The sequence below is a fragment of the Streptomyces sp. NPDC046349 genome, assembly GCF_055587885.1.
On record NZ_JBVJFK010000015.1, the window covers coordinates 1 to 113006 of the forward strand.

Annotated in this window: 102 protein-coding genes and 6 pseudogenes (1 of these 108 running past the window's edge); 46 read left to right on the plus strand and 62 right to left on the minus strand. The window is 72.7% G+C overall.

Going from position 1 to position 113006, the window contains the following annotated elements; genetic code table 11:
• Window positions 1-193 precede the first annotated feature (193 nt).
• The 3 genes from ACZ6JS_RS30305 to ACZ6JS_RS30315 all read right to left on the minus strand — a co-directional run bounded on the left by ACZ6JS_RS30305 (window position 194) and on the right by ACZ6JS_RS30315 (window position 1973).
• Window positions 194-607, minus strand: a complete 414-nt coding sequence (locus tag ACZ6JS_RS30305) for a response regulator (RefSeq protein WP_469302668.1) — start codon at window positions 605-607, stop codon at window positions 194-196.
• Between the two features lie 62 nt (window positions 608-669).
• Complete coding sequence (locus ACZ6JS_RS30310; RefSeq protein WP_469302670.1) at window positions 670-1251, minus strand: DUF3291 domain-containing protein; 582 nt, start codon at window positions 1249-1251, stop codon at window positions 670-672.
• Between the two features lie 32 nt (window positions 1252-1283).
• On the minus strand, window positions 1284-1973 hold the full coding sequence (locus tag ACZ6JS_RS30315; protein ID WP_469302672.1) for a helix-turn-helix transcriptional regulator: 690 nt from the start codon (window positions 1971-1973) through the stop codon (window positions 1284-1286).
• A gap of 660 nt (window positions 1974-2633) precedes the next feature.
• Between ACZ6JS_RS30315 and ACZ6JS_RS30320 the strand changes: the two genes are divergently transcribed.
• The 3 genes from ACZ6JS_RS30320 to ACZ6JS_RS30330 all read left to right on the plus strand — a co-directional run bounded on the left by ACZ6JS_RS30320 (window position 2634) and on the right by ACZ6JS_RS30330 (window position 4491).
• Window positions 2634-3443, plus strand: coding sequence for a hypothetical protein (locus ACZ6JS_RS30320; protein ID WP_469302674.1), 810 nt, complete (start codon window positions 2634-2636; stop codon window positions 3441-3443).
• Window positions 3444-3585: 142 nt separating this feature from the next.
• Window positions 3586-3927 (plus strand): hypothetical protein, encoded by a 342-nt coding sequence (locus tag ACZ6JS_RS30325; RefSeq protein WP_469302676.1) that lies wholly within the window; start codon window positions 3586-3588, stop codon window positions 3925-3927.
• A gap of 111 nt (window positions 3928-4038) precedes the next feature.
• Window positions 4039-4491, plus strand: coding sequence for a hypothetical protein (locus ACZ6JS_RS30330; protein ID WP_469302678.1), 453 nt, complete (start codon window positions 4039-4041; stop codon window positions 4489-4491).
• Between the two features lie 30 nt (window positions 4492-4521).
• On the opposite strand, the gene ACZ6JS_RS30335 is transcribed toward ACZ6JS_RS30330, so the two are convergent.
• Entirely contained in the window at window positions 4522-5157 is a 636-nt protein-coding gene (locus ACZ6JS_RS30335) for a GNAT family N-acetyltransferase (RefSeq protein ID WP_469302680.1), read from the minus strand.
• A 113-nt stretch (window positions 5158-5270) separates the two neighbouring features.
• Window positions 5271-5942, minus strand: a complete 672-nt coding sequence (locus ACZ6JS_RS30340; protein WP_469302682.1) for a hypothetical protein — start codon at window positions 5940-5942, stop codon at window positions 5271-5273.
• A 213-nt stretch (window positions 5943-6155) separates the two neighbouring features.
• On the opposite strand from ACZ6JS_RS30340, the gene ACZ6JS_RS30345 reads away from it, so the two are divergent.
• Window positions 6156-6980 carry a peptidoglycan recognition protein family protein gene (locus ACZ6JS_RS30345; RefSeq protein WP_469302684.1) on the plus strand — a complete coding sequence of 275 codons (825 nt, stop codon included), beginning with the start codon at window positions 6156-6158 and terminating at the stop codon, window positions 6978-6980.
• A 349-nt stretch (window positions 6981-7329) separates the two neighbouring features.
• Here ACZ6JS_RS30345 and ACZ6JS_RS30350 read toward each other — a convergent pair whose 3' ends face one another.
• Together ACZ6JS_RS30350 and ACZ6JS_RS30355 are read right to left on the minus strand one after the other, a co-directional pair.
• The gene (locus ACZ6JS_RS30350) at window positions 7330-8283 is read right to left on the minus strand and encodes an AraC family transcriptional regulator (RefSeq protein WP_469302686.1); all 954 of its coding nucleotides are present in this window, start codon (window positions 8281-8283) and stop codon (window positions 7330-7332) included.
• Between the two features lie 81 nt (window positions 8284-8364).
• On the minus strand, window positions 8365-9585 hold the full coding sequence (locus ACZ6JS_RS30355) for a cytochrome P450 family protein (protein WP_469302687.1): 1221 nt from the start codon (window positions 9583-9585) through the stop codon (window positions 8365-8367).
• Between the two features lie 219 nt (window positions 9586-9804).
• On the opposite strand from ACZ6JS_RS30355, the gene ACZ6JS_RS30360 reads away from it, so the two are divergent.
• Complete coding sequence (locus ACZ6JS_RS30360; protein ID WP_469302689.1) at window positions 9805-10332, plus strand: NUDIX hydrolase family protein; 528 nt, start codon at window positions 9805-9807, stop codon at window positions 10330-10332.
• A gap of 55 nt (window positions 10333-10387) precedes the next feature.
• On the opposite strand, the gene ACZ6JS_RS30365 is transcribed toward ACZ6JS_RS30360, so the two are convergent.
• On the minus strand, window positions 10388-10960 hold the full coding sequence (locus ACZ6JS_RS30365; RefSeq protein ID WP_469302691.1) for a TetR/AcrR family transcriptional regulator: 573 nt from the start codon (window positions 10958-10960) through the stop codon (window positions 10388-10390).
• A 147-nt stretch (window positions 10961-11107) separates the two neighbouring features.
• Here ACZ6JS_RS30365 and ACZ6JS_RS30370 point away from each other — a divergent pair, with 147 nt between their 5' ends.
• Both ACZ6JS_RS30370 and ACZ6JS_RS30375 read left to right on the plus strand, forming a co-directional pair.
• The gene (locus tag ACZ6JS_RS30370; RefSeq protein ID WP_469302693.1) at window positions 11108-11899 is read left to right on the plus strand and encodes an SDR family NAD(P)-dependent oxidoreductase; all 792 of its coding nucleotides are present in this window, start codon (window positions 11108-11110) and stop codon (window positions 11897-11899) included.
• A gap of 245 nt (window positions 11900-12144) precedes the next feature.
• Window positions 12145-14514 carry a CehA/McbA family metallohydrolase gene (locus ACZ6JS_RS30375; protein ID WP_469302694.1) on the plus strand — a complete coding sequence of 790 codons (2370 nt, stop codon included), beginning with the start codon at window positions 12145-12147 and terminating at the stop codon, window positions 14512-14514.
• A 461-nt stretch (window positions 14515-14975) separates the two neighbouring features.
• On the opposite strand, the gene ACZ6JS_RS30380 is transcribed toward ACZ6JS_RS30375, so the two are convergent.
• From ACZ6JS_RS30380 to ACZ6JS_RS30390, 3 genes are all read right to left on the minus strand, one after another.
• On the minus strand, window positions 14976-15638 hold the full coding sequence (locus ACZ6JS_RS30380; RefSeq protein WP_469302696.1) for a class I SAM-dependent methyltransferase: 663 nt from the start codon (window positions 15636-15638) through the stop codon (window positions 14976-14978).
• A gap of 41 nt (window positions 15639-15679) precedes the next feature.
• Window positions 15680-16003, minus strand: a complete 324-nt coding sequence (cutA, locus tag ACZ6JS_RS30385) for a divalent cation tolerance protein CutA (RefSeq protein WP_469302698.1) — start codon at window positions 16001-16003, stop codon at window positions 15680-15682.
• 163 nt (window positions 16004-16166) lie between these two features.
• On the minus strand, window positions 16167-16568 hold the full coding sequence (locus ACZ6JS_RS30390) for a cofilin family protein (RefSeq protein WP_469302700.1): 402 nt from the start codon (window positions 16566-16568) through the stop codon (window positions 16167-16169).
• A 499-nt stretch (window positions 16569-17067) separates the two neighbouring features.
• Here ACZ6JS_RS30390 and ACZ6JS_RS30395 point away from each other — a divergent pair, with 499 nt between their 5' ends.
• Window positions 17068-18732 carry a serine/threonine protein kinase gene (locus ACZ6JS_RS30395; protein WP_469302702.1) on the plus strand — a complete coding sequence of 555 codons (1665 nt, stop codon included), beginning with the start codon at window positions 17068-17070 and terminating at the stop codon, window positions 18730-18732.
• A gap of 6 nt (window positions 18733-18738) precedes the next feature.
• Here ACZ6JS_RS30395 and ACZ6JS_RS30400 read toward each other — a convergent pair whose 3' ends face one another.
• From ACZ6JS_RS30400 to ACZ6JS_RS30410, 3 genes are all read right to left on the minus strand, one after another.
• Window positions 18739-19254, minus strand: coding sequence for an SRPBCC family protein (locus ACZ6JS_RS30400; RefSeq protein ID WP_469302703.1), 516 nt, complete (start codon window positions 19252-19254; stop codon window positions 18739-18741).
• Between the two features lie 84 nt (window positions 19255-19338).
• Window positions 19339-20622, minus strand: a complete 1284-nt coding sequence (locus ACZ6JS_RS30405) for a ClC family H(+)/Cl(-) exchange transporter (RefSeq protein WP_469302705.1) — start codon at window positions 20620-20622, stop codon at window positions 19339-19341.
• Between the two features lie 3 nt (window positions 20623-20625).
• Window positions 20626-21240, minus strand: coding sequence for a dihydrofolate reductase family protein (locus ACZ6JS_RS30410; protein ID WP_469302706.1), 615 nt, complete (start codon window positions 21238-21240; stop codon window positions 20626-20628).
• Window positions 21241-21536: 296 nt separating this feature from the next.
• Here ACZ6JS_RS30410 and ACZ6JS_RS30415 point away from each other — a divergent pair, with 296 nt between their 5' ends.
• Window positions 21537-23660 (plus strand): MMPL family transporter, encoded by a 2124-nt coding sequence (locus ACZ6JS_RS30415; protein ID WP_469302707.1) that lies wholly within the window; start codon window positions 21537-21539, stop codon window positions 23658-23660.
• Here the strand turns inward: ACZ6JS_RS30415 and ACZ6JS_RS30420 are convergent, their stop codons facing one another.
• The 11 genes and pseudogenes from ACZ6JS_RS30420 to ACZ6JS_RS30470 all read right to left on the minus strand — a co-directional run bounded on the left by ACZ6JS_RS30420 (window position 23661) and on the right by ACZ6JS_RS30470 (window position 35991).
• Window positions 23661-24362: an alpha/beta fold hydrolase gene (locus ACZ6JS_RS30420; RefSeq protein WP_469302932.1), complete on the minus strand. Its 702-nt coding sequence runs from the start codon at window positions 24360-24362 to the stop codon at window positions 23661-23663. It abuts the gene before it with no gap.
• A gap of 66 nt (window positions 24363-24428) precedes the next feature.
• The gene (locus tag ACZ6JS_RS30425; protein WP_469302709.1) at window positions 24429-25253 is read right to left on the minus strand and encodes a DUF1295 domain-containing protein; all 825 of its coding nucleotides are present in this window, start codon (window positions 25251-25253) and stop codon (window positions 24429-24431) included.
• Between the two features lie 43 nt (window positions 25254-25296).
• Entirely contained in the window at window positions 25297-26631 is a 1335-nt protein-coding gene (locus tag ACZ6JS_RS30430; protein WP_469302711.1) for a class I SAM-dependent methyltransferase, read from the minus strand.
• On the minus strand, window positions 26628-27377 hold the full coding sequence (locus ACZ6JS_RS30435; protein WP_469302934.1) for a DUF1365 domain-containing protein: 750 nt from the start codon (window positions 27375-27377) through the stop codon (window positions 26628-26630). The genes ACZ6JS_RS30430 and ACZ6JS_RS30435 overlap by 4 nt, the downstream gene beginning before the upstream one ends.
• Window positions 27371-28630: an NAD(P)/FAD-dependent oxidoreductase gene (locus ACZ6JS_RS30440; protein WP_469302712.1), complete on the minus strand. Its 1260-nt coding sequence runs from the start codon at window positions 28628-28630 to the stop codon at window positions 27371-27373. Before ACZ6JS_RS30440 ends, ACZ6JS_RS30435 begins: the two co-directional genes overlap by 7 nt.
• A gap of 123 nt (window positions 28631-28753) precedes the next feature.
• On the minus strand, window positions 28754-29506 hold the full coding sequence (locus tag ACZ6JS_RS30445) for an anti-sigma factor (protein ID WP_469302714.1): 753 nt from the start codon (window positions 29504-29506) through the stop codon (window positions 28754-28756).
• Complete coding sequence (sigK, locus tag ACZ6JS_RS30450) at window positions 29503-30105, minus strand: ECF RNA polymerase sigma factor SigK (RefSeq protein ID WP_469302935.1); 603 nt, start codon at window positions 30103-30105, stop codon at window positions 29503-29505. The genes ACZ6JS_RS30445 and sigK overlap by 4 nt, the downstream gene beginning before the upstream one ends.
• 354 nt (window positions 30106-30459) lie before the next feature.
• A pseudogene (locus tag ACZ6JS_RS30455) lies at window positions 30460-30801 on the minus strand (ATP-binding protein); the annotation flags it as partial.
• Between the two features lie 88 nt (window positions 30802-30889).
• Entirely contained in the window at window positions 30890-31351 is a 462-nt protein-coding gene (locus tag ACZ6JS_RS30460) for a hypothetical protein (protein ID WP_469302716.1), read from the minus strand.
• A gap of 308 nt (window positions 31352-31659) precedes the next feature.
• Window positions 31660-34002 (minus strand): DUF6777 domain-containing protein, encoded by a 2343-nt coding sequence (locus ACZ6JS_RS30465; protein ID WP_469302717.1) that lies wholly within the window; start codon window positions 34000-34002, stop codon window positions 31660-31662.
• Window positions 34003-35166: 1164 nt separating this feature from the next.
• Window positions 35167-35991, minus strand: a complete 825-nt coding sequence (locus ACZ6JS_RS30470) for an NAD(P)H-binding protein (RefSeq protein WP_469302719.1) — start codon at window positions 35989-35991, stop codon at window positions 35167-35169.
• A gap of 930 nt (window positions 35992-36921) precedes the next feature.
• Here ACZ6JS_RS30470 and ACZ6JS_RS30475 point away from each other — a divergent pair.
• Complete coding sequence (locus ACZ6JS_RS30475; protein WP_469302721.1) at window positions 36922-37299, plus strand: hypothetical protein; 378 nt, start codon at window positions 36922-36924, stop codon at window positions 37297-37299.
• A 223-nt stretch (window positions 37300-37522) separates the two neighbouring features.
• Here ACZ6JS_RS30475 and ACZ6JS_RS30480 read toward each other — a convergent pair whose 3' ends face one another.
• The 3 genes and pseudogenes from ACZ6JS_RS30480 to ACZ6JS_RS30490 all read right to left on the minus strand — a co-directional run bounded on the left by ACZ6JS_RS30480 (window position 37523) and on the right by ACZ6JS_RS30490 (window position 39696).
• Window positions 37523-38080, minus strand: a complete 558-nt coding sequence (locus ACZ6JS_RS30480) for an SMI1/KNR4 family protein (RefSeq protein ID WP_469302722.1) — start codon at window positions 38078-38080, stop codon at window positions 37523-37525.
• Between the two features lie 260 nt (window positions 38081-38340).
• Window positions 38341-38856, minus strand: coding sequence for an NUDIX hydrolase (locus ACZ6JS_RS30485; protein WP_469302724.1), 516 nt, complete (start codon window positions 38854-38856; stop codon window positions 38341-38343).
• Window positions 38853-39696, minus strand: a pseudogene (locus ACZ6JS_RS30490) (IS5 family transposase). The gene ACZ6JS_RS30485 and the pseudogene ACZ6JS_RS30490 overlap by 4 nt, the downstream one beginning before the upstream one ends.
• A 210-nt stretch (window positions 39697-39906) precedes the next feature.
• Between ACZ6JS_RS30490 and ACZ6JS_RS30495 the strand changes: the two are divergent.
• From ACZ6JS_RS30495 to ACZ6JS_RS30510, 4 genes and pseudogenes are all read left to right on the plus strand, one after another.
• Window positions 39907-40107: pseudogene (locus ACZ6JS_RS30495) on the plus strand (Mu transposase domain-containing protein); the annotation flags it as partial.
• A 67-nt stretch (window positions 40108-40174) separates the two neighbouring features.
• Window positions 40175-40606, plus strand: coding sequence for a hypothetical protein (locus ACZ6JS_RS30500; protein WP_469302946.1), 432 nt, complete (start codon window positions 40175-40177; stop codon window positions 40604-40606).
• Window positions 40603-41268 (plus strand): annotated as a pseudogene (locus ACZ6JS_RS30505) (ATP-binding protein); the annotation flags it as partial. The gene ACZ6JS_RS30500 and the pseudogene ACZ6JS_RS30505, both read left to right, overlap by 4 nt.
• A gap of 57 nt (window positions 41269-41325) precedes the next feature.
• Window positions 41326-41718 carry a hypothetical protein gene (locus ACZ6JS_RS30510; protein WP_469302948.1) on the plus strand — a complete coding sequence of 131 codons (393 nt, stop codon included), beginning with the start codon at window positions 41326-41328 and terminating at the stop codon, window positions 41716-41718.
• A gap of 365 nt (window positions 41719-42083) precedes the next feature.
• On the opposite strand, the gene ACZ6JS_RS30515 is transcribed toward ACZ6JS_RS30510, so the two are convergent.
• Window positions 42084-42554, minus strand: a complete 471-nt coding sequence (locus ACZ6JS_RS30515; RefSeq protein WP_469302726.1) for a hypothetical protein — start codon at window positions 42552-42554, stop codon at window positions 42084-42086.
• A gap of 183 nt (window positions 42555-42737) precedes the next feature.
• Between ACZ6JS_RS30515 and ACZ6JS_RS30520 the strand changes: the two genes are divergently transcribed.
• The 6 genes from ACZ6JS_RS30520 (at window position 42738) to ACZ6JS_RS30545 (ending at window position 49395) form a co-directional block, all read left to right on the plus strand.
• Window positions 42738-43304: a TetR/AcrR family transcriptional regulator gene (locus ACZ6JS_RS30520; RefSeq protein ID WP_469302728.1), complete on the plus strand. Its 567-nt coding sequence runs from the start codon at window positions 42738-42740 to the stop codon at window positions 43302-43304.
• An 83-nt stretch (window positions 43305-43387) separates the two neighbouring features.
• The gene (locus tag ACZ6JS_RS30525; RefSeq protein WP_469302730.1) at window positions 43388-44863 is read left to right on the plus strand and encodes an MFS transporter; all 1476 of its coding nucleotides are present in this window, start codon (window positions 43388-43390) and stop codon (window positions 44861-44863) included.
• 24 nt (window positions 44864-44887) lie between these two features.
• Entirely contained in the window at window positions 44888-45367 is a 480-nt protein-coding gene (locus ACZ6JS_RS30530) for an SRPBCC family protein (protein WP_469302731.1), read from the plus strand.
• 70 nt (window positions 45368-45437) lie between these two features.
• A complete protein-coding gene (locus tag ACZ6JS_RS30535; RefSeq protein WP_469302733.1) occupies window positions 45438-46811 on the plus strand; it encodes a carotenoid oxygenase family protein in 1374 nt (457 codons plus the stop codon).
• Window positions 46812-47005: 194 nt separating this feature from the next.
• Window positions 47006-47584, plus strand: a complete 579-nt coding sequence (locus ACZ6JS_RS30540; RefSeq protein ID WP_469302734.1) for a PadR family transcriptional regulator — start codon at window positions 47006-47008, stop codon at window positions 47582-47584.
• Window positions 47585-47670: 86 nt separating this feature from the next.
• Complete coding sequence (locus ACZ6JS_RS30545) at window positions 47671-49395, plus strand: acyl-CoA dehydrogenase family protein (protein ID WP_469302736.1); 1725 nt, start codon at window positions 47671-47673, stop codon at window positions 49393-49395.
• A 78-nt stretch (window positions 49396-49473) separates the two neighbouring features.
• Here ACZ6JS_RS30545 and ACZ6JS_RS30550 read toward each other — a convergent pair.
• Window positions 49474-50707 (minus strand): annotated as a pseudogene (locus ACZ6JS_RS30550) (FAD-dependent oxidoreductase).
• 106 nt (window positions 50708-50813) lie between these two features.
• On the opposite strand from ACZ6JS_RS30550, the gene ACZ6JS_RS30555 reads away from it, so the two are divergent.
• A complete protein-coding gene (locus ACZ6JS_RS30555) occupies window positions 50814-51770 on the plus strand; it encodes a GlxA family transcriptional regulator (RefSeq protein ID WP_469302738.1) in 957 nt (318 codons plus the stop codon).
• 127 nt (window positions 51771-51897) lie between these two features.
• Window positions 51898-52896, plus strand: a complete 999-nt coding sequence (gap, locus tag ACZ6JS_RS30560) for a type I glyceraldehyde-3-phosphate dehydrogenase (protein WP_469302740.1) — start codon at window positions 51898-51900, stop codon at window positions 52894-52896.
• An 84-nt stretch (window positions 52897-52980) separates the two neighbouring features.
• On the opposite strand, the gene ACZ6JS_RS30565 is transcribed toward gap, so the two are convergent.
• Window positions 52981-54540, minus strand: coding sequence for a glutamate synthase subunit beta (locus tag ACZ6JS_RS30565; RefSeq protein ID WP_469302742.1), 1560 nt, complete (start codon window positions 54538-54540; stop codon window positions 52981-52983).
• A 142-nt stretch (window positions 54541-54682) separates the two neighbouring features.
• Window positions 54683-55882, minus strand: a complete 1200-nt coding sequence (locus ACZ6JS_RS30570) for a serine hydrolase domain-containing protein (protein ID WP_469302744.1) — start codon at window positions 55880-55882, stop codon at window positions 54683-54685.
• A gap of 381 nt (window positions 55883-56263) precedes the next feature.
• Here ACZ6JS_RS30570 and ACZ6JS_RS30575 point away from each other — a divergent pair, with 381 nt between their 5' ends.
• Window positions 56264-56764, plus strand: a complete 501-nt coding sequence (locus ACZ6JS_RS30575; protein ID WP_469302746.1) for a hemerythrin domain-containing protein — start codon at window positions 56264-56266, stop codon at window positions 56762-56764.
• Window positions 56765-57251: 487 nt separating this feature from the next.
• On the opposite strand, the gene ACZ6JS_RS30580 is transcribed toward ACZ6JS_RS30575, so the two are convergent.
• A complete protein-coding gene (locus ACZ6JS_RS30580; protein ID WP_469302748.1) occupies window positions 57252-58463 on the minus strand; it encodes an anhydro-N-acetylmuramic acid kinase in 1212 nt (403 codons plus the stop codon).
• Window positions 58460-59797, minus strand: coding sequence for an MFS transporter (locus tag ACZ6JS_RS30585; RefSeq protein ID WP_469302749.1), 1338 nt, complete (start codon window positions 59795-59797; stop codon window positions 58460-58462). Before ACZ6JS_RS30585 ends, ACZ6JS_RS30580 begins: the two co-directional genes overlap by 4 nt.
• Here ACZ6JS_RS30585 and ACZ6JS_RS30590 point away from each other — a divergent pair.
• Both ACZ6JS_RS30590 and ACZ6JS_RS30595 read left to right on the plus strand, forming a co-directional pair.
• Window positions 59787-60044 (plus strand): hypothetical protein, encoded by a 258-nt coding sequence (locus tag ACZ6JS_RS30590; RefSeq protein ID WP_469302751.1) that lies wholly within the window; start codon window positions 59787-59789, stop codon window positions 60042-60044. The two genes, ACZ6JS_RS30585 and ACZ6JS_RS30590, sit on opposite strands and share 11 nt — an antisense overlap.
• An 86-nt stretch (window positions 60045-60130) precedes the next feature.
• Window positions 60131-60577 (plus strand): C40 family peptidase, encoded by a 447-nt coding sequence (locus ACZ6JS_RS30595; RefSeq protein ID WP_469302937.1) that lies wholly within the window; start codon window positions 60131-60133, stop codon window positions 60575-60577.
• 157 nt (window positions 60578-60734) lie between these two features.
• On the opposite strand, the gene ACZ6JS_RS30600 is transcribed toward ACZ6JS_RS30595, so the two are convergent.
• Window positions 60735-60971 (minus strand): hypothetical protein, encoded by a 237-nt coding sequence (locus ACZ6JS_RS30600; RefSeq protein WP_136228390.1) that lies wholly within the window; start codon window positions 60969-60971, stop codon window positions 60735-60737.
• Here ACZ6JS_RS30600 and ACZ6JS_RS30605 point away from each other — a divergent pair.
• From ACZ6JS_RS30605 to ACZ6JS_RS30615, 3 genes are all read left to right on the plus strand, one after another.
• Window positions 60970-61305, plus strand: a complete 336-nt coding sequence (locus tag ACZ6JS_RS30605; protein WP_469302752.1) for a hypothetical protein — start codon at window positions 60970-60972, stop codon at window positions 61303-61305. The genes ACZ6JS_RS30600 and ACZ6JS_RS30605 overlap by 2 nt on opposite strands.
• Window positions 61306-61419: 114 nt before the next feature.
• Window positions 61420-61737 carry an SCO4225 family membrane protein gene (locus ACZ6JS_RS30610; RefSeq protein ID WP_469302754.1) on the plus strand — a complete coding sequence of 106 codons (318 nt, stop codon included), beginning with the start codon at window positions 61420-61422 and terminating at the stop codon, window positions 61735-61737.
• Window positions 61738-61842: 105 nt separating this feature from the next.
• Entirely contained in the window at window positions 61843-62037 is a 195-nt protein-coding gene (locus ACZ6JS_RS30615; RefSeq protein ID WP_469302755.1) for an antitoxin, read from the plus strand.
• Window positions 62038-62242: 205 nt separating this feature from the next.
• Here the strand turns inward: ACZ6JS_RS30615 and ACZ6JS_RS30620 are convergent, their stop codons facing one another.
• Window positions 62243-62896 carry a maleylpyruvate isomerase family mycothiol-dependent enzyme gene (locus tag ACZ6JS_RS30620; RefSeq protein ID WP_469302757.1) on the minus strand — a complete coding sequence of 218 codons (654 nt, stop codon included), beginning with the start codon at window positions 62894-62896 and terminating at the stop codon, window positions 62243-62245.
• A gap of 71 nt (window positions 62897-62967) precedes the next feature.
• On the opposite strand from ACZ6JS_RS30620, the gene ACZ6JS_RS30625 reads away from it, so the two are divergent.
• Window positions 62968-63876: a LysR family transcriptional regulator gene (locus tag ACZ6JS_RS30625; protein WP_469302758.1), complete on the plus strand. Its 909-nt coding sequence runs from the start codon at window positions 62968-62970 to the stop codon at window positions 63874-63876.
• A 16-nt stretch (window positions 63877-63892) separates the two neighbouring features.
• Here ACZ6JS_RS30625 and ACZ6JS_RS30630 read toward each other — a convergent pair whose 3' ends face one another.
• Window positions 63893-64492 carry a 2'-5' RNA ligase family protein gene (locus ACZ6JS_RS30630; RefSeq protein WP_469302760.1) on the minus strand — a complete coding sequence of 200 codons (600 nt, stop codon included), beginning with the start codon at window positions 64490-64492 and terminating at the stop codon, window positions 63893-63895.
• Window positions 64493-64544: 52 nt separating this feature from the next.
• Window positions 64545-65300, minus strand: a complete 756-nt coding sequence (locus ACZ6JS_RS30635) for a crotonase/enoyl-CoA hydratase family protein (RefSeq protein ID WP_469302939.1) — start codon at window positions 65298-65300, stop codon at window positions 64545-64547.
• A gap of 271 nt (window positions 65301-65571) precedes the next feature.
• Between ACZ6JS_RS30635 and ACZ6JS_RS30640 the strand changes: the two genes are divergently transcribed.
• Window positions 65572-65793: a hypothetical protein gene (locus ACZ6JS_RS30640; protein WP_030842774.1), complete on the plus strand. Its 222-nt coding sequence runs from the start codon at window positions 65572-65574 to the stop codon at window positions 65791-65793.
• A 63-nt stretch (window positions 65794-65856) separates the two neighbouring features.
• Here the strand turns inward: ACZ6JS_RS30640 and ACZ6JS_RS30645 are convergent, their stop codons facing one another.
• Complete coding sequence (locus ACZ6JS_RS30645) at window positions 65857-66285, minus strand: Fur family transcriptional regulator (protein WP_469302940.1); 429 nt, start codon at window positions 66283-66285, stop codon at window positions 65857-65859.
• Between the two features lie 313 nt (window positions 66286-66598).
• Between ACZ6JS_RS30645 and katG the strand changes: the two genes are divergently transcribed.
• Window positions 66599-68788 (plus strand): catalase/peroxidase HPI, encoded by a 2190-nt coding sequence (gene katG / locus ACZ6JS_RS30650; protein WP_469302762.1) that lies wholly within the window; start codon window positions 66599-66601, stop codon window positions 68786-68788.
• Between the two features lie 67 nt (window positions 68789-68855).
• On the opposite strand, the gene ACZ6JS_RS30655 is transcribed toward katG, so the two are convergent.
• The 5 genes from ACZ6JS_RS30655 to ACZ6JS_RS30675 form a co-directional block, all read right to left on the minus strand.
• The gene (locus ACZ6JS_RS30655; RefSeq protein ID WP_469302763.1) at window positions 68856-69383 is read right to left on the minus strand and encodes a hypothetical protein; all 528 of its coding nucleotides are present in this window, start codon (window positions 69381-69383) and stop codon (window positions 68856-68858) included.
• Window positions 69384-69504: 121 nt separating this feature from the next.
• A complete protein-coding gene (locus ACZ6JS_RS30660) occupies window positions 69505-70131 on the minus strand; it encodes a nucleoside/nucleotide kinase family protein (RefSeq protein ID WP_469302764.1) in 627 nt (208 codons plus the stop codon).
• A 56-nt stretch (window positions 70132-70187) separates the two neighbouring features.
• Window positions 70188-70619: an Ig domain-containing protein gene (locus ACZ6JS_RS30665; protein ID WP_469302765.1), complete on the minus strand. Its 432-nt coding sequence runs from the start codon at window positions 70617-70619 to the stop codon at window positions 70188-70190.
• A gap of 155 nt (window positions 70620-70774) precedes the next feature.
• Complete coding sequence (locus ACZ6JS_RS30670) at window positions 70775-71614, minus strand: class I SAM-dependent methyltransferase (protein ID WP_469302767.1); 840 nt, start codon at window positions 71612-71614, stop codon at window positions 70775-70777.
• A gap of 55 nt (window positions 71615-71669) precedes the next feature.
• On the minus strand, window positions 71670-72971 hold the full coding sequence (locus ACZ6JS_RS30675) for an ROK family transcriptional regulator (RefSeq protein ID WP_469302768.1): 1302 nt from the start codon (window positions 72969-72971) through the stop codon (window positions 71670-71672).
• Between the two features lie 252 nt (window positions 72972-73223).
• On the opposite strand from ACZ6JS_RS30675, the gene ACZ6JS_RS30680 reads away from it, so the two are divergent.
• Genes ACZ6JS_RS30680 through ACZ6JS_RS30695 form a run of 4 tightly spaced genes read left to right on the plus strand, consistent with a single transcriptional unit; the run spans window position 73224 to window position 77889 of the window.
• The gene (locus tag ACZ6JS_RS30680) at window positions 73224-74552 is read left to right on the plus strand and encodes an ABC transporter substrate-binding protein (protein WP_469302770.1); all 1329 of its coding nucleotides are present in this window, start codon (window positions 73224-73226) and stop codon (window positions 74550-74552) included.
• Between the two features lie 10 nt (window positions 74553-74562).
• Window positions 74563-75630 carry a carbohydrate ABC transporter permease gene (locus ACZ6JS_RS30685; RefSeq protein ID WP_469302771.1) on the plus strand — a complete coding sequence of 356 codons (1068 nt, stop codon included), beginning with the start codon at window positions 74563-74565 and terminating at the stop codon, window positions 75628-75630.
• Window positions 75620-76513, plus strand: coding sequence for a carbohydrate ABC transporter permease (locus ACZ6JS_RS30690; protein ID WP_469302773.1), 894 nt, complete (start codon window positions 75620-75622; stop codon window positions 76511-76513). The genes ACZ6JS_RS30685 and ACZ6JS_RS30690 overlap by 11 nt, the downstream gene beginning before the upstream one ends.
• The gene (locus ACZ6JS_RS30695; protein WP_469302775.1) at window positions 76510-77889 is read left to right on the plus strand and encodes a GH1 family beta-glucosidase; all 1380 of its coding nucleotides are present in this window, start codon (window positions 76510-76512) and stop codon (window positions 77887-77889) included. Before ACZ6JS_RS30690 ends, ACZ6JS_RS30695 begins: the two co-directional genes overlap by 4 nt.
• A 75-nt stretch (window positions 77890-77964) precedes the next feature.
• Here ACZ6JS_RS30695 and ACZ6JS_RS30700 read toward each other — a convergent pair whose 3' ends face one another.
• Window positions 77965-80127, minus strand: a complete 2163-nt coding sequence (locus ACZ6JS_RS30700) for a discoidin domain-containing protein (RefSeq protein WP_469302777.1) — start codon at window positions 80125-80127, stop codon at window positions 77965-77967.
• Window positions 80128-80566: 439 nt separating this feature from the next.
• Here ACZ6JS_RS30700 and ACZ6JS_RS30705 point away from each other — a divergent pair, with 439 nt between their 5' ends.
• Window positions 80567-81460 carry an endonuclease/exonuclease/phosphatase family protein gene (locus tag ACZ6JS_RS30705; protein ID WP_469302778.1) on the plus strand — a complete coding sequence of 298 codons (894 nt, stop codon included), beginning with the start codon at window positions 80567-80569 and terminating at the stop codon, window positions 81458-81460.
• A gap of 27 nt (window positions 81461-81487) precedes the next feature.
• Here the strand turns inward: ACZ6JS_RS30705 and ACZ6JS_RS30710 are convergent, their stop codons facing one another.
• The 3 genes from ACZ6JS_RS30710 to ACZ6JS_RS30720 all read right to left on the minus strand — a co-directional run bounded on the left by ACZ6JS_RS30710 (window position 81488) and on the right by ACZ6JS_RS30720 (window position 83778).
• Complete coding sequence (locus ACZ6JS_RS30710) at window positions 81488-81868, minus strand: hypothetical protein (protein ID WP_469302779.1); 381 nt, start codon at window positions 81866-81868, stop codon at window positions 81488-81490.
• 32 nt (window positions 81869-81900) lie between these two features.
• Entirely contained in the window at window positions 81901-83052 is a 1152-nt protein-coding gene (locus ACZ6JS_RS30715; protein ID WP_469302781.1) for a hypothetical protein, read from the minus strand.
• A 174-nt stretch (window positions 83053-83226) separates the two neighbouring features.
• On the minus strand, window positions 83227-83778 hold the full coding sequence (locus ACZ6JS_RS30720; RefSeq protein ID WP_469302782.1) for a GNAT family N-acetyltransferase: 552 nt from the start codon (window positions 83776-83778) through the stop codon (window positions 83227-83229).
• 247 nt (window positions 83779-84025) lie between these two features.
• Here ACZ6JS_RS30720 and ACZ6JS_RS30725 point away from each other — a divergent pair, with 247 nt between their 5' ends.
• Window positions 84026-84376 (plus strand): hypothetical protein, encoded by a 351-nt coding sequence (locus tag ACZ6JS_RS30725; RefSeq protein ID WP_469302784.1) that lies wholly within the window; start codon window positions 84026-84028, stop codon window positions 84374-84376.
• Here ACZ6JS_RS30725 and ACZ6JS_RS30730 read toward each other — a convergent pair.
• The 5 genes from ACZ6JS_RS30730 to ACZ6JS_RS30750 form a co-directional block, all read right to left on the minus strand.
• Entirely contained in the window at window positions 84373-85056 is a 684-nt protein-coding gene (locus ACZ6JS_RS30730; RefSeq protein ID WP_469302786.1) for a DUF4360 domain-containing protein, read from the minus strand. The genes ACZ6JS_RS30725 and ACZ6JS_RS30730 overlap by 4 nt on opposite strands.
• Window positions 85057-85104: 48 nt before the next feature.
• Window positions 85105-85749 carry a DUF4360 domain-containing protein gene (locus ACZ6JS_RS30735; RefSeq protein WP_469302787.1) on the minus strand — a complete coding sequence of 215 codons (645 nt, stop codon included), beginning with the start codon at window positions 85747-85749 and terminating at the stop codon, window positions 85105-85107.
• A 557-nt stretch (window positions 85750-86306) separates the two neighbouring features.
• Window positions 86307-86999: a DUF6882 domain-containing protein gene (locus ACZ6JS_RS30740; protein ID WP_469302789.1), complete on the minus strand. Its 693-nt coding sequence runs from the start codon at window positions 86997-86999 to the stop codon at window positions 86307-86309.
• Window positions 87000-87138: 139 nt separating this feature from the next.
• On the minus strand, window positions 87139-87978 hold the full coding sequence (locus ACZ6JS_RS30745) for a hypothetical protein (RefSeq protein ID WP_469302790.1): 840 nt from the start codon (window positions 87976-87978) through the stop codon (window positions 87139-87141).
• Between the two features lie 68 nt (window positions 87979-88046).
• Entirely contained in the window at window positions 88047-88454 is a 408-nt protein-coding gene (locus ACZ6JS_RS30750; protein WP_469302792.1) for an SgcJ/EcaC family oxidoreductase, read from the minus strand.
• A gap of 59 nt (window positions 88455-88513) precedes the next feature.
• On the opposite strand from ACZ6JS_RS30750, the gene ACZ6JS_RS30755 reads away from it, so the two are divergent.
• Both ACZ6JS_RS30755 and ACZ6JS_RS30760 read left to right on the plus strand, forming a co-directional pair.
• Window positions 88514-89041 (plus strand): flavoprotein, encoded by a 528-nt coding sequence (locus ACZ6JS_RS30755; protein ID WP_469302793.1) that lies wholly within the window; start codon window positions 88514-88516, stop codon window positions 89039-89041.
• Between the two features lie 96 nt (window positions 89042-89137).
• Complete coding sequence (locus ACZ6JS_RS30760) at window positions 89138-90505, plus strand: pyridoxal phosphate-dependent decarboxylase family protein (RefSeq protein ID WP_469302795.1); 1368 nt, start codon at window positions 89138-89140, stop codon at window positions 90503-90505.
• A 393-nt stretch (window positions 90506-90898) separates the two neighbouring features.
• Here ACZ6JS_RS30760 and ACZ6JS_RS30765 read toward each other — a convergent pair whose 3' ends face one another.
• A complete protein-coding gene (locus ACZ6JS_RS30765) occupies window positions 90899-91252 on the minus strand; it encodes a hypothetical protein (RefSeq protein WP_350997461.1) in 354 nt (117 codons plus the stop codon).
• Window positions 91253-91587: 335 nt separating this feature from the next.
• Here ACZ6JS_RS30765 and ACZ6JS_RS30770 point away from each other — a divergent pair, with 335 nt between their 5' ends.
• Window positions 91588-93672, plus strand: a complete 2085-nt coding sequence (locus tag ACZ6JS_RS30770; protein ID WP_469302797.1) for a SpoIIE family protein phosphatase — start codon at window positions 91588-91590, stop codon at window positions 93670-93672.
• Between the two features lie 48 nt (window positions 93673-93720).
• Here the strand turns inward: ACZ6JS_RS30770 and ACZ6JS_RS30775 are convergent, their stop codons facing one another.
• From ACZ6JS_RS30775 to ACZ6JS_RS30785, 3 genes are all read right to left on the minus strand, one after another.
• The gene (locus tag ACZ6JS_RS30775) at window positions 93721-94770 is read right to left on the minus strand and encodes an RNA ligase family protein (protein WP_469302798.1); all 1050 of its coding nucleotides are present in this window, start codon (window positions 94768-94770) and stop codon (window positions 93721-93723) included.
• Between the two features lie 228 nt (window positions 94771-94998).
• On the minus strand, window positions 94999-97632 hold the full coding sequence (locus ACZ6JS_RS30780; protein WP_469302800.1) for a SpoIIE family protein phosphatase: 2634 nt from the start codon (window positions 97630-97632) through the stop codon (window positions 94999-95001).
• A gap of 186 nt (window positions 97633-97818) precedes the next feature.
• Window positions 97819-99687 (minus strand): VanW family protein, encoded by a 1869-nt coding sequence (locus tag ACZ6JS_RS30785; protein WP_469302802.1) that lies wholly within the window; start codon window positions 99685-99687, stop codon window positions 97819-97821.
• Window positions 99688-100090: 403 nt separating this feature from the next.
• Here ACZ6JS_RS30785 and ACZ6JS_RS30790 point away from each other — a divergent pair, with 403 nt between their 5' ends.
• Entirely contained in the window at window positions 100091-101983 is a 1893-nt protein-coding gene (locus ACZ6JS_RS30790; RefSeq protein ID WP_469302804.1) for a serine/threonine-protein kinase, read from the plus strand.
• A 96-nt stretch (window positions 101984-102079) separates the two neighbouring features.
• On the plus strand, window positions 102080-102634 hold the full coding sequence (locus ACZ6JS_RS30795) for a hypothetical protein (protein ID WP_469302806.1): 555 nt from the start codon (window positions 102080-102082) through the stop codon (window positions 102632-102634).
• 63 nt (window positions 102635-102697) lie between these two features.
• Here the strand turns inward: ACZ6JS_RS30795 and ACZ6JS_RS30800 are convergent, their stop codons facing one another.
• The 5 genes and pseudogenes from ACZ6JS_RS30800 to ACZ6JS_RS30820 all read right to left on the minus strand — a co-directional run.
• Complete coding sequence (locus ACZ6JS_RS30800; protein WP_469302808.1) at window positions 102698-103171, minus strand: hypothetical protein; 474 nt, start codon at window positions 103169-103171, stop codon at window positions 102698-102700.
• 234 nt (window positions 103172-103405) lie between these two features.
• Window positions 103406-104728, minus strand: a complete 1323-nt coding sequence (locus tag ACZ6JS_RS30805; RefSeq protein WP_469302810.1) for a M1 family metallopeptidase — start codon at window positions 104726-104728, stop codon at window positions 103406-103408.
• 94 nt (window positions 104729-104822) lie between these two features.
• A complete protein-coding gene (locus ACZ6JS_RS30810) occupies window positions 104823-108785 on the minus strand; it encodes a Pls/PosA family non-ribosomal peptide synthetase (RefSeq protein WP_469302811.1) in 3963 nt (1320 codons plus the stop codon).
• Between the two features lie 182 nt (window positions 108786-108967).
• Window positions 108968-109462 carry a DUF6328 family protein gene (locus tag ACZ6JS_RS30815; protein ID WP_469302812.1) on the minus strand — a complete coding sequence of 165 codons (495 nt, stop codon included), beginning with the start codon at window positions 109460-109462 and terminating at the stop codon, window positions 108968-108970.
• Between the two features lie 86 nt (window positions 109463-109548).
• Window positions 109549-110202, minus strand: a pseudogene (locus tag ACZ6JS_RS30820) (HAD family hydrolase); the annotation flags it as partial.
• Window positions 110203-110405: 203 nt separating this feature from the next.
• On the opposite strand from ACZ6JS_RS30820, the gene ACZ6JS_RS30825 reads away from it, so the two are divergent.
• The 4 genes from ACZ6JS_RS30825 to ACZ6JS_RS30840 form a co-directional block, all read left to right on the plus strand.
• Entirely contained in the window at window positions 110406-111059 is a 654-nt protein-coding gene (locus ACZ6JS_RS30825) for a nucleotidyltransferase family protein (RefSeq protein ID WP_469302814.1), read from the plus strand.
• Complete coding sequence (locus ACZ6JS_RS30830; protein WP_469302816.1) at window positions 111056-111310, plus strand: hypothetical protein; 255 nt, start codon at window positions 111056-111058, stop codon at window positions 111308-111310. Before ACZ6JS_RS30825 ends, ACZ6JS_RS30830 begins: the two co-directional genes overlap by 4 nt.
• On the plus strand, window positions 111307-112038 hold the full coding sequence (locus ACZ6JS_RS30835) for a metallophosphoesterase family protein (protein WP_469302817.1): 732 nt from the start codon (window positions 111307-111309) through the stop codon (window positions 112036-112038). The genes ACZ6JS_RS30830 and ACZ6JS_RS30835 overlap by 4 nt, the downstream gene beginning before the upstream one ends.
• 127 nt (window positions 112039-112165) lie before the next feature.
• Window positions 112166-113006 carry the 5' portion of a SigB/SigF/SigG family RNA polymerase sigma factor gene (locus ACZ6JS_RS30840; RefSeq protein ID WP_469302819.1) on the plus strand. The gene runs 59 nt beyond the window's last position, so the window shows 841 of its 900 coding nt (coding positions 1-841); it begins with the start codon at window positions 112166-112168; its stop codon lies beyond the right edge, outside the window.

Consider the following 113006-nt stretch of genomic DNA (forward strand, 5'->3'; position numbering starts at 1 on the left):
ACCCCCCAGGTCATCCGTTCGACAGAGGGGACACAGTCATACCGGGCCCGGAGGCCAGCGGTCCCATTGCAGGACCGCGAAAAACATAACGGGGGTCCCCGACCCGCGGACGGACGGCGGACGGCCCGCGGACGACCACGGGGCCGACGGCGGAGGGACAACGGACGGCCCCGGAGGACGGCGGCCGGCCCGGTCAGGGCATCTCGTCCGGGTCGCAGCTGGCCCGCCGCAGCCCGATCGTGCGCAGGGCCCGCATCAGGGCGTCGAAGTCCCCTTCACGCACGACGTGGACGGCACCCTCGACCGCGAGGCCGGACACGGCACGGGGGACCTGGCCGGCGGCTGTCCGCAGCACCACACCGCTCGGAGGGTCCAGGCCACGGACCCCGCGGAACACGCGGAGGACCGCCGGGTCCGAGTCGATGGTGTCGAGTCCGGCCGGGAGGGACATGACGGTGATGTCGGGCAGCAGGACGCGGGCGTGCGCGAGGGCGACGGCAGGGTCGTGGGCGTGCGAGACGACCTGGAAATGCGGGTTGCGCTGGATGCCCGAGCGCAGCAGTTCCAGTTGCTCGCCGTCGGGCACGCCGACCACCAGGACCGTCATCACCCTTCCCATCCTGCTTTCGGGCTCACTTCGGGGCGACCCGAGGGGCTGGCCGCACTCCGTCAGACCGGCGCAGGCTCGCCGAGGGGCCCCTCGTCAGCCGGCTCGCCAACCGGCTCCGCATTCAGGCTCCGCTCGCCGCACGCGGCCTGCGTCGCGGGTGCGGCCTGAAGGTGCTGGGCCGCCTCGGCGGCGGTGTACGAGGAGGCGAAGGTGAAGGCGCGCGGGGACGGGCCGTGCGCCCGCAGGTCGTTCAGCCGGTCCAGCGCCTCGCCCACGGTCGGCAGGTGACCGGCGGGGATCCACCAGAGCACCAGGTGCGCCTCGACGTGCCGCTCGAACCATTCGCGGCGCCGCCGCATCACCTCGAGGTGCCCACTGCGGTACGCGAAGTTCCAGAGGGCCTCCTGGGTCTCCCACACGGACAGGTTGACGATGACGTCCTCCCCCGCCGGGCGCAGGCCGGTGGCGTCGGCCGCACCCTCCTCGACAAGACGCCACACGAAGCCGGGCGCCCCGTCTGCGGCGGCGTTGACCGGATCCAGCATCTCGACGAACGGTGCGATGCGCGGGTCGTCGAAGGGGTGGAGGAGTGTGGCGACGTTGAGCTGGGCGAGATGGGGCGCGTGTGCGGATTCGGTCATGGCCTCATCCCAACACGGCCCCCTTTTCTATGTCAATGTTCATTGTCTTTAGAAGACTCGACCACCACACAGCACTCCCCCGGCCTGGCATCCATGCGGGCACGGACCGGGCCGCCCGTACCGAGCAGCCCCTCCAGCAGCGCGAGGTTCATGCCGCAGACGAGAGGGGGGAAGCGTTCGGCGACGGCATGGAACGGACAGTTGCGCATGCGGACGACGACCTCCCGGCCGGCCTCATCCCGCTCACTCCCCTCCCCCTCTTCCAGATGCGGTTCGTAGCCGCGGGAGGCCAGCAGCTCCACGGCCTCTCCGAGGCCGCTGCAGGGCGCCGCCGCGCCGCGCAGGGACTCGCCCCGACGGCGCGCCGCAGCGCAGAGCCCGGCATCAAGTCCGGCCTGCTCGGCAGCCTCGGCGAGCAGCTCGGCGGCGGTGCGGTAGTCGCGGGCGGGAAGCGAAACCGACCGCTCCACCCGCGCCCGCGTGTACACCTTGGCCGGCCGCCCCGCACCCGGCCCCGAGCGTCCCGTCAGCCGGCGGCTGCCGCTCTCCAGCAGGCCCGCCTCGGTGAGCCGGTCCAGGTGGTGCGCGGCGAGTGTACGCACCACGCCTGCCGCCTCGGCGGCCTCGTTACGGCCGACCTCGCGACCCTGGGCCGCCACGTACTCGTACAGCCGGCGGCGCACCGGATCCTGCAGCACCGCGATCACGTCGATGTCCTTCACCAGGCCATTCTAGAAACAACCCAGGTTGTAGATAGAAGGCGGGCGCGGCTGCCCTCCGGGAGGAGCTCCTGGCGATCCAACCGGCAACTGATCCGAGTTGCCACCTACCCCGGCCTGGTGCAGGCGGCCGAGCAGCGGAGCAGGCCGGTCGGACGGAGGAGCGGGTGGATGAACGCGAGTGGGGAGCGGGAGCCCTGGGAGATGCACGGCGGAGCCGGTGTGAGCCCGTTGCACTTCGGGATGTCCCCAGCGGCGGGGACAGCCGGCCCACGGATTCCGCACTCGGCTCGGCTTCATGCGCCGGAGGCGAACCTGGACTGCGACGGCCCCGGGCGCGACCGGGTGGCGTTCACCATCGAGCTGTCCATTTCATGAGCGCACCCATCGATGACACATCAGAGCCGGGCCCGTCGAGAAGTCGGCAACCGGTTTGCCGGCCTGGAGCCCGCCGACCCCGCAACCTCGGCCGGGCTCGAGCAACTGGCAGCAGACGCCGACCCGTACGTCCGTGACCAGGCAGCCGAGGCCCGCCGGCCCAAGCCCCTCCGCAGCTGACGATCACAGCGAGAACCACCGGCCACGGGCCCACAGCGAGCAGCTGGGGCTCGACGGGCGGACCCGGAAACGACTGCGGTCCGTCCACGCAATAGCCTCAGCCGAATGACCCGCAGCCGCAGCAGGACCGAGCAGCCTGTCCCCGCCGTGCCCCCTCCCTGTCGCACACTGCTGGACGACACCGACTGGGCGTCGCTCGCCACGGCCTGCGGGACAGGTGAGTCACTCCCGGCGGCACTGACGCTCCTGACCAGCTCGGATCCGGCCGTCAGGGAGTCGGCTCTCCGGGATGCCCTGGGACCCGTCACGCACCAGAACAGCATCTACGAGGCCACAGTGCCCGTGGCGCTCTTCGTGGCGGCGATACTCAACCATCCGGCCATCACTGCAGGTGACTACAGCCACGACGCCGCGACACCGCCCGTGCGCCCGACTCTCGTGCAGCTCCTCGACTGGCTCGGCGAAACCGCCCGCGACGCCGATGACGAATGCGTTGCCATCCAGGAGCGTCTCTACGGGGAGGGATGTCTCGATGACTTCCCGGAGATGAAGGCGTTCAGGGAGGCACGGCCGACGATCTTCTCCGCTGTTCGAGCCCTCCTGGGCCATGAGGACGCGGACGTGCGCCACGCCGCTCTGATCGCTGCCATCCCCCTCGTAGAACACCCCCTCCTCACGCCGCACCGCGCCGATCTGGCGGACCGAGCGCGACGTCTACTGGCCGCCGGCACCGACCGACGCCACCGCGACCGCGTCCTGGACGCGCTGAAGGCACGGGGTCACGACACCAGCGCACTGGAGAACGCGTCCGACGTCGCAGCCCGCGAGCACTATGCCCGCCTGGAAGCTGCACGCGCTTCTTGGGGCGGCGACTGGACTGGCGGGGGCTGCTGCAGCGAAGACCCGCCGTTCTGATGCAAGGTCCAAAAACCCTGTCATGGCCGTATGTGCGGGTCTTCGATGGGGCCCGCGCGGACGAGCGCGAGGTCGCGTTCGCGCCGGAAGCGGTGGAGAGCGTCGCCGTGGGCCGCGAGCGCCGCCACCGGCCCGGAGCCTGGTGATCACCGGGCCGGACAGCGCTCGGCCCGCCGTCAGCGGAGGGAGTGCGGGGCGGCTCGCGCAGAAAATCGAACATGTGTTGGAATGGGGAGGTGAGGTCTTTTTCCGGTTCCCCGATGATCTGGTCGCGCTCCAAGAGACGTGGCTTCGCACGTACGCCGAGCTCGCGCAGGTGCCCGCCGGGCGCGGGACCACCGTGCTGCGGCGCCGGCTGATCGCCCTGTCCGGCCGGTTGAACACCCATCCCCACTGGACCGCTCCCACGGGCTGGCGGGACGGCGGCGTCGAGCTGCGGCGCGCCGCCCGCAGCCGATCGCAGGCAGGGCGGGGGGCGGCCTGACGGCTTCTGCACCCGTTCGGGCGAAAGATCCGACGAGACCCTGCCGCCCACCCCACGAGACGCGCCATGGTCTGTTCGGAGACCGGTAGCTCGGACGAAGGGTGTGGAGCGTTGTACCTCAGGCGCATCGGAACGATCATGGCCGCAGCGGCGCTGACCCTACTGGCGGCCCCGGCCACCGCCGACGCCGCGGCGATCGCCTGCGGCGGCGGGACATCGACCGGCCGGGTGGCCGTCAACGGGTGCATCAGCGCCGAGCGGGGATCCGCCGGCCGGTTCCCCACGCGCGAGATCACCGCGTACCTCAAGGCCCGCAACACCGGGCCCAGGGGAATCGACGTCGCCTACGAGGCCTACTTCCGGGTCGTCGACGGCGGTCACTGGGAGAAGCTGGGCAGCGGACGCACCTACGTCCGCGCCGGCGAGTCGGTCGGCCCGCTCGAAGTGGGGAGCAGCACCCGGGTGTGCGGCCCTGTGAAGGTCGAGGTCCGCGTGCACGCGAAGGCCGGCGGTGCCGCGTGGAGCGGATGGTCTTCCGCAGCGACGAGGCAGTGCCAGACCTGAGTGCGGGCCCCTGCCCGAAGACGGTGCACGTCAGCCGCGCCACATGGGCCACAGGGTGGGCCCGCCACCGGGAAGGCGGATCTCATCGGTGACGCGGAAGCCCAGCCTTTCGTAGAAGGGAATGTTGGTGATGTTGCTGGACTCCAGGTAGACGGGTTGTCCGAGCCGGTCGCACTCGGCCAGCTGCTGGCGCAGGAGCGCCGAGCCGACCCCCGCCCCCTGGAGTCCCCGGTCCGTCCCCACCGTCGGCAGGTACCAGTGCGGCGTCTGCGGATGTGCCCTGTGAATGGCGTTCTGGACCTCCCCGGCCCGCGGCATCCCACGCAGGCCGAAGACGCGGGCGTACTCGGGCAGCGCCGCCAATTCCCGTACCGCGGAGGCCTTCCAGCGGCCGGGCCCCGACCACAGCGCCGCACCCAGCAGCCGCCCGTCGCCCGTCGCGGCGACCCGCACGCCGCCCGCGCGCGGCCTCAGTTGGCGCTGGGCCAGCCGGAAGTAGCGGGCGATCCTGCGTTCCCGGTCGGCGGCGGGGACCATCCACGCCATGACCGGGTCGCCGCTGAAGGCGCGTGCCAGGAGCGCGGCAACCGCTCCGGACTCGGTGGGCCGGGCCGGCCGGATGCCGTACCCGGCCAACGGATCTCCTGGGCATGGGCGTCTGCTCATGGGAACACGGTAGGCAGCCGGACCGGGCGCCCCGGCCGAACGGGGCGGACACGCCGTGCGAGCCACCCGCTCCGCGTGGAGGGAGCGGTTCGTGCGGATGCGGAATGCAGGCGTCAGAGGTGGTGGTCCGCCAGGTGGGCGAACGACACCCGGGCCAGAGCGGCCAGGGTCGCCGGGGTCGCCTCCGGCACGAGCGCGTGGAACGACCGGGCGAAAGCGTCGGACCGCGAGCTCAGCGCCCGCACCTCCATGGCCTGCGTCAGGCGGGGGATCACTTCGTGGTGGCACTCGGGGTGTTCGGCCTCGATGAAGGCCAGCAGGCTTTCCTCGTACGAGCCGTACTCACCGTCGTACGCCCAGGCGTCCAGCCCGAGCAGCAGGGGGAACCGGGCCCGTACCTCCCACGCCGCCAGCGGGACCTCCTCGTACCCGGCGAACCCCTGCCGGCCTGCCAGCCGCAGCAGCGCCGCAAGGCGGGTCATGAACTCGGGTACTGCCACGGGTACGTGCCCGGCCGCGGCCCCGGCGGCCGCGGTCCAAGCCCGGCGGGCGTCCTGCGGGCACCTCGCGAAGAACTCCTCGCTGAACGTCGTGGCCATGTGGTCCAGCCGGGAGGCGAGGGTCTGCAGGGTGTCCCGCCACGTGACGTCCCAGTAGTGGCCGGTCCGCGTGATCCGCGCCAGCCTCAGCACCTCCCATTCCAGCGCATCGGGTCCGTCCGCCACCAGCCCGACGAGGTGCGCGATCGGGCCACTGGTGTAGACGCCCTCAGGATGCAGTGCCACTGGTTCCCCCTTTCCTTCGTGATCCACGCCCCATCCAACACGCTCCGTCCAACCGTCCCCCCGTTGACCGCCGTTGCGGCAGGTGGGGCCGGTGAGACGGGCGGGACGGCGACGGCCGGTCGGGCAGAGTCCGGTGGCCGTCCGGTGTGTCTGCGCGGCGCGTGCGGCCGGGCTCCCTTGAATGGGCAGCCTCCTACGGAAACGGGCACCCGTATGACCCTCCCTGCACCGCACCAGGCTTCAGCACCCGCACCCGCACCCGCACCCGCACCGGCACGGGCACCGGCCCGGTACACCCGCCGGTCGCTCCTCGCGGGCACCTTCGCCCTGGCCACCGCCGCGGCGCTGCCCGTCGCGGCCGCCGGGCGCGCGTACTCGGCAGCCGGGCCGAACATCATCGGCTGCGCGACCTGGGGCGCGCGGGCCGCATCCGAGCCCGTGGTGGTCCTCGCCAACCGCCCCGAGCGGATCGTTGTCCACCACACGGCGACCGCGAACGTCACGGACTACTCCAAGCAGCGCGCATTCGCCCTGGCCAAGGCGATCCAGACCTACCACATGGACGCGCAGGGCTGGATCGACACGGGGCAGCACTTCACGATCAGCCGCGGCGCCTTCGTGATGGAGGGCCGCCACAACAGCCTCGCGGAGCTGAACACCGGCAGGCGCCAGGTGCGCGCGGCGCACTGTGTCGGGCAGAACACGGTGTCGATCGGCATCGAGAACGAGGGCACTTACACCTCGCAGGCCCCGCCGGCGGCGCAGTTCGCGGCGCTGGCCGACCTGTGCGCCCAGATCTGCAGCCAGTACGGCCTGCCCGCCTCCGAGATCTACGGCCACCGCGACTTCAACGCCACGTCCTGCCCGGGCGACCGCCTGTACGCCCTGCTGCCGACCCTCCGCCGGGAGGTCGCCACCCGCCTCGGCACGCCCCTGTCGGAGCCGGAGGAGGATCCGGTGTGGGACCTGGTCCGCCAGACCACCGGACGGCCGGCTGGCACGTTCGGCGAGTACCTGCCGGCTGGACTGCTGCCCTGACGGACGGTCTCGTACGAGTTCCGCGCCGCCCTGCTCTCGGCCCGGCCGGACGGAGCCAGCCCGGCCGCCTCCGTCCGGCCCCGTCCGGCCCCGTCCGGCTCCGCCCCGCCCCGCCGCGGCCGGTTTCGGGCCGTCAGATGTACCCCTAGCGGGGCGTAGGCCACGTTGTGGGTCCGTTTGCGCAGGTGCAGGCGGGTGCTGAGCCCGTGGGCGCGTTCTGCACGGTGCGCTCCGAGGAGGCCGGCTTCCCGCGGCGATTTCCTCGGTGCTCAGCCCGTCGGAGATGAGCCGCAGGACATCCGGCCGACCTTCCGGCACGGGGCCGTGTCGGGCTCGCGGCCCCGGTCCCTCAGTCGGATCTGAGGGTGACGGAGGGCGTCACTCCGTACGCCTGCCGGTAGGCGGCGGCGAAGCGGCCCTGGTGCGCGAAGCCCCAGCGTCCGGCGATGCCGGCGACGGTGGCGGCGCCCGACGGATCGGCGGACCGGAGTTCGGCGTGGGCACGGGCCAGCCGGACCCGGCGGAGGTGGCCGAGCGGCGTCGTGTCGGCGTGGCGGGTGAAGGCGTACTGCACCGCGCGCGGCGTGACCGGGATCGAGGCGGCGATGTCGGCGAGGGTGATGTCGCGGTGGGCGTTGGCCTCGATGTACGCGACGGCGCGGCGCAGGGTGTCGCTGTGTGCGTCCCGCGTGTCCCGGGGTGCGGGCGCGTCCTCCCGGGCGGTGTTCGGCAGCGTGCGCAGCACCGTGGCCGCCAGGTGCTGGGCGGCCGTCGAGACCAGCAGCCCGTCGGGGTCCGTGGATGCCGCGGCGTCGTCGAGGACGTGGTCGCGGAGGTAGGCGACGGCCGCGCCGAGCAGCCGGTTCTCGGCCGGGCCGACGGCCCGGGGGCCGGTGATCCGTACGCCCCCGCCGCCGGGGACGGAGGCGACCCGGTCGAGCAGGCGGGGGTCGAACATCGTGATCGTGTAACGGGCTTCGCGCACCTGCCCCGCGTACGGCCGGTCGGGCGGGGCGATGAGGAACGTCTCGCCGGGGCCGAAGACCTCCTCGCGGCCGCCGGTGGTGTCCACGATGGTTCCGCTGTGCATCGTCACCAGGCACACCTTGCCCAGGCACCCCGCGTCGTAGCCCATCGTGTAGCCGAACGACAGCCGGTCCACGCTCAGCCCGCCCACCGCGGTACGGGAGATCCGCGCCCGGGTGTCCGCGGGGCGCCCGCCGATCTGCATGGGGGTGTAGGCGGCGGACAGGAACGCCTCCGTGGCATCGAGGTTGCCGCTCTCGAAGAAGAGGTTCGTCATCGGGCCCTCCCTCGCCGGCACCGGGCACGGCCTGCCGTGGACAAGCCCCTCCAGTATGCCGTCGCCGGCCGACCGGACCGTCTAGGCACCGGAGCCGAAGGTGACGGGGAGGCTCAGGGGCCCGCGCAGCCCTCCCGGGCGCCAGCGGACCTCGTCCGGCTCCACGGCCAGGGCGAGTCCGGGCAGGCGGCGCAGCGCGGTGCCGATCGCGATCTGCCCCTCAAGGCGGGCCAGCGGCGCGCCCAGGCAGTAGTGGACACCGTGGCCGAACGCGAGGTGGGCGTTGTCCTGCCGGGTGATGTCGAGGCGGTCGGGGTCGGGGAACCGTGCCGGGTCGCGGTCGGCGATGGCCGACGCGATCAGGACGGTCGCGCCGCGCGGGATGGCCGTACCCGCGATCTCGATGTCCTCGCGGGCGAAGCGGGCGATGCCGGGGCTGACCGGGCCGTCGTAGCGGAGGAACTCCTCGATCGCGCTTCCCAGGAGCTCGGGTTCGGAACGCAGGAGGGCGAGCTGGCCGGGGTGGGCGAGGAGCATGGCGATGCCGCCGCTGATCAGGTTGACCGTGGTGATGTAGCCGGCGGCGAGCAGCAGGAAGACCATGGCGATGAGCTCGTCCTCGCTCAGTCGCCGTTCCTCGTCACGGGCGGCGATCAGTCCGCTGAGCAGGTCGTCCTCGGGGTGTGCCCGTTTGTCCCGGATGAGACCGGTCACGTAGGCGCGCATGTGCTGCCACGCTTCGTTCACCACTGCGGGGTCCGGCGGCTCCGCTCCACGCATGATCATGCGGTCGGTCCAGCGCTGGAAGTCGTGCCGGTCGTCCGGCGGTACGCCGAGGAGTTCGCCGATGACGGTGACGGGCAGCGGCAGCGCGAAGTCCGCGACGAGGTCGGCGCGGCCGGCCGGGGCGATCGCGTCGAGGAGGCGGTCGGTGACGGCCTGGATCCGGGGCCGCATCTCCGCGACCCGGCGGGCGGTGAACGCCTTGGAGACGAGGCGGCGCAGGCGGGTGTGGTCGGGCGGGTCGCTGCGCAGCATGTTGCTGAGCATCGACTCGCGCTCCGTCCCGGGCAGTTGGGCCAGGAGCCGGGGGTCGGAGGCGTCGCGTACGTCGCTGCTGAGCCGGGGGTCGGACAGGGCTGCGAGGCCGTCCTCGTAGCGGGTGACGAGCCAGGCGTCCAGGCCGCCCGCGGCGACGACGCGGCGTACGGGCCCCTCCTCGCGCAGTTCCCGGTAGAGCGGGAAGGGATCCGCGAGGAAAGCCGGGTCGGAATAGGGAAGAGGGACCGGCCGCTCACTCATCGTGCCTCCAGGTATACGACGCCCCTGCCATGGGAAGTGAGGATATGCGCCCGAGTCTCCATGAATGTTGCTTTTCGGTCATGGCGCAGGAGCCGCACGCCGTCCCGACGGCCCGTCAACTCTCGGCGCCGGTGACAACCTGATGGCCTGTCGATGATCGATGGACTGGTGATCTGGGCCAAGGCCCGCTCCGGAAAGTATGATCAAGAAATGGCTGACATGACCGAAACTACGCCAGGCTGGCTGACCAGTGACGAGCTGGACGCGGCCAGGGCCCAGATGCCGATCCTTTACGTCGAGGCCGTTCCCGTGCGCGTCGACGAGACCGGCGAAGTCACCAGCGTCGGGCTGCTCCTGAGGATCGGCGCGGACGGGACGATCAGCCGGACGTTGGTGTCCGGCCGTGTCATGCACCACGAGCGGATCCGTGACGCGCTGCTGCGCCACCTGGAGAAGGACCTGGGCCCGGTGGCCCTGCCCCTGGTGCCGGCCTCCCTGCAGCCCTTCACGGTGGCCGAGTACTTCCCCACGGCCGGGATCACCCCGTTCCACGACCCGCGCCAGCACGCGGTGTCCCTCGCCTATGTCGTACCGGTGACGGGTGACTGCCGTCCCCGGCAGGACGCCCTGGACCTGGTGTGGTTCAGCCCGCAGGAAGCGGCCTCGGCGGCCGTGCAGGGGGAGATGCCGGGCGGTCACGCGGTGCTGCTGAAGCAGGCCCTGGCGCACGTGGGACGCACGTACTGAGGCCGCCCCCGGACCCGCGCGCCGAAGCCGCCCCCGCGCGGTCGTCCGTCTTCGGCTACGGGGTCTGCGCCGGGGTGAACCTCGTGAGGATCAACAGGGTGTCGACGAGGTCCTCGGCGGGGGCGCCGGTGGCCAGGCGGCGCAGCTGCTGCCCGAAGACCAGGGCGACGGCCGCCCCGGCCAGGCGTTCGGGGTCGGGGACGCCCAGTTGGGTCAGGATCCGGGCGGCCAGCAGGTCGTAGGCGGCGAAGCAGTCGGCCGCTGCGGCCCGCAGCCTTTCGTCGCGGCCGGCCTGGACGTACAGCTCGAAGGGCGCTATGTGGCGGCTGTCGAAGGCGTTGCCGCCCGCGACCTGCGCCACCACCTCGGCGGCCTGGCCGATGTCGAAGTGCTCGTCGGAGCATTCGTCGGCCAGCGCCGTGAAGTGCCGGGTCTCCTCGGCCACGAAGTGCAGCAGGCTCTCGCGCAGCAGCTCGTGCTGGGTCGCGAAGTGGTAGGTGACGGAGCCGAGGGAGACCGCGGCCTCCTTGGCGATCCGCCGGTTGGTGACGGCCGCGATGCCGTCCTGCCCGATGATCCGCAGTACGGCGTCGATGATGCTCTGGCGGGTGGCGGAAGCGTGGGGCATGTCCGCATTCTGCCCCATCGCCGGGTGCCGCCGCCCATGCGGGGCGGGCGAGTTGGGTGCCCGGGGTGTGGACAAGCAGCGGTGCGATCCCTACTGTTCGTTCGAACGAACAACAGGGGAACGCCGCAACGCCGCACGGGAGTCGTCGTGGAGATGTCCGGATCGAACGTTCTGCTCACCGGGGCCACCGGAGGCATCGGCTCCGCCCTGGCCGCGCGCCTGACCGCGCAAGGGGCCCGCCTCACGGTGACGGGCCGGCAGGAGGCCGCCCTCAAGACCGCCGCGGACGCCTGCGGGGCCCGGGCCGTGATCGCCGATCTGGCCGTCCGGTCCGACGTGGTGCGCCTCGCCGAGACCTGCGCCGATGCGGACGTCCTCGTGGCGAACGCCGCACTGCCCGCCAGCGGCGACCTCCTGGACTACACGGAGGAGCAGTTGGACCGCGCCCTCGACGTCAACCTGCGGGCGCCCGTCCTGTTGTCCCGGCTGCTCGCGGAGCACATGGCGGCCCGCGGCCGCGGCCACATCGTGCTGGTCGGTTCCATCTCCGGCAAGGCGGCGACCAGATCGACCTCCCTGTACAACGCGACGAAGTTCGGGCTGCGCGGGTTCGCCCTCGCCCTGCGCCAGGAGCTCAGGGGCACGGGCGTGGGGGTGTCCCTGGTCCAGCCGGGCTTCGTCCGCGACGCCGGGATGTTCGCGGCCACCGGTGCCTCCACACCGAACGGCATCCGGACCGTCACGCCCGGGCAGGTCGCCGACGGCGTCGTGCGGGCCGTCCGCCGCGACCTGTGCGAGGTCAACGTCGCGCCGCTGGAGCTGCGGCTGCTCAGCGCCATCGCCGGGCAGTTCCCCGGCTTCGCCGAGCGGATCCAGGCCCGGACGGACGTCGACGGCTCCGTGCGGCAGATCGTCGAGGCCCAGCGCTCACGGCGTTAGCCCGTCTCCGGCGGCGGTCCCCCGCCGACGGGACCGCCGCCTCCCGCCCGTCCGCGCCGCTCCTCCCGGTGGTTCGCTCCTCTCAACGCTTCGTCCTGGCAGTGGTTCGTCCTCGCACCTGCACCCTTCCATGCCACCTCATGCGAACGGAGAGCACGGCTGTGCCGAGTGAACACCTTTCGAGCGGCGGGCCCGGGGCCCACCCCCGGGTCGAGCGCAGGTCCCTGCTCCGATTGGGGGCCCTGATGGCGGCGGGCGGGGCCGCCGCGCTGGTTCCCGCACCGGTCGCCCACGCCGCGACGCGCGGCGGTGGCACCGACACGGTGACCACCTACCAGGGCCGCTCCCCGTACGGCAACGACCAGTGGGCGTACGTCGCCTTCGACATCCCCGCCGGAGTGCAGCGGATCTCCGTCTCCGCCTCCCACGACGGCTCCGCCGGCATCCTGGACCTCGGGATCTTCGGTCCCACCGGCTTCCGCGGCTGGTCGGGCGGCGCACGGACCGGCTTCACCCTCGCCGCCTCCGACGCGACCCCCGGCTACGTGCCCGGTCCCGTCGAGCCCGGCCGCTGGTCGGTCATCCTGGGGCCCATGGTCAGCAGTCCCGGCGGCATGGCCTGGCAGGTCGACGTCACCCTCCATGAGGGAGCCCCGCTGCCCCGGGTGCCGTACGACATCCTGCCCACCGCGGTGGCGGGACGCGGCCCCGGCTGGTACCGGGGCGATCTGCACCTGCACAGCCTGCACTCCGACGGGCAGCGCACGGTGGACGAGATCGTCGCCGCCGCCCGCCAGGAGGGGCTGCACTTCATCGCCACCTCCGACCACAACACCAGCTCCACGGGCGTGACGTGGAACGGGAACGTCCCGACCGACCTGCTGGTGATCAACGCCGAGGAGGTCACCACCCGGCACGGCCACTGGCTGGCCGTCGGCCTGCCGCAGGGAGAATGGGTGGACTGGCGTTACGGACCCGCGAACCAGGGGGTGTTCGAAGGTCACGCCCGGCGCGTGCACAGCCTCGGCGGGCTGACGATCGCCGCCCATCCGCTCACCCCGGCGCCCGGATCCTTCTGGGAGTTCGGCCTCGACCGCGTGGACGCGCTCGAGGTGTGGAACGGCCCGTGGACCCTGGACGACGCCGCCAACATCGCCGCCTGGCACGTCATGCTCTGCCTCGGCAAACGGGTGGCCGCCGTCGGCAACAGCGACGCCCACAGCCCTGCGGACGCCGTCGGCAGGCCGCACAACGTGGTGCGCGCCACCGCTCTGTCGACCCCTGCCGTGCTGGACGCCCTGCGCCTGGGACGCTCGTACGCCGTCGAATCCGCGGCGGTGGCCCTGGACTTCACGGCCCGCGCCGGCGCGGCGGTCGCGGGCCCCGGCGAGGAACTGCCCCTGTCGCACTTCGACGCCGTCGACGTCACCCTGAACGTGACGGGAGCCCCGGACAGCATCGCCACCCTCCACACCGAGTGGGGCATCATGGCCGCCACCCGCATCGACGGCAGTGGCCGGGGGCAGCTGCGGTGGCGCGGCTGGGGAAAGGCGTCGATGTTCGCCCGGGCGGAGGTGCGCCGGCCCAAGCCCGCCTCCACCACGCTGGACCAACTGGTCGCCATCACCAACCCGGTGTGGTTCTACTCCGCCCGGCTGCCCCCGTACGACGTGGAACGGCGCGTGCTGTTCCACACCGAGCGCCGTCCCGACGGGGCGTGGAGCGGCATGCGTCCACTGCCGGGTGCCGTCGGCGCCCCCTCGTTCGCCGGGGTGCAGAGCGCCGTGGCGGGGATGGCGGACGGTTCGGTCGTGGTGCTGGGCATCGCGTCGGACAACGGCCTGTGGCTGACCACCGCACGGGGTGCGGTCACGCTCCAGCCCTGGCAGCGCGTCGCGGGGCCGGACGGCTCGGCGGAGTTCACCGTCCGGGAGGCGGACATCGCGGCCTTCCCCGACGGCACCTGCCAGATCGTGGCGACGGCCGTGGACGGCACCGCGTACCACCAGCTGCGGCGGGCCGACGGCGCACTGACCGGGTTCCGGGCTCTGCCGGGGTCCCCCGCGGCGAGCCGCTGGGGTGCGACGAAGGTGGCGATCACCGCCATGCCCGACGGGTCCGCCCAGTTGCTCGGTTACGGCACGGACGGCGCCATGTACCACTGCGTCCGCGGGCGTACGGGTACGTGGACGCCCTGGGGCCGGCCGGCCGGCCACGGCGGGGCCCCGACCTTCGCCGGCCCCGCCCTGGCAATCACCGGCATGCCCGACGGGTCCTCGCAGGTCCTGGCGATCGGCCTCGACGGGATCGTGTACCACCAACTGCGGCGGCCGGACGGCTCCTGGACCGGATTCCGGCCCCCGCTGGGCGTCACCACCCCCACCATGGGGGCCAGCGCCGTCGGCATCGCGGGAACGCCCGACGGATCGGCCCAGGTCGTGGCGGTCGGGCTCGACGGACGGATCTGGCACAACGTCAGGAGGCCGGACGGCTCATGGACCCCGTTCGGCCGGATACCGGGCCCGAACGGGAGGGACCCCTTCCCCGCGGGCCAGGTCCGTATCGCCGCCCTGCGCGACGGCACCGCGCACGTGACGGCCGTCAGCGCGGGCTAGGACCCCTCGGGTCTCCGAGTCGGGGCCGCAGGGGCCGACGGGGCCGTTGGGCCAGCAGGTGTCCCGGGCGGTGAGTTCGACGGGTAGCCCTGGTCCTGCCCCAGGCGGAGGAAGGCGGTGTCCGGTCCGGTCGTCGCCGCCGTGGACGGTGGCGTACAGCAGGGCGGGGTAGGTCCCCGGGCCCTCGCTGAGCAGCCTGTGTCCCCGGTCGAGGCTGAGCGGATCGTAAGGGTCTGCGGCCGGGGCGGGATGCCTCGGCAGGGCGACGGACCGTCGTCCGGTCGCCGGGGAGAGGGGAAGGTCAGGCGGCGGCAACCGGCGACCCGGTCGCTCGCGCGGTCGCGGTCGCGGTGGTGCCGGTGCCGGGGCCGCCGGCTTCATGGGGCAACGGTAAGGCGACCGTGTCTGCCGCGGGCGATTCGTTCTCGCCGGGCCGGGCCGCCCACCCGTCGCGGCGGGGCTCACGCCCGGATGCCCGCCCGGGGACCCTCCGCCCGCATCAGGAGGTGGCCCCGGCGGAAGCGCTCCTCCGCGCCGGGCTCCCGGAGCATCCGCCCGACCTCGACGAACCCGGCCTCGCGGGCCATGTCGGCGAGGTCGTCGATCGGCCATCGGTAGGCGGTCGTCACCTTGTGGTCGAACGGCGCCGGCGGACCGCCTTCGGCCTCGAAGAAGGCGAGCAGGAGGGTCCCGCCCGGAGCCAGCACGCGCCGGAACTCCGTCAGATAGGAGGGGAGTTCCGGCGGCGGGGTGTGGATCACCGAGTACCAGGACACGATGCCGCCCAGCGCGCCGTCGGCGAGGTCCAGGGCGTCCATCGAGCCGACTTCGAACCGCAGGTCCGGGTGGGCCTCGCGGGCGAAGTCGATCATGGCAGGCGAAAGGTCGACGCCGAAGACGTCCAGCCCCAGGTCGCGCAGATGCGCCGTCACGTAGCCCGGCCCGCATCCCAGCTCGGCCACGGGGCCGGCACCGGCGATCCGGGCGAGGTCGGCGAACGCGGCGAGTATCGAGCGGTCCAGCGGAACCCCGTCGAGCGAGTCGCGGGCGAGGTCCGCATAGAGGACGACGACGGCGTCGTAGGCGTCGGACGTCGCGCGGAGGTGGGCGGGCAGTCGGGTCATGGGGAACGACCTTGGAGGCTGCGTGGCCGGTCCGGTGCCGGTCAAGGCCCGGTGGTCCCCTCGACCGCCCAGGCCAGGTACCGCTCGGAGGTCGCGTCGGCATGCACCACGATCCACTGCGGCACGTCGTAGGGGTGGCGCTCGTGCACCCACGCCTCCAGGCGTCCGACGCCGTCCGTGGTCGTCGTGAAGGAGACGCGGTAGCCGCGTTCGTGCTGCAGGGCGCCCTTGTCCCAGTGGAAGAGGGTCATCCGGGCCTCGACGTCGGCGGCGGCGGCCAGCCTGGCCTCCACCGCGCCCTGCGCCATTTCGTAGGCCTTCGCCTCGTCGTTCACGGTCGTCTGCGCGATCACTATGTTCGCCACGCGTGTCTCCTCGATCGGGTTGCCCCCACCCTACGGCGGGAGTTCGCGTGCCGGGCCCGCCCGTCCGGCGGTCGGGCACGGTGGCCGCCGACACCGAGGGCGGCGTGCACTCGCGGCCCGGGCCGGGGCGGCGGTCGCCCGCCCCCGGTCGCCGGGGCGCGGTTCAGCCGGCCAGGGCGACGAGCCTGCGGTACGCCAGTTGGTCCGCGCGCCTGGCGGTGAGGTGGACTCGGACGTCGGCGAGGTACTCCTTCAGGGCGGCGTACCCGGCGGTGTAGGTCTCCTCCTGCGCTTCGGCCGCCGGCGGCATCCAGAGGATCAGCAGGAACTCGTTCCTCCGCGTGCCCTCCGGGCTGGCGAAGGAGAGCTCGTGGACCACCAGCCGGGGCTCGTCCGAGGGCAGGCCCTGGACCAGCTCTTCGTGGGTCAGGTTGCCCTCCAGCTCGGGGACCAGGACGTCCGGAGGGTCCGCGTGACGGAGGACCACGGTGTTGACCTCCCGCTGCTCCCTCAGGTGGTGGAGGGCGGCGAGGCAGCCTTCCGACAGCCCGATCGCGCTGCTCATGGGGCTCACCCCTCCGTGCTGGTCGGGTCCGGGCGCCGGCGACGTCCGCCGGTCGAAGTCCCCGACGCCACCCGACCGGCCCGTGCATCCTCACGCCGACCCGCGTGCGGTGCGGCGCACCCGGCCCGCGGTGCGGGCAGAAGTCACCCGGCCGGCCGCACGTGTGCCCTTCGGACGTGCGGCCGGTACGAGGGCGTGCGGTGGGACCGAACGGCTGTGCGGGGCCCGAAGGGCCCCCACCGCCGCGGGGACGGCGGGCGGAGCCGTCCGGGTGAGCGCGTTCCGGCCAGGCGGCACGGCGGTTCGCGCGGCGGGCCAACCCCCGCGTACCCGGACCGGCCGCCTCGCCCGCCTCCCCCGCATCCCCCGTTCTGCCCGCACCGAGCCGCGCCGGGCGAGATCGGCAAAAGGCTGCACGGCCGTGTTCGCGTCACTAGAATTCGGCCAGGCCGGGCGCTTGGCGGGGGGTCCAGTGGAAGCATTGGTTCCGGGTGATCCGGTGCGGGTCGGACCGTACCGCGTGGTCGCGCGGCTCGGCAGCGGGGGCATGGGGCGGGTCTATCTGGCCCGGACGCCGGGCGGGCGCAGCGTGGCCGTGAAAGTGGTGCATCCGGAGCTGGCACGGGATCCGGAGTTCAGACTGCGGTTCGCCCGCGAGGTCGCCGCCGCACGGGCGGTGGACGGGCGGTTCACCGCCCAGGTCCTCGACGCCGGTGTGGACGCCCCGACGCCGTGGCTGAGCACCGTGTTCGTCCCCGGGATGTCGCTCGCGGAGGCGGTGGCCGAACACGGCCCCTTCCCCGAGGAGTCGGGGCTCGCCCTGGCCCGCGGCCTGGCCGCGGCGCTCGCGGCGGTGCACGCGGCCGGGCTGGTGCACCGGGACCTGAAGCCGTCGAACGTCCTGCTCGGCCCCGACGGACCCAGGGTGATCGATTTCGGCATCTCGCGGGCCGCCGAGGCGAGCGCCCTGACCCGCACCGGTATGACCGTCGGCTCGCCGGGCTTCATGTCCCCGGAGCAGGCGGGCGGCGGCGCGGTCGGTGCGGCCTCCGACGTGTTCTCGTTCGGGACGGTGCTGGCCTTCACACTGACCGGCGAGAGCCCGTTCGGGACCGGCGCCACCCCGGCGCTGCTGTACCGGGTCGTTCATGCCGAGCCCCGGCTGGAGGGCCTCTCGGGGGTCGCGCTGGACCTCGTACGGCGTTGCCTGGCCAAGGATCCCGCGGCGAGGCCGACGCCGTCGGCGCTGTCGGCGGAGCTGTCCGCGGGGTCGGGCGGGGTGGACGGGGCGCGCCCGGACGGTTCGGCGTGGCTGCCGCCTGCCGTCGCGGGCAGTCTGCTCGCGCGGGCCTCCTCGGCGCTCGAAGCGGACTCGGGTCCCACCGGGTACGTGCCGACCCGCGTGGACCCCGGCGCGGTGGACGCGGACCTGTCCGTCGGGTTGACGACCGGGGCGACGGGCCTGCCGGGCCGGGCCGGCGGGCCGGCGGAGTCGGACCCCCCGGGTGCGCCGTTGGCCCCGCCGGGCGGCAGCGCGACGCGCCCTGCCGGCCCCCGCGCTCGGCTCCGGACGGCGCCCTTCCTGGCTGCCGCGGCCGTGGTGGTGGCCGCGGCGATCGGGGCCCTCGCGTACACGGCCGGCCAGCCCGACAAGGAGCCGGACCCGACATACGTCTCCCAGGACGAGGGCGGCGACGGCCCGTCGGACGACACCCCTTCGCCGACGGAGACGAGCCCGGAGCCGGCCGACGGTGAGACGGCGCCGCAGGAGCCCTCCCCCGACACGACGGACCCGTTCGACGACTGGTCCCTGGCCGACGAGGCCGACGTCCGGCTGCCCACCGGCCACGGCCTCGACGCCTCGGACTTCAAGGACGCCAAGTCCGGGAACGGTTTCGACGTCGACCTGCACGAGGACTGGGATCTCGCGGGGGACGACATCCTGCTGCTCAAGGACGAGGACTCCGACGTGAACAGCGACTGCCTCGCGGACGAGTGGGCCTCCGGCTACGGAACCCTTGTGGAGGACGCCGAGTGGGGCATCGGCGACAAGATCTGCGTCCGGCCCTCCTCCGATGTGCTCCTCGTCCTCCAGGTCACCGACATCGCGAACGGCCAGGACGGCCACCTGGAGGCCCTGGCCAAGCTGTGGAAGCGGCAATAGCGGCGGCTACGAGGTGGTGGGGCGGGTCTCCAGCTGCGCCTTCAGGTTGCGCAGGGTGGTCCGGATGTTCTTCCGCTGGAACTCGGCGAATGTGTGGCCCCGCGTCGCGATCCGGTCGAACGTGTCGGCCACGGGGTCGGGCCAGCCGCGGCGGTCGTCGGTCCACGTCTCCGTGACCTCGGTGCCCCCGGGCACGGCCGCGAAGCGGTACTCCCATGTGGCGATCGGGCCGCGCAGCCACGGACGTCGCAGGCCTATGGCGTGGACCCTGAACCGGAAGAGCCGGTCCGGGTCGGCGGCCGTCACCGTGCAGCGGGTCGTCCAGCGCAGCGGGCCGCGCTTGTTGCGTCCGTCGAAGACCATCCCGACGCGGGTCGCGGTGCCGGGACCCTCGGCCGGGGTGGCGCCCAGGTTCTCCGGGCTCCAACGGCCCATGAGGGCCGGGTCGGAGACGTGCTGGTAGACCGTCGACGGGTCGGCCGCGACGAAGACGGTGTCGTGGACGCTGAACGTGCGGGGCATGTGGCTCCCTCCTCGGAGCACGACGGTAGCGGTCGCCGCCCCGCCCCCGGCCGGCGGCCCTGCCGCCCGGGTCCCGGGCGCCCCTCAGGCCCGCTGCAGCATGCGCCGCCGCAGGGCGTCGTAGACGGGCGGGATCCCCAGCCGGTCCGCCGTCACAGCAGCGGCGAAGCAGGCGGTCAGCAGGGGCAGCAGGAGCACGCCGGCGCCGGTCATCTCCGTCACCAGGACGACACCGGTGAGCGGTGCCCGCACCACACCGGTGAAGACGGCGGCCATCCCCACCACGGCGAACGCGGCCGGACCCGCCGCCCCGGCCGGCAGCAGCGGGGAGGCGAGCGCGTGGGTGAGCGTCCCCCACAGGGCTCCCAGGGCCAGCAGCGGGGCGAACAGCCCGCCGGGCGTCGCCGCCGCATAGCTGAGCGGACCCGCCACGAACCGTACGGCGAGGCAGACGGCCAGTGCCGCGGCGGTCAGGCTCCCGCCCGCCAGCAGGCGCTCGCTCAGCTGGTCGCCGCCGCCGGTGAGGAGCGGGTCGACGGCCATCAGTGCCCCGACGAGGGCTCCGATGGCGGCCGCCCGGACGACGAGGGGGACGCGGGTGAGCCGGTCGCACACCTCCAGGGTCCCGACGACCAGCGCACTGTACGCGGCGCCCAGCGCCCCGGCGGCCACCCCGAACAGCAGGAAGACCGGCAGCATCCACAGCGGTGGGGCGGGGACGGCCGACAGGGGAAGGACGAGTGCGTCGCCCACGATCAGTCGGGAGCCGGCCACCGCGGTGACCGTGCCGACGAGCGTCAGCAGCACGAGGCGGGGCCGCACGGTGCCGGTCACCTCCTCGCAGACGAACACCAGCCCGCCCAGCGGGGCGGTGAAGGCCACCGCCAGGCCCGCCCCGCCGAGCGCGGTGTGCAGCATGCGTGCGTCCTCGGCGTCCAGCCGGCCGCGCCTGCCCGCCCCGGACCCGATCGCGGCTCCCATGTGGACGATCGGCCCCTCCCGGCCCAGGACCAGACCGGAGCCGATCGCGACGAGCCCGCCCGCGAACTTGGCCGGCAGCAGCCAGGCCGACCGGGCCTCGGCCTCCTGCCGCCACACGGCTTCCACGTGCTGGATCCCGCTGCCCGCGGCATGCGGGATCCGCCGGGCGATCACGCAGGCCACCGCCGCGCCCGCCGCCGTGAGCACCACGGGGACCAGCCGGCCCGCTCCGCCCAGCCCGGCGGCCGCCTCCAGAGCGGAGGTCCGCAGCAGATCGGCGCGTTCCAGGCACCACCGGAAACCACCGCCGACCAGCCCGACCAGACACCCCGCCAGCGCCGCGACCACGAAGGCGCGGCCGTCTCCCCACCCCCGCCCGCGTGCCACGCCCTAGTGCTGGGGCAGGTGGGTCTTGGCGTCCTCGTACGTCGCCCCGCCGGGTGCGGCGGCCACGGCGTAGAAGAGGTTCAGCACACCCGTCCGGAATGTCTCGGCGGACAGCAGCTCCAGCGGCAGCGGCGCCGCGTCCTGCTCGAACAGGCGCATGCCGCCCCGCACGGCGATCGGGTGCAGCAGGAGGTTCAGCTCGTCCAGGAGCCCGGCGGCCGCCAACTGACGCACGACGGATACCGAGCCGCTGATCCACACCGGCGTGTCCGTGCCCGGTTCCTCCCGGAGGGCGGCGACCCCCGCGGCGAGGTCGCCGACGAGCTGTTCGGAGTTGCGCCAGGTGAAGTCCAGCGGGCTGCTCGAGACCACGATCTTGCGGGCGTCGCCCAGCACCGTGGCGAACGGGGCGTCCTCCCCGCCGGCCGCTTCCCGTCCCGGCCAGGCTCCCGCGAAGCTGTCGTAGGTCCTGCGCCCCAGCAGCAGGGTGTCGGCCCGGCCGAGGGTGGCGTCGACGGCGGCGCCCATCTCCTCGTTGAAGTAGGGGAAGTGCCATCGGTCGGGCGCCTCGACGACGCCGTCGAGCGAGATGAACAACTGCGCCTTGATCTTTCTCATACCGGCCTCCGGGAGCGGGTCGTCGGGTCATCGGGGCGTCTCGGGCGTTCCGTCCGTGTACGGGCCCATCCAAGGGCACCCGGTCGCCGGAACCCGGTGCATTCACCCGCACGGCGGCTGCGTCACGCCCCCGGGGCTCCGCCGATGACCGGCGGCTCGGGATTGCGTGCGAAGAAGTGCAACCCGATCGGGTTCTCGGCCGGAAGTGGGGGTGAGGGGCCGCCGTTTCGGGTCCCTCGGGATGGATGCTGTTCGTCTCGTCCGCCCCCTCTCACATCACGGCCAAGGGACTCTCATTGAGAAACGCACCGCGCTGGGCCCGCTGGATCGTTCCGCTCGCCCTGCTGCTCGTATGGCTCGGCATCGGCGGGACGCTGGGCCCGTACGCGGGGAAGCTGCGCGAGGTCGCCACCAACGACCAGGCGGCGTTCCTGCCGCGCAGCGCCGAGTCGACGAAGGTGCTCGAAGCCCGCCGGGCGTTCGAGGAGGCGCAGTCCGTCCCGGCCATCGTGGTGTGGACGTCGAACGGGACCCGGGTGACCGTCGGGCAGCAGGAGGCGGCCGCGCAGGCCGTCGCGGGGCTCGCCGGCCGGCCCGGGATCGCCGCCCCGCCGTCGCCGGCCGTCGTCTCCGCCGACGGGCTGGCCGTCCAGGCCGTCGTGCCGCTCGCACCCGACCTGGGGGAGGAACTCCCGGCGGTCCTGGACGAGGTGCGGCAGGCGGCGCAGGGGGTGCCGGGCACCTCGGTCGGGATCGCCGGCCCGGCGGCCACCCAGGCGGACCTGTCCGACGCGTTCGCGGGGATCGACGGACTGCTGGTGGGAGTGGCCCTGGGGGCGGTGCTGTTGATCCTGCTCCTGGTCTACCGCAGCGTGCTGCTTCCCCTGGTGATCATCATCAGTGCGGTGTTCGCTCTGGGCCTGGCCTGCGCCGTGGTCTACGCGCTGGCGGCCCGGGGTGCCGTCCGCGTGGACGGCCAGGTCCAGGGGATCCTGTCGATCCTGGTGATCGGAGCCTCGACCGACTACGCCCTGCTGGTCGCGGCGCGCTTCCGGGAGGAGCTCGCCATACGGGGCGACCGGACGGAAGCGGCGCTGGCCGCGGTGCGCCGGTCGGCCGGGGCGGTCACCGCGAGCGCGGCGACCGTGGCGCTGGGGCTGTTGGCCCTGCTGGCGAGCGACCTGACGAACAACCGGGCGCTCGGGCCGGTCGGCGCGATCGGGATCGTGTGCGCGGTGCTGAGTTCGCTGACCTTCCTTCCGGCCGTCCTGATCCTGCTGGGCCGCACCGCGTACTGGCCGGCCGTGCCCGGCCCGGCCGACGCCTCGGCCGAGGGGCACCGGGTGTGGCGCCGTGTCGCCGCACTGATCGACCGGGCGCCGCGCCGCGTGTGGGTGTCCACCTCCGTCCTGCTGGTGGTGCTGGCCGGCTTCTCCCCCGCGCTGTCGTCCAAGGGCGTGCCGCTGGACGAGATCTTCGTGAACGACGCGCCCTCGGTCGCCGCGCAGCAGACCCTCGCCCGGCACTTTCCCGGCGGCTCGGGCAATCCGGCCGTCGTCATCGCGAACGCCGACCGGGCAGCCGAGGTACGGGCGGCGGCCGAGGGCACGGACGGCGTCGCCGCGGTCGTGCCGGCCACCGCGGGCGGCGGCAGACCGGGGACGGGGGCTCCGCTCGTCGTGGACGGCCGTGTACGTCTGGACGCGACGCTCGACGCGGCGGCGGACAGCGACGACGCGAAAGAGACGGTCCAGCGGCTGCGGGAGCGCGTGCAGGCGGTGCCGGGGGCCGAGGCGGTGGTCGGGGGTTACACCGCCCAGCAGTTCGACACCCAGCAGACCTCGGCCCGCGACCGTGCCGTGATCGTCCCGGTGGTTCTCGGCATCATCCTGCTGATCCTGATCGTGCTCCTGCGGTCCGTGCTCGTACCCGTCCTGCTCGTGGCGACGGTCGCGCTGAACTTCCTGGCCACGCTGGGCGTTTCCGCGCTCGTCTTCGGGAACCTGCTGGGGTTCAGCGGCACGGACGCGTCCGTGCCGCTGTACGGGTTCGTCTTCCTGGTGGCCCTCGGCGTCGACTACAACATCTTCCTGATGTCCCGCGTACGCGAGGAGACGCTCACCCTGGGCACCCGTGAAGGGGTGTTGCGGGGGCTCGTCACCACCGGCGGCGTCATCACCTCCGCCGGTGTCGTCCTCGCCGCGACCTTCGCCGCGCTGATGGTGATCCCGCTGGCCTTCCTCGTCCAGATCGCCTTCATCGTCGCGTTCGGCGTCCTGTTGGACACCATCGTCGTGCGTTCCCTGCTGGTGCCGGCTCTCATCATCGACATCGGGCCGCGCGCCTGGTGGCCCAGCGCGCTGGCCCGCCCGGCCGCGGGAGCCGGCCCGCGGACCGCACCACCGGCGCGGGCGGGGTGATCACCACTGTTGCCCCGGCGTCGCGTCGGCGTTCCCGCCGAGGGCGTCGGGGCCGGCGAGGGCATCGGGGAACGGCGCCAGCCCCAGGAGCGCGGCGGCCGCCCCGGCCGTGATCCGGTGCCACAGACCGGCGTCGCCGATCATGGCGTGGCCGCCGCGGGGCATCCTGATCCCGCGGACCCGGGCTCCGGCCCGGCGGGCGCGCGCGAGGTGGGCCCACGTGTCGGCCGCCCGGGTGACACGGTCGTGCTCGTCGTGGAGGGCGACGACCGCGCGGGCGCGCAGATGGGCGGCGGGTTCGGCCGGCGGGCACCAGGGGGCGAGCGCGACGACCCCTGCGACCTGCGGGTCATCGGCGGCGCGCAGGGCGGCGCGGCCGCCCATGGAGTGCCCGACGAGGACGACGGGGACCGGTCCGGCGACGGCGCTTAGTTCGGCCAGGGCGCGGCGGGCGTCGGCGACGGGGTGCGCGTGGGGGCCGTTCCAGCCCCGGTGCCGGTAGCGGACGTGGGCGACGAGCACGTCGGCGTGTGCGGTGGCGCGCGTGACGGCCGTCGCGAACGGCCGCATGCGCAGGGCGGGCAGGTTCAGCAGGGGCGGCGGGCGCAGGGCGTCCGCGCGGCCGCCGTGCAGCAGCAGGACCGCGGCGGACGCCCCCTGCGCCGGCCGTTGCCCTGCGGCGGGGACCAGGGCGGCCCGCACGGGCGGCTCCCGGCCGGTGTCCCCGCCGCCGTCGTCGTCGAAGGCCCCGGATGACGGGTTCACACGTCAACTCCTGCGTTCCGAGGGGTGGCGGCGGGGTGGGCGAGGGAGGAATCCGCTCGTGCGGGCGGCGTACTCGGCGTACCCGGGGCGGTCGGCCATGTGCTTCTCCAGCAGGCGTTTGCCGCTGCCGACGGTCAGCAGCAACGTCATGGTGACCGGGGAGACCAGGCTCAGGAGGGCGGACGGCCAGCTGGTGCAGGCGAGCAGGTACAGGCCCCACCAGACGAGGCTGTCGCCGAAGTAGTTGGGATGGCGGGTCCAGCCCCACAGCCCCCGGTCCATGATGCGGCCCCGGTTGGCCGGGTCCTCCTTGAACCGGGCCAGCTGGTGGTCCCCCACGGCTTCGAAACCGAGTCCCGCGGCCCACACGGTCAGCCCGAGCACGCCGAGGATCCCCACCGGCCCGGCCCCGTACGAGGCCACCTGGACGGGCAGGGAGATCAGCCAGACCAGCGCTGCCTGGAGAAGGTAGACGGTGCGCAGCGCGTACCAGGTCCGGTTCCCCCGCGCCTTGTCGAGGAGCGCGGTGTAGCGCGGGTCCTCCCCGTGGCCGCGGGAGCGCCATGCGATGTGCGCCGACAGCCGCAGACCCCACAGGACGGTCGCCGCGGCGACCAGCAGCCGCCTCTCGCCGTCTGCGTGTCCGGCGGAGAGCAGGTAGGTGGCGGTGGCGACGGCGCTGAAGGCGATGCCCCAGGCGATGTCGACGACGCGGTGCAGCCGCAGGCGTGCTCCGACGGCGAACGCGGCGAGCAGTACGGCCGTCGAAACGGCGGCGCCGACCGCGAGATTGGTGCCGAGGGCGGCCCAGGCCGTGCCGCTGCTCACGCCCGCTCCCCGGCGGAGTCCGCGGCAGTGGGCCCGGGGGGTCTCATCGGAGGGTCCCTTCTGTGAGGACGATCTGGCGGACGTCCAGGTAGCGGGAGCGGAACCCGGCTTCCGAGTAGGCCAGGTAGAACTCCCAGAGCCGCTGGAAGACGGTGTCGAAGCCCAGGTCGGCGACGGTCCGGCGGCTCGCCGTGAACCGTTCGCGCCACAGGCGCAGCGTCTGCGCGTAGTGCTCGGCGAATCCCAGGTCGGACTCGGTGCGCAGGCCGGCCGCCGCCGCGTGCTCGGTGATGGCGCGGCGGGAGGGGATCACGCCGCCGGGGAAGACGTACTTGCTGATCCACGTATGGGTGGCGGCGGTGTTCAGCATCTGTTGGTGTCCCATGGTGATGGTCTGGAGGGCGACGCGCCCGCCGGGGTGGAGCGCAGCGCGCAGGGCGGCGAAGTAGGAGGGCCAGTACTCGGCGCCGACGGCCTCGATCATCTCGACGCTGACCACGGCGTCGTACCGGCCCTCGATGTCGCGGTAGTCGCACAGCCGCACGTCGACGCGGTCGCCGAGCCCGGCGGCGTCGATCCGGGCGCGGGCGAGCGCGGCCTGTTCGGTGGAGAGGGTGAGGGTGGTGACGCGGGCGCCGCGGGCGGCGGCGCGCAGCGCGAGCTCTCCCCAGCCGGTGCCGATCTCCAGCAGTTCGGTGCCGTCCGTGACGTGCGCGAGGTCGAGGAGGCGGTCGATCTTGCGGTGCTGGGCGGCGGGGAGGTCCTCGAACCGGGCGGGAAAGCCGGTGAAGACGGCGGAGGAGTAGCTGAGGGTCGGGTCGAGGAAGGCGGCGAACAGGTCGTTGGACAGGTCGTAGTGGCGGTGGATGTTCTCGCGTGCGCCGCGCCGGGTGTTGCGGTCACGCCGGGGGCGGGCGGACACCCACAGCGCTCGGAGGCCGTGCAGCGGGGCCGGGACCAGGTCGTCGACGTGCGTGGCGAGGACGGTGAGCAGGCCGGGCAGGTCGTCGCTGTCCCATTCGCCGGCCATGTAGGACTCCCCGAAACCGATCAGGCCGTCGCGGCCGATGCGCAGGAAGAAGGCGTCCGGGTCGTGGAGGGTGAGGTCCGGACGACGGGTGGATGCGGCATGGGGTGCGGAGCCTACACGTACGTCGAGGGGGAGCCTCCTGAGGGCCCGGCCGACCAGGTGTGCGGCGACGGCGGTCCGGGCCGGCCGGGCCGCCGGCAGGCGGGCGACGTCCGGCCAGCGCGCGGGGTCCGCCCGCTCGGGGGCGCCGGCGGCGCGGACCGGCGTCCGGGGCCGGGGGGCCGCAGGCCCTGCCCGGTGGCCGGGCTTGCGTGGCTGGTCGTCGGTCGTGGTGGCCTGTCGGGTCACGGAACCATTCCCTTCTGCGGTGTGTGCCGGGGGCGGGGCTGTACGGGCAGGCCGCGCAGGAACAGGCGGACGCCGTGGAAGCGAATGCCGGCCCAGACGGCGGCGGTCGACCAGGGCCTGCGAGCGGCGGCGCGCAGGAGGGTGCGGGGCGTGGCGGGGCGGGCCAGCCCCCGCACGGTGGCGGTGAACGGCCGGCCGGCCTCGGTGTCGAGGTGCACGGTCAGGTCGAGGCGTTCCCCGGGGAGCGGCAGGCGCATCCGGTAGTGGCCCTCGACCGGGAAGAACGGCGAGACGTAGAACCGTTTCTCGGCCCGGGCCCGGCCGCCGGCGTCCGGGTGCAGCAGGTAGCAGTGCCGCTGCCCGTAGGTGTTGTGGACCTCCGCCACGACGCACACCGGGGCCCCGGACGCGTCGTGGCACCAGTAGACGCTGAGGGGGTTGAAGACGAACCCGAGGACACGGGCGTGGGCGAGCATCACCACGCGCCCGCCCGCGAGGTCTATGTCGCGGGAGGCGAGGAACTCCTCCAGACCGGCACGGATCGTGGGAGCGCGGCCCGCGAAGTGGTCCCGCGGGTCGAACCGGGCGAGCGGACGCAGCGGACGCGGCAGGACCGGCAGCCGGTCGAGATCGACGCACCACAGGTAGGTGCGGTGCCGGACGTCGTGGTGCAGCGGCGCGGTGCGGGTGTGGACGACCAGGCACTCGTACAGCGCGGCGGCGGGCGCCGCCTCCCCGGTCACCAGAGCACCCCCAGGGCGCGGGCGGCCGCCGCGCCGGAGCGGCAGCCGTCCTCGTGGAAGCCCCAGCCGTGCCACGCTCCCGCGTAGGCGGTCACGCCGGTGTTCAGGCGCGGCAGTTCCTTCTGCGCGGCGACCGAGGCGGGCGTGTAGACGGGGTGTTCGTAGAGCATGCGGCGCACCACCCGGCGCGCGTCCACCCGGTCGTCGGCGCCCAGGCTCACCACGTAGTCGGCGCCGTCGGGCAGGTTCTGCAGGCGCCGCATGTCGTAGCTGACGCGGACGGCCTCGGCTGAGGGCTCGCAGGCCGGCAGGTGGTAGTTCCAGCACGCCCGGGCGCGGGTCGAGCGGGGCAGGATGCGGGTGTCGGTGTGCAGGAGCGTGGGGTTGGACGCGTAGGTGAAGGCGCCCAGGAGCCGCCGTTCGTCCGGGGTGGGGTCGGCCAGGAGGCGGAGGGCCTGGTCGGGGTGGGTGGCTATGACGACGGCGTCGTAGACGTCGGTGGCTCCGTCGCCGGTGGTGACGCGCGCGCCGCTGCCGGTCCGTTGGACCGCTTCCACGGCGCTGGCGGTACGGACGCGGTGCAGGCCTTTGGCGACGGCGTCGACGTACGCGGCGGAGCCGCCGGTGACGGTCTTCCACTGCGGGGAGCCCGTCACCGACAGCAGGCCGTGGTGGTGGAGGAAGGCGAAGAGGTGGGCCGCCGGGTAGGCCAGCGCGGTGCGTGCGGGGCACGACCACACCGCGGAGACCAGCGGGAGGGCGAAGTGGCTGACGAAGTACGGGGAGAACCGGCCCTCGCGGAGGAAGTCGCCCAGGGTGACGTGGTGGGAGGGCGGGTCGGCGAGCAGCCGCCGGGCCCTGCGGTGGAAGACGGGCACCTGGGCGAGCAGGCGCAGGTAGCGGCCCCGCAGCGCGGCCCGGCCGGTGAACAGGCCGGCCGGGCCGCGGGCGCCGGCGTACTCCAGGCCGCAGCCGTCGCACCGTACCGACATGCTCATCTCGGCGTCCTGGGTGGCGATCCCCAGTTCGCGGAAGAGCCGTAGCAGGCTCGGGTAGGTGCGCTCGTTGTGGACGATGAACCCCGAGTCCACGCCCATGGGCCGCCCGTCCGGGCCGGGCAGCTCATGGGTGTGGGCGTGGCCGCCGAGGCGGCCGTCGGACTCGTAGAGGGTGACCTCGTACGAACGCGCCAGGATGTGGGCGGCCGTCAGGCCCGCGACCCCGGCGCCGATCACCGCTGCTTTCCGGTCTTCCACCTCTGCACTCCCGCCAGTCGACGCGCCGCTGGGTGCGGTCGCTCCCCCGTCCTTCGCAGCGGGCGGGTGGGCGGATTGGTGGCGCAGTACTCGCGGTGCGGTACGGGCGGGGGCGGTCCGCCGTCAGGTGGGCAGGGCCATCAGGAGAAGGGGGGCGGTGGTGGGGCGGCGGGAGCCTCCGGCGGGTTCGAGGGTGAGACCGACGGCGCCGGCACCGGCGGTGTCCCCGTCGATGAGGACGGTGCCGTCCTGGTGGATGAACCCGGCCGGGCGCATGGTGCCGTCGTGGTCGAGCCAGAGCTGATACGTCTTGCCGGGGGCGGGTGCGGGCAGTCCGGCGGCGGTGAAGGCGGCCCTGTTCTGCCGCTCGGAGGCGACGACCGTGGTGGCCGCTCCGTTGCTGGCCCGGCCGTGCACGGCACGGGCGTCGGGCGCGGCCAGGACGGCGCTGACGTCGTCGAGGCGCTGCTCGGCCTGGACCGCCCGCTGCTGGTACTGCGCGCTCTGCTGGTTCTGCCAGGCGGCGACACCTGCGAACGAGGCGGCCGCGACCACGCTGGCGGCCAGTGCGAGGGGAACGGCCCGGCGTCGCAGCGCGCTGCCGAAGCCGGCGGTCGGCGCGGGATGGGTGACCCGCGGCGGCAGCTGGCGAACACCGTCGACGGCGGCCATGACGTGCTGTTTCATCCCGGGCGGCGGGCTCTGGGCGGCGGCGTCCGCCAGTCGGGCGGCGGTGGCCTCGAACTCGGCCACCTCGTCGCGGCAGGCCTGACAGTGCGGCAGGTGGTCGGTGAACGCCTTTCGCTCGGCGGGGTCCAGGGCGTTGAGGGCGTAGGCGGCGGCGAGGGTGTGGACGTCGGAGTGGTGTTGCTTCATGTGGTCACCCCCATGCAGTCGCGGAGCCGGATCAGCCCGTCGCGCATGCGTGTCTTGATGGTCGGCAGCGGTGTGCGCAGGGCTTCGGCGACCTCACGGTAGGTCAGGCCGCCGTAGTAGGCCAGGGTCACGGCCTGGCGCTGGAGTTCGGTCAGGCCGCGCATGCAGCGGCGTACCTGCTCGCTCTCCAGCCGGGTCTCGACCTGCTCGGACACCTCGTCGAACGCCGTCTGGTGCGCGCGGGCGGCCTGGGCCTGCTCCCGGTCGGCGGACGCCTGGGCGGAGCGGACCCGGTCCACGGCCCGCCGGTGGGCGATGGTCGCCGCCCACGCGGCGACGCTGCCCTGGTCGGGGCGGTAACGAGCGGCCTGCCGCCACAGGTCGATCATGACCTCCTGCGCGACCTCCTCCGACTGGGACCGGTCGCGTACGACTCTGACCACGATGCCGAAGACCATGGGCGCGAGGGCGTCGTAGAGCGAGGAGAAGGCCTGTTTGTCCCCATGGGCGACCTTGTCCATGACCTCGGCGAGGTCGCTGCGGCCGGCATGACTCCCCCTGCCGGTGCGGCCCGGCCCGAACGGAAGTGGTTGGTTCACCGGGCGGGCTCCGGCCGGGGCGGCAAGGCGGAGGGGCAGCCGGTGCCGGCCGTCGGTGGGCGGGGTGTCCATCGCATGGTGGTCCTTGTCCGTGGTCTCGTTCGCGGCGCAGGGCCGTGTGGCGTGTCCGGGGGTTTGGCGCGGTTCTCGGGTTCTTCGTAGCGGACGTGCGTACGGATGGCCGGACATTTGGCAAACGGAGCAGATGAACCCCTCGGCGGAGCCGGGCGGACAGGTCGGCGGCGAGCCCTCCCCCACCCGCGCCGCGGGTCGGTGCGCGGGCCAGGTGACCACCGCGATGACATGCTTGCCGAGGGGCGCTGGGCTGACGAACGGTTCGGCGCCGAGAGCGCGGATGATCTCCATCCCGCGCCCGCGCGTGGCGAGGGGGCCGAGGCCGTCGTGCTGCCGGGGCAGTGACCGGGAGGCTTCGCTGAGGGCGATACGGGCGCGGCCCGGCTCCACGCTGAGGGTGAGCGCGTAGGGGGGCCTGGCGTGCCGGACGGCGTTTGCCGTCAGCTCGGAGACGATGGCGAGTATGTCCTCGGTGGTGTCGTGCGGGCACGCCACGGGGTGGACGGCGAGCAGCCCCGCGGCCATGCGGCGGGCTTCCCGGGCGGCCTGCGGCCCTGACGGCAGGGGGTGGTGCACCGTTGACGGCCGCGTGAGTGGTGCGGGGGCCAGTGCGGTGCCCATGACGGTTCCTGGTTCCTGAGCGTGGGGGGTCAATCGGCGGGGGTCCCGGGGCCTCGGCCCCGGAACCCCCGCCGCGCCCGGGTCGGCGCTACCACTTGTCGTGGCAGTTCCAGTGCCCGGGAACCCAGTGGCTCACCGAGTGGCCGGGCACCCAGTGGTGCTTCCAGTAGCCCTTGCTCCACCAGCCGTCGTGCCACATGCCGTGGTGGTCGCGATAGCCGTGGTGCCAGGTGCCCGGGTGCCACTTGCGTTCCCAGTGGCCCTTGCTCCACTTGTCGGTCGCCCAGTGGCCCGTGACCCAGGTGCACCGATCGTGGTGGCGGCGGTCCCAGCGGTCGTGCCGGTTGTCACGGTCGTGGTTGCGGTCACGGTTTCGGTCCCGGTCCCGGTCGTGATCACGGTCGCTGGTGAGCGTGGAGTTCGCCGTCGCGGGCGCTGCCGCGGGGGCGGCGCTCGCCGTACCGGACAGACCCAGCAGCGAGCCACCGGCCAGGAGTCCTGCGGATGCGACTCCGACGACCAGGCGCTTCACGTGCTGCGAAGCGGTCATCGGGCTCACCTCCTCCCTTTCATCAGGTTCATCAAGCATTCGGCTTCATCTGCTCCTTCACCACGTGGAGCGTCACCACTGATTCGTGACGAACCGAGTGAAGGATTGGCAAGAGAGTCAAAGCGCCATGTTTTTCTCCCTTCGGAGTGCCTGCCGTGAACCCTGTCGACCCTGCTCGGACCGCGTCGCGCTGGGCGCCGGGTCGGAGTCCGGGCCCGGGCCCGGGTCTCGGTCTCGGTCTGGCCCGGGGGCCGGCTCCGGGGCCGGCTCCGGGAATGCCTGCCGCATCGGCTCCCGCATCGGATGTGCTATCTGAGCAACGGCTCCTCCTCCCGGCTCCTCGAACCGTCGAATCGGCCCGACTGCTCCTGCCCGCCCCCCTGGCCGGGGACGTCCGGGACCCGCTCGCCGTCCGGCCGGGCGCCGCCGGACCCCTGCCCCTTGCCCCGGCTGCCCGCACCGGACTGCGGGGCCCCCGTTCCACCGCCGGTCGCCTGCCCCCCGGGCCGGACCTGGCCGCCGCCGGCCCCCACCCCCTGCCCGGGCGCCCCGGCGCCGGTGCCGTGGCCGGGAGCCTTGCCGGTACCGGTACCGGTGCCCTGGCCGGGACCCTTGCTCGTGCCCTGCCCCGGAGCCCGGCCCGCTCCTTGGCCGGGGGCCTGCCCCGGAGTCTTGCCCGAGCCTTGGTCGGGAGCTTTGCCCGAGTCCTGACCGGGAGCCTGTCCCGGAGTGCCCGACCCTTGGCCGGAACCCTGGGCCGGATCCTTTCCGGTGCCCTGACCGGGAGCTTTGCCCGAGCCCTGCCCGGGAGCCTGCCCCGGGGCCTTCCCGGTGCCCTGACCGGAGCCCTGGCCCGGGGCCTTCCCGGTGCCCTGGCCCGAACCCTGGGCCGGAGCCTTGCCAGCGCCCTGACCGGGAGCTTTGCCCGCATCCTGGCCGGGAGCCTGCCCCGGAGCCTTGCCCGTGCCCTGGCCGGAACCCCGGCCCGTCTCCTGTTCGGGGTTCCGGCCCGGAGCCTTGCTCGTACTCTTGTCCGACCCCTGGCCCGATCCCGGCTCCTTGCCGGGGGCCTTGCCCTGACCCGTGCCCGATTCACGGCCCGGCGCCTTGCGGGTGCTCTCGCCGGACTTCTGGCCCGGCACCTTGTCCGGCTGCCCGTCAGGCTCGTACGGCACCGTCCCGGGCGTCTTGCCCCGGCCGTTGTCCGGCACGTTGTCCGCGCCCTTCTCCGGCACCTTCGCGGGCGCCTTTCCCGGCTCCCCGCCCCGGCCCGCGCCTGACTCCCCGCCCGGCACTTCGCCGGGGCCATCGCCCTGGCCCGTGTCCGGCTCCGGCGCCCTGCCGGAATCCTCGCCCCGGCCGGCTCCCGACTCCTGGCCCGGCACCTTGTCGGGCACATCGGCAGGGTCCCTGCCCGGCTCGACGCCCGGCTCCCGGCCGGGCGCCTCACCCGGGTCCTTGCCCTGGCCCGTGCCGGACTGCGGCTTCCCCGGGGCCCTCTCGTGCCCCGTATCCGACTTCTGGTCCGGGACCGACCTCGGCACCTTGCCCGGTGCCGTGCCCGGGTCCGCCTCACGGCCGCTGTCCGATTCCTGGTCCGGCACCTTCCCCGGCGTCTTTGCGGGGGCCCTGCCCGGCTCGTCGGCGGGGGTGTCGTCCGGAGTCCTGTCGGACTCCTTCGCGGGCTTCTTCCCCGGCGCCTCGTCCGGCTGCTTACGGGGATCCTCCTGCGGCTCGCGGGCCGGCTCCTGTACGGGCTCGGGGTTCCGGCTCGGCGCGACTCCCGGCGCCGGGTCGGGGGCCTGGGGGTTCCGCCGCTCCGTATCCGCTTCGGGACCCGTCCTGACCGATCCCTGATGGGCCGGCGGCAGAGCCGGGTACGGCGAGCCGGCCGGCCGACCCGGCGGCGGCTCGACCTCGCGGTCGGACCGCCCCCGTACCGCGCCGCTCGGGCGCTCGTACCACGTCTTGCGCCCCCGGTCGAAGACCGTGACGGCCTTCACGGGCTCGGCGGCCGGCTTGACCGCCACCAGCTCAGCGGACCGGAACGAGGACCACTCCTGACCGCTGAGCCTGGCCTTCCCCTGGACCGCGACCGGCGGCGTCAGAGGATTGCCGCACGCACACCGGACCCGCGGCACGCCTTGTCCGTCGACCAGTACGGACGTACCGGCCTGAAGGATCGCCTGGTAGCCGGTCGGCCCGTCGTCCTTGTACCCGTGGTTGGTGACCCGCGTGTCCCAGCCCAGCCGGACCGGTGTGAGCGAGCGCAGGTAGTCGGGGACCCCGGCTTGCCGTACGCCAAGCGTGGAGGCGAAGGCGCGGCCCTTGTCCGTGTGCTCCGTGAGGAACTTGATCTGCTTCTCCACGTCACAGCTCGCGACGTTCCGCGTGCCCCCGTAGAGCCCGGGGTGCCCGCCGTCGACCTCCAGGGTGCGCGCGCCGCCCGTAGCGCCCTGTGCCGTTGCGGTGTTCTCGGGCGCTGCGGCGGCCTCCTCGGAGGCCGTGACCGTCGAAGGGGTGAACGGATCGGGCCCGGCCGCCGCGGCGGCCTCGAGGAAGACCTCTCCGCCGGCCGCGGTGTTGCCGCCCAGCACGGTGAATCCGACGACCACCGCCGAGACCACGAGCGCCGCCGTGCTCGCGCTCACCACGGCCCTGCGCGACCGCCAACGACGCTTCGGGCGGTCTCCCCCGCCGTGCGCCGGAGGCATGGACGACGCCGTCGGGTGGGACGGGGGCGGAGGCGGGGGCACCGGCGGCGGAGCCTCGGGCACGGGCGCGGGCTGCGGTTGCGCGCCCTTGCCCGACAGCGGGCCGGGCGGGGGCCCCGAAGGGTGCTGATCGGACGAGAAGGACGGCAGGGAACTCATGACACCCGCCCCCTGACACATGGCGCCGGGAAAACGATGGTGACTCGCATGCGCTCGCTCCTTCTGGCCGACAACGCCTCCACATCCCGGAGGGAAACCTCGGAACCGGTGCCGTGAACCGGAAGCCGGTGAAGGGACGGCCCCGCACTGACGGGGACGGCTCTTCACCGGCGACACCGATGGGGCCACGCGGTGGGGTGAGCCCGTCCCTCGAGTAAGCCCCCCGTCCCCGTGCCGCGTCATGTCGCGACCATTCGGGACTTGACAGGCCCCGGCAGAAGTCCGCTAAGAGGGCTTGGGGCCGGCCCCCGACAGGGTCGCGGCCCGGTCCGCGACCAGGCGCACCGCGGCGATCGATCTGCTGCAGGTCAAGCTGCCACCTGTCCGCGCCCGTCTGCTGTGGCGGCGAGCCGAGGGCGGAAACGCCCGGTACGGGCAGGACGGCGACCACGGCGAGGATCAGCGCACACCCGGCGAAGGCGGTGATCACCGACACAGACAGCACTCCCAGCAGGAGTCCCGCCGCCGCCACGCACTCCGGCACGAGTGTCTGGGTGAGGAGGGCGTCGAGGGCGAACACCCGGCCGAGCGTCCTGGGCAGCCGGCAGGCGTGGCGGAGAGCCGTCTGCAGGTCCTCCAGCCCGTCGAGGACGCCGTACACCGACGCCTTGACGTAGGTCACGGCCATCCCGGCCGCCCACTCCCGCAGCGCACTCAGCGCGGTCTCGGCGGTGGCCGCGGTCGTGTTCGCCGGGTACACCGAGCACCCGACCCTGGCGAGCACCTCGCCCGGCGCGCACTCGGGGCTGCTCAGGGAAGGCCCTGCCGGCCTGTCCATGCCCCCGAACAGCGCGTGTTCGCTCCGGCGGGCGAGGAAGTGCGCGACATGGGAGCGGTCCTCCTCGGCAGCGGCGTCCTGTGCGGCGGACACCGTCCTTCGTATCAGGGGCGGAATGCGTCAGCGTGTGCGGCGGCCCATTGCGCGAAGGTCCGCGGCGGACGACCGACCACTTCCTCGACCACCGACGTCACCTCGGCCACCGTCTCGGGCACGGCGGCCCACATGTGCAACATGAACTCGATGCCCTCCTCGGGCCAGCCCTCGGCCCGCCATTGCCGGCGTGCCTGGTCATCGGTCAGCTCGGTGAAACGGATCTCACGGCCCGTCGCCTTCGCGATGGCGGACACCTTGTCGATCGGCGTCAGCGCTTCGGGCCCGGACACGAGGAGGCTTTTGCCCGCCTGACCGCCCCCGGTGAGCACCGTAGCGACGACGTCGGCGACATCCGTCTCGTCGGCCGAGGCGGTCCTGCGATACGCGTACGGCTCGCGGACCTCCGCTGCGGTGCGGATGGCCTCGGACCAGCCCAGCGCGTTGGACATGAAGTCGATCGGCCAGATGAACGTCCACTCCAGGCCGCTGTCACGCACGGCCTGTCCCAGTTCTTCTTCCTCGCCGGCCGACAGGACTGTCAGTCGGCGTACGCCCGCCTCGGCGGCCATCGCCATGATCTGCGGCCCTGTGCGCAGCGGGGTGTGGTCGTGTCCCGTGGCTCCGAGCAGGTGCACGGCCGAGACCCCGTCGAGAGCCGCTGCCAGTGTCTGCGGCTTCGTGAGGTCGCCGCCCACCACTTCGATGCCGTCGGGCAGGCCGGTCGCCTCGGCCGGGGCGCGTGTGAGCGCCCGAACCGTCTGTCCGGCTCGGCGCAGTCGCTCTACCACGTGGCGCCCCAGGGTGCCCGTCGCACCGGTGACCAGAATCGTCACATCGCTCCTTCGTACGGCCGTTGGGTGGCGGGCAGAGCCGCTCGGGGCGGCAGTCGAACCTTCCGGTGCCCGGCCGTGGACGACAGTAGGTGACATCTAGGTCAGATGATGTCCGCGATCGCCGCCCGTCTGATGCCGATCCGCCGGACAGGCGCTGGTGGCCGGCGGTGTAGGTCTTGGATGCGCCGGCGTCGGCCGTTCCGGGTACATACCGAGGTGCGCACCGGGCCGGGCGTGTCGTGAGCGGCCGACCTCAGTACCGCCCACGCCCGGGCACAAGTGAATGGCTGGCCGCGCCCGCGACCAGCCATTCGCCCTGCCCATCACTGCGGTGGGCCCGCGATTGCCGTGAGGGCGGCGAGGTGGCGCGAGCAGGCGGCCGCTCCGTCCTCGGTCAGCCGCGGCCGGCGTCCGACCTGCCCCTTCTCCAGGGGCACCCAGCCCGCTTCTTCGAGCCGCGAGACCTGCTACGACAAGGCGGAGTCGGTGATTTCCACGAGGTCCCGTACGTATGCGAACTCGGCCTTCTCCACAGCGGCGAGGGCTGCGACGCGTAGTCAGAGGTCTGCTCGTACGAGCCCGCCCGATCGAGGATCCGCTGGCCGTCGGCGACGAGCCGGTGGGCAGTGGTGTGGCCGCCTCCGAGGGCTGCGGCGTGCGCTTTGCCGAAGGCGGCGTAGGCAGAAGCCAGGCGGGGGGGTGGGGGTGTAGACGTCGCCGAGTTCCTCGTGTCCTCGTCTGGGCGGGGCACTGGGTCTGTATGGGGACCAGGCCGCCTGAGGTGCGACATACCGTACGCTCATCCGCATACCATGCAAGAGTTCGATATAAAAGCACTTTGACCAAAAGTCGGACAATCGTGTGGCCGATATGGGAGGCTGCTGCGCGCGGCGGCGCACCAATGCGCGCAGCCGTCACTGGGGAGGTCATATGCATGGATCACTGTGGCGGAAATTCCGGGCCGTACTGGTTGGCTCGCTCGTGGCGCTGGGGGTCGTCGGCCTGAGCGCCGCCCCGGCCAGCGCCTGGTCGGGCGGGAACGTCTGGGTCAACTTCGGCAGCTGGAACTGCCCGGCGGGTGGGTCGGTTGTCGGCGTCTACTGGGCCGTGGACGCCTACTCGAGCGGTCCGGCCGGCGGAGACTGGGGCGACAACGTCATCTACCCGCGCGTGCGGGTGGGGACGGGGGCGTACAACACCTTGAGCTACCAGACGATGTGCAAGAAGTGGGGCTGGTACACCTACCGCGGTGTGGTGTCCCAGCGCACCCTGACCCCGTACAAGTCGGGCGTGAGCTACACCTACTGACCGACGACCAGGGACCGGCGGCGGCGCCCCTTTCCGAGGGGCGCCGCCGTTTTGTCGTTGGCGCCTCAGGGTCGGGGGTGTGGGCTCACCCCCGGACAGCGGACAACTGGTGCAGGGTGAGCTGGGAGTTCCAGGGCCTGGTCCGGCGGCTGCCAGCCCGGGGAGCGGTGAGCGGCCCGGTATGACGGCGCCTGCGTCAGCGGGACGAAGAGCTGATGTTTCGCTATGCGCCGGAGGACAGTCGGCTTGCGGCCTGGCCCCATGGCTGAGGTTCGATCAGGTCGTCCCTGTCAAAGGCATCCTCCTCGAACCAGCCCGTCCCCGCGAGCCATGTCTCCAGCCACGCTGCGAGGCTGTCGGAGTCGAGGAACCAGCACTGATCCCACGATCCTCCGCTATACGGGTTCGGCTCGAAGAGCAGGACCTGACCGCCCGCGCTGAGACAATCAACGCCTGCGTACATGGCACAGCCCCAGGTCAGGATCGGTACGACGCCTTCGGGCCACTCCGGGTGCTCCACTCCAACGGACGCCTCACGTCGCGTCAGGTATTCGCCAGCGACACTGGAGCCCGGACCAAGCAGTGGCAGCAGTCGGTAGTCGGGGCCGAAGCCGCCGTCAGCGACCTCGCGATACAGGCGCGCAAGTAGGGGATGCAGTGCGAAGCCCAGTTGCGCCTCGGCCTCCGCGATCTGGGCATTGCTAACAGGTGCGGGAAGGTCCTCGCTGTCGGATGCGGCCCGGATGGCAACGCGTTGCACGAGGTCATCAATGTCGGTCATGACCGTGATGCTGTCAGGGCCCACCGACATGTCGATGGCCAGGGCCGCCAGGCGGACTGGTGGGCTGGTGGGCTGGTGGGCTGGTGGGCTACAGAAAGTCAAAAAATTCGGGACCACCCCCTGCTACTGCGAGCCGGGACTCCGCAGCGCCCATGAGAAGGGCGGGGTGGAGGGTCAGGTCGGCTACTTCCGCCGCAACTACTTATTGATGGTTTCACAAAGACATCGGCGGGACGGACTCCGTCGTGGTCCACGGCGGGTCAGACCCAGCGGTAGTTGGCGTCGTCGAGGGTCGGCAGGAGGGCCAGGGCAGCGTCGAGCGGTGCGGTGGGAGTAGCGAGCTCGGCGAGCGGAACTGGTGGGAACAGTGCCTTGCCAGCCGTGTCCTTGTAGTGGCTCCAGGTGAGGTGGCCGGCGCCAGCGGTGTCGTCGTGTTCGACGGTGCGCAAGCGAGCGCGGGTGGAGTTGTCGATGTGGAGGCGGAAGACTAGGTGCAGTTTGCGGGGCGGGGTGGGTCCGGGGCGGGTGACCATGGCGTCCTGGATCCAGGTCAGATGCGGGACACCGGTCGAATCTGTGAGGTCCAGGCCCAGTTCTTCGTCGAGTTCGCGCGCGAGGGCCTGATGGATGGGTTCGCCGGGTTCGACGTTGCCGCCTGGCAGGGTGTACTGGTCCTGGCCGTCCTTGGTGCGGTGGATCAGGGCAATCTCTTCCCCGTTGAACAGGGCTGCGGCGACGCGGATCTTGATACGGGTGAATGGCTCGGCAGCGATCATTGAGGCGTTTCTCCTTCGGTAGGCGAGGTGCTGTGGTTTCCCTTGGACAGGCGGCGAAGGCAGATGATGCAGCACGCGAGTTGCACAAGCCCCTGGTGCAGATCAGCGCGGTGTTCGTAGCGGATCCGCAGGCGTTTGAACTGATGGAGCCAAGCGAAGGTACGCTCGACAACCCACCTCGTACGTCCCAGGCCGGAGCCGTGAGCGGTGCCGCGTCTGGCGATGTGAGGCTTGACGCCACGGTCCCGCAGAAGCCGTCGGTACTTGTCGAAGTCGTAGCCGCGATCGGCGAACAGACGCTTGGGCTTGTGACGCGGACGTCCCCGCAGCCCTCCTATCCGGGGGATCGCGTCCAGCAGGGGAATGAGCTGGGTGACATCATGACGGTTCGCGCCGGTTACAGAGGCGGCCAGCGGGGTGCCGGGCCGGTCCACGATCACGTGGTGCTTGGGTCCAGGGCTGCCGCGGTCCACGGGAGAAGGCCCGACATGATCCCCCCTTTGAGTGCGCGAACGTGGGAGCCGTCAATCGCGCAGTCGTCCATCTCCAGCAGGCCCACTCTGCGTAGCTCTGCGAGCAGGTTCTGATGCAAGCGGGGCCATACCCCGGCTTCCGTCCAATCTCGCAATCGGCGCCAGCTGGTTACCCCAGAACAGCCCACCAGCTGGGCAGGGACGTCTCGCCAAGCACCCCCGTCCGGAGAACGTAGACGATGCCGCCCAAGGCAACCCGATCAGGTATCCGAAGCCGACCAGGGTGGCGGGGCCTGCGAACAGGTGGCGGTGGCAGCAACGGAGCTATGCGCTGCCTAAGTTCATCAGGAACAAGGTCTGCAGACATAGGGCAGACCCTGCCCATGGAGATCCTCAGTTGCCACCCGCCACACCGATCTCATTGTGAAACGATCAGTTAACGCCCGTTCCCCGGGTGGGCTCGCTGGACGAGCTGAACGCGTCCTTCGCCGAGTTCGAGCGGGCGGAGGAAGGCCGGCGGATCGGGATGCGGATCCGCACGATCGGCCAGGACTTCGCCCGCGAGTCCGTGCTGCTGATGCGCTGCCGCGCCGATTCCTTCGAGACCGGCGTCGTGTTCACCCCGCGGGTGGACCGCTACGGGCAAATCGCGGTGAGGGTCTGCCGGTACTCGGTTCCGGCCCGGTTCATCGGCCGCACCGTCCGCGTCGTGCTCCGCTCCAGCGACCTGATCGTCTCCCACGGCCGCACCGAGATCGCCCGTCATCCCCCGTCTGACGGCGAACGGCGCCGAGCGGATCGTCCTGGACCACTTCCTCGAAGTCCTGCTGGCCAAGCCCGGCGCCATGGCCGGCTCCGAGGCTGTGGACCAGGCCCGCCGCGGGGGCACTTTCACCGCCGCCCACGAAGCGTTCCGGGCTGCGGCGAAGAAGGCCGAGGGCGACACCGAGGGCACCAAGCAGCTGGTCCACGCGCTCCTGCTGCACCAGCACCTCGAACACCGCGACGTGATCGCCGGAGTCCGCTCCGCCCTCTCGGCCGGCGCCCACACCGCCGACATCGTCGCCCTCGAGGCCCGCAAGGCCGCTCAGAGCGATGGCCGGTCCCCCACCGTGACGGTCACCGGCCCGGCACCGGCACTGCCCGGGCCGGAGCCCAGCGAGGTGGTCAGCCTGAATGCCTGCCGGGCCGTCCGCCTCCCCACCGACCAGCGTCCCCTGCCCTCTCTCGACCGCTGGGACCAGCTGCTGAACCGCTCCGGGAAGGACGCGCCATGACCGGCCCGCACCACAACCTGACCGAGACCGCCTCCGACGCGGCGATCGACACCGCCTGCTGGCCCTGCGGCTGCCCACCATGCGAGCCCAGTTCCCCGGCCTCGTCGCCCGCGCCGACGCGAACGGCTCTCCTTCCGAGGGTTCCTGGCCGAGCTGCTGCTGTCCGCATGCGAGGACCGGGACCGACGACGCTCCGAGCGACGGATCGGGGCGGCCGGATTCCCCCGCCAGAAGTGGCTCTCCGACTTCGACTACGGCGCCAACCCCAACGTCGTCCCGGCTGTGGTAACAACCTCGCCACCTGCCACTGGGTCAAGAAGGGTGAGCCGCTCTGCCTGATCGCGGACTCCGGCACCGGCAAGTCCCACCTGCTGATCGGGCTCGGCGGCGGCAGCCATGGCCGGCTGCCGCGTCCGCTATGCCTTGGCCGCCAAGCTCGTCAACGAGTTCGTCGAGGCCGCCGACGAGAAGCAGCTGTCCAAGACGATCGCCCGTTACGGGCGCGTCGATCTTCTCTGCTTTGACGAGCTGGGCTATCTCGAGCTCGACCGGCGGGAGCCGAGACGCTGTTCCAGGTTCTGACCGAGAGGGAGAAGAACAGCGTGGCCATCGCTTCGAACGAATCATTCCGAAAAGCGCACACGTTCCGGCGAACCTGTGCCAGGCAGCGCCGAAACTTCACGGGTCCAGCAGGGACGCGGATGCTGCATGATCGAACGATGCTGGTCGAACTGATGAAGGTCTCAAAGTTTCCGTACAGTCCCTGGCTGGCCCAGGTACGGACGCCGTTCGGCCGGACAGCGGTCCGCTGGTGCGGTGACCAGGCCGCGAAGCCGGGCAAGTACCACGTTGAGTGGACGGTCGATGAGGACATCGCCTGGGGTCGGAACGCGAAACCGGCTGTAGGCGTTGGACCGGGAGTCCGACCCGGCGGGCACTGCGTTGTCCTGCGCGGACGGCTGGACCTCATGGACGGCGCCGCCGTGCTGGACTTCGATGGCTCGCAGATTCTGCTGGACCTTGCTGAACCGCTGCCCGAGAGTGTTGCCGGCACGTGGGTCGAGCTCTTCATAGAGCGCGAGAAGATCGCTCTCTACCCGTACGAACTCTGACCAGAGATCAGTCGTTGGCCGCCGCCCACTTGCCCAGCGGGCCTCATCAATGCAGTCGGACAGATAGATCATGGTGGCCTCGGGGTCCATGCCGAAGGCGGCGGCGACAAGCTTGGGGTCCATGGTGTTGACCAGGTCGAGCAGTCGAGTGCAGCGGATCACGCGTGGTGGGAAGCCGCAAGGATGCGGGCGGTCTCCGAGCCGAGCGGTCCGGGGACGAAAGTCGAGGTCAACGGCGTGGAGCATGGTGACCTCGCGGCCTGAGGCGCCGTGCAACAGGGCGAGCATGCCCAGTAGGGCCTCGTGCGGGTGGACGGCTGGATCCGTTGTCCAGCGGCGGAACAGCAGACGTTGCTGGTCAAGCGTCAGAGTCGTGCCGGTGAAGCCGCTCGGTCCTGTGGCGGTCCCACCGCCGCCGCCAGGTCGTCCAGGTCCTGCGGCACCGGCACCCGCAGCAGCAGGCGCTGCTTGCGGTGTGCGAGCAGCAGTTCCCCTGCGGGTGTGCACTCCAGCAGGGCGAAGTGGACGAGGGGCTCGAAGGGCTTCTCCGCGGTGGACATCCTGGCACGCAGCGCCCCGTCGGCGCTCCACGCGTACTGGCCGTAGCGGTTGAGATGGAAGGCACGGCCACGGTGCGGGTCGGCGACCACAGTGACATCGAAGCCGGTGAACGCGCTGTCCTCGCGCAGGTGCAGGCCTCCCAGCCGGCCCTGCAACACCCCGCGGTCGTCGACGAGGACGAAGCTGAACTCCTGCCCCCGGTTGCTCGAACGGCAGGTCTTCCCGAAGACCGGGGCGACGAACAGGGCGTCGCCGAGTGCTGCCGGGCGGGTCATCGTGGAGTCGAGGTAGCCGTGGAGGCTGCCGCTGGTCTGGTGAGTTCCGACAGGGCCTCCGTCAACGAGGGCGAGGGCCGGTTGCCACGCCCCACGGGCTCGTCGTCCGGCCGGTTGGATCCCTGCCGGCCGCTCCGGGGCCAGGCGGTTGACAGCAGAAAGTGTGAGTGGTTTATTACTCACATGAACACGGAACGACGACGCCACCTCTCCTCAGCCGAAGAGCGCCGCGAGACCGTGCTGCGGACGGCCGTCGGGGCCTTCGCGGCCCGCGGCTACTTCGGTACGACGACCACCGAGGTGGCCAAGGCCGCCGGGATCTCCCAGGCCTATGTCTACCGCCTGTTCCCGAACAAGGAGGCCCTGTTCACCGCGGTCGTCGAGCGCTGCTTCGCCCGGGTCCGCAGCAGCCTCGAAGAGGGTGCCGCGCAGGCGGACGGCAGCAGCCCGGAGGCGGTGCTGCACACCATGGGCGGCACGTACGCCCACCTGATCGCCGACAAGGACCTGCTGCTCGTCCTGACCCACGCGCAGGCGGCAGCCGTGTCCGAGACCGCCGTACGCGAGGCCGTGCGGGCCGGTTACGCCCGCATGGTGGAGTACGTGCGCGGCGCGTCGGGCGCGTCGGAGTCCGACATCCAGCAGTTCTTCGCCACGGGCATGCTCTGCCACCTCCTCGTGTCGTTGGACGCCCACGAGGTGGACGCACCCTGGTCCCGGACCCTCTCGGCCGGCATTCGGCACCACTGACGGCGACGGCCGGGCGGACCCCCGCGGTCCGCCCTCCTTTCGGACCAAAGAGTGAGTGGTCAACCACACACAGGAGAACGCGCATGGACGCCCCACCGCCCCACCGGCATACCGCCACGGCAACCCTCGCGGCGCTGGCCGCCGCCCAGTTCGCGGTCACCCTCAGCACCTCGATCGTGAACGTCGCCCTTCCCGCCGTACGCGACGGGGTCGGACTGTCGGACGCGGGCATGTCCTGGGTCGTCAACGCGTACGGTCTCGCCTTCGGCGCCCTGCTCCTCCTCGGCGGCCGGGCGGCCGACCTCCTGGGGCGGCGCCGCGTCCTGACGGCCGGCCTCGCGCTCTTCGCCGCGGCGGCCGTCGGCGCCGGACTGGCGAGCACCCCCTGGATGCTCGTCGCCGCCCGCACGGTCCAGGGCGTCGGCGCTGCCGCGATCGCGCCCGCAGCGCTTTCCCTGGTCATGCGGCTCCATCCGGCCGGACCCGCCCGCGCCAGGGCCCTCGGCGTCTGGGGCGCCGTGTCCGGCGCGGGCGGCGCGGCCGGGGTCCTGCTCGGCGGGATCCTCACCCAAGGACCGGGCTGGCCCTGGGTGTTCCACGCTTCCGGCATCGGCGCGGCGGTGGTCCTGGCCGCCACCCTGCGCCTCGTACCGGCCGACCCGGAGGAGGCCGGCGGGGCCCGCCCGCGGCTCGACGTGGCCGGATCCCTCACCGTCACCGCCGGCCTGGTCGCGCTCGTCTACGGGCTCACGGCCGCGGGCCGGTCCGGCTGGACCGACCCCGTGGTGCTCGGCTCCTGGGCCGCGGCGGCGGCACTGCTCGCCCTCTTCGCGCTGGTCGAACGCCGGCACCCGGCCCCTCTCCTGCCGTCCGGGCTCCTCACCCGCGGCGCCGTGGGCCCGGCCAACCTCGTGATGGCGCTCCTCGGTGCGGTCTGGGTCGGACTGTTCTTCTTCCTCCCCCTCTACCAGCAACAGGTCCTCGGCGCGGGCCCGCTGGAAGCCGGCCTCTCCCAACTGCCGCTGGCCGCGGCGAACATGCTCGGCTGCGGCCTGGCACCCGCGCTGGCCCGCCGCACCGGCCCGCACCGCACCCTTCTCGCGGGCCTGGCGACCCAGGCGGCCGGGTTCCTGTGGCTGGCCCGGATCCCGGCCGACGGCACCTTCCTCGCCGACCTGCTGGGCCCCGTACTCCTCGTCGGAGTCGGCCTCGGTATCGCCTTCGTCCAGCTCACCGGCTCGGCCGTGAGCGGGGTGGGCTCCGCCGACACCGGACTGGCCGGCGGACTGGTCAACACCACCCGGCAGATCGGCGGCGCCGTCGGCCTCGCCGCACTGGGCACCCTGGCCGCCGCCCGCACCGCCGCCGCGTCACCCGGCCTGCCGCACACCGCCGCCCTCACCGAGGGGTACCGCAGCGCCTTCCTCCTCTCCGCCGCCGTCCTGGGCCTCGGAGCGGCCCTCACCCCGCTGCTCGCCCGCAGGGCCCGGCAAGTGCAAGAGATCGTCCCCGCTCCTCCGCCACCGGCCTCGCCCTGCCCACCCCACCGAACCCGCTGATCACATCACCGAGGAGTACCTCCCATGACCGCACACCACCCCACCACCGTCGACACCGAAGCCCCGGTCGTCGTCCGCATCGAGACCGTCGTGCACGCCCCGCTCGCCACCGTCTGGGACCTGCACACCGACATCGCCGCCTGGGCCGACTGGAACACGGATGTGGACCGGGTGGAGTACACCGGTCCGCTGGCTCCCGGGACCGTCTTCCGCTGGCTGACCCACGGCCTGGACATCACCTCCACCGTCCACCAGGTCGTCCCGGGCGAGCGGATCGTCTGGGGCGGTCCGGCCCACGGCATCGACGGCATCCACGTCTGGACGTTCCAGGAGACGGCGCCGGGCACCGTGACGGTGCGCACCGAGGAGTCCTGGAGCGGCGAGCCCGTCGACACCCGGCGCGCGGAGATGGAACAGGTGCTGCGCCAGTCGCTCGACGCCTGGCTCGCCGCCCTGAAGGCCGAGGCCGAGGCCGGGGGACGCGCCGCCGCCGAGCAGCACTGATCGCCCCCGCCCCACCACGCACCGCTTCCCGATCGTTCCGCCCGACCGTCCGAGAGTCGAGGAGACCGCCATGACCAGCACCGCCAAGCCCTACCTGACCGGCCACTACACCCCCGTCACCGACGAGATCACCGCCACCGGCCTCATCGTCGAGGGCACCCTCCCGCCCGAGCTGACCGGCCGTCTCATCCGCAACAGCCACAACCCCAAGCCCGGCATCACACCCACCCACTGGTTCAAGGGCAGCGGCATGGTCCACGGCATCCGGCTCCGCGAGGGCCGCGCCGAGTGGTACCGCAACCGCTGGGTCCACACCCCCGCCCTGGACGGCGCCCCCTACATGACCGAGGACGGCCCCGACCTGACCGCCAGTACGGCGGGCACCCACGTCATCGAGCACGCCGGCCGACTCCTCGCGCTGAGCGAAGCGGCCCTTCCCTTCGAGCTGACGGCGGATCTGGAAACCGTCGGCGCCTATGACTTCAACGGCAGGCTGACCTCGGCAATGACCGCCCATCCCAAGGAGGACCCGGTCACCGGCGAGCTCCACTTCTTCGCCTCCTCCCCCTTTCCGCCATATCTGATCCACCACGTCGCCTCCGCCGACGGGAAGGTGCTGGAGAGCCAGGAGGTGCCGGGCGCGAGCGCGGCGCTCAAGCACGACTTCGCGATCACCGAGCACTACGTGGTGTTCCTGGAGGGCTCGGTGACGTTCGACCCGGCCGAGCACTCCGGTATCCCGTACGGCTGGGACGACGAGCAGGTCTCCCGGATCGGCGTCATGCCACGCACCGCCGCGGGGGCGGGCGGCCGGGCCCGCGAGATCCGCTGGTTCGAGATCGGGCAGGGCTACGGCATGCACTTCGCCAACGCGTACGAGGACCCGTGCGGGCGGATCGTCGTCGAGGGCCCGACCGTGGGCCGAGACGGCTGGCAGCGCTCCTGGAACTGGTGGGTCGGGGCCGAGGACCGCGGGGCCGAGCCCAACTCCGGTTCGCGCAGCACCCGCTGGACCGTCGACCTGGCGGCCGGCTCCGTCAAGGAGGAGCTGACCGACGACCTCACCGTGGAGTTCCCGACCATCAACGAGGCCTTCCTCGGATTCGAGCACCGCTACCAGTACGCCCTGGCCTTCCCCGACGACCTGGGGATCGCCGCCCACACCCTCGTCAAGTACGACCGCGCCACCGGCGCCCGGCAGCTGCTGCCCTTCGGCCCCGGCCGGCTCCCCAGCGAGGCCGTGTTCGTGCCCGCCGAGGGCGCCGGCGCGTCGCAGGAGGATGCCGGGTACCTGCTGACCGTGGTCAGCGACCTGAAGGCCAACGCCTCGCAGCTGCTCGTCCTGGACGCCTCCGACCTGACCCTCCCCCCGGTCGCGACCATCCACCTGCCGCGCCGGGTCCCGGCGATGATCCACGGCTCCTGGATCCCCGACGCCGCCTGATCCGGACCGCCTTCCTGCGGGCTCCTCCCGACGGCGTCCCCTCCCGAAGCCCCGAGCGCGCGACACGACGCGTTCGGGGCGTGCGGCGCTCCGGCCCCCGCCTGCGCCCCACCCGGAGCCCGCTCCGGGTGAGCCGCGTCTCACCTGGGGGCCGCCGCTTGTCTATGCAACGAGTTGCATAGCAGGATCGGGGCATGGCGCTCGAACACGCGATCCTCGTCTCCCTGCTGGAGAAGCCTGGCTCCGGCTATGAGCTGGCCCGCCGGTTCGAGCGGTCGATCGGCTACTTCTGGACCGCCACGCACCAGCAGATCTACCGTGTGCTCAAGCGCATGGAGAGCGACGGCATGCTCGCCGTCCGTACGGTGCCGCAGCAGGGCCGCCCGGACAAGAAGGAGTATTCGGCCGCGGGCCCCGGCCGGGCCGCGCTCGCGAAGTGGCTGCACGAGCCGATCGAACCGGAGAGCCTGCGGCACGACCTCGCCGTGAAGATCCGCGGGGCGGCCTTCGACGACCCGGCGTCCCTGATCCGCGAGGTCGAACGGCACCAGCAGGCCCACCGGGACCGCCTCGCGCGCTATCTCGCCGGCGAGCTGCGCGACTTCACCGGGCCCAGCGCCCCCGCACCGCTCGACGCCGGTCGGGAACTCCAGCACGTCGTACTGCGCGGCGGCATCGCCCAGGAGCGGATGACGATCGCCTGGCTCGACGACGTCCTGGCCACCCTCCACCGGCTCGGCCGCACCACGCCGCACGCGACCGACCGGGCCTGACCGGCCGCACCTCGCTCTCCCCCGCTCTTCCTCCCTCCGCGCATCCGCGCGAACCCCGACTCCGACCCCTCGGAAGGTGATCCGCCGTGTCCGACCCTCTGCTGTTCCACCCCCACACCTACGACCCCGCCCACTTCGACGCGGAGACGCGCAGGCTGCTGCGCGCCACCGTCGACTGGTTCGAGGCGCGTGGCAAGCGGCGGATCATCGAGGACTACCGCACCCGTGCCTGGCTGGCCGACTTCCTCGCCTTCTCCGCCAAGGAGGGGCTCTTCGCGACCTTCCTGACCCCGGCCTCCGCGGCAGGCGAGGACGAGCCGGACAAGCGCTGGGACACCGCACGGATCGCGGCCCTCAACGAGATCTTCGGCTTCTACGGCCTCGACTACTGGTACGCCTGGCAGGTCACCATCCTCGGCCTCGGCCCGGTCTGGCAGAGCGACAACGCCGCCGCCCGCGAGCGTGCCGCACAACTCCTCTCGGAGGGCGAGGTGTTCGCCTTCGGCCTGTCCGAGAAGACCCATGGCGCCGACATCTACTCCACCGACATGCTGCTGGAGCCGGACGGCGACGGCGGTTTCCGCGCCACCGGCTCCAAGTACTACATCGGCAACGGCAACGCCGCCGGGCTCGTCTCCGTCTTCGGCCGCCGCACCGATGTCGAGGGCCCTGACGGGTACGTCTTCTTCGCCGCCGACAGCCGCCACCCGGCGTACCGGCTCGTGAAGAACGTCGTCGACTCCTCCAAGTACGTCAGCGAGTTCCGCCTGGAGGACTACCCGGTGGCCGCCGAGGACGTCCTGCACACCGGGCGTGCCGCATTCGACGCCGCGCTCAACACCGTCAACGTCGGCAAGTTCAACCTCTGCACCGCCTCGATCGGCATCTGCGAGCACGCGATGTACGAGGCCGTCACGCACGCGCACAACCGGATCCTGTACGGCCGGCCCGTCACCGCCTTCCCGCACGTGCGCCGCGAACTGGCCGACGCCTACGTCCGTCTCGTCGGGATGAAGCTGTTCAGCGACCGCGCCGTGGACTACTTCCGTTCCGCCGGCCCCGACGACCGCCGTTACCTGCTCTTCAACCCGATGACCAAGATGAAGGTCACGACGGAGGGGGAGAAGGTCATCGACCTGATGTGGGACGTGATCGCCGCCAAGGGCTTCGAGAAGGACAACTACTTCGCCCAGGCCGCCGTCGAGATCCGCGGACTGCCGAAGCTCGAGGGCACGGTCCACGTCAACCTCGCGCTGATCCTCAAGTTCATGCGCAACCACCTGCTGGAGCCGGCCGAGTACGCGCCCGTCCCGACGCGCCTCGACGCGGCCGACGACGACTTCCTGTTCCGGCAGGGACCCGCCCGCGGCCTGGGCTCCGTACGCTTCCACGACTGGCGCCCGGCGTACGACGCCTACGCCGCCGTGCCGAACGTCGCCCGCTTCCGCGAGCAGGCGGACGCGCTGGCCGAGTTCGCGGCCACCATCGCGCCCGACGAGGCGCAGGGACGCGACCTCGACTTCCTCCTGTCGGTGGGCCAGCTGTTCGCACTGGTCGTCCACGGGCAGCTGATCCTGGAGCAGGCCCGCCTGACGGACCTGGACGAATCCGTGCTGGACGAGCTGTTCTCGGTGCTCGTGCGCGACTTCTCGCAGCACGCCGTCGAACTGCACGGCAAGGACTCCAGCACGCCGGAGCAGCAGGCGTGGGCCCTGGCCGCCGTCCGCCGTCCGGTCGTCGACGAGGCCCGGGCGGCCCGCGTCTGGGCCCGTGTCGAGGCCCTCTCCGGCGCCTACGAGATGGCGCAGTAGCCGCACACGAGCTCCCGGCGGTCCGTACGGCACCACCGTGCGGCCCGCCGGGGCCCCGACGGGCCGGGACGCCGCCGGTCAGCGCAGGGATGCGGTCGGGGGCCGCTCGCGGAGGGCGCCGTAGGCGACGAAGTAGGCCGGGATGCGGTTCAACCAGGGTGACTCCGTGACGAGTTCCGTCATCCGCTGGGCGCGCCGGGGGTTGCCGAAAGCGGTGCGGCCGGCGAGGAGCGGTTCGATGATCCGGGTGTGGGCCAGGCGCTGCAGGCCCTGGGTCGCCACGGTGGTGGGCCAGCGGCGGCACTGGACGCGGCGCACATCGTGCAGGCCGACCCTGCCCTCGCGCAGCGGGCGTACGAGGAGGCGGGCCGCGGCGACGGCGTCCTGCACGGCGAGGTTGATGCCGATGCCGCCCACGGGGGACATGGCGTGTGCGGCGTCGCCGATGCACAGCAGTCCGGGGCGGTGCCAGCGGCGCAGGCGGTCCAGCCGTACGTCGAGCAGTTTCACCTCGTCCCAGGAGGTGACGGCGTGGCTGCGGTCGGCCAGCCACGGGGCGGCCTCCGCGAAGCGGGTCATGAACCGCTCCAGGCCCTCGGCGCGGCGCTCGGCGTCGGTTCCCTTGGGAATGAGCGCGGCGCACTGCCAGTAGTCGCCGCGGTCGATGAGCGCGGTGAAGAACCGGTCGCCGAGGCCGCCGACGAGCCCGCTGGGGTCGCCCTCGTGGCGCGGCAGGCGAAACCACCAGGCGTCCATGGGGCACGGGAAGTGCTCCAGGCCGAGTTCGGGCAGCGTCCTGGCCAGTGAGCCGCGGCCGTCGCAGGCGACGGTCAGGGTGGCCCTGAGTTCACCGGTGGCGCCGTCCGCGGTGCGGTGGTGCACGCCGCGCACCCGTCCGCCCTCGATGAGGAAGCCGGTCGCCTCGGTGTCCATGCGCAGGTGGAAGGAGGGTTCCCGGCCCGCTTCGTCGGCGAGGAGGTCGAGGAGGTCCCACTGGGGCACCATCGCGATGTAGTTGTACGGACCGTGCAGGGCCCCGATGTTCCCGACGGTGACCAGGGCCCGGTCCGGCCCGATGGGCAGCTGCACGGTGGTGACGCGTCGCTGCGGCAGCCGGGCGAAGCGTTCGCCGAGGCCGATGTCGTCCAGCAGCGACAGGGTGGTGGGGTGCACGGTGTCGCCGCGGAAGTCGCGCAGGAAGTCCCCGTGTTTTCTCCAGCACCGTCACTTCCACCCCGGCGCGGGCCAGCAGCAGCGCCAGTACCATCCCGGCCGGGCCGCCCCCCACCACGCAGCAGGTCGTTCGCTCCACGGCAACCACTCCCTTCGCGGAGATCGGGCGATCCCCTGGACGTCATACCGCACCGGCGGCGACGGCCCCGGCGAGACACTCCCCGGTCACGCGTAGGCTCGACCCCGTGCCAGCCTCTCCTCTCCACCGCGTCGCCGTCCTCGTCCTCGAAGGCGCGAAGCCGCTCGACGTCGGCATCCCGGCGCAGGTCTTCACGACCCGCGCGAGCATGCCCTACGAGGTGCGGGTGTGCGGTGCGGCGCCCGGGCTCGTGGCCGGCGGTGACGGCCTGTCGTACCACGTGACGCATGGGCTGGACGCGCTGGCGTGGGCCGACATCGTCTTCGTCCCCGGCTACCGCTTCCCGGACCGTGAGGACCCCCCGCGACCGGTCCTCGACGCTCTGATCGCCGCCCACGGGCGGGGAGCGCGGCTCGCCGCCATCTCGACGGGAGCGTTCGCGCTCGCCGCGACGGGCCTACTGGACGGAAAGCGCGCCACGACGCACTGGCACTACACTCGGGCGCTCACCGCCAAGCACCCGCTGGTCCGGGTCGACGAGAACGTCCTGTTCGTCGACGAGGGCAGCGTCCTCACCTCGGCGGGCGCCGCTTCCGGTATCGACCTGTGCCTGCACATCCTGCGCAGCGACCTCGGTGTGGCCGCGTCCAACCACGCGGCGCGGCGCCTGGTCGCCGCCCCCTACCGCAGCGGCGGCCAGGCGCAGTACGTGCCACGCAGCGTGCCCGAGCCGCTGGGTGAGCGGTTCGCCGCCACGCGGGAATGGGCGCTGATCCGGCTCGGCGAGCCGCTCACGCTGGAGTCCCTCGCCCGGCACGCCGGGGTGTCTCCCCGTACGTTCTCGCGGCGGTTCGCGGAGGACACCGGCTACACGCCGATGCAGTGGGTCATGCGCGCCCGCGTCGACGTGGCCCGTGAACTGCTCGAACGTTCCCAGCGCGGCGTCGAGCAGATCGCCGCAGACGTCGGGCTGGGTACGGGCGCGAACCTTCGGTTGCACTTCCAGCGGATCCTGGGCACCACTCCGACCGAGTACCGGCGCACCTTCACGAAGGGCGAATAGGCCGGTGAGGGGCTCGTGAGGATCTCGCCACCCTTCTTGGCGAGATCCTTTTGAACAGTGGCGATCACGCCGCTGTCGTGGGCGGGCGCGGGCGGCGAACCTGATGGCGAACGAAAGGGACTCGCTCATGACTCGCATCGCCATCAACGGATTCGGCCGCATCGGACGCAACGTGCTGCGCGCGCTGCTCGAACGCGACAGCGACCTCGAGGTCGTCGCCGTCAACGACCTCACCGAGCCGAAGGCCCTCGCACGGCTGCTGGCGTACGACAGCACCTCGGGCCGGCTCGGCCGCCCGGTGACCGTCGACGGGAACGCCCTGGTGGTCGACGGCCGCCGCATCACGGTGCTCGCGGAGCGGGAGCCGGAGCAGCTGCCGTGGGCCGAGCTCGGCGTCGAGATCGTGCTGGAGGCCACCGGCCGCTTCACCTCGGCCGAGGCCGCTCGCGCCCACCTCAAGGCGGGGGCGAAGAAGGTACTGGTCAGCGCGCCCTCGGACGGTGCCGACGTCACGCTGGCGTACGGCGTCAACACCGACGCCTACGACCCGGCCGTGCACACCATCGTCTCGAACGCGTCGTGCACGACCAACGCGCTCGCCCCGCTGGCCGCAGTCCTCGACGAGCTCGCGGGCATCGAGCACGGCTTCATGACGACGGTGCACGCCTACACGCAGGAGCAGAACCTGCAGGACGGTCCGCACCGTGACCCCCGCCGCGCCCGCGCCGCCGGTGTCAACATCGTCCCGACCTCGACGGGCGCCGCGAAGGCGATCGGCCTGGTGCTGCCGCAGCTCGACGGCAAGCTGTCGGGCGACTCCATCCGCGTGCCGGTCCCGGTGGGCTCCATCGTGGAGCTCAACACGACCGTCGCCCGCGAGGTGACGCGCGAGGAGATCCTCGAGGCGTACCGCGCCGCGGCCGAGGGCCCGCTGGCCGGCGTGCTGGAGTACTCGGAGGACCCGCTGGTGTCGTCCGACATCACCGGCAACCCCCACTCGTCGATCTTCGACTCGGAACTCACCCGCGTCGAGGGCCGCCACGTCAAGGTCGTCGCCTGGTACGACAACGAGTGGGGCTTCTCGAACCGCGTGATCGACACCCTCACGCTCCTGGCCGCGGGCTGAGCAGCCGCCCCCGCCGTCAGTGACCCGCGCTCCGGCCGGCCCCACGGGCCGGCCGGAGCGTGCCGTTTTCAGAAGTGCCCGTTCTCAGAAGTCCCCGTAGCGCATGCGGCCCAGGGCCGTCATCGGTCGGTCGTGGGCCGCGACCGGGGCCGGCAGGGACGTGGAGCCGGTGAGGTAGCGGTCCACGGCGGCGGCCGCCGCCCGGCCTTCGGCGATGGCCCACACCACGAGCGACTGCCCGCGGCCCGCGTCGCCCGCGACGAACACCCCCGGTGCCCGCCCGCCGCTCGCGGCGAAGCCGGCGTCCCGCGCGTAGTTGCCGCGCTCGTCGTACTCCAGGCCCAGCTGCTCGCGCAGGCCGCCCGCCCGCTCGGGGCCGCGGAAGCCGAGGGCGAGCAGGACCAGCCCGGCCGGTACAATCCGCTCCGTGCCCGCCAGGGGTCTGCGGCCCACCGGTTCCACGGCGGTCAGGTGCAGGGCCCGTACCCGGCCCGAGGGGTCGCCCTCGAAACGCAGGGTGGCGCAGGCGAACAGCCGGGGGTCGCGGCCCTCTCGCCCGCGGGCCTCGTCGTGGGCGTGGGAGATCCGGTACGTCCTCGGGTACACCGGCCAGGGTTCGTCGTCGGTGCGGTCCGGGCCGGGCTCCGGGTTGATGTCGAGCTGGACGACGGAGATCGCGCCCTGCCGCAGGGCCGTCCCCATGCAGTCGGAGCCGGTGTCGCCGCCTCCGACGATGACCACGTGCCTGCCTTCGGCGGTGATGGGCGAAGCGGACCAGTCGCCCTCGCGTACCCGGTTGGCGCAGGTCAGGTACTCCATGGCCTGGTGGATGCCGTGGAGCTCGCGGCCGGGGACCGGCAGTTCCCTGCGCTCGCCGGCTCCGATCGCGACGACGACGGCGTCGCACCGGCGTCGCAGCGCGGCGGCGTCGGTGTCGGTGTCGGTGTCGGTGTCGGTGTCGGTGTCCGCATCGCCCGTGGGGGCCGCGCCGCCCACATCGTGCCCCGTGACGAACACCGTGCCCTCGGCCCGCATCTGTTCGATGCGGCGGTCCAGGTGTGCCTTCTCCATCTTGAACTCGGGTATGCCGTAGCGCAGCAGGCCGCCGATCCGGTCGGCCCGCTCGTGGACCGTGACCGCGTGTCCGGCCCGGGTCAGCTGCTGGGCGGCGGCCAGGCCGGCCGGACCGGAGCCGATGACGGCCACGGCCTTGCCGCTGTGCCGCTCCGGCGGGCTCGGCACCATGTAGCCGCGGCGCAGCCCTTCGTCCACGATGGCCTGCTCGACGTTCCTGATGGTCACCGGTTCGGCGTTGATCGTGAGGACGCAGGCGTCCTCGCAGGGGGCCGGGCAGAGCCGTCCGGTGGCCTCGGGGAAGTTGTCGGTCGCGTGCAGCCGCTCGTAGGCGGCCCGCCAGTCGGCATGGGCGGCGTAGGCGTTCCACTCGGGTATGAGGTTCCCGAGGGGGCAGCCGGTGTGGCAGAACGGGATGCCGCAGTCCATGCATCGGTCGGCCTGCCGGGAGACGAGCGGGAGCAGGGCCTGGCCGGCGTGGACCTCGCGCCAGTCGCCGAGCCGTTCCTCGACGGGCCGGGCGGGGACGGGCTCGCGGGGAATCCTGAGGAAGCCGAACGGATCGGTCACTCGCCGCCTCCCTGGATCGTTCGCGGCGGGGGGTGTACGGGGGCGCACCGCGGTCCCGGCGCGCGCTTTTCAGTGGCGGTCCGACCAGGTTACGCCGCCCGTGTCGCCGGCGCGCAGGGCCGGCCCTGCGCGCCGGCTGCGGTCATCCGCGCAGCAGGGCGCAGACGAAGTCCTCCTGGATCTGGCGGACCCGCGCGAGCAGCTCGGGGTTGTTGGTCAGGGACGTCTGGGTGGTGATCGAGAAGGTCAGCGAGCGCTTTCCGTCCGCCGTGGCGGCCGCGAGCTGCGTGTATCCGGGCGTGTTGCCGGTGTGGCCGTACACGGTGCCGCAGCGGGTGGTGTAGCGGTAGATGGCCAGGCCGGCGTCGGTGCGTCCGGGGCCCGGGGGCTGGGACAGGGCGCCGGGGAGGAACCGGAACTGCTCGCGGCGGGTGCGTTCCGAGACGAGGGCGCCGCCGGCGTAGCCCCGGATGAAGGCGGTCAGGTCCTTGGGCGTCGAGACGATGCCGCCTGCCGCCCAGGCTCCCGAGGCGCTCACGGCCTCGCTGACGTCCACGGGTCCGGCCTGCGGGTCGATCTGGTAGCCGTGGAGGAAGGGGTCGGGGAGCCGGTATCCCTGGGGCAGGGTGGTCGCGGTCAGGCCGAGCGGCCGGTACACCAGCTCGCGCAGCAGCGTCTCGTAGCGGCGTCCGGTGGCGGCCTCGGCCATCAGGGCGACGGCGATGTTGTCGGAGTTGGAGTACTGGTATCGGCTGCCCGGCTCGAATTCGAGGTCCTCGTCGGCGACGAAGTCCAGCAGGTGCCGGGAGTCGAAGTGGTGGCGGGGGTTCTCGGAGACGATGTCGATGAACCCCTGGGAGGCCGAGTAGTCGGGCAGTCCGCTGGTGTGGTTGAGGAGCTGGCGCAGTGTCACCTCGTGCCACTGGTCCGGCTGGTCGGGCAGCACCTCGCCGATCGTGGCGTCCAGGTGCAGCCGGCCGCTGTCGACGAGGCTCAGGGCCACCGCTCCGCTGAAGGCCTTGGCGACGCTGGCGATCCGCATGTGGTCGGTCGCGCTCGGCGGCCTGCCGCTCTCCACGTCGGCCACGCCGGCGCGATAGACCTCCTTGCGATCCCCGTCGCTCAGGACGGCGATGACCCCGGGGGGCCCGTCGGGGCGCTCGACCAGTTCGCGGAGTTCCTGGCGGAGGGCGGCTCCCCGGTCCGGGGGCGGGTTGCGGTCCGCCGCCGCCTGAGCGGGCAGTACGGAGGCGCCGAGCAGGGCGCCGCACACGGCGGTGGCGGCGGCCAGGCGCAGCGACGGGCGGATCCGGCGGGCGTGGCCGTACGGGCGTGGGGACACGGCGGAACCTCCAGAGGGAGACACGAAGCGCGGTGGCCCACGATGGCAGGGGGCTCGGCGCCCGCGGCGCCGACACGGCCGCGCGCGGGCGTGCCGTGGCCCGTCCGGCCCTGATCGACATCTCGGCGGTGCGCTTCGACAGCTCCGTGGGAGCGGTCACGGTCCGTCCTGCTCCTGATCGCGCTCGTGCAGTCGGCGCGGCTGCTCGGCGACCCCGTGTCGCGCACGGTGCTCGGCCGCCGACACCGGTGCGCTTCCTCTTCCCCCTCCTCCTGCCCGGTGCCCGCGGGCTTCCCCCGCCCGCACCGGGCGGGAGGTTTCAGGCCCCGGCGAGCGAGCAAGCGCGTGGTGACGGGTACCCCGATCGAGGAGGCATGTCGTATGGCGGGCGCAGTCGAGGAGCAGGACGTGGTCGCGGTGATCCTCAAGGACCACCGGACGATGGAGGAGCTGTTCCGCCGGATGCGGAGCGTCGAGGCCGACCGTAGGGCCGCGCGGGACGAGTTCTCCGCGCTGCTCATCGCGCACGGCGAGGCCGAGGAGGCCAAGGTCTACGGGGCGCTCAAACGCTTCAGGGGCATCGACGACGACGAGGTGGAGCACGGCGAGGAGGAGCACACCGAGGGCAACGAGGCGTTGCTCAAGCTCCTGGAGGTGGACGACGTCGGCTCCGAGGAGTGGGACGAGCGCCTGGAAGACCTGGTCAAGGCGGTCACGCACCATCTGGATGAGGAGGAGCGGACCATCCTCAACGGCGCCCGGGAGAACGTCCCCGACGAGCGCCGGGCCGAGCTGGGGGCCGCCTTCCTGGAGGAGCGGGAGAAGCAGCTCGCATCGGACTGCGGCAGCATCGAAAACGTCCGCAAGATCGTGGGCAAGTAGGGCCGAGGGGCCGGGTACGCGCCATCCGACGGGGTGCCGGAGGGCGAGGCGCCGGCGCCGGGGAGCTGAGCGAACAGGGCGCCGTAGGTGACGAGTTCGAGCGGTCTCCCGGTCAGACAGGTCTTCCGCGCCGATCGACACGGCGGTGGAGCTGACGGGGATGCGCACGGGTGGTCACTCCGCCGGGGCGATGCGCGCGCAGCCGGGCGGCGCCGTCGGCGGCGCCGCCCCGGCCGGCGGGCGGAGGGGACGAGGGCGGCCGGAAGTGTGGTCGCGCCGCCGCGCTCGGCGGCGACACGGCGCAGTCCGCCGACCGGTCGAGGAGCCCCTGCCCGCAGTGCGTGGCGAAGGCGCCGGGTCCGCGAGGGCGGAGCCGGTGTCCCGTGGAGCGGATCCGGCCGGCGGAGTGCCGCGGGCCCGGCCATGACCGCTCCGGCCACGGGCGGCACGAGTTCGGCGAGGCGGTCTGGGGCCCGGCGTGGGGGCCCTATCGGAGCGCGCACGACCGCACGGCGGCATCGTTCGCCCGCACGGAGAGGGAGCGCGGCGAGACCGCCGGCGGGGCGGGCAGCAGGAGTGGGCGGCGGCCCGGGGTGATCGACCCCAGCACGCGGGGACCCGCGGCGCCGGTGCAACCGGGGGCGTTGCCCGGGAGCCCGTGCAGGGTGAGGTATCCGAGCACGGCGAAGGCGTACGCCTCCTTGGCCGCAGCCGGCAGGCCGAGTTCCTCCGAGGTTCGCAGAGGTGTTCCGGTCAGCTCGGCACGCAGCATCGCCGTGAGCGTCGGGTTGCGCACACCGCCTCCGGAGGCGAAGACCTCGGTGGCACCCAGGGGTCGCAGCGCGTCGGCGACGGTCCGGGCGGTGAGGCGTGTGAGCGTGGCGACCAGGTCCTGGGGCGGGATCTGCCCGAAATCCGCGAGCCAGGAGCGGAGATACCCCTCGTGGAAGAGTTCCTTGCCGGTCGTCCGCGGCGCGGGCAGCCGGTAGTAGGGCTCGGTGAGCAGGCGGCGCAGCAGGCCCTCGTGCACGTGTCCGGAGGCCGCGATCGCACCGTCCTCGTCGTACGCGAGGCGCCCGCCGCTGAGTTCGCGTACCGCGGCGTCGATCAGCGCGTTGCCCGGGCCGGTGTCGAAGGCCACCGGGTCCGCGTGCCCGGGCACGACGGTGACGTTGGCGATCCCGCCGATGTTCAGGGCGGCCGGTACGCCGGGGCGGCCGCGCAGCAGCATCAGGTCGATCAGGCTGACCAGGGGTGCGCCCTGCCCGCCGGCCGCGACGTCGCGCGGCCGGAAGCCGGAGACGACCGGGCGGCCGGTGGCCTCGGCGATCCAAGCCGGCTCGCCGAGCTGCAGGGTGCCGTGGACCTGTCCGTCCGCCGTCCAGTGGTACACGGTCTGCCCGTGCGAGGCGACCAACTCGGCCCTTCCTGCGCACAGTTCACGGTCGGCCCGGATGGCGAGCCGCCCGAACGCCTGACCGATGCGGGTGTCGAGCCGGCACACGTCGGCGAGCGTGGTACGGGCCGGCGGCAGGGCCTCGGCGAGTTCGGCCCGCAAGGGGTCGGGGTATGGTTCGCTGACCATGCCCAGCGGGGTGAGGTGCAGTGCGCCGTCCTCCCCGGACCGCTGCCCGAGGTCGCAGGCGGCGGCGTCCACGGCGTCGCACGAGGTCCCGGACATCAGGCCGATCACCCTCATCGCAGCGGCTCCCGGTGGTCGCTTCCGCGCAGGGTCAGCAGGGCCGGCACGCTGAGGGCGCAGGCCGCGGCGGCGTAATGGGCGGGGACCGCCGTGTTTGCGGTCCGTGCGGTGAGTGCGGTGATGAAGAGCCCGGCACAGCCGGAGAAGACGGCGTTGGCGAGGGCGTAGGAGAGCCCGAGTCCGGTGCAGCGGACTCGCCTTGGGAACATCTCGGCGAGCATGGCCGGTCCTGGTCCGGCGAGCAGGCCGACCAGCGCGCCCGCCGCCGCCACGGCCGCGATCCTGGCCTGCGTGGACGCGCCGGGCGACTGGAGCAGGTACAGGAGGGGGATGGCGAGTACGGCCACCCCGAGCGCACCGGCGAGCATGACGGGGCGCCGCCCGATGCGGTCGCTGAGCAGTCCTGCGGGCAGGATCGACGCGGCGAAGCCCAGGTTGACCAGGGTGGCGGCCAGCAGGGCCTCCCGGAACGACGCCCCCAGCGCGGACTGGAGATGGGACGGCAGCACGACGAGCAAGGTGTATCCGGCCGCCGACCAGCCCATGATCCGCCCGATGCCGAGGACGACGGCACGGGCCTGCTCCCGTAAGCCGGTTGTCCCGGCCGGGTCCGTCGCGCCGGCCGCGGCCCTGTCCGGGACGGGGGCCGCGACCGGCGGTTCCTCCAGCGCCGTACGCAGCCACAGCGCAACGGCCCCCAGGGGCAGGGCCAGCAGGAACGGGATCCGCCACCCCCATGCGTACAGTGCCTCGACGGGCAGGACCGTCGCCAGAACGGCGGCCGTGGCGGCTCCGGCCAGCAGGCCGAGGGCGACGGTGAAGGACTGCCATGCGCCGTAGAGACCGCGGCGGCCGGGCGGCGCGTACTCCGCCATCAGGGACACCGCGCCGCCGAACTCACCGCCCGCGGAGAGCCCTTGGAGCGCCCGCAGGAACGTGAGCAGCCAGGGGGCCGCGGCGCCGATGTCGGCGCGCGTGGGCAGGAGGCCGATCAGCGTGGTGGCGAGCGTCATGAGGCCGATGACGAGGACGAGGGTGGTGCGGCGGCCGAACCGGTCGCCGATACGTCCGAACAGGAGGGCGCCGACGGGGCGGAAGAAGAAGGCGAGGGCGAACGAGGCGTACGTGGCGACCAGCGCTTCGGCGCCGCCCTGAACTCCCGCGCCCGTGCCCGCGTGCGGGGTGAAGAAGTTGGCCGCGATGACGGTGGCGAAGCAGCCGTAGACGCCGAACTCGTACCACTCGACGAAATTGCCGGCCGACCCGGCGAGCAGCGCCCGGCGGGAGGCGGCGTGGGGCGGCGGCGCCCGGAGCAGGTCGGTGGTGGTCACGCGTGCTGCGTGCCCGTTCCGCGGCGGGCCGATGCCTGACGGCATCGTGATTCAGCACAACGGCGGCGGCACCGCCGTCGCGTCGCCCAATATGAAGATCATCCATCCCTATCATCTCGAATCGAACGCAAAATCGGGACAAATCACATCGTGTCCGATGTGGCCGGAACGGGACGTCCGGGAAAACTGGTCCGCCGTCAGAGCCAAGACGACTGCCACCGAGAACAGGACCAGGCCGCTGATCTGAATTGTCGCCTGCCAACCGATTGCGGAGGTGTCACGATGTCCTGCTCCAGGACCGACTTCCGAAAGGCCCTCAAGGGCACTTCTCCGATGTGCTGTTGCCCCCGGGTGCGTGCCGTCTTCTTCATACTGCTCCTCGCGGCCGGCGCCCTGGCCGGCCCTACGGATCCGGCTCACGCAGCACCCTCGTACGGCGAGAAGGCCGTCGCGGTGGCGGCCTCCAAACAGGGCTCGCCGTACGCTTACGGCGCCACAGGCCCAAAACGCTTCGACTGCTCCGGGCTCACCCTCTACGCCTTCAAGAAGGCCGGCAAACGCCTTCCGCGCACGGCCGAGCAGCAGTACGAGCACACCCGACACATCCCCAAGGCCGATCGCACGGCCGGTGACCTGGTCTTCTTCCCCCGCGGAGCGACCATGGGCCACGTCGGCATCTACGCCGGCGACAACAGGATCTGGCACGCTCCCCGTCCCGGCACGACAGTGCGTCTGGAGCGCATCTGGAGCGAAGCGGTCCGCTACGGACGCGCCACCTGATCAGCAAGCATCCGCGCTCGCGCTCACCGCCGGACCGGTGGTGGCAGCCCTGCGTGCGCGTGCACGTCGGCCGAACCCGGGTCACCGATCCCTTCTCGGTGGCACGCGTGATCCGGAAGCGGGCGACGGCACCGCGCAGCCGCCCGGCACGGCTTCCCTAGTGCAGCCGCCAGGTGAGCTTGCCGCCGCCGACCCAGCGGACGGCATCCGGATCGTCGAGGTCGTGGATGGTGATCCCCGCATCCGCGGCAGCCAGGATCACATCGGTCATGGATGTCGCCATGCGGACCATCTCCCCGTCGATCTCGACGATCCGGAAAGGCGGATCGCCGGGCTGCACCCCCAGGACGGTGACCCGCGGCGAGGACATGTACGGGCTCATGCTCTCTGTCATGCGGAGATCGTTCCATGCCGGACCCCCTGTCCCGTCGATTGGCAGCGCGTCGGACACCGGCAATGGCGTCCCTCGGGCGTTCTACGGCCGCGCCGGGCCCCGGCAGGAACCTGGGGAGCGGGAGAGCGCGCACGGCGCCCTCGCCCGGACCGGTGCCGACGTCGCCCCCCAGCATGTCCGCCGCGCCGTCGGTGTCGGTCTGCGCCAGCAGTACCCGTTCGGCGGCCTCGTCGTCCGTGTGAGCCTGCCGAGCGGCGTTCCGCCGGACGACCTGACGGCGGGCCGCTTCGAGCAGGCCGTGTTCACCCGGCATGTCCGCCGGCTCGCCGTGTAGGGGATCTGAGTACACGGACTGAGTACGTCCGCTCTGACGCGGCCGGCGGGACGGCGCCACGATGGTGATCACCAAGGCCCCACGGCCGACCCACCCGGCATCACGAGGAGTCCCATGCGTTCTGGACCGGTGCGTACCTTCGTCGGTACCGCCTTCGGCAACCGGCTGTCGCAGGCCTACCTCGGCTCGGCCGCATTCCTGCTGCTGATAGGCGCCGGTGACGGGGGCGATCACATGGCGGGGCTGTTCGCCCTGATGCTGGCCGCCCCCACCGGGGCCCTGCTGCTCTCGCTGGTCAATGCGCTGGGGGCGTGGGCTCAGACCGACGCGAGCATATGGGGCATCCTGGCGTTCTCGTACGTCTTCCAGGCCTGGCTGCTGGGCCTGGTCGTGCGGGCCGTCCGCCGGGGGGCATCCCGTACCGGCCTTTGACCGCTACGGCGCGGACGGCATCCCCACAGGTCACGGGCTCGGGGATGCGACCTGTTCGATCATCGGGAACCCTTGCCGTGGGGGACGGACGAAAAGGAGACCGTCGTGTCGATGATGGACAAGCTCAAGCAGATGCTGCGCGGCCACGAGAGCCATGCCGAACAGGGCATCGACAGGGCCGGCGACTACGTCGACGGCAGGACCCAGAACAAGTACAGCAACCAGGTCGACACCGCCCAGGACAAGCTCAAGGAGCAGTTGCGCCGCGACCGGGGAAACCCGCCCCCGCCCCAGGCCTGACTCCCCCGTGCGCGACACCAGCCGGTGCCGGCCGTCACTGCGCCGGCCCGGTCTGGTCTCGTGCGCGCCGGGCTGACCACGCTGACCACCGCGCGGGTCGGGCCCGGCGCCCTTGACGCCGGGCTGCGTGCGAAGCGGCACCCGCGGGGCGACGTCCGCGCGGTGCAGAGGCTGTCCGCCGGCTGGAGGATGCCGCGGCGCACGGTCACGCGGTCGCGGTGAAGCGGTGGCTCGGTCGACCGCGGAGCCTGCCGGACGGCAGCCTGCGGCCGTGGGCGAGCAGGAGGAGGTCCTGGGCCGCGCCTCGGACGGGGGATCCGGAACCGTAGGACCAGTCCAGGTCCTCGGCGCGCAGCTGTACGCCGTCGACGTCGACGCCGAAGAACCGAAGTCCGCCGGGCCGGACGCCCGCGAGCAGCACGCGCAACCGGTCCTCGGGGACGCGCCGGTCGAGGCCGAGGGCGACCGTGATGTCCAGTCCGTGGACGACATCGTGGCCGAGGGCGGCCGCGAGCCCGCCGACCGGCGGTGTCCACGGATGATGTGCGCCGTCTCGTAGGAACGCGGCGAGCTCGGCCGGGGCATGGGCGGCCGCGTCCCTGCGTGCGACCCGGTCGGTCATGCGGTGCAGGTTCCCGCGGGCCCTTGCCAGCTGCCCCAGGGTCGCGGGCAGGGAGAGCCGGAACCCCGTCGACATGTGGGCCGCGACGTGACGGACCCTCCAGCCCGCGCAGAGGCTGGGCTCGTCCCACTGGTCCTCCCGCAGGCCGTCGAGCAGATCGGCCAACTCCTGCCGCTCCGCCGCGATCATGGCCTTGAGCGCGGCCTTCCGCCCTGTATGAGAAGTCGTGTTCGCCATGCGGTCCAGCCTGACGCCGCCGGATCCATACCTCCAATAGATTGATGTGCTGCGTTCTAGAATCACTGGTTATGGAACTCCGCCAGCTGCGCTATCTCGTCGCCGTCGTCGACGAGGGCGGTTTCACCCGGGCCGCCGCCCGGCTGCATCTGGCACAGCCCGGACTCAGCGCACAGATACGCCAGTTGGAGAAGGAACTCGGACAGCCCCTGCTCGACCGGTCCGGCCGGTCGGTGACGCCGACCGAGGTGGGCCGGGCCGTGCTGCCGTACGCGCGGGCCGCGCTGGCCGCCGCGGATGCTGTACGGCAGACCGTGGACGAGCACACCGGGCTGCTGCGCGGCAAGGTCACGCTCGGGCTGGTCTCCGGCGCCACCGGTCACGCCTTCGACGTGGCCGCGTTCCTCGCCGAATTCCACGCTTCCCATCCCGCCCTGGAGATCGCACTGACCGAGGACACCTCGGAGCGGATGCAGGCCGCGCTCCTCGCCGGGGAGATCGACATCGCCCTCCTGGGACCCACGTCGGAGGAGCCTGCGCCGGGCCTCTCCTCCCGCACGGTGATCGACACTCCGCTCGGTGCCGCCGTCGCGCCCGGGGACCCGCTGCTCGATCCGGTCGGCCGCACCACGGTCACCCTGGCCGAGCTGCGCGACCGCCCGCTGATCTGCCTGCCGCGCGGAACGGGCGTACGGGCCGCACTCGAACGGGCCTGCGCCCGCGCGGGGTTCCGGCCCCGGGTCGCCTTCGAGGCGGCGTCGCCGCAGGTCCTCGCGCAGCTCGCCGCCCGCGGTCTGGGCGTCGCCGTACTGCCGCTCGGGGAGGAGGGGGCCGAGGCGGGTGGTGGACTGCACGCCCTGCGCCTCGCGGGCACGGGCCTGCGTGCCCGTATCGTCCTCGCCTGGCCGGCCACCGGGCCCACCAGCCCTGCGGCCCGGGCCCTGCTGGACCGCCTGGACGGCGCGCTGCCCGACCCCTGACGGCAGCGGCGCGGGATCACCGGGCCGGCCATGCGGTCGCCCCGGTGCCCAGGCCGATCACGGCACGGGGCCGCATCGGCTCGTCACCGCGGCGGGAGAGCAGCACGACCTCGTCGACCCGTGCCGGCATGCTGCCCAGGCGGGCCGCACACTCCGCGATCAGGCTCCGCGGGTCGCGGGTGCGCCCGAGCGAGAGGTGAGGCGTGAACGACGGGAACCGGCCGCGGCATGCCGGGAACGGCTCCGCCAGGCTCTCCTGGAGCGCCGTCCACGGGGCGAGGCCGGCAGCGGCGGGGTCCAGCCATACGGTGGCGCAGGCACGGTGCCGGAACGCGCGCACCCCGCTGAGCCTGATGTCGAAGGGCCGGATGCCGGTCGCCGCGGCGGCCAACAGCGGGGCTGCCCGGTCGAAATCGGCTTCCGGGACGAAGCCGAAGACCAGGTTCACGTGCGGGGGCCAGCGGCCGACCTGGGGGTCGTGCTCGGACCGGATGCTCTGGATCGCAGGCCACAGCCCGTCCGGAGGAAGCCACACGACGGCGGTCCGGGGGGTGGGGGCCACCGTGAGGAAGCCCGGGACGCCTCGTGCACCGCCGGAGGCCGGGGACACGTTCACAGGACCATGATGCCCCGGCACCGTACCGGGGCCGGGGCTGCCGCCGTCGCCCTCAGCCGGTGAAGGCCCCGTGGCGGCCGGCTCCTGCCGCGAAACGGTCGGCGCCCGCCTGGGTCTCACCCGCGGTGAGCGGAACCAGGCCGTGTCGGTACTCGGCGGCCAGCGCCTCGCGCTCGCCCAGTCCGTGCTGTTCCCGTACGGAGAGCCGGTCGTGCCGCAGGCACAGCTGCGGGAACCCGGCGATCGTGTGCGCGAGGCGTTCCGCCGCGCGGCGGGCATCGCCGGGCGGTACCAGGCGGTTGACCAGTCCGATCGCGTGCGCCTCGGCGGCGGTCACGGGACGGCCGGTGAGGATGAGGTCCATGGCGCGGCTCTCGCCGATCAGGCGGGGCAGCCGCACCGTACCGCCGTCGATCAGGGGCACGCCCCAGCGGCGGCAGAACACACCGAGGGTCGCGTCCTCCTCGGCCACCCGCAGATCACACCACAGGGCCAGTTCGAGGCCGCCGGCCACCGCGTGACCGCTGATCGCGGCGATCACCGGCTTGGTCAGGTCCATCCGCGTGGGCCCCATGGGACCGTCACCCTCGGCCCGCACCCGGTTGCCGCGACCGGTCCCCACGGCCTTGAGGTCCGCGCCGGCGCAGAAGGTACCGCCCTCGCCCCACAGCACGGCCACGGACGCGTCGTCGTCCGCTTCGAACGCGCGGAAGGCGTCGGCGAGCCGTGCCGCCGTCGGGCCGTCGACCGCGTTGCGGACGCCCGGGCGGCAGAGGATCACCGTCGTGACGGGCCCGTCCCGTTCGATCCGGACGGAGGCCGGTTCCGCGGGCGGGGCGGCGGGCGTCGTACCTGACGGTTCGGAGGTCGTGGCCACGGCGGATCTCCACGGGTCGAGTGGTGTGTGCGGATACGCGGAAGGTGCGGAGGACCACTCTGGAGCAGTCACGGCCGGAGCACGAGAGGGGGCCGCGCCACAGGACCGCCGCCGGCCCGTACAACCACGTTCGGACCAGGCCGAACCGGGGTATACGCCCTGTCGCGATCCCACGGACGAGACCTGGGCGGTGAGAGCCGAGATGTCCCAGTGCAAGATCCCCGACTACCGCACCGGCCACCGCGGCCGCCACTGGACGCATGCCCTGCGCAGTGCCCAGCGGGCCGGGGCCGTGATCGTCACGGACGACACCCGTGAGCCGGTCACCTACGCCCACGACGGCACCGGGCCGGGCCGTTTCCGGCCGTGGATCACGGTCGCCGGAGACCGCTACGACAGCCACGACGTCCACCCCGAGTGGTAGCCCGTCGGGATCGTCCGGCCGACGGCCGGGGCCTTCCCGCGGCCGCCCGGTGTGCTCGCGGGATCAGGTGCGCGGCGGGCCGGCCGTGCAGGAGGGGCACAGCCCGCGGTAGACGACCTCGACCGCGGACACCGTGAAGCCGAAACGCTCCTGCGCGGGGAGGCCGGCCAGCGGATCACCGGTCGGGTGGACGTCGCGGATGAGTCCACAGCCGGAGCACACCAGGTGCTGGTGCGGGCGGTGCGCGTTGGGGTCGTAGCGTTTCGCCCGTCCGTGCGCGGAGAGCTCGGCGACCTCACCCAGGGCGACCAGCTCGCCCAGCGTGTTGTAGACGCTGGCCCGGGAGATCTCCGGCAGGCGTCCGGCCGCGCGGGCGTGCACCTCGTCGGCGGTCAGGTGCACGTGCTCGCCGTCGAGGACCTCCGCGACGACGCGCCGCTGGGACGTCATGCGCCAGCCGCGCCCCCGCAGCCGCTCCAGCAGGTCACTCATTCGGCTCACCAGTTCAGGATCGGCGGGACACAAGGACTTCGGCGGGCTCTGCCACGGGCCCGAAAAGCGAGCTACAGATTACCCGGCGGGAAATGGCCGCCGGGGCATTCATACCGGCGAAGCGATAACGATGATCATACGATCTCCCCTTTTCTCGTCCTTCCGTCCGGGGGGCGGGGATCGGGAATGCCGGTTGGGCGGGCGCGCCCTGCGTGTTCTCTCAGCCGCGCGGTCCGCGGTGCGCGACCATACGGACGCTGTCAAGAGCGAGCAGTCAGCCGATGGAAGCACCGAGACAGGAAGAAGGACGGACGTGTCCGGCAGCGAAAGCGAGAACCCCGCAATCCCCTCCCCGACGCCCGAGCCCACTCGTCCCAGGACGAACCGGGACTGGTGGCCGAATCAGCTGGACCTTCAGGTTCTCCACCAGAACCCGCCCCAGGCCAATCCGATGGGCGAGGACTTCAACTACGCGGAAGAGTTCGCGAGCCTGGACGTCGACGCGCTGAAGCGGGACGTCTTCGAGGTGATGACCACGTCGCAGGACTGGTGGCCTGCCGACTACGGCCACTACGGGCCGCTCTTCATCCGCATGAGCTGGCACGCCGCGGGTACCTACCGCATCGCCGACGGCCGCGGCGGCGGCGGTTCCGGCGCGCAGCGCTTCGCCCCCCTCAACAGCTGGCCGGACAACGCGAGTCTGGACAAGGCGCGACGTCTGCTCTGGCCGGTCAAGCAGAAGTACGGCCGGAAGATCTCCTGGGCCGACCTGCTGGTGTTCGCAGGCAACTGCGCAATGGAGTCGATGGGGTTCAAGACTTTCGGATTCGGCTTCGGGCGGGAGGACATCTGGGAACCCGAGGAAGTCTTCTGGGGGCCCGAGGACACATGGCTCGGAGACGAGCGCTACAGCGGTGATCGGGAACTCACCGGTCCTTTCGGCGCCGTGCAGATGGGGCTGATCTACGTCAATCCCGAGGGCCCCAACGGAAATCCGGACCCGATCGCCGCCGCCAGGGACATTCGCGAGACGTTCGCGCGCATGGCGATGAACGACGAGGAGACGGTCGCGCTCATCGTCGGCGGCCACACCTTCGGCAAGTGCCACGGCGCGGTCGACCCCGAGTACGTCGGTCCGGAACCGGAGGCCAGCCCGCTCGAGCAGCAGGGCCTCGGCTGGCACAACTCCTACGGCAGCGGCAGGGGCGTCGACACGATCACCAGCGGGCTCGAGGGCGCGTGGACGACCGAGCCGACGAAGTGGGACAACGGCTATCTGGACAACCTGTTCGGGTATGACTGGGAGTTGACGACGAGCCCGGCCGGGGCGCAGCAGTGGACCCCCAAGGATCCCGCGGCCCAGGGCACGGTGCCGGACGCGCACGATCCGGCGAAGCGGCACGCCCCGATGATGCTGACGACGGACCTCGCGCTGAAGCTGGATCCCGTCTACGCGCCGATCTCGAAGAGGTTCCACGAGAACCCGGACAAGCTTGCGGAGGCCTTCGCCAAGGCCTGGTACAAGCTGCTGCACCGCGACATGGGGCCCATCTCGCGGTACCTCGGCCCGTGGATCCCCGAACCGCAGCTGTGGCAGGACCCCGTTCCGGCGGTCGACCACGAGCTGGTCTCGGCCGGGGACGTGGCCGCCCTCAAGGGCCGGATCCTCGCCTCCGGGCTGTCCGTGTCCCAACTGGTCGCCACGGCCTGGGCGTCGGCTGCCAGCTTCCGCAACACCGACAAGCGCGGCGGCGCGAACGGCGCCCGGATCCGGCTCGCCCCGCAGAAGGACTGGGAGGTCAACGACCTGCCCGAGGTGGCCCAGGTGGTGCGGGCCCTGGAGGGGATCCAGCGGGACTTCAACGCCTCGCAGGACGGCGGAACCAAGGTTTCGCTGGCCGACCTGATCGTCCTGGGCGGCTGCGCGGCGATCGAGCAGGCCGCGAGGAACGCCGGGTTCGACATCTCCGTCCCGTTCTCGCCCGGACGCACGGACGCCACGCAGGAGCAGACCGACGTGGAGGCGTTCGCCGTGCTCGAGCCGCGGGCCGACGGGTTCCGCAACTACCTCCCGGCGGGCGAGAAGCTGTCGCCGGAGACCCTGCTGCTGGACCGCGCGAGCATGCTGGACCTGACGGCGCCCGAGATGACGGTGCTGATCGGCGGTATGCGGGCCCTGAACACGGGCTTCCGGCAGTCCCGGCACGGCGTGTTCACCGACCGGCCGGAGACCCTGACGAACGACTTCTTCGTCAACCTGCTGGACATGGGCACGCAGTGGAAGGCGTCGGCGACCGACGAGAACGTCTTCGAGGGACGGGCCGGTGGCGAGGGCGAGCCCCGGTGGACCGCGACCGCCGTGGACCTCGTCTTCGGTTCCAACTCCCAGCTCCGGGCCATCTCGGAGGTCTACGCGTCCAAGGACGCGCGGGAGAAGTTCGTCCGCGACTTCGTGGCGGCCTGGGACAAGGTGATGAACCTCGACCGGTTCGACCTCGTCTGACGCGGACGTCCCGGCCGGCCGCTCGTGGCGGCCTGCCGGGACGCCGGGTGGTGTCTCGGAGGGAGTGTCAGAGGGCGCTCTTCGAGGCGGTGAAGACGACGCACTCCTTGTACTCGCTGCCGTCGCCCTTGCCGGTGTACGGCGTGGTGGCCTCGGCCTGCTGGGACGCGCCGGCCTTGACCTTGAGGCTGTTCACCCTGGCCGTGGCGGGGACCGCGCTCGAGCCGGCGGTCGGGTTGAACTTCATGGTGACGTTGTAGGTGTAGTCCACCGAACCGCTGTTGGTGACGGTCAGGCGGGCGACCAGGTTCTTGCCGGTGCCGTCGAGCTTGCAGCTGTCGATCTTGATGTCGCGCTCGGCCTTGTCCCGGCTGGTACCGCCGGTGGTGCTGGTGCCACCGGTGCTGGTGCTCGTACCGCTGGTACCGCTGGTGCTGTCGCTCCCGCCGGTGCCGCTGCTGCTGCCGCCGGAGCTGCTGGAGCTCGAGCCGGAGCTGCTTCCGCCGCAGCTGGCGCCGTTGGAGCCCCGGGCGCCGGTGAGTGCGACGACGGCGATGCCGAAGACGGCTATTGCACGGACATGACGAAACTTCACGTTCTACCCCGTTGGAATGTCAGGAATCGAAAACCGCCCGCCTTGACGGGCACACGTCACCCTAACAGCGGATTCGGACAACCCGATTCCGCCACGCCCGCTCTCCGGCGACGGGGTGCGCTCAGCCCGGATCGACGACCAGGTCGGCGCGGTGCCGGGTCCGGGCGACGAGGCGGGCGTTCACCTCGTCGGAGCGGGCCACCCATTCGCGCGCGCGGGCCGGCTCCCTGCCGTGGCGCACGTGCCGTTCGACCAGCCGCCGCACCCGCGTGTCCTCGTCCGGAGCGCAGTACCATGCCTCGTCCAGCAGCGGCCGCACTGCGGCCCATTCCCCCGCGCCGTGCAGCAGGTAGTTCCCCTCGGTGATCACCAGCGGTACGTCCGGGGGAACGGGGATGCTGCCCGCGATCGGCTCCTCGAGGGAGCGGTCGAAGGCGGGCGCGTAGACCGTGGCACCGCCGGATCGGGATGCGCGCAGCCGGGCCAGCAGGGACACGTATCCGGCCGCGTCGAAGGTGTCCGGTGCACCCTTGCGGTCGGCCCGCCCCAGCCGGTTCAACTCGGCCCGGGCCAGGTGGAACCCGTCCATCGGGACCACGACGGCCGTCCGCGGGCCGAGCGCTTCGACCAGCCGGGCGGCCAGGGTGGACTTTCCCGCGCCCGGCGGCCCGGCCACGCCGAGGATCCGCCGACCGCCCCGGTCGGCCAGCCCGGCCGCCCTCTCCACCAGTTCCGTGGTCGTCTGCACGTGCGTATCGTGCCCGAGGATCACGTACCGCGGGGGCGGGCCGGGCCGGCCGGGGGTCAGCAGCGGGGGCAGGCGTCGCGGATCACGCGCCAGGTGAAGGTGACCGAGGCCGGGGCGCCCGTGGCGTCCCTGGCGGTGACGGTGACGGTACGGGTTCCGCTGCCGCGCAGGACGCCCGAGATCAGCCCGGTCGAGGAGTTGATGGAAGCGCCGAGGGGCAGGTAGCCGGCCGACCAGGTGTACGGCTTGACGCCGCCGGTGGCCGTCATCTGAAGGTGGGCGCTGTCCCACTGGAGGCTGACCTGGTTGCCGGGGTGGGCCACGACGGGGGCGGCCGCCATGCCGTGGACCGCCGGCGCGCCAGGGGCCTGCGGTGCGGCAGAAACCTGCGGTGCGGCGAGGGCCGGGCCGGCCGCCGCGGCCAGGAGGGCCCCTAGGCCGGCGGCGAGAACCGTCAGTCTGCGCGGGGTGCGTAAGTGTGTGCTCAACAGGACCTCCGAACTCGTCGGGTGGCGCGGCGGCTCCGGTACGAGTCCCGGAGCGCTGCCAACACCCGTACCGGGTATGTGCGTTCGAGGTGCGATGGGGCGTCGGAATCATAGGCGGCCCCGGCCGCCGGGTCGATGGCGCCGCACCGGGGGTTTCACACGGCCGCGGAGGCCGGCTTCCAGCCCCATGCGGTGAGCATGCCGGGTGACAGTCCGGTGCACCCGGGTGAATCCAGGTAGGCCACGGCTTCGTCGAGCTCTCGGTCGTCGACGAGGCCGGTGCCCGTCATCGCGCCGCGGGCCCGCTCCCAGGTGTCGGCCCAGAACCTGCTGATCGCACTCCCCGGCAGGAGGGGCGGCACATGGATCTCGGCCGCGACGGTTTCCAGCCCCGCCTCCCGCAACAGCTCCGGATGGCGGGGCACGTGCGAGACGTCCGTGCCGATGCTGTCGCGCAGCCCCTGCCACATGGCCCGCATGGCGCGGGTGTACGGCGTGCGGGGCGCGGTGGCCGTGGTGAGGTCGACCGCGTCGCTGATGACGAGCACACCACCGGGGGCCAGGAGCCGGCTCAGCCTGGCGACCATGCGCTGCGGGGAGCGCAGGTGCATGAGCACGAATCGCGCGTGGACCAGCCGGAAGGGCCCCGGCGCAAAGTCTTCGGCGGTGACGTCGGCCTGGAGCACGGTCAGTCCGGTCACGGGGTGGGCGGCCAGGAACCGTACGTCGCGGTCCACGGCGAGGACCTCGGCGACTCCCGCTTCGGCCAGCAGGCGGCGGGCCACGGTGCCGGTTCCCGCTCCCACCTCCAGGCAGGTCCAGCCGGGGCCCGCCCCCAGCGCGCGGAGCCGGGCCATCGTGGTGTCGTCGTACGCCAGGGCTCCGAGGTCGATGCGGTCGCCCTCGCCGCCCTGGTCGGGCCGGAAGACCTGCTCGCCGTAGCGCCCCTCGCCGGGGGAGCCGGCGCCCTGCGGTGACAGCCCGTTGTCAGCCATGGGGTCATTGTCCCCTCGATCGGCCGTGCGCGCGTGGCACCGGCGGGCCTCGCCGTCATGGTCCGCCGGCCCGGGCCGACAGCGACGTGCGCCAGGCGGGGGGTTCGGCGGCGGGCTCCGGCGCGGCCCGCCGGCCGCCCGTGGCGAAGAAGGCCGACAGCGGGAGCGTGGCCGCGCCGACCGTGACCGCGTCAGGGCCCAGCGCGCCGAGGCCCACCGTGACCCGTCCGGCCGGGTGGCGCAGGGAGTAGCGGGTCGCGTGCTCCCGGACCGAGGGCAGGAGGTACGGGCCGAGCATCAGCCCCGCCCAGCCGCCGATCAGGATCCGCTCCGGCTGGAACAGGTTGACCAGGTCCGACAGGCCGGCGCCCAGGTACTCCGCCGTCTCCTCCAAGAGCTCCGCGGCGACCGGGTCCGCCGCCCGCGCCGCCGCGAGGAGCTCCGAGAGGGCCTCCTCGTCGTCCACCTCCCCCGGCCGCGCGGGGCCGCCGCGCTCCGCCCAGCGGGCGAGCAGCGACTCGGCGCCCGTATAGGCCTCCAGGCAGCCCAGCGCGCCGCAGCGGCAGCGCCTGCCCCGTACGGAGACGGTCAGGTGGCCCCATTCCAGGGGGATGCCCCCGGTCGCGCCGCCGTCCGGTGAGCCGTCGGTGATCAGGCTCGCGCCGACGCCCGAGCCGAAGAGCACGACGACCGCGTCCTTGGCCCCGCGCCCGGCGCCGAACCACATCTCCGCCTGGCCGAGTGTCCGCGCGCCGTTGTCGATGAGGTACGGGACTTCCTCGGGCAGCACGCCGGTGGCGCGCAGCAGCCGCTCCAGCGGGACCGCGTCCCAGCCGATGGTCTGGCCGTGCACCACGGATCCGCCCGGTGCGCCGTGGTCCACGATGCCCGGTACGCCGACCCCCACGCCCAGCAGCCGGTCGGCACCGATCCCGGCGTCGGCCAGGACGGTGGCGATGCCGGCCGCGACGTGGTCGACGACGGGGCCGACGTCGTAGCAGCCCCGGGGCAGCAACGGCAGCTCGGTGCGGGCGAGTTCGGTCAGGGCGAGGTCGAAGAGCTCGACGCGGACCCGGGTCTCGCCGACGTCGACGCCGATCATGTGTGCGCTGCCGGGGCGGACGCGCAGCAGGGTGCGGGGGCGGCCGCCGTCCGAGTCCACGACGCCGGCCTCCTCCAGCAGCCCGTCCGCGACGAGTTCGCCGACGACGTTGCTGACGGATCCGGAGCTCAGCCCCGTCGCGGGCCCGAGTTCCTGGCGGCTCATCGGGCCCCCGAAGTACAGGCGCTGGAGCACCGCGCTGCGGTTGCCGCGCCGCAGGTCCCGTACCGTGCGTCCGCCCCGAGCTGTCGTCATCCGACTCCTTCCGCCGTCAAGCCAGCGTGAATCCGCTCGCAACATACCCTTGCGCGCCCCCTTGACGCGACCCTTCCACGCAGCTTAACTCACGTCCTAAATTAAGGCCTGCACCAAAACGGCCGGTCCACCACAGCAGGCTTCCGCACGGCCGCCGGCGGCCGGGAACCCCGCCTCGCGGCGCCGCCCGCCGACGCCGATCGACCCGCCCACCGGCCTTCCTCCCGCCCCGCCGAAAGGGACCGAGCCGTCATGCGCAGATCCACAACAGCCACCGCCGCAGCCGTCGCCGTCGCCGCCCTGCTCGCCACCGCCACCGGGTGCGGCGGCGGAACCACCGACGGGGCGGGCTCGAACTCCGCCCCCGGCGAGCTCACGTACTGGGCCTCCAACCAGGGGGCCGACATCGCTGCCGACCGGGCCGCCCTGGGCCCGGAGCTGAAGAAGTTCGAGGAGCGGACCGGCATCAAGGTCAAGCTCGAGGTCATCCCCTGGCCCGACCTGCTGGGCCGGATCCTCGCCGCGACCGCATCCGGCCAGGGCCCCGACGTCCTGAACATCGGCAACACCTGGTCCGCCTCGCTCCAGGCCACCGGTGCGCTGCTGCCATGGAACACGGAGAACTTCGAGGCCATCGGGGGCCGGGACCGCTTCGTGGCGTCGGCCATCGACTCGGCCGGGGCTGCCGGCCAGGACCCGGCCGCCGTCCCCCTCTACTCCATGGCCTACGCCCTCTACTACAACAAGAAGATGTTCCGGGAGGCGGGTATCGAGAAGCCGCCCGCCACCTGGGACGAGCTCGTCGAGACCGGCCGGAGGATCAGCGGCGACGGCAGCTCCGGCAAGTGGGCGCTCGGCGCGGAGGGCGCCAACCTCGCCAACAACATCCACCAGGTCTTCGTCCTGTCCCGGCAGCACGGCGGGTCCTTCTTCGACGCCGCCGGCAAGCCCACCTTCGACACCCCCGCCAACGTCGCCGCCGTCAAGCAGTACGTCGACTGGATGGCCGAGGCCCGGATCATGGCGCCGGGCAACGCCGAATACGACAAGAACCAGTCCCTCCAGGACTTCGCGGGCGGCCGGACCGCCATGGTGCTGTGGCAGAGCGCGGCGGGTTCGTTCAAAGCCCACGGCATGAAGGAGGGCGACTGGGGCACAGCCCCCGTCCCGGTCCCGGCCGGTGCCGCCCCGGGCCCGGGCACGGGCGTCAACTCCATGGTCGCCGGCATCAACATGGCCGTCTTCAAGAACAGCGACAACCTCGAGGGCGCACTGAAGTTCGTGGGGTTCATGACGAGCGACGAGGAGCAGAGGATCCTCAACAGGACCTACGGGTCCATCCCTCCCGTCAAGGCGGCGCAGAACGATCCCGCCTTCGCGGACCAGGACCTCGCCGTGCTGCGCGACACCCTGGCGACCAGTGCGGCCCCGCTCCCCCAGGTGCCCGAGGAGTCGCAGTTCGAGACGACCGTCGGCACGGCCGTCAAGGAGCTCTTCGCCGACGCCGCGGCGGGCCGGCCGGTGACCGCCGAGTCGGTCAGGGCCAAGCTCGCCAAGGCGCAGCAGCAGATGGCGAACTGAGCCGCCGGCCATGACCTCCGCGCCCGATACGGTCCCCTCCGGGACCGGCTCCCCCACCGGCTCCGCGGCCGGGACCGCCGCGCACGGGACCGCCGCGCACAGGACCGGGAGCACCCTCCCGCGCGCCCGCCGTTCCGGCGGCGGCTCACGCCGCGGCCCCGGAAGGGCCCGCCGCACCGCCCTGCCCTACCTTCTCCTGCTGCCCGCTCTGCTGCTCGAACTCCTCGTCCACCTGATCCCCATGGCGATGGGGATCGTGATGAGCTTCCGCAGGCTCACCCAGTTCCACATCCGGGACTGGTCCCGGGCCCCGTGGGCGGGCTGGGGCAACTACGAGCTCGCCGTCGACGTCAACCGGCCCGTGGGCAGGGCCCTCCTCGACTCCTTCGTCACCACCTGCCTGTTCACCGTCCTGTCCGTCGCCCTGTGCTGGCTGCTGGGCACCGCGGCCGCGGTGTTCACCCAGCACTCCTTCCGCGGCCGCGGTCTGCTGCGCGCGCTGTTCTTCGTCCCGTACGCCCTGCCGGCCTATGCGGCGGTCATCACCTGGGCGTTCATGTTCCAGCGGGACAACGGCCTGGTGAACCACGTCATCCATGACCAGCTGGGCCTCGGCGGCAACGAGAACACCTTCTGGCTGATCGGCGACAACAGCTTCTGGGCGATGCTGACCGTCTCGGTCTGGAAGGCCTGGCCCTTCGCCTTCCTGATCGTGACGGCCGCCCTCCAGAACATCCCGGGGGACCTGTACGAGGCCGCCGCCCTCGACGGGGCGGGCATGTGGCAGCAGGTCCGCCGCATCACGCTGCCCTCCCTCGGCGCCGTCAACCAGGTCCTGCTCCTCGTGCTGTTCCTGTGGACCTTCAACGACTTCAACACCCCCTTCCTGCTGTTCGGCAGAGCGGCCCCCGAGGCCGCCGACCTCGTCTCCGTCCACATCTACCAGTCGAGCTTCGTCACCTGGAACTTCGGCACCGGTTCGGCCATGTCCGTCCTGCTGCTGCTCTTCCTCCTCCTCGTCACCGCCGCGTACCTCCTCCTGACCGGTCGCGGCCGGAAGGACGCCCATGCCCGCTAGTACACGCACCCCCACGGACGGCGGCCACCGCACCCGCGGCCCGCTCGACCCGCCGGCGTCGTTCCGGGCGCTGCGGGCCGTCTTCCTCACCCTGCTCGCCGCCTTCACGCTGCTGCCGGTCTTCGTGATGGTCACCAGTTCGCTCAAACCGCTCCAGGACGTCGCCGGACGGTTCCGGTGGATACCGAGCGGGCTCACCCTGCGCCCCTACGCCGACATCTGGCACACGGTCCCGCTCGCCAGGTACCTGGCGAACTCGCTGATCGTGGCGGGCACCGCCACCGTCGCGTCGGTGGTGATCGCCGTCTTCGCGGCCTACGCCGTCAGCCGCCACCGCTTCCGCGGCAAGCGCCTGTTCACCCTGACGGTGCTCTCCACCCAGATGTTCCCGGGGATCCTCTTCCTGCTCCCCCTGTTCCTGATCTTCGTGAACCTCGGCAACGCCACCGGGATCGCCCTCTACGGCTCCCGCGGCGCGCTGATCCTCACATACCTCACCTTCTCCCTCCCCTTCTCCATCTGGATGCTGATCGGCTACTTCGACTCGGTTCCGCGCGATCTCGACGAGGCGGCCACCGTGGACGGCTGCGGGCCTCTCGGCGCGCTCTTCCGCGTCGTTCTGCCCGCCGCCGTCCCCGGCATCGTCGCCGTCACCGTGTACGCCTTCATGACCGCCTGGGGTGAGGTCCTCTTCGCGTCCGTCATGACCAACGACGCCACCCGCACCCTGGCCGTCGGCCTCCAGGGGTACTCCACGCAGAACGACGTCTACTGGAACCAGATCATGGCCGCCTCGCTCGTCGTCAGCATCCCCGTCGTCGCCGGATTCCTGCTGCTGCAGAAGTACTTGGTGGCCGGACTCACCGCAGGAGCCGTCAAATGACCCGCTACGAAAACCTTCCCGCGACCGGCCCGGACGCCGTCGACGTCGGCGCCCTGCCCCGCGACTTCCTCTGGGGCACCGCCACATCCGCGTACCAGATCGAGGGCGCCGTCGCCGAGGACGGGCGGGCGCCCTCCATCTGGGACACCTTCTCCCGCGTGCCCGGCGCCGTCGACGGCGGCGACACCGGCGACACGGCGTGCGACCACTACCACCGCTGGCCCGAGGACATCGCCCTGATGCGGGAGCTGGGCACCAACGCCTACCGGCTGTCCGTCGCCTGGCCGCGTGTCGTCCCCGGCGGCGACGGCCCGGTCAACCCCAAAGGCCTGGACTTCTACGACCGCCTCGTCGACGGCCTCCTCGCCGCCGGCATCCAGCCCTCCGTCACCCTCTACCACTGGGACTTGCCGCAGGCCCTCCAGGACCGCGGCGGCTGGCCCGTACGGGACACCGCGGAGCACTTCGCCTCGTACGCGGGGCTCGTCGCCGCTCGCCTCGGCGACCGCGTCACCCAGTGGGCCACCCTCAACGAGCCGCTGTGCTCGGCCTGGATCGGCCACCTGGAGGGCCGGATGGCTCCCGGCCTGACCGACCTGACCGCCGCCGTCCGCGCCTCCTACCACCTCCTGCTCGGCCACGGCCTCGCCGCCCGCGCCGTCCGCGCGGCCGCCCCGGGCGCCCGGATCGGCATCGTCAACAACCTCTCCACCATCGAGCCCGCGACACCCCGCGAGGCCGACCTCGAAGCGGCCCGCCGGATGGACGGGCACGTCAACCGCTGGTGGCTCGACCCGGTGCACGGCCGGGGCTTCCCCGCCGACATGCGCGAGGTCTACCGGGTCGAACTCCCCGAGCGCGCGGGCGACCTCGGCGCCATCGCCGCCCCCCTCGACTGGATCGGGCTCAACTACTACTTCCCGCAGGTCGTCGCGGCCGACCCGGAGGGCCCCGCTCCGTACGCCCGCCAGATCTCCCGTCCCGGCGTCCGGCGCACCGGCATGGACTGGGAGGTCGACGCCGGCGGTCTGGAGACCCTGATCATGCGTCTGCACCTCGAGTACGGCGCCGGGCCCGTCCACATCACGGAGAACGGCTCCGCCTACCCCGACACCGTCGGCCCGGACGGCACCGTCCACGACCCGGAACGGGCCGCCTACCTGACCGCCCACCTCGCCGCCTGCGCCCGCGCCGCCCGCAGGGGCGCGCCCGTGGCCGGGTACTACGCCTGGTCCCTTCTGGACAACTTCGAATGGGCCTACGGCTACGGCCAGCGCTTCGGCCTGGTCCACGTCGACTACGCCACCCAGCGGCGCACCGTGAAGTCCAGCGGCCGCCACTACGCCGCCGTCATCGCCGCCCACCGGACGGCGTGACGCCGGCAGGCCCGGCAGCCGTGTGCTGCGGGGCGGCTCCTGCCGCCCCGCAGCACACGGGCCGAATCCCGAAGGTCAGGGGAAGGAGACGATCGTGGAGGGGACGGTCGAGGTGCCCGAGGTGGGGGCGCCGGTGCTGTTGATCACGTGCTCGTACTGGCCGTTGCCGCCGAGTGAGACCACCAGCAGGTCGTGGAACCTCACCCCGGGCTTGACCGGGGCCTGGAAGCCGTGCTCCTGGCGGATCGTCGGGTCGACGTTGTAGTAGCAGTAGCTTCCCAGGCCCCATCCCTCGTGGACGGTGACCGAGTCCGCCACCCGGTAGGCCGCGTAGCCCTTGATGGAACCGTTCTGGATCGCCGCCTGGTTGGGGGCGTCGTACGCCTTCTCGTTCTGGAAGAAGATCGTCCGGCCGCGTTCGCCGTTCCACTGCACGTCGTATTTGTTGAAGTGCTCCACGAACAGCCCGGTGGCGAGCACGTCGTCGCCGTTGACGCGGAAGCCGTAGTCGGAGCGGTTGGTCTCCCAGCCCACCCCGTCACCGTGGTCGGCCCGCCAGATCCAGGTGTGGTCGACGATGGTGTCGTGGTTGTTGACGACCATGCCGACAGTGGCCTTGCCCGGGCCGGCGCCGCCGACGCGGATGAAGACGTCCTGCACGCTGGTGGGGTCGGCGGCGTGGTCGGTGGTGGTGCCGGCCGGGCCGATCTCCAGCAGAGTGGGCGAGTTGACCGGGCCCGCGTCGATCAGGAAACCGGCCAGCCGCACCCCGTCGACATCGCCCACCTTCATGGCGGTCACCCCGTTGTCCGGGATGATGGTGGCGAGGCCGAGGCCGAGGATCACGGTGCCGGGCCGGTCGACGTGAATCGTCCGGTCGACGTGGTAGACGCCGGGGGTGAACAGCAGGTGCAGGCCCTGGGCCAGCGCCTGGTTGATCGTCGCGGCGCTCGCGCCCGGCTTGACCACGTAGAACTGGCTGAGCGGGATGGAGCTGCCCTGCGGGGCGGTCCCGTTGCCCCACGAGGTGCCGCGCGCGTTCACCCGCTTGGCGGGCACGAACACCTTGTAGTCGTCGCCGTCGAGGTACAGGAAGGGCTTCTCCCGGGAGATCGGGGTGGTGTCCAGGGTGGTGTACGGCGGGTTCGGGAAGCCCTGTGCCGGTGCGCCCTGGGTCCCGGAGAAGACCTGGTTCCACACACCGTTGGACCAGCCGCCGATCGAGCTGTCGCGGGTGTACCACTGCTGCTGCGAGTAGTTGCCGACCTGCCCGTCGATCTTGGAGTCGGCGATGTAGCCGCCGGAGGCCCAGCCGTAGCCGTCCGGGGAGAGGTTGAGTCCGCCCTTGACGTGCATCCGGCGGAACGGCGCGGCCTGGGAGACGGCCCAGCGGTCGGTTCCGTTGACCGGGTTGAGGGCCAGGTTCTCGGCGGAGCGCCAGAAGTTCTGCGTGGCGTTGCCGTTGAACCAGCCCGCGTCGACCGTCACGTCACCGTTGATGGTGGTGTCGTCGGGGCTCAGTCCCAGCCCGGAGATGGAGGTGTAGAAGCCGATCTGGGCGTTCAGGCCGTTGTAGGTGCCGGGCTTGAACAGGAACTGGTAGCGGCCGGATCCGAACTGCGCGGACTCCTGCTGCCGGAAGACCTGGTCGAGCCTGGCCTGGATGCCGGGGGTGGAGGGGTCGAAGACGATCACGTTCGGGCCCAGGTCGCCGCCGCCGGGGAGGGTGGGCCCGGTCTCGGTGGTCCCGTAGACCTGGAACTCCCAGAGCGAGTAGCCCCACTCGGTGGCGCGCTGGGTTCCGTACACGCGCACGTGCCGGGCGGTGCCGGTGATGTCGAGCGTCTGGACGCCCCCGGGGCCGGCGGTGGTGGAGTAGGCGGTCGTCCAGTCGGTGCCGTTCGTGGACAGCTCGATCCGGTACGCCCGCGCGTGAGCGGTCTCCCAGCGCAACGCCACCTGGCTCAGCCGGGCCGGGGCTCCGAGGTCGACCTGTATCCACTGGGGGTCGGCGAACCGGCTGGACCAGCGGGTGCCGTTGTCGCCGTCGACGGCGGCCGCGGCGGGGGTGCCGGCGCCTTCGGTGCTGGAGGCGGTGGCGGGCTTGCCCTGCGAGAGCAGGACGGGCGCCGCCTGGGCGGTGGTGCTGCCGGGCAGCAGCACGAGGAGGGCGGCGACCAGCGCGGCGGCGAGGGCCGCCGCGAGTGATGGCCTGGGAGCTGTGGGGGCGAGGGGCATGCGGAGTGCTCCTGACGTCATGGATCCGGGGGGATCGAAGCGTGAGTGAACTGCGCGCCGGGGAGGCCGTCAAGGGGCCGAGCGTTCATGAAACGAAGAACGGACGGGGCGTCACATGGATGGCGGGGCTGTGAACTCGGAGTTTCTTCAATCCTTGTGAAAAGTGTTGACGAAAAAATGTGCCCTCGCTCTACTGGCGTTGCCGACGAATCCACCGGAACGAACCCGCCACGGGGAGAGCCGGGGCGATCACTTCGAGGCTTCAGGAGGTGACCCAGGGAGGGAGGGAAAGGCCGCAGTGTGTTCGATGCTTGAACGTTCACGCAACGGATCGGGCGCCCTCGGCCCTGCCCTGTACGGACCCGCTCGGCCGCTCTGCGCTGCGCTCTCCGGCCCATGCGCGGGTGGTGCCGGAGTCCGCGCGGGAAGCATGACGGGTGTGCGCCGAACCCCTGCTGTCCTGGCCGTCCTCGCCCTCACCGCCGCCGCGTTGTGCGTCCTCGTACCGCCCGCACCGCGTGCCGCCGCGGCCGGGACCGTCCGGCTGACGAGCTACAACATCTGCGGCAACATGTGTGCCGCTCCCCCGTACGACCGTGCGCGCAGGATCGCGGCCGTGGTCGCCGAGGCCGATCCCGAAGGCTGGGCGGCCGACCAGCTCTTCCTCCAGGAGGTGTGCGAACACCAGTACCGCGAGCTCCTCGACCGCATGGGCCCGCTGGGCTATACGGGGTTCCACTCGGCCACCCTGCCGGGCGGGAACCCGGCGATCTGCGAGGGCCACGCGTACGGAAACGCCGTCCTGGTCCGCGGCCCGGTAGCGGACACGGCGGAACTCGGCCTGACGGTGGGCGGCGAACGCGAGCCGATCACCGTGCCCTGCGTCCTGGCCTCCCTCGCGGACCGGGCCACCTGGTCCTGCTCGGTCCACCTCTACTGGGACGACGGCACCCTCGCGGTGCCGGAGGCGGACCGGCTCGCGGCGCAGGCCCACGCATGGCTGGGCGACGGGTTCGCCGTCGTCCTCGGCGGTGACTTCAACCACTCCCCGCGCACGGACACGCTGTCGCGCTTCTACCTGCCGGAGCGGGGCGACGGCGCGCACGGTGCCTTTGTCGAGGCCGACGAGAGCGACCGGGAGTTCTTCGACCCGGCCGTCTGCCCGCCCGCGACGACCGCCGCATGCCGGTCGGGCGAGACGACCTTCGGCCCGAAGAAGCTCGACTACGTCTTCCTCAGCGCCCCGCACGTCCTGACGGCGACCGCAGACGCCCTGCCCCTCGACACGACGGTCTCGGACCACAACCCCCTCCGCGTCACGGCGACCACCTGACAAGGCCGTTGCGGGCTGCTGCCGTCTTCACACCCGGCCGTGGTCCCGCGCGCAAACCCCGAAGACGCGGGCCACCCACTGGTCGAGACCGGCGCCGAAGTCGGCGGCCGAGGCGATGTCCGACGCCGGGAGGGCGCCCGCGTCGTCGGGGCCGACGAGGAAATCCACGTCGGCCCAACCTCCCCGGAACAGCACGACGGTGAGCTCGGCCTGCTCAGGACCGTGGAGGGCCACACCGACCGAGTCGGGATCGCGCACCCGGCTACGGTCGGTCTCCAACGGCTGCGGCCACGCCGCGTCCGCGTCCCTCCAGGTCAGCCGGCCCACCGCGAGGCCGCGCGCCGTCCAGTCCGCGGTCCGCCCGGCGAGCACGCCGGCCGCTTCGTCGAGGTCGACGACGCTGTCCATGGGCGGTCATCCTCCGTACGGAGCAGGTGCTGTCACGTCCGGCCGGGTGACGGGTCGTCGGCCGGGGGCGGAGTGGGGGCGGTCGGGCCGGCCGGGGGCGGAGTGGGGGCGGTCGGGCCGGCCGGGGGCGGGGTGGGGGCGGTCGGGCCGGTGGGGGTCGGGGGCGCGGCGGCGATCAGGGTCTCTGCGAAGTTCTCCTTGCGCATCCGCAGGTCGACGTAGAGCAGGGCGCAGACCAGCGGCGGGAAGCCGAACTGGAAGAGGCCGCTGATCAGGCCGCCGACCACGATGCAGATCACGTACACGCCGAGGCCGGCGATCGCCACGCCCGGATCAGCGCCCGACTCGTCCGCGTCCATCATGGACGGCAGGAAGGCGGCCATGCCGACGAAGCTGAAGGGCATCTGGATGGCGTAGCCCGCAGCCATCGCGACGACGTAGCCGAGCGTGGTGATGCCGAACACGCGCCACCAGCCGTCCTTGACCAGGTGGGAGGAGCGGCGCAGTGCGGCGACGGTGCCGAGCCCCTCGCACACCGCGGCGGCGGGCGCGAGGCTGAGGCGCGTCGCGAGCCAGACCGAGACGGGCAGGCAGAGCAGGACGCCCAGGATCAGTACGAACAGGGCCACCGGCGGCCCGGATCCGTCGGCGGACATGACGACCAGCGGGATGCCTATCGCGTAGACCAGGAGCATCGGCGCGCCCGCGATCAGCCCGGCGAGCAGCAGGGTGCCGAGTACCGACGGCAGCCGGGACCAGCAGCGGCGCCACATCGCGCCGAACGTCGTGGGGCGCCCGAGCACGGCTTCCTGGATCACGGCCGGACCCAGCGCGCTGATCAGCGCCGCGCCCACCATCACCGTGATCAGCAGGAGCACCGCGGCCGGTACGAAGGCGAGGAGCAGGGTCATCACGTCCTCATCGGCGGCGCTCTCGCCCGGCGGGAGGTCGAAGACGGCGGCGAACCGGTCGGACACGGCCACGACGCCGATACCGACGGCCAGGGTCACGAGCAGGATTCCGATGCCCTGCACGGCGAGCATGATGCCGACCAGGGCCTTCCAGTACCGGCGGAAGGTCGCGAACGCACCCCCGAGTATGTCGCCTGCGCTGAGCGGTTGGAGGGGTATGACGCCCGGTTTCGGCGCCGCCGGCGGCACCCAGCCGCCTCCCCACTGTGGCACGGGCTGTCCCGGGTGTTGTGCCCATCCCGTGTTCTGCGACATCTATGTCTCCCCCTCGGATGAAGGGATACGGTAACCCGCCCCGGGCCGCCCCCGTGCATGGGCCCCCGCTCCGACACCGTCGTCTCCCGTGCAGGTCATCCCCCTTGGCCCGGCCGACGACGGGCCCGTGCGCTACCGTCCGGCGGGGGCCGGGTGTCCGGCCCGGATGCGGTACACCACACTCGGGCGCAGCGGCCCGGCGGGCACGGTGGGGTCGTCGAAGTCGTCGGCAGGGTCCCGGGTCATCCCGATGCGGCGCATCACCTCTCGCGAGCGGAGGTTGCCGGCCGTGGTCACCGCGAGGATCTCGGGCAGCGCGAGGGTTTCGAAGCCGAAGGACACGACGGCCAGGGCGGCCTCCGTGGCGAAGCCGTGGCCCCAGGACGAGCGGGCCAGCCGCCAGCCGGCCTCCACTCCGGTGAACGGCATGTCCTCGTCCACCGGATCCAGCCCGGTGAACCCGATGAACTCGCCGGTCTCCAGCACCTCGACCGCCCACCAGCCCCAGCCGCGCTGCTCGATGGCGGCCCGGAAGCGGGCCGCGGACGCCTCGCTCTGTTCCCGGGTGAGCACCCCGCCGAAGTGCTCGCGGACTTCGGGGTCGGCGTTCATCGCCGCCCACGGGCGCAGGTCGGACTCCCGCCACTGGCGCAGGACAAGACGTTCGGTTCGTATCCGGGGCATCACGCCAACCTAACCGAGGACCGGCGCGGCGCACCGGGCCCCTGCGACTCAGCGGAAGGGGTCGGCGTTCTCCGCGCCGACCGCCGCAAGGGACGGGGGTGCTCCGGTCACGATGACCACCGGGGTGCCTCCCGTCCGGAGGCAATCTCCCGGTCCGGGTCGCGCTCTCACCGGGCGTACCCCGGAGGGAGGCTGTGATGAACAGCGGTGGCGCGGGGCCGAGGCGCCCGCGGCAGGTCGAGGCGGCGTGGGTGCTCACCCTGGCGGAGGCTGGCCGGCCGTGGCGGCGCGGATGCGGGCCGGGCGCCGGTGGGCCCGGGCCGTACTGACCGTGGCGGCCGCCCTGCTCCTGGTCTTCCGGGTCGGCGGCCTCGGCACGGACGGGATCGACCCCGCCTGGTGGGCCGCCCTCGACGCCCTGCCCGATCTGCCGGCCGCGGCCGCCGCCGTTGCGGTGTACCTGCCCGAGGCCCGGGCCCACTTCCCGTCCAGGGCGCGGCGCGCGGTCCGGGCACGCGGTGTGCCACGGCGTTGTCGGAGGTCTCCGCCGTACCGTCCCGGGCAGCGGGACCTCCGACAACGGGTGGGTGCGTCCTAGTGCGAACGCGGCCGGGGGGCGGGGCAGGCCTGCCAGGCCAGGTGGTAGAGCGTGCTCACGCTCGCGTCGGTGGAGTCCATGGTCATGAAGCTGGTGGCGGCCTGCGGGTTGGACGTTCCCGCGTTCACCCGCAGTTCGGTGTTGATGTTGAAATTGCGTTTCTCACCGCACGGCGCCCAGACGAGATCCGCGTACTCCGTCCTGTCGGTCGCCTGCCAGTTGTCGTTGAGCGGACCGTTGAACGTATGGGTGCGCTGGGTGGTTTGCGGCATTCCCTGGAAGTAGTAGTTCGCCTTCTCCTGGCCCCAGGCGCCCGGTTGGAGGAAAGCGAATCCCCGGTAGTCCGCCTGGACAATGGCGTAGGTGAATCCCGAAGGAACGTGCACGCGGAGATTGAGCTGGCAGTTCTTGCGGAATCCGGTCGGCGGCGCTCCCGGTCCGACCTGCGCCAGGTAGTCACTGTAGGTGACGGTGAAGGCCGTGTTGTCGGGTGCGACGGCCACTTCCGCGGTGCCCTCCCGACAGCCGGACCCGTTCACCGTGGCGAGTTCGATCACGATCTTGTCGGGCGGTGCGGTGATCTGCGGTGTGGGGTCGGCGGCTCCGGCCGGGGCCGCCGTGGCGATCAGTGCCGCGGCGGCGGCGCCGGTGAACAGAGTGCGGGGCAGGGAATGGGACATCGTTGTCACTCCTGACCGTGATGTGCTGGTTCCGGGGCTCACGCCGGGTCAGACCGCGGGGCATTCCTTCCACGCGAAGTGGTAGACCGTGCTGACGCTGCCGTCCGTGGAGTCCATGCTCATGAAGCTCAGGGCCTGCGGGCTCGATGTTCCGCCGTACACGCGCAGTTCGCTGTTGACGTTGAGGTTGCGCTCCTCGCCGCACGGTGCCCAGACCAGGTCGGCGTACTCCGTCTGGTCGCTCGCCTGCCAGTTGTCGGAGTAGGGGCCGTTGAACTGGTGGGTCTTGCGGGTCGTCTGGGCCATGCCCTGGAAGTAGTAGTTGGCGCGCTCCTGGCCGTAGGCCCCGCGCTGGAGGTGGGCGAAGCCGCGGTAGTCCGCGCGGGCGATGGCGTACGTGAAGCCCTGCGGAACATGGATCTGGAGGGCGAGTTGGCAGTTCTTGCGGAAATCGGTCCCGCCGGAGCCGGCACCGGTCTGGGCGAGGTAGTCGCTGTACGTGACGGTGAACGAGGTGTTGTCGGAGGCGGCGGCGACGCTCGCCGTCCCCTGGGGACATCCCGAACCGTTCACGCCGACGACGTCGACGGTGATTCTTCCGGGCGGATACGTGGCGTTGTGGGCCTGTGCCGGCATGGCCAGGGCGGACAGCGCCACCACCGCCGCGCCGACGGTCAGTCTGCGGAGCAACATCCTTGTTTCTCCATTCATCGGGGGCCGCCGATCAATTTCGGCATGCACATGCCACCACGGGACGGTCGGTGAAGAAAGGACGGGATACGGACAACCGCCCCCGTGCGGTGCGCCCGTCCGTTCGCTGGCCGAATTCCGCCACGGCGGCGAGGTGCCGGCCTCCGCGGCCGACATGTCGGCCCGCCTCTCGGGGGGTGTTGCCCACGATGGACCGGAAAGGCCCGTTTGGGCGGGGCCGCCGCCGACCGCCCCGACCCCACCGGTCTCAGCAGCCCCTGACGCTCCATGCCCTCGGGGTCCGCGCCCGCCGCGCCGGACCCCGTCCCCACCCGGACCCGCGGCCGGCTCCCGGGCGTCGCGGCGCAGGTGGGACGGCGGGGCCGTCGGCAGGGCCGTACGGGCTCACCGAAGCGCGCCGGTGCGCAACTTGGCCGGACCGAACGTGATGACGGGCCCGAACGCCGCGCCGCGGGGCACATGTACCGGTCGGCCCGGTCCGGAAAACGGGCCCGGGGCACGCCGCCGGGGGGCCGGGCCCGTTCACTCCGGGACGGCGGTCAGAGGGCGGTCAGGCGTACGGCGGAGATGCGGCCCGCTTCGTCGAACTCGATCTCCGCCGCGCTGCCGCCGGGAAGCTCGGTGCGGATCAGGTCCCCGTCCTCATGCGACGGCAGGCCGTGGTGCTCCAGATAGCCGGCGACCACCCGTCGGGCCGAACGGCCGATCAGACCCGCGCCGGTCACGAGGTGGCGCGGCAGCGCGACCGCGTCGAGGCCGGCCCGCGGCACCTGCGCGTCGTCCGGCAGGAAGTAGACCTGGCTGTCCGGCCCCGCCGGGAGGCCCAGGTATCCGGGCGCCTCGGCTACGCCCATGCCCGCGAAGGCCAGGGTCTCCGCCGCCCGCCGGGGGTCTTCGAAACCGGACAGGTCCAAGGTTTCCTCGGTGAACTCGGCGATCCCGTGCGCCCGTCCGTAGCGCTCGATCGCGCCGGTCAGGGCCACGACCTGACTCCCGCGCAGTCCGGGGTTGGCCCAGCCCCACATCCACGACTGCTCCCGCATGTCGTACGTGCCCAGCACCGCGACCCGGAGCTGCAGACCGCCCTGCCGGTACAGGCACGCCTGGAGGTCGGCCGTCCAGGGGCCCTCCGGCATGAACCCGGTCAGGACCTCCAGTTGCGCGGCGCCCCAGGCCGCATGCCGTTCGGCCTCCAGCAGGAACGCGTCGCTGAACTCAGTCTTCATGATCATGCCATGACCCTATGCGGCGACACGGCACCGATGCCGACGGTGGAGCCGGACGCCGTCCTTCAACCCGGGCGAACATGCCGGGCGGCGCCCGGGACCGGCTCCCCCGCCCCCGACGGGGCGGGGGTGCGGACAGGGGCGGTCAGCGGCGGCGAGCCTTCCGGGCCGCCGCCCGGGCCGCCTTCGCCTCCCGTGCGGCCTCCCGGTGGCGGCGGTCGGCTTCCTCCGCGGCGGCCGCGAGGCGCTCCCGCTCGGCTCGGGCACGCGACAGCCGGTCCTCCAGTCGTCCGATCTCCTCGTCGAGTGCGCCGAGCCCGCTACGGGCCTGCGCCCGCTCGGTCTCCGCCCGGGCCAGCCCCTCCTCGGCCAGCTCGGCCTCCCGTCGCGTGCGCTCGGCCTCCCTCGCGCCCGACGCCGGATCGGGCTCCGGCTCCGGCGCCGGCTCCCGCACCGGCTTCGGCTCGTGTGGCTGCGGGCGGGGCGCCGTGCCCGGTAGGGGTGCCACTTCGGCGAAGCCCACGGCCTTGGGAGGCGCCTTCGCCAGGACCCCCCGCGCCCAGTCGTCCGCGGCGTCGGGATCGGCCAGAACACCCCGCAGGATCTGCTCGACCTCGCGCTGGGTCCCCGCGGAGAGGTCCTGCCCCGCTTCGCCGGCCAGGCGCCGGGCCTCCCCGGCCATCGCAGCGATCACCACGTGCTGCTGGTGGGAGAGCTTGCGCAGGTCCTCCCCCGACAGCGCCCGGTGCGCCTCGCGCAGCCCCTGGCCGATCTCCAGCAGGTGCCGGGCCTGTTCCGGGTCGGCGCGGGCGAGCCCGTTCGCGGCCCACACCGCGAGCGTGGGCTTGCGCAGGGCAGCGACGCGCTTCGCCTCGGCCCGCTGCCCCGCCTTGCGCGCGGCGGCCGCGTGAGCGTCCCGGGCGCCCGTGAACTCCTCCGGCCTGAGCCCGTACAGCTCGGCGGCGACCGCGTCGACATCGACCACAGCTCCACTGTCCCCCACCAGGGGCCGCGGAGCGACAGGGGCACTGACGGAGCACCCCGTGCGACGGCTCAGGCCGGGTCCTTCACCACCTGGGTGTTCTGGCAGGCGGTCAGCAACCAGGGCCCGTCGCCGTCCCGCGTCATGACGTACAGCGGTGCGCCCTCGCTGCCGCCGGGGGCGTGGTAGACCTGTCGCACTTTCACCGCCGCGACGTCCGGTCGCAGGAACTGCACGTGGACGACCTCGTAGGTGACTTCCCCGTCCCAGGTCGCCGCGGGCAGCACGGCGCGGGTGAATTCGGCTATTTCCCGAAGACCGATGAGGACCTTGCCGTGCGCCGTCGTCCACAGCGCGTCCGGGTGGAAGAGCGCCAGGAAGCCCTCGGTGTCCTTGGCCCGCTGAGTGCGTTCGACCGTGGCGACGACCTCTTCGATCGCCTTGATGTCGGCGGCCGCGGCCGCGAGTTCCGTGTCCATGGGCTCGATCTTGCTCCCTCAACCACACTTGAGGTCAAGCGATATGATCATATTGCCGCATGACCACGAAGACCCTCTATCTGCTCTGCTCCGCCGCCCCACCCGTGTTCGACGTCGCCCATGTCATCGAAGACGCCCAGGCCCGCGGGTGGAACGTCTGCCTCGGGCTCACCCCCACCGCCGCACACTGGCTCGCGGGGAGCCTCGACGGGCTCGCCGCCCTCACCGGCCACCCCGTGCTCTGGCAGTACCGGCTCCCCGGCGAACCGGAGCAGTGGCCGGCACCCGACGCACTGCTCTACGCCCCGGCCACCTTCAACACCGTCAACGCCTGGGCCCTCGGCCTCACCGACCGGCTGACCGTCGGTCTCGCCGCCGAAGCCCTCGGCAGCGGCACCCCCGTCACCGCCATCGCCTGCACCAACAGCGCTCTCGCCGCGCACCCCCGGTACGAGATCTCCCTCGCCACCCTGCGCAACGCCGGGGTCCAACTCCTCCTCCACGACAACACCCCCGCCGAGGCCGCGGCTCCCTTCCCCTGGGCCACCGCCCTGGGAGTCCTCGACACCTCCGCGGCCCTGCACTGACATCGCGGACCGAGCGGACCGCGCTCACCGCCGAAAAAGAACGAACGTACGAGCCGCGGCTTGCGCGGCGGCTGCTGCTGTCCCATAGTCCGAGGTATGGACGCGCGCGAGGCCGCGCTCCGGCGGGCGCACGAGCATGCCGTCCGGTGGCTCGCCAGCCTGTCCGACCGGCGGGTTCCCGCACGCGCCTCGGTCGACGAGATCGTGCGCGCGCTCGGTACCGAACTGCCCGATGCCCCCGGCACTCCGGCCGACGTCGTCGATCTGCTGGCGACGGCCTGCGAGCCGGGCCTGACCGCGTTCCCGAGCGGCCGCTTCTACGGTTTCGTGGTCGGCGGTACGGAGCCTGCCGCGCTGGCCGCGGACTGGCTCGTCAGCGCCTGGGACCAGAACTCCGTGATGCGGGCCGCCTCGCCCGCGTACGCGGCGGCGGAAGAGGTCGCCGGCGCGTGGCTGCTCGACCTGCTCGGCCTGCCCGACGGGAGCGCCGTCGGCTTCACCACCGGTGCCACGATGGCGAACTTCACCTGCCTCGCCGCCGCACGCGACGAACTGCTGCGGCGCACCGGCCGGAACGTCGCCCGAGACGGGCTCGCCGGCGGTCCGCCCGTACGCGCGGTCGCCGGGGAGGACCGCCACATGGCCGTCGACCTGGCGCTGCGCTACCTGGGGCTGGGCGCCCCCGTCCTGGTGAAGGCGGACGGTCAGGGGCGCATGGAGCCGGACGCCCTGCGGGAAACCCTGGGGGCGGGCGGGCAGGGGCCGACCATCGTGGTGCTTCAGGCCGGGGACATCCACTCCGGCGCTTTCGACCCCTTCGCCGAGGCCGTCCGCGCCGCCCGCGAGGCGGACGCGTGGGTGCACGTCGACGGGGCCTTCGGCCTGTGGGCGGCCGCCTCGCCGCGGCACGCGCACCTGACCGAGGGCTGCGCGTCCGCCGATTCCTGGGCGACGGACGCCCACAAGACCCTCAACGTCCCCTACGACTGCGGCCTCGCCGTCGTGCGTGACCCGTCCGCGCTGCGGGCCGCGATGGGGCAGCGCGGCGACTACCTCATCCAGCACGAGCACGGGGATCCCGTCGACAAGGTCCCCGAGCTGTCCCGGCGCGGGAGGGCCTTCACGGTGTGGGCGGCGCTCAGGTCCCTGGGCCGCTCGGGGGTGGCCGACCTCGTCGACCGGCTGTGCCGGCACGCCTGCGCGTTCGCGGACGGCATCGCCGCGATCGACGGTGCCAGGGTGCTCAACGAGGTGGTGTTCACACAGGTGTGCGCCGAGTTCGGCGACGACGAACGCACCGGCCGGGTGATCACCCGGCTGCTCGACGACGGGACGACGTGGATCAGCGGCTCCACCTGGCACGGCCGGCGCGTCATGCGCATCTCGGTGAGCAACTGGTCGACGACGGAGGACGACGTGACGCGCGCGCTGGACTCGGTCCGGCGCGCCTCCGCAGGCCTCTGACCGGCCCGCGACTCCCCGTGGGAGGCCTCTGACCGGCCCGCGACTCCCTGCGGTCCACCCGGCTTCCGCGGTCCGGATGCCCAGGACGCCGAGGAACACGGCGGCCGCGGGAATGGCGGTGGCGCTGCAGAGCGACGTGTTCCGCACGGGCCGGTTGCGTCGACGACCTCGGTGGTCACTGCGGTGGGGCGGGGTTGCCGCCCTCGGCCGCGCCGTGGGCGGCGGACCGGGGCACTCCACGACGGCGGCTTCCGCCCGGACCTGCTCGACGAGGGTGACCGACCCGCACGTGCCGTTACTGCCGACCGGGCCTCGGCTCGGTCGTTCGCGGGACAGCGGCCGGCGCCCGGCCGCTCCCCGGTCGAGAGGATGCCGTTCGCCGTTCCGCACGCCTCAGTGGACGACGCTGAAACTCCGCCAGGGGCGGGTCCTGGGGGCCGTAACGTTCGAGAGGGTCGTCGCCACATAGATCTCGTTGTTCGGCTCGTCGGACTGCTTGCAGTCGTAGTTCTGGTAAAGGATGACGTCGACGAGGGTGTTGTTCTCGACGTGGGTGGCGCCGTCGGGAATGGCGATCCGGTGGCAGCCGGTGACGAGGGTGTTGTTGTAGTTGATCTCGACCGGCGAGTCGTGGCCGCGGAAACTGAGCTGGCCGACGGTGGTCCGACCCAGACCCGAGCAAGCGGTGGCGCTGAGCAGCAGCGCTGCGGCCCCCGCGATGATGCCGATGCGTCGCCTGTGGGACATGGTGCGGTCCTCGTCTGTGCGGTGGTGTCGGTCCTTGCCCACAGCGTGGCGCGGCCTGCCGCGGGTGGCTTGCTGTGCTCGGCCGACCGGATGAACGCGGGTGCGGGAGGGCGGCGGTCTGCCGGTCGCACCCGGGGTCGACGGCGCATCGTGGACACGGCGCCCGAGTGCGGCGGCCGGGGGGCGCCGCCGGTCGCCCGGAGCGAGGATGAAGGTGATGAACGGGATGAAGCGCAGCCGCGGACCGCACCGGGCGAGCGGCCGGCGGGAGCTGCGCCGCGATCCGGGGCCGCCGCGCGGCGGAACCGGGTCCGCCCGGAAGGAGCGGGTGCGGGATGTATGAGGAGACGCCGCTCGAGGACCTGATCAGCAGCGCCGCCCAGGACGCCGGCGGGTGGCTGGGGGCCCTGCCGGTGGCGCTCATGGCCACCGGCAGGGACGGCACGATCGTGCGTTGGAACACCGGCGCGCAGGAGCTGCTCGGCTACGACCCGCCGCAGGTCCTCGGGCGGCACATCGCGGATCTCCTCCACCCCGGCGCCGACCGCAGCCTGGGCCGTTCCCTCTGGGAGACGGCGGCCACCGGCCGCGGGGTGATGGGCACCGTCACCGCCTGGCACCGCGACGGTCACCCGCTGGAGCTGGAGATCTGGGCCTGCCCCGTCCCCGACCGCCGTCACGGCGCCTCGGCCGTGCTGGTGTTCGCTTCGGACGCGCACGCGGCGCGCCGGATCCGGGGGGCCTCGGCGGTCTGGGACGGCCTGTTCGCCCGCTCGCCCGTCGGGATCGCCGTCCTCGACACGCAGCTGCGGTTCCTCCAGGTCAACGCGGCTCTCGAGGCGATGAACGGCCTGACGGAGTCCGCCCACGTGGGCCGTCGGCTCGCCGAGGTGCTGCCCGAGGTGAACGCGGGCGAGATGGAAGAGGCCATGCGCCAGGTGCTGGAGACCGGCGAACCGGTCCTCGACCGCCGCCGCAGCGGCCGCACCCCCGCCGACCCGGACCACGACCACGTGTGGGCGTGCTCGTACGTACGGGTGGAGGACCCCGGCGGCCGGCCGATCGGCGTGATCGCGTCCCTGCTCGACATCACCACGCAGCAGCGCGACCACACCGAGGCCGAGGCCGGGCGCCGCCGGCTGGCCCTGCTCACCGAGGCGAGTTCCCGGATCGGCGCCAGCCTCGACCTCGAGCGGACGGCGCAGGAGCTGGCCGACCTCGCCGTCCCGCACCTCGCCAGTGCCGTCACCGTCGACGTGCTGGACTCGCTCGCGCAGGGCAACGAGCCGGGCATGGGGCTGACCGGCGGTGTCGCGCTGCGGCGTCTGGGCAAGGCTCCGCTGACCGGCACCGCGGTCACCCAGATCCTCGCTCCGCTGGGCCGGACGCTCACCTTCCCCTCGACGGCCCCGTACACCCAGGCCCTCTCGGCCCGTCAGCCCTTCCTGGTCGCCCATCTCGACGCCACGGCCGTCGCCACCGCCGCCCGGCACACCGCCAAGCCCGCGCAACTCGTCGAGACGGGGGTGCACTCGTTCATGATGGTCCCGCTCATCGCGCGGGGTCTCGTCCTCGGTGTGGCCTCCTTCTACCGCACTCCGCCCTTCGAGCCGTTCGGATCCGACGACGTCACCCTCGCCGGCGAACTCGCCGCCCGGGCCGCCATCAGCATCGACAACGCCCGCCTCTACCACCACGAGCACGAGACGGCCGTCGTGCTGCAGCGCAGCATGCTGCCTCAGCACATCACGCCGCCGCCGGGCATCGAGATCGCCCACCGCTACCTGCCTGCGAGCGACGTCAACGAGGTCGGCGGGGACTGGTACGACGTCGTCCCCCTCGCCGGAGGCAGGGCCGGCCTGCTCATGGGGGACGTGATGGGGCACGGCATCGCGGCCGCCGCGGTGATGGGGCGCCTCTCCGCGACCGTTCGTGCCCTCGCGCGCCTCGACATGCCGCCGACGGCGCTGCTCCACCAGTTGGAGGCCGCCCTCGCCGATCTGGCGGAGCCGATGCTCGCGACGTTCCTCTACGTGGTGTGCGACCCGGCCACCGGCCATTGCACGGTCACCCGGGCCGGTCACCCGCCGCCCGCCGTGGCGGAGCCCGACGGCACCGTCTACCTGGTCAAGACCCCGCCCGGGGCCCCGCTCGGCGTCGGCGGGGTCACCTTCACCACCACCGACCTCACGCTTCCGAAGGGGAGCTTGCTGGTCCTGTACACGGACGGGCTGATCGAGGCGCGCAACCGTGACATCGACGAGCGCCTGGGCGAGCTCACCGGCCTCCTCACGGAGCCCCTCCAGCCGCTCGACCACCTGTGCGACTCGTTGATCGCCCATCTCGTCCCGGCGTCCGCCGACGACGACATCGCCCTGCTGACGGCCCGGATCGGCACGAACCACCTGGGCGGCCGGTGACCACGTCCCCGCGCGGGCCGGCGTCCGCCCCGTGCCGGTCCGCCGTCGTCACGCCGGTCGGGTACTCGGCGGCGTGCTCGCAGCATGCCCTCGACGGCCCGGTGCGCGGCGGTCGGAGGCGTCGAAAAGGGCCAGGGTGAGGGCTCCGGCCTGGAGGGAGTCCGCCAGGGCCCGCCGGGTGGCCTCGTCCAGGCCGCCCAGCGCGTCGGCGACCTCCTCGGTGGCATCGCGTGCGATCTCGCAGGCCAGGTCACCGGGCGGGGTACGGGGTCCCAGCTTGCTGACGGCCGAGGCGGCGCGTGCGGGGGTGAGCAGGCCGGTTCCGTGCGCGAGCAGCCAGCCGGGGACACCCGCGGCGCCTTCGGCGGGCGCCTGGTGGGGGCGCGCGCCGTCGAAGCGTTCGTCCTCGGCGAAGGCGGGCTGCTTGGACTTGGCCATGGGCCGGGCGGGCCCCCGCGACGCCTCCGCGGGTTTGACGACCAGGCCCTCCGCCAGGTTGTCGGGCAGCGCCGGCAGACCGAGCAGGCCGGGCAGCCGGGTCGGGAAGAGCACCGGCAGTTCCTGGAGCCGGGCGAGCGGCCCCTCGGCCAGCAGCGGCACACAGTGCAGGCCTGCCCCGCCCGCCGCGGCGCGCAGGGTGCGGTCACCGACCCAGAGCAGGCCGTCCTCGTCGGCGACGGTCGCGTCGAAGGGCAGCCAGACCAGGTCGGGGGCGTACCAGACTCCGGTCTGGACCGCCCCCGCGCCCGGCACAGCCGGCACGTCGGGGTGGGGGTAGCGGCCGCCGGCCAGTTCGCCGTACAGGGTCACGACCGCCGAGGGCCCGGCGTCGGCGGCCTCCCTCAGGTTCTGCGCGCAGCGGGTGGCCGCGACCGCCAGGGCGGGCCAGATCCGGCCCACGCCGAAGAAGTCGTCGAGTCCGCCGTCGCCGAGCAGCTCGCGCCGCTTGGCGGGGTGTGCGCCCGCCCCGTCGCACACAACGGCGAAGTTGGCTCCGTGGATCTTCTCGTGGGCGACCCAGGTCCGGCCGCGGGCCTCGCCCAGCCGGGTGTTCGCGGGGATCTTCGGGTACGGGGACCAGCCGGGTTCACGGTGCACCGGGAGATGGTAGCGATCACGGCCCGTGCCGGTCGGATCCTTTTCGCCTCACCGGCCCGCCGACGGGGCGGCTGCCGCCCGGCCCGGCCGGCGAGATGATCACGGCAGTACGGGCGGTCCCGCACCCCGGCTGGAGAACGTGGACGACATGCCGGCCGAACCGGGCGCCCCCGGGCTCCGACGGCCACTGCGCAGGGCCGCGCCGTCGGGAGGGGTTTTCCGGGGGTCCTAGAGCGGGTCGACGTCCAGGAAGGCAGTGAGGACGGCCTCGCCGCCGCCCGGGGTGCCCGGCAGGGCCAGTTCCGCCCAGATGACCTTGCCCTCGGGGGTGTAGCGGGTGCCCCAGTGCTCGCTGAGCTGCGCCACCAGGAACAGCCCGCGGCCTCCCTCGTCCGTGGTGGCGGCGTAGCGCAGGTGGGGGGCGGTGCTGCTGCCGTCCCACACCTCACAGGTCAGGTTGTGGTCGCGCAGGAGCCGCACCCGCACGGGCCCGCTCCCGTGCCGCAGGGCGTTCGTGATCAGTTCGCTGAGGATCAGTTCCGCGGCGAAGCCGAGGTCCGTCAGTTCCCATTCGTCGAGCTTCTTGGCGGCGACGCTGCGCATGGCGCCGACGGCGCTGGGCTCGAAGGGCACGTCCCACTGGGCGACCCGGTCGGGGCCGAGGGTCCGGGTCCGGGCGATGAGCAGGGCGACGTCGTCGGTCGGCCGGGCGGGGAGCATCATGTCGAGCACGGCCCGGCAGCTGTCGTGGGGATCCCGGTCGGGGTGGCTCAGCGCCGCCCGCAGCAGTTCCAGGCCCTCGCCGATGTCCCGGGTCCGCTCCTCCACCAGGCCGTCGGTGTAGAGGACGAGCTGGCTGCCTTCGGCCAGCTCCAGCTCCGCGGTCTCGAACGGCATGCCGCCCAGGCCCAGCGGGGGTCCGGCGGGCAGCTCGACGATCTGCGTGCTGCCGTCGGGGGCGACCAGGAGCGGCGGCAGGTGGCCCGCGCGGGCCATCGTGCAGCGCTGGGACACCGGGTCGTATACGGCGTACAGGCAGGTGGCGCCGAGTACGCCGCCGTCCGCGTCGTCGGAGTCGCCGTTGTGGTCGTGGTCGATGCGCTGCACGAGGTCGTCCAGGCGGGCGAGGATCTCGTCGGGCGGCAGGTCGAGGGAGGAGAAGTTGTGCACGGCGGTGCGCAGCCGGCCCATGGTGGCCGCGGCGTGCAGGCCGTGGCCGACGACGTCTCCGACGACCAGGGCGACGCGGCTGCCGGGCAGCGGGATGACGTCGAACCAGTCGCCGCCGACCCCCGACTGGGCGGGCAGGTAGAAGTGTGCGACGTCCATGGCGCTCTGTTCGGGCAGGGCGCGCGGCAGCAGGCTGCGCTGGAGGGTCACGGCGAGGGCGTGTTCGCGGGTGTAGCGGCGGGCGTTGTCCATGCTGACGGCCGCGCGGGCGACGAGTTCCTCGGCGAGGGACAGCTCGTCCTCGTCGAAGGGCTCGTGTTTCTGCGACCGCCAGAAGTTGACCACTCCGAGGACGACGCCCCGGGCCATGAGCGGGGCCGCGATGAGCGAGTGGATGCCGTAGTCGACGATGGCGCGGGCGCGCGGCGGGTCCTGGGCCTGCCAGCCGGGAGCCTTGGACAGGTCGGGCACCAGTTCCGCCCGCCCGGTGCCGTAGCCACGGGCCTGCGGGGTGGACGGCAGGAAGTCGATCAGGCGGCCGACGGGGTAGAGGGGGTGGTCGGAGCGGATGCCGCTGATCGCCGTACGGCGCATGTCGGCGCCCGGGGCGGGTTCGTCGCCGTCGATGACCTGGTCGGCGAGGTCGACGGTGACGAAGTCCGCGAAGCGGGGCACGGCGACGGCGGCGAGTTCCTCGGCCGTGCGGACCACGTCGAGGGTGGTGCCGATGTCGCCGCCCGCGTCGTACAGCAGTTTGAGGCGCCTGCGGGCCGTCTCGGCCCGGGCGGTCAGGATCTGCATCTCGGTCGAGTCGCGGATGGTGACCGCCGCGCCCTCGGGCCGGCCGCGGGGATGGGTGGGCCGCTGGTTGACGACGAGGAGGCGGTCGCCGGAGCCGATCACCTCGTCGGTGGCCTCGCGGCCGGAGAGCAGCAGGTCCGCCATCCGGCGCTCCAGGCCGGGCACGTCGCCGATGTGGCGGCCCTCGGCGTCCTCGGGCAGGCCGAGCAGGCGTTTGGCCTCGTCGTTGGCCAGTAGGAGCTGCCCGTCGCCGTCGGTGATCAGAACCCCTTCGCGTACGGCGTGGAGCACCGCGTCGTGGTGCTCGTACATGCGGGTCATCTCCTGCGTGCCGAGCCCGTGGGTCTGGCGGCGCAGGCGTCTGCTGATCAGCCAGGTGCCGACCGTGGCCAGCGCCAGTCCCGTGGCGATGGCCAGGAGAATGACCGGGAGCTGGCGGTCGAGGGCGCCGGTGACGTTCTCGACGGTCAGGCCGGCGGACACCAGGGCGACGACCTCGCCGCCGGGGCCCTTGACGGGGACCACCGCCTGGATCTCCTTGCCGAGGGGGCCCTCGACGCTCTCGGTGTGGACCTCTCCCTGCAGCGACGGCTCGATGTTGCCGACGAACCGTTTCCCGATGCGGTCCGGCTGGGGATGGCTGTAGCGGATGCCGTTGGTGTCCATCACCACGATGAAGTCGACCCCGGCGGCCTTGCGCGTCTCCTCGGCGAGGGGCTGCAGGACCGCGGAGGGGTCGGACGTCTTCAGCGCGGGCTGGAGGCCCAGCTGGTGGGCGAAGGTCTCGGCGACGGCCACCGAGCGATTGCGGGCCTCGCGGTCGATGTCGTGCCGCGACTGGAGCACCAGGGCCAGCAGCGCCCCGGCTGCGAGCAGGACCACGATCGCCACCTGGAGGACGAATACCTGGCCGGCGACGCTTCTGAATCGGTTGCCTAGAGGTGACCGCACCGACGTGCCCGGCACGGGTGGCGACGAGGAATGGTCACGCACCCAGTTGTAGCACTTCCGGGCCTCCATGGCTCCCGGCATGCACAATGCGCGCCGGAAGTGTCACACCTCGTGCCGCTGCGCCGCTCAGGACGACCGGGGGGCGCCGACGGCGCCGAGGGGGCCGGCGGGCGCGGGCGCGGCCTGCGCAGTCCGCGCGGAGCCGGGGGCCTCGGTGGCCGCCGGGGTCTCGGGGACGGTCGGCGTCGGGGCCGGGGTCGGGGATCCCTCAGGTGACTCCGGGGTGCAGACGACCTCGTCGCGCGGGGTGTAGTGGGTCTTGAACTCCTCGCTGCGGACTTCCTTCCCGCCCTGGACGAAGACCCGGCCGACGGTCACGTCGAAGCCCTCCAACGGGGTCTGGACCTCGCAGGCGGGTCCGTTCCCGGTGCGCTTCCCAGGCTCCGTGATGTTGGTACGCGGCCCCTTGGTCGCGCGTATCTCGTCGTACTTCTTGGTGCCGAGGAGGGTGATGGTCAGCGAGGTGTCGGTGGATTCCGCCTGTATGTAGACGGCATTGCCGGAGTCGTTGACCCAGCGCAGGTCGAGGGTGCCCCACGCGACCGTGGCCTCGCGGCCCTCGGGGTAGCGCTCGATGTAGAAGGAGTGGGCGCCGTGCTCGACGGGCTTGAGGCCCGCGAAGAAGACGGCGTTGTACATGGTCGTGGCGACCGCGGAGACGCCGCCGCCGGGCGACTTCACGTACTGGCCGTCGTTGATCATGATGCCGTCGACGAAGCCGTTCTCCTTGGTGCGCTCACCGACCGTGCGGTTGAAGCTCCACTCCTTGCCCGGCTGGACCACGGAGCCGTTGATGAGCTCCACGGCGCGGCCGATGTTGGTGCTGCGGTACGGGGCGGCCGGGAACTCGACGGTGAAGGAGGAGATCTTCTCCTTGATGCCGATCCGCCGCGCCTCCTCACCGGTGAGCTCCGGCTGGACGGCCACGGTGGCGATCTCGCCGCTGCGGGCGGCGCCCGTGCGGGTCAGGAGCGGCAGGACGGCCTGGCCGAGCGCCTCCTCGGTGACCTTCCGCCCCGCACGGCTCTGCTGGGCCATGACCACGGTGCCGTCGGGGCCCACGCGGGGCGCGGCGTCGAGCGGCGGACGGCTGACCTCCTCGATCGGGCGGGCCACGGCGGGTTCGGCCAGCAGCCCCTTGGAGTCGAGGGCGGGCACGAGGCGGCCCTGGGCGTCGGGCCGCATCTTCAGGTGCTCGCCGAGCACGGCGGGGGTGATCGACAAGCTCTTCCCGGCGACGGTGAGCGCGACCGGGCCCGACATGGCGGGCTGGGCGAACCGCTTCAGAGCCCGTCCGGTCTCCTCGGCACCGACGGTCGGCTCTGTGCGCTCGACCGGCAGCACGACCGGGGCGGTGTCCGGGCGAAGGTAGCCGTCACGGAGAGTGTCCAGGGCCCGGTCCTCGACGAGGGTGACGCCGGCCAGGGGGGTGACGGTCTTCGGCGCGCCCTTCTCGAAGGCGATGGCGCCGTCGCGGGGCGCTCGGGCGGTGGTCTCGGCGAGGCGGTCGACCGCGGCGCGGCCCTTCCGCTCGTCCGCGCGGATCACGGGTTCGATGTCGCGCCGGCCGGAGGCGAAGAGGCCGCCGATGACGGTGACGGGGTCGTAGCCCTTGCGTACGGCGCGGTCCACCGTCGCGGCGGTGTCGAGGGACAGGCCGAGCGCGGCGGGATCCACCTTCTCGACGCGGTCGCCGATCTTCATGACGACGGGCGCGGCGGCGGCGGGGCCGAGCTCCCGGTCCAGTGCCCGGCGGGCATGGGCGGCGGTCATACCGCCGATGTCCACGCCGCGCACGCGCGTGCCCTGGTCGACGTCGCCCCCTGCCACGAGTCCGGTGACGTAGAGGCCGCCCAGCCCGAGGACGACCGCTCCGCCCGCCACCATCGGCAGGGCCGTCCGTCGGTTGCCCGCCCAGCCGCGCTCGCGTCCCATGTCACTCCCAGTGGCGCCGACCGTCCTCGGACGACGCAGGCCGCTCACGCGGCGCATAGACGACAGATACCGCGAACCATGATTGCCCCAAAAGGGGCAATTGAAGGACGAATGTAATGGTTCTCACGATCCTGAGGGGTCCGCCCGGCGGTCCGCGCGCCCTGCACGGCCCACCGGGTCCGGCGGCCGGCGCGAGCGTCGGGGCGGCGGCTGCGCCACCGGCCGGGACCGGCCCGTGGGGGGCTCCGGCGATGGACGGAGCCGCCGGGCACGGCGTGCTTCCCGGTGTGCTGCGTCGGCCGCCGGCGAACGTCAACTCGGGCTCCCATCAGGCTCGTTGCCCATGCCGGATCATCGGGATAGATTTCTGGAGAATGTTTCCCATGCGAGCGGGGCAGGCGACGTGTTGGAGCTGACGGGGAGCGGAGCCGAGCCGCTGGAGGCGGAGGATCCGCGCCGGATCGGGCCCATCCCGCTGGCGGGCCGGCTCGGGGCCGGGGGCATGGGACGGGTGTACCTCGGCGTCCAGGAGGGCCGGTACGTCGCCGTCAAGCAGCTGCTGGCCTCCGTCGTCGGTGAGGACCAGGACTTCCTGCGCCGCTTCGGGCACGAGCTGGACAACCTCGCCCGGCTGCCCGCCGACGCCACCGCGCCGCTGCTCGCGGGGGACCGTACGGCGCGACCTCCGTGGTTCGCCACCGCGTACGTGCCCGGGATCACGCTGCGGGAGGCCGTCACCCTGCACGGCGGACCGCTGCCCGCGGACGCCCTGTGGCTGCTGCTGCGGGAGGCGGCGGCGCGCCTGGCGTCGGTGCACGCGCTGGACATGGTGCACCGCGACCTCAAGCCCTCGAACGTCATGCTGACCCTGGACGGTCTGACCCTCATCGACTTCGGGGTCGCCCGGGCCGCCGAACAGAGCCAGCTGACCAGGACCGGCATGGTCGTGGGCACTCCCGCCTACATGGCACCCGAACAGGCCTCGGGAAAACGGGAGCCGAGCGGCGCCACCGACGTGTTCGCGCTGGGTTCGGTCCTCGCGTACGCGGCATGCGGCCGACCGCCCTTCGGGGACGAGTCGGGGCACGGCGTGCTGTACCGGATCGTCCACGAGGAGCCCGACCTGGAGCCGCTGCGGGCACTGGAGCCGGAGCTCGCCGAGCTCGTCGGGGCCTGTCTCGCCAAGGACCCGGACGACCGCCCCACGGCGCCGGAACTCCTCGAACGCGCTTCCCGGCAGGGCCCGTTCACGCTGCCGCTGTGGCCGGCGGGGATCGACGAGCGCCTCACCGAGCGGGCCGCCTTCGCCGCGGACGTGCAGGACCTCGACGTGCCCACGCTCCCGCTGGTCGGCGAGAAGCCGGACCCCGCGGCAGCCGTGGAGGAGAAGCAACGAGGGGGGAGGGCGGCGGAGCCCGAGGCTCCCGGGCCCGAGGCCGCGCCCGCCGCCGGGCCCCGGACGGACGGACCCGAGGGGCCGGAGCGGCGCGAGCGGCGCGAGCGGCGCCGTCGTACGCGTGTCCTGCTCGCGGTCCTGCCCGTCGTCGTGGTCTCGGGCGGTACGACGCTCGCCATCCAGTACTTACCCCACGGGTCCGCGCCCCGGCCCGAGGCGCAGAACACCCCGAACGCTCCCGTGACGGCCCCGGCGGACCCGGCGCACGCGGCCGGCGGCAGCCCCTCCGGCACGGCCTTGCCCGCGCAACCACCGGCCCAGGACCCGGGGCAGGCACCGGGCACGACAGGCGCAGCACCGGTCACGGCGGTCGGCGGTACCGGAGCGGGCCCGGGGGCGGTTCCCGGCGGCGGCGCCCAGCCCGGCTCGAGCGGCACCGCAGCCTCGGCGAACGCGGGCGGCGGCGGATCCCGCCCGTCTGCCGGGGGAACCTCCACGGCGCCCACGACGGCCCCCGCGCAGCCCCCCTCACTCCCCGACTCCGGGACCTACCGCTACCGCAACGGCAACAACGGCAAGTGCATCACCCAGGTCTTCGGGTCCTCCGACTTCGGGGACTGCGCGAGCGGGTCCGCCCGCTGGACCGTGCAGAGCCGGTCGGACGGAAGCTTCAAGCTGGTCAACCGGCAGAGCGGAGGCTGCCTCTACTCCAACGGACTCGGCCAGGCCGTCTTCGTCGGCGACTGTGCCCAGGACCTCGGCCGGGTCTGGCGCACCGGTTCGGGCGGCAGCCTCCGCAGCGACCTCGGCGGCGGCTGCCTCGACCTCGGCATGAGCAGCGGCCTCGTGACCAAGACGTGCGGCGGGGAGGCCTCCCAGCGCTGGACGAAGCTGAGCTAGTGCGGTGGCCGGCGGGGGTCGCCCCGTCACGGCACCGGGCCGGGGCCGGCCGGAGTCCGGCGCGCCCGCGACCGCTGCCTCCCCAAGATCGACGGGATGGCAGACTGGCCGGCCGTGCAGCGAATCGAGAGGACGGGCACCATCGTGCGACGGCAACGAGGGCACACCACCCCGGCGTCCCTGGCCCTGGCTGCCTTGATGACGGCGACGGGAACGGCCTGCGGGGGCCCGTTCCAGGATCTCGGCCCGCTGCCTCCGCGCTTCTCCGGTCCGCCGCTGTCCGCGGACGCGGTGGTGTCCGAGATGACATCGGTGCTGGCGGCGGAGGGCATCACGGTGGCCCGGCAGCCTTCGGACGTAGTGGGCCGGTGCGCCGAGCGGCTGATGGGCCGCCACGCCCCCGGGACGGTCGACTCGGCCCTCGCGGCGGCCGTCGAGCGGGCCCGTTCCGAGCACGGCTGGCAGGCCGGCCCCGACCTGGGCAACGGAACGCTGACCCTCACGAAGGGCAATTGGACCGCCCTGACGGTCCTGCCGTCCCCGGAACCCGGGCAGAACCTCGACTCTGCAGTGGTCATGTCCTTGACCTGCGTGGACGGAGGCAGCCCTGATGCGACCCCGCCGCCCGCCCCCGCGCCGAAGCCCTCCTGAACGCCGCGCCGCACGGCCGTGTGCCGGAGCGGTGGTACCTCCGGCACACGCCCGGGCCACGCGTCAGAAGGCTCGCAGGAGGTACTTGGTGCGGAAGCCGCCACTGGTCGAGCAGTCGAGGGTGCTCTGCGTGCTCGTGTAGGTGAAGCCGGAGGGGACGGTGCACGCCCACAGGCCGGTCTTCGGGGTTCGCAGCAGGTACTTGGTGCGGAAGCCGCCACCGGTCGAACAGTCGAGGGTGTTCTGGGTGGAGGAGTAGGTGAACCCGTCGGACACGGTGCAGGCCCACAGGTTGTCGGCGGGCGGCTGGACGAAGTAGTAGGTGCGAAAGCCGCTGTCCCCGCAGTTCAGCGTGTTCTGGGTGGAGGAGTAGGTGTATCCGGGCGGGACGGTGCAGGACCAGAAGCCGGCGGCGGCCGCAGCCGGTGCCCCGGCCGGGGGTGAGGCGGACGCCGTGGCGGGGACGAGGGCGGTGGCCAGCATGGCGGCCGCACTGCCGCCACCGAGCAGCAGCGTACGCAGTTTCGATCGGATCACGGGATGCACTCCAGGCTCGTTGTTCACCGGACGGAACCGTGCAAAGGGAGGCACCGGTATCTGCTCTTCCCCGGGCCTCCGCGGGGCGCGCGCTGGAATGCTGGCAGCCGCATAGTCCGGGGGCAAGGGCGGCCATGCCCCTGCCCACCGACTTCCGGCCGCCTTGCACAGGGCCCTGACCTGCGTGGCGGTCGAGGGCGGGTGGACCGGTACGGCCTCAGCCCGGCCGGAAAGCTACACGGGCAGGGGCGGCAGGGGCGCCTCGTACAGCCAGGCCGAGTACAGGTCGTCCAGCGGATCGGCCGCGTAGCGGGCGGCGTGGGCGGTGAAGGCGGCGGTGCTCACGACGCCGTGGCGGTGCACGGTGGCCCAGTCGCGGAGCATGCGGAAGAAGCCCTCCTCGCCCAGGGCGCGGCGGATCGCGTGAACGGCCAGGCCTCCGCGCTGGTACAGGCGGTCGTCGAACATCAGCTTCCGGCCGGGGTCGACCAGTCGCAGGTCCTGCGGCCGGGAGGTCAGAGACCGGTGCGCGGCGGCCGCCTGCTCGTGGGCGCTGCGGCCTCCGGAGCGCTCCGACCAGAGCCATTCGGCGTACTTCGCGAAGCCCTCGTTGAGCCAGATGTGCCGCCAGTCGGCGATGGTCACGCTGTTGCCGAACCACTGGTGCGCGAGCTCATGGGCGATGAGGCGCTCCGACCCGCGGACGCCGTCCAGGTGGTTGGCCCCGAAGAGGGAGAGGCCCTGTGCCTCCACCGGTACGTCCAGTTCCTCGTCGGCGACGACCACCGCGTACTCGCCGAAGGGGTAGGGGCCGAAGAGCTCCTCGAAGAGCTGCATCATTGCGGGCTGCCGGGCGAAGTCCCGGGCGAACCGCGACAGCAGGTGGGCGGGGACGTGGGCGCTCTGGGTCACGCCGCCGAGACCGGGGTCGCCGAGGAGAACCGTCTGGTACATGCCGATGGACAGGCCGACCAGATAGCTGGACGTCGGCGCGGGCTGCTCGTACACCCAGGTGGTGGTGCTGGCTCTGGTGGTACGGGTGAGCAGCCGGCCGCCGGCCACGACGGTGTAGGCGGACGGCGTGTTGACGGAGATCTGGTACGAGGCCTTGTCGGCGGGGCGGTCGTTGCACGGGTACCAGGAGGGGGCGCCGACCGGCTGGCTGGCCACGAGCGCGCCGTCGGTCAGTTCCTCCCAGCCGAGGCCGCCCCAGGGACTGCGCACCGGCTTGGGGTTGCCCGACCAGGTCACGTCGACGGTGAATGCGGCTCCGGCGGGCAGCGGCTTGGCCGGCCGGATGCGCAGCCGGCCGCCGCGGTGGGTGTACTGCGGCGCCCGGCCGTTGACCAGGACACGGCCTGTCTTGAAGTCGGCCAGGTTCAGATGGAACTCGGTGAGCGGTGCCCGTCCGGCAATCGCGCTGAGGCGGCCGGTTCCGGCCAGCCGGTTGGGTCCGGGGCGGTAGTCCAGGCTGATCTCGTACCGGTGCACGCGGTATCGGGAGTCGCCGTTGGCCGGAAAGTACGGATCCGATACCGATGTCGTCTGGCCGCTCACTGCCGCTTCCGCTCCCTGCGCCGTGCTCGTACGACGTGCTGGTGTGCCCTGCCGTGCCTGCTGCCGTCTGTGCCCCGGCCGGCGCGACCGTCCCTCAGGACCGCCACGCCTCGATCGGGTTGCCGAGCCAGCGGGTGTCGGCCGGGACGGACTCCCCGGCCATCACGAGGGAGGCGGGGCCCAGGGTGCTGCGCGCCCCGACCGTGCTGCCGGGCAGGACGATTCCGCCAGGGCCCAGGGTGGCGCCCGCACGGAGGATCACAGTATCCGTCCTCAAGATCCGGTCGTGGAAGAGGTGTGTCTGCAACACACAGCCGCGGTTCACACTGACGCCGTCGCCCAGCGTGACCAGGTCGGTCTCGGGGAGCCAGTAGCTCTCGCACCACACGCCGCGGCCGATCCGGGCGCCGAGTCCGCGCAGCCACAGGGCCATCAGCGGCGTCCCGGGCACCGAACCGGCCGGCCAGGGCACCGCCAGGACCTCGACGAAGGTGTCGGCGAGCTCGTTGCGCCATACGAAGCCGCTCCACAGCGGGTGCTCGCCGGGCCGGTGCCGGCCCACCAGGAGCCACTTCGCGGTGACCGCCACGCAGCACGCGGCCGCTCCGGCGGCCAGCAGGACGGCCCCCGACAGCAGCGCGGCGCCCCAGACGCCCAGGCCGCTCCACACGCTCAGCGCGCACAGGGCCGCCGCGGTCAGCACGGCCAGGGCCGCTGAGCAGAACACCGGGACGAGGCGGCACAGCTCCACCAGGCCGCGCGCCCACAGCAGGTGCGCGGGCGGGTCGTAGGTCCGGCTCCGGTCGGCGGCGGCCGCGGACCGGGGCAGCTTGACCGGCGGCAGGCCCAGGTACGAGCTGCCCTTCTTGGCCTTCTTCGGGGCGGCGGACAGGACGCCGACCAGGCCGTCGTCGGGCACGGTACGGCCAGGAGCTGCCATGCCGGAATTGCCGAGGGAGGGCCGGCGGCCGATCGCGGAGTGCCCGATCCGCACCCAGCCGCCGCCCAGCTCGAAGGGTGCGGTGAGGGTGTCGTCGGCGAGGAAGGCGCCTTCGCCCACGGTGGTGAGGCTCGGCAGCGCCAGGACGGTCGAGACCTCGGCACCTCGGCCGATCTTCATGCCGAGCAGGCGCAGCCAGACCGGGGTGATCAGCCCGGCGTAGAGCGGGAAGAGGGTCTCCCTGGCCAGGTCCATCAGCTGGATGACGGTCCAGGCCTGCCAGCCGATCCGGCTGTGCGTCGGATGGTTGCCGGCGCGCAGGCCGAGGCTGAGCAGGCGTACGGCGGCCAGCAGGAGCAGCGCGTAGGCGAGGCCGAAGGCGAGTGCTGCCGGCACCACGGCGACCAGCGCCCCGCGCAGGGCCTCGGCGAGCTGGGCGTCCGCGGGTACGAACCGGCTCAGCACGAGCAGGGCGGGCACGGCGGCGAGGACGGGCAGCACCGTGAGGCAGAAGCCGGTGGCCCCGTACATGGCCCGCCAGTGGACGGCGCGCGGCGGGCGTTCGTCGGGCCAGTTGTGTTTGGCCTTGCCGAGTTTGACGGCGGGCGCGCCGGCCCAGCGCTGGCCGGTCGGGACGGTCCCGACCACGGCGGAGCCGGGGGCGACCTCGGCCCGCTTGCCGATGCGCGCGCCGGGGAAGAGCATGCTGCGGGTGCCGACCACCGCTCCTGCTCCGATCCGGACGGGTCCGATCTCGAGCTGGTCCCCGTCCAGCCAGTGCCCGGAGAGGTCGACCTCGGACTCGACGGCGCAGCCGCGGCCGAGCTTGAGCATGCCGGTGACGGGGGGCAGCGCGTGCAGGTCGACCTCGGGGCCGACCTTGGCGCCGAGGGCGCGGGCGTAGCGTTCGAGCCAGGAGCCGGTCAGGGAGGTCGCACCCGCGTATTCGGCCAGCCGCTCGGCCGTCCAGAGCCTGAGGTGCACGCTGCCGCCCCGCGGGTGCCGTCCGGGCTTCACCCCGCGCAGGAGCAGGCGGGCGCCGCCGGCGGCGATGGCGAGACGGCCAGGGGGGCTGAAGAGCAGGACGGCGCCGGCGGCGACGAGCCACCAGGAGGCGGTCGGCGCCCACGGGTAGGGCCCGAACCGGTGCAGTACGTTCCCCAGCGCCAGCAGTGCGACCGTCCAGCGCAGGCCGAGCACGGTGAGCAGCGGAAGCAGCAGGAGCGATTGGACGGCTTGGGAGCGCAGCGGCACCGGTGCGACGGAGCGGACCGCGCCCTCGTCGGGTACGCACTTCTCCAGGCGGCGGGCCAGTTTGCGCAGGGTGGGCTGCTGGTAGATGTCGAGGACGGCGGCGCTCGGGTAGCGGGTGCGCAGCCGGGTCGTGAGCTGGGCCGCGGCGAGGCTGTTGCCGCCGATGGTGAAGAAGTCGTCGAAGGCGCTGGTGACGGCCGCTCCGAGGGTCTCGCGCCACTGCTCGGCGAGCCAGGCCTCGGTGCCGTGGAGCTCTTCGGCGGGGCCGGCGGTGTCCAGGTCGGGCAGCGGCCAGGGCAGCGCGTCGCGGTCCACCTTGCCGGAGGTGCGGGTGGGCAGTTCGGCGACGGGGGCGAGGAGGGGTACGAGGGCCGCGGGGAGCTCGGCGCGCAGTCGTTCGACGGCCGCCGCACGGTCCCAGCCGTCCTGGGTGACGAGGTATCCGACGAGCAGCTGGTTGCCGCTGCGCGCGGTGCGGACCGCGGCCGCCGCGCCGGCCACGTGCGGCAGGGCCTGGAGGGCGGCGTCGACCTCGCCGAGTTCGATGCGGCGGCCGCCGAGTTTGATCTGCTCGTCGGCGCGGCCGAGGAAGACGAGTCCTTCGGGTTCGGCGCGGACGAGGTCGCCGCTGCGGTAGGCGCGCGGCCATCCGAGTGACGGGAGCGGGGCGTACTTCTCGGCGTCCTTGTCGGGGTCGAGGTAGCGGGCCAGACCGACGCCGCCGATGACGAGCTCGCCGCTGCCGCCCATGGGCACCGGGTCTCCGCACCCGTCGACGACGGCGAGTTCCCAGCCGTTCAGGGGGAGGCCGATGCGGATGGGTTCCCCGCCGGTCAGAAGGGCGGCGCAGGCGACGACGGTGGCTTCGGTGGGGCCGTAGGTGTTCCAGACCTCGCGGCCCTCGGTGACCAGGCGCTGGGCGAGTTCGGGCGGGCAGGCCTCGCCGCCGAAGATGAGCAGCCGGACCTCGCCGAGGGCCTCGGGCTCCCAGAGGGCGGCCAGGGTCGGCACCGTGGAGACCACGGTGATCTCCTGTTCCACCAGCCAGCAGCCGAGGTCGGCGCCGCTGCGGACCTGGCTGCGCGGGACGGGTACGAGGCAGGCGCCGTAGCGCCAGGCCAGCCACATCTCCTCGCAGGAGGCGTCGAAGGCGACGGACAGTCCGGCCATGACCCGGTCGCCGGGACCGATCGGATCGTCGGCGAGGAAGAGGGCGGCTTCGGCATCGACGAAGGCGGCGGCGCATCGGTGGGTGACGGCGACGCCCTTGGGTCTGCCGGTGGAGCCGGAGGTGAAGATGATCCACGCGTCGTGCTCGGGGCCGGGGCGCGTGGAGCGGTCGCCGGGGCGGGCGGGGCCGGTGCTGCCGTCGGCGCTGGCGGTGTCGGTGATGGCGATGCGCCCGCCGGCGCCCACGACGGCCCGTACCCCGGCCTCGCCGAAGACCAGGTCGGCCCGGTCGTCCGGGTCCTCGGCGTCGACGGGCACATAGGCGGCCCCCGCGGCGAGGACGGCGAGGACCGCCACGTACAGCTCGTTGGTCCCGGACGGGACGCGTACGCCGACCCGGTCGCCGGCCCCGACTCCGGCGGCGGCGAGGGCGCGGCGGCCGCGGTCGACCTGGGCGGCCAGGGCCCGGTAGCTGAGGCGGGTGGCGCCGTCGTCGAGGGCGGGTTCGTCGGGATACGCCCGTACGGAGGCCTCGAAGACGTCGAGAAGGGTGCGGGGCGGGGCGGCGGGTCCGGCGCGGAAACGTGCCGCCTTGCCGGGCTCCTCGTACGGAGCCGTACCTCCGTCCGGGGTGTCGCAGGCGCCGCGGTCGTCGAGGAGAGAGAGTTCGGTGCGTTCGGGTGTGGCTGGCATCGGCCCTCGGGTGTCGTTCCGGTAATGGGTCCGGTTCATCGGCAGAGACCTGATTAACCCTTTTTGTTCCGGTCTGTCGCCGAACAACCCACCAGCCTAGTGCGCGGTCAAGGATTTTCTCGTTGAAGCTTCGCGTGTGGCCGGTTGACGACGGTCGGCCGTTCGCCGGGGACCGGGAACTCTCACTTCTCGACCGTGTAGCGCACGCGCGCCCACAGGGGCAGGGCGAACCAGCACAGCAGGTACCAGGCCACCACTCCGGCCACCAGCCACGGCACGACGGCGTCGTGGGTGGCCACCCGCAGGACGAGGAAGAGCGCCGCCGTGCACGTCGCCAGCAGCAGGACGAGGCCGGCGAAGGTGAGGCGCGAGGCCCAGGCCACGGCCTCGGGTTTGATCCGGCGGCCCGAGACGACGCGGTGGAAGGCCACAGGGCCGATGAGCGCGCCCGTGGCCAGGGAGCCGAGGACGATGGTGACGATGTAGATCGTCTTGTCGGTCTGCGGAAGCTCGTGGAAGAGCGGGGTGAAGACGACGGTCAGGAGGAAACCGAAGAGGATCTGTACGCCCGTCTGGGCGACGCGTATCTCCTGGATCAGTTCTTGCCACTGCCGGTCGGCGCGCTCCTTCTCGCTCTCGTCCCGTCCTTGGTTCCTCTGGTCGGTGGCGTCGGACATGCCGTCTCCCTGGGTTCGTGTGCGGCGGGCCGGGTGGCCCCTGACGCACGGGCCCGAATACTGCTTCCAGCTTCCCCGGACCCGTCGGCGAAGGGACTGTCGTCGAGGCCGTCCAGGAGGTCGGCCGGATGCCGGTACACGGCGCGGGCGCCTGCTTCCTCGAGGTCCTGCCGGGGGATCCCGCCGCTGAGCAGTCCCACAGCGACGACGCCGGCCCGCGTGGCGGCCGTCATGTCCCACACGCTGTCGCCGACGAAGACCGAGTCGGCCGCGGCCGCGCCGGCGAGTCCGAGGGCGTGCACCACCGGATCGGGGGCGGGTTTGCCCTCGCTGACGTCGTCGGCGCTCGCGGTCGCGGTGATGGCGTCGTCGGCGCCGATGGCGGCCCTGAGCGCGGCGAGCTCGGCCGCGCTCGCGGACGTCACGAGGACGACCCGCCAGCCCCTGCGGTCGAGCTCGCGCAGCAGTTCGGCGGCGCGGTCGAGACCGGCCAGCCGCTCGAAGTAGGTGGCGTACAGCGTGTCGTGCGCCGCCGTGAGCCGCTCGTCCCCGCTCGTGTCGTGGTCCTCCCCCAGCAGGTGGCCGATGAGGTCCTCGCCCGGCAGGCCGATGGCGCGGTGGATGTCGTGCGTCGCCACGGTGTGGCCGCCCTGCCGCAGCGCCTCCCACCAGCATGTGACGTGCAGGTGGTTGGTGTCGGTGAGCGTCCCGTCGACGTCGAACAGCGCGGCTCGGGTCATCTTCCACCTCCTGCGGACCGGCGCCCGGATCCGTTTCGGACCCTCGACGGCTGCGCCTCGTAGGCGGCGCCTACCCCCGACGCCCCCGCCCACTCGCTCCGTGTTCACCGCCCCCGGGGGTTTCGGCGGCGGTGAACGGGTAAGGCGTATGCCGTCCGGACACGGAAACCGGCCGGGCGCCGGATCGAACGAGGGAGTCCTCCGTGAACCAGCCTGCTGCCGACGCGGCCGGCGGGACCCGTCCCGCGGAGGTCCTGAGCCTGCCCTCCAAGGCCGACGGCGCCCTCCCCGAGGACCACACCCAGGCGATCCTGGATGTCACCAAACGCGTGGCGGCTCTGCTCAAGCAGTCCGGGCAGCCGTTCGCGCTCGCCGGCAGCGTGGCCGCGTTCGCCCACGGCGTCCCGGCCCGGTTCCAGCACGACACGGACTTCTGCATGCGGCGCGAGGACGCGGAGGCGGCGATCAAGGCCTTGGAGGACGGCGGCATCGAGATGCGGGGTGCCGCCGAGGACTGGCTGGTCAAGGGCCGTGCGGGAGGAGAGGAGATCGACCTGATCTTCGAACTCGCCCGCCGGCCGGTCGGGACGGAGCTGCTGGAGCGGGCCAGCGTGAAGTCGGTGGACTCCGTATGGATGCCGGTCCTCTCCCCCACCGACCTGATGGACAGCCTGCTCGCCGCCCTGTCCGAGCACTACTGCGACTTCGGTGATCTGCTGCCGATGGCCCGGACGCTGCGCGAGCAGATCGACTGGGGCCGGCTGGACCGCGTGCACCGGGACTCCCCGCTGCCGGACGCCTTCCTCTATCTCCTCGACCGTCTCCACGTCATCGACCGGGGGAAGGGGACCTCATGACTTCCGTCGAGAACCTCGACTACCGCGTGGAGCACCTGCGCGAGCGCCTGGCACGCGAGGACATCGCCGAGCTCGGCGTGCGGGTGGAGGCGCGGGGGGCCTGGGTGATGATCTGGGGCGGCGTGGCCGACGACGCGTCCCGGGCGGACGTGCTGCGGATCGCGGCGGAGGAACTGGAGGGCGTGCCCTGGCACGAGGACCTGACCGTGCAGCGCGCGGGACCGCCCGGGACGGCGGAGGTGCTGTCGTGATCCGCATCGCCGCCGTCGGGGACATCCACCTCGGACCGGGCAGTGCCGGTACCCTGCGGCCTGCCTTCGACACGCTCGGCGACTGCGCGGACCTGCTGCTGCTGGCCGGGGACCTCACCCGGCACGGCACCCGCGAGGAGGCTCGGGTGGTGGCTGCGGAGGTCGCCGGGCTGCCCGTGCCGGTCGTCGCCGTCCTCGGCAACCACGACTACCAGAGCGACCAGTCCGACCTCGTCGCCCGCGAGCTGGCCGAGGAGGGCGTCCACGTTCTGGAGGGCGACGGCGTCACCCTCGACATCCGCGGCGTCACCGTGGGGATCGCCGGGACCAAGGGCTTCGGCGGGGGGTTCGCGGGCCGGAGCGCCACGGAGTTCGGGGAGCCTGAGATGAAGGCCTTCATCCGGTACTCCCGGGCATGCGCGGACGGGCTCGGCCGCACCCTGAGCGAACTGCGTGACCGGGGCAGCAGCCTGCGGGTGGCCCTCACCCACTTCTCGCCCGTGCCGGACACCCTGGCGGGCGAGCCCCTGGAGATCTATCCCTTCCTCGGCAGCTACCTGCTGGCGGAGGCCATCGACGGGGCCGGGGCGGACCTGGCGGTCCACGGCCACGCACACCTGGGCACCGAACACGGGATGACGGGCGGGGGGGTGCGGGTGCGCAACGTCGCCATGCCCGTCATCGACCGCGCCTTCGCCGTCTACCACCTCGCTCCGCCCTCGGGCTGAAGGCCGCGCGCACGGTGTGGGCCGCCGGAAGGGTCAGGCCCGCCGCGACCGGGTATATAACCGGACGGGAAACCCACGACGGCCCTGCTGCGTCCCGCGCAGCCCCCCAACCCGTCGGAGGACACTCATGACCCCCCTGCCCCGCGACACCCTGGACCCCGCCCATACGGGGTACCCGGTGGACACCATCGAGATTCCCGAGAACCCCCTCGCCGTCAGCACGGACGACGCCCGGAGCCTTTCCGTCGCGCTCTTCCACCGCCTGCGCTCCCTGGCCGAGGGCACCGCGGAATACTCCTACGTACGCAACACGCTGGTGGAGCTGAACCTCAGCCTGGTGAAGTACGCCGCCCGGCGCTTCCGCAACCGCAGCGAACCCTTCGAGGACATCGTCCAGGTCGGCACCATCGGCCTGATCAAGGCCATCAACCGGTACGACGTCGAGCGCGGGGTCGAGTTCGCGACCTTCGCCGTGCCCACCATCACGGGCGAGATGAAGCGCTTCTTCCGGGACACCAGCTGGTCCGTGAAGGTCCCCAGGCGCCTGCAGGAGCTGCGCCTCGACATGGCGAAGTGCTGCGACGCGATGGAACAGGACCTGGGCCGCCGGCCCACCGACCACGAACTCGCGGAGCACCTGGGCGTCAGCGACGACGCCCTGGCCGAGGGCCGACAGGCCGCGAACTGCTACGTCGCCGAATCCCTCAGCACCTCCGTCGGCCAGGACGCGGACGGCGGCGCGCTGCCGCGTTCCCTGGGCACGGAGGAGGAGGCGTACGAGCGGATCGAGGACCTGGAGACGCTGAAACCCCTCCTGTCCGCGCTCGGTGAGCGCGACCGGCTGGTTCTGCAGCTGCGCTTCGGCGAGGAGCTCACCCAGTCGCAGATCGGCGAGCGCCTCGGCATCTCCCAGATGCACGTGTCCAGGCTGCTGAGCCGGATCATGGCGAGGCTGCGCACCGGAATGC

Coding starts and splice junctions, on each gene's coding strand:
- ACZ6JS_RS30770 (WP_469302797.1), top strand. CDS start 91,588: ATGTATGAGGAGACGCCGCTCGAGGACCTGATCAGCAGCGCCGCCCAG.
- ACZ6JS_RS30600 (WP_136228390.1), bottom strand. CDS start 60,971: ATGACAGAGAGCATGAGCCCGTACATGTCCTCGCCGCGGGTCACCGTC.
- ACZ6JS_RS30375 (WP_469302694.1), top strand. CDS start 12,145: ATGGCGGCGGGCGGGGCCGCCGCGCTGGTTCCCGCACCGGTCGCCCAC.
- ACZ6JS_RS30320 (WP_469302674.1), top strand. CDS start 2,634: ATGACCCGCAGCCGCAGCAGGACCGAGCAGCCTGTCCCCGCCGTGCCC.
- ACZ6JS_RS30730 (WP_469302786.1), bottom strand. CDS start 85,056: ATGTCCCATTCCCTGCCCCGCACTCTGTTCACCGGCGCCGCCGCCGCG.
- ACZ6JS_RS30620 (WP_469302757.1), bottom strand. CDS start 62,896: ATGGCGAACACGACTTCTCATACAGGGCGGAAGGCCGCGCTCAAGGCC.
- ACZ6JS_RS30785 (WP_469302802.1), bottom strand. CDS start 99,687: ATGGGACGCGAGCGCGGCTGGGCGGGCAACCGACGGACGGCCCTGCCG.
- ACZ6JS_RS30735 (WP_469302787.1), bottom strand. CDS start 85,749: ATGTTGCTCCGCAGACTGACCGTCGGCGCGGCGGTGGTGGCGCTGTCC.
- ACZ6JS_RS30485 (WP_469302724.1), bottom strand. CDS start 38,856: ATGATCGCTGCCGAGCCATTCACCCGTATCAAGATCCGCGTCGCCGCA.
- ACZ6JS_RS30675 (WP_469302768.1), bottom strand. CDS start 72,971: ATGACGACAGCTCGGGGCGGACGCACGGTACGGGACCTGCGGCGCGGC.
- ACZ6JS_RS30350 (WP_469302686.1), bottom strand. CDS start 8,283: ATGACGAACCTCTTCTTCGAGAGCGGCAACCTCGATGCCACGGAGGCG.
- ACZ6JS_RS30345 (WP_469302684.1), top strand. CDS start 6,156: ATGACCCTCCCTGCACCGCACCAGGCTTCAGCACCCGCACCCGCACCC.
- ACZ6JS_RS30670 (WP_469302767.1), bottom strand. CDS start 71,614: ATGGCTGACAACGGGCTGTCACCGCAGGGCGCCGGCTCCCCCGGCGAG.
- ACZ6JS_RS30525 (WP_469302730.1), top strand. CDS start 43,388: ATGGACGCCCCACCGCCCCACCGGCATACCGCCACGGCAACCCTCGCG.
- ACZ6JS_RS30335 (WP_469302680.1), bottom strand. CDS start 5,157: ATGAGCAGACGCCCATGCCCAGGAGATCCGTTGGCCGGGTACGGCATC.
- ACZ6JS_RS30830 (WP_469302816.1), top strand. CDS start 111,056: ATGACTTCCGTCGAGAACCTCGACTACCGCGTGGAGCACCTGCGCGAG.
- ACZ6JS_RS30720 (WP_469302782.1), bottom strand. CDS start 83,778: ATGCCCCGGATACGAACCGAACGTCTTGTCCTGCGCCAGTGGCGGGAG.
- ACZ6JS_RS30380 (WP_469302696.1), bottom strand. CDS start 15,638: ATGACCCGACTGCCCGCCCACCTCCGCGCGACGTCCGACGCCTACGAC.
- ACZ6JS_RS30795 (WP_469302806.1), top strand. CDS start 102,080: ATGGCAGACTGGCCGGCCGTGCAGCGAATCGAGAGGACGGGCACCATC.
- ACZ6JS_RS30445 (WP_469302714.1), bottom strand. CDS start 29,506: ATGAAGCAACACCACTCCGACGTCCACACCCTCGCCGCCGCCTACGCC.
- ACZ6JS_RS30360 (WP_469302689.1), top strand. CDS start 9,805: ATGACCGAAACTACGCCAGGCTGGCTGACCAGTGACGAGCTGGACGCG.
- ACZ6JS_RS30530 (WP_469302731.1), top strand. CDS start 44,888: ATGACCGCACACCACCCCACCACCGTCGACACCGAAGCCCCGGTCGTC.
- ACZ6JS_RS30365 (WP_469302691.1), bottom strand. CDS start 10,960: ATGCCCCACGCTTCCGCCACCCGCCAGAGCATCATCGACGCCGTACTG.
- ACZ6JS_RS30710 (WP_469302779.1), bottom strand. CDS start 81,868: ATGGACAGCGTCGTCGACCTCGACGAAGCGGCCGGCGTGCTCGCCGGG.
- ACZ6JS_RS30390 (WP_469302700.1), bottom strand. CDS start 16,568: ATGAGCAGCGCGATCGGGCTGTCGGAAGGCTGCCTCGCCGCCCTCCAC.
- ACZ6JS_RS30750 (WP_469302792.1), bottom strand. CDS start 88,454: ATGGACACGGAACTCGCGGCCGCGGCCGCCGACATCAAGGCGATCGAA.
- ACZ6JS_RS30700 (WP_469302777.1), bottom strand. CDS start 80,127: ATGCCCCTCGCCCCCACAGCTCCCAGGCCATCACTCGCGGCGGCCCTC.
- ACZ6JS_RS30625 (WP_469302758.1), top strand. CDS start 62,968: ATGGAACTCCGCCAGCTGCGCTATCTCGTCGCCGTCGTCGACGAGGGC.
- ACZ6JS_RS30400 (WP_469302703.1), bottom strand. CDS start 19,254: ATGCCCCGCACGTTCAGCGTCCACGACACCGTCTTCGTCGCGGCCGAC.
- ACZ6JS_RS30540 (WP_469302734.1), top strand. CDS start 47,006: ATGGCGCTCGAACACGCGATCCTCGTCTCCCTGCTGGAGAAGCCTGGC.
- ACZ6JS_RS30355 (WP_469302687.1), bottom strand. CDS start 9,585: ATGAGTGAGCGGCCGGTCCCTCTTCCCTATTCCGACCCGGCTTTCCTC.
- ACZ6JS_RS30605 (WP_469302752.1), top strand. CDS start 60,970: ATGCGGAGATCGTTCCATGCCGGACCCCCTGTCCCGTCGATTGGCAGC.
- ACZ6JS_RS30740 (WP_469302789.1), bottom strand. CDS start 86,999: ATGATCATGAAGACTGAGTTCAGCGACGCGTTCCTGCTGGAGGCCGAA.
- ACZ6JS_RS30760 (WP_469302795.1), top strand. CDS start 89,138: ATGGACGCGCGCGAGGCCGCGCTCCGGCGGGCGCACGAGCATGCCGTC.
- ACZ6JS_RS30480 (WP_469302722.1), bottom strand. CDS start 38,080: ATGACCGACATTGATGACCTCGTGCAACGCGTTGCCATCCGGGCCGCA.
- ACZ6JS_RS30580 (WP_469302748.1), bottom strand. CDS start 58,463: ATGAGGGTGATCGGCCTGATGTCCGGGACCTCGTGCGACGCCGTGGAC.
- ACZ6JS_RS30310 (WP_469302670.1), bottom strand. CDS start 1,251: ATGACCGAATCCGCACACGCGCCCCATCTCGCCCAGCTCAACGTCGCC.
- ACZ6JS_RS30500 (WP_469302946.1), top strand. CDS start 40,175: ATGGCCGGCTCCGAGGCTGTGGACCAGGCCCGCCGCGGGGGCACTTTC.
- ACZ6JS_RS30695 (WP_469302775.1), top strand. CDS start 76,510: ATGACCCGCTACGAAAACCTTCCCGCGACCGGCCCGGACGCCGTCGAC.
- ACZ6JS_RS30815 (WP_469302812.1), bottom strand. CDS start 109,462: ATGTCCGACGCCACCGACCAGAGGAACCAAGGACGGGACGAGAGCGAG.
- ACZ6JS_RS30410 (WP_469302706.1), bottom strand. CDS start 21,240: ATGAGAAAGATCAAGGCGCAGTTGTTCATCTCGCTCGACGGCGTCGTC.
- ACZ6JS_RS30610 (WP_469302754.1), top strand. CDS start 61,420: ATGCGTTCTGGACCGGTGCGTACCTTCGTCGGTACCGCCTTCGGCAAC.
- ACZ6JS_RS30680 (WP_469302770.1), top strand. CDS start 73,224: ATGCGCAGATCCACAACAGCCACCGCCGCAGCCGTCGCCGTCGCCGCC.
- ACZ6JS_RS30810 (WP_469302811.1), bottom strand. CDS start 108,785: ATGCCAGCCACACCCGAACGCACCGAACTCTCTCTCCTCGACGACCGC.
- ACZ6JS_RS30690 (WP_469302773.1), top strand. CDS start 75,620: ATGCCCGCTAGTACACGCACCCCCACGGACGGCGGCCACCGCACCCGC.
- ACZ6JS_RS30575 (WP_469302746.1), top strand. CDS start 56,264: ATGGCGGGCGCAGTCGAGGAGCAGGACGTGGTCGCGGTGATCCTCAAG.
- ACZ6JS_RS30535 (WP_469302733.1), top strand. CDS start 45,438: ATGACCAGCACCGCCAAGCCCTACCTGACCGGCCACTACACCCCCGTC.
- ACZ6JS_RS30685 (WP_469302771.1), top strand. CDS start 74,563: ATGACCTCCGCGCCCGATACGGTCCCCTCCGGGACCGGCTCCCCCACC.
- ACZ6JS_RS30460 (WP_469302716.1), bottom strand. CDS start 31,351: ATGACCGCTTCGCAGCACGTGAAGCGCCTGGTCGTCGGAGTCGCATCC.
- ACZ6JS_RS30305 (WP_469302668.1), bottom strand. CDS start 607: ATGACGGTCCTGGTGGTCGGCGTGCCCGACGGCGAGCAACTGGAACTG.
- ACZ6JS_RS30595 (WP_469302937.1), top strand. CDS start 60,131: ATGTGCTGTTGCCCCCGGGTGCGTGCCGTCTTCTTCATACTGCTCCTC.
- ACZ6JS_RS30755 (WP_469302793.1), top strand. CDS start 88,514: ATGACCACGAAGACCCTCTATCTGCTCTGCTCCGCCGCCCCACCCGTG.
- ACZ6JS_RS30515 (WP_469302726.1), bottom strand. CDS start 42,554: ATGACCCGCCCGGCAGCACTCGGCGACGCCCTGTTCGTCGCCCCGGTC.
- ACZ6JS_RS30510 (WP_469302948.1), top strand. CDS start 41,326: ATGCTGGTCGAACTGATGAAGGTCTCAAAGTTTCCGTACAGTCCCTGG.
- ACZ6JS_RS30640 (WP_030842774.1), top strand. CDS start 65,572: ATGTCCCAGTGCAAGATCCCCGACTACCGCACCGGCCACCGCGGCCGC.
- ACZ6JS_RS30645 (WP_469302940.1), bottom strand. CDS start 66,285: ATGAGTGACCTGCTGGAGCGGCTGCGGGGGCGCGGCTGGCGCATGACG.
- ACZ6JS_RS30765 (WP_350997461.1), bottom strand. CDS start 91,252: ATGTCCCACAGGCGACGCATCGGCATCATCGCGGGGGCCGCAGCGCTG.
- ACZ6JS_RS30475 (WP_469302721.1), top strand. CDS start 36,922: ATGCATGGATCACTGTGGCGGAAATTCCGGGCCGTACTGGTTGGCTCG.
- ACZ6JS_RS30520 (WP_469302728.1), top strand. CDS start 42,738: ATGAACACGGAACGACGACGCCACCTCTCCTCAGCCGAAGAGCGCCGC.
- gap (WP_469302740.1), top strand. CDS start 51,898: ATGACTCGCATCGCCATCAACGGATTCGGCCGCATCGGACGCAACGTG.